Origin of the sequence: Nonomuraea ceibae, assembly GCF_019396325.1 — a bacterium.
Taxonomy (GTDB): Bacteria; Actinomycetota; Actinomycetes; order Streptosporangiales; family Streptosporangiaceae; genus Nonomuraea; species Nonomuraea ceibae.
Map to the genome: position 1 here is coordinate 1 of NZ_JAHKRO010000007.1, position 115,343 is coordinate 115,343.

Annotated in this window: 94 protein-coding genes, 1 tRNA gene and 1 pseudogene (1 of these 96 running past the window's edge); 40 read left to right on the forward strand and 56 right to left on the reverse strand. The window is 71.3% G+C overall.

Annotated elements, in window-relative coordinates:
* On the forward strand, nucleotides 1-977 hold a 977-nt coding region (locus tag KME80_RS07000; RefSeq protein WP_219501675.1), incomplete at its 5' end, for a phytoene desaturase family protein.
* Here KME80_RS07000 and KME80_RS07005 read toward each other — a convergent pair.
* The 12 genes from KME80_RS07005 to KME80_RS07060 form a co-directional block, all read right to left on the reverse strand.
* Complete coding sequence (locus KME80_RS07005) at nucleotides 974-2,026, reverse strand: threonine aldolase family protein (RefSeq protein WP_219501677.1); 1,053 nt, start codon at nucleotides 2,024-2,026, stop codon at nucleotides 974-976. The two genes, KME80_RS07000 and KME80_RS07005, sit on opposite strands and share 4 nt — an antisense overlap.
* Entirely contained in the window at nucleotides 2,023-2,652 is a 630-nt protein-coding gene (locus KME80_RS07010) for an SDR family NAD(P)-dependent oxidoreductase (RefSeq protein ID WP_219501679.1), read from the reverse strand. The genes KME80_RS07005 and KME80_RS07010 overlap by 4 nt, the downstream gene beginning before the upstream one ends.
* Nucleotides 2,649-4,712, reverse strand: coding sequence for a DUF6421 family protein (locus KME80_RS07015; protein WP_219501681.1), 2,064 nt, complete (start codon nucleotides 4,710-4,712; stop codon nucleotides 2,649-2,651). Before KME80_RS07015 ends, KME80_RS07010 begins: the two co-directional genes overlap by 4 nt.
* Nucleotides 4,713-4,797: 85 nt before the next feature.
* Nucleotides 4,798-5,457: a response regulator gene (locus KME80_RS07020; protein WP_219501683.1), complete on the reverse strand. Its 660-nt coding sequence runs from the start codon at nucleotides 5,455-5,457 to the stop codon at nucleotides 4,798-4,800.
* Nucleotides 5,458-5,534: 77 nt separating this feature from the next.
* On the reverse strand, nucleotides 5,535-7,661 hold the full coding sequence (locus KME80_RS51710; RefSeq protein WP_281426850.1) for a serine/threonine protein kinase: 2,127 nt from the start codon (nucleotides 7,659-7,661) through the stop codon (nucleotides 5,535-5,537).
* A complete protein-coding gene (locus KME80_RS07030; RefSeq protein WP_219501685.1) occupies nucleotides 7,661-9,133 on the reverse strand; it encodes a zinc ribbon domain-containing protein in 1,473 nt (490 codons plus the stop codon). The genes KME80_RS51710 and KME80_RS07030 overlap by 1 nt, the downstream gene beginning before the upstream one ends.
* 129 nt (nucleotides 9,134-9,262) lie before the next feature.
* The gene (locus tag KME80_RS07035; RefSeq protein ID WP_219501688.1) at nucleotides 9,263-9,850 is read right to left on the reverse strand and encodes a Uma2 family endonuclease; all 588 of its coding nucleotides are present in this window, start codon (nucleotides 9,848-9,850) and stop codon (nucleotides 9,263-9,265) included.
* A gap of 63 nt (nucleotides 9,851-9,913) precedes the next feature.
* The gene (locus tag KME80_RS07040) at nucleotides 9,914-10,552 is read right to left on the reverse strand and encodes an adenosylcobinamide amidohydrolase (protein WP_219501690.1); all 639 of its coding nucleotides are present in this window, start codon (nucleotides 10,550-10,552) and stop codon (nucleotides 9,914-9,916) included.
* Nucleotides 10,549-11,340 (reverse strand): ABC transporter ATP-binding protein, encoded by a 792-nt coding sequence (locus KME80_RS07045; RefSeq protein WP_246644267.1) that lies wholly within the window; start codon nucleotides 11,338-11,340, stop codon nucleotides 10,549-10,551. The genes KME80_RS07040 and KME80_RS07045 overlap by 4 nt, the downstream gene beginning before the upstream one ends.
* Complete coding sequence (locus KME80_RS07050; protein WP_372455346.1) at nucleotides 11,337-12,380, reverse strand: FecCD family ABC transporter permease; 1,044 nt, start codon at nucleotides 12,378-12,380, stop codon at nucleotides 11,337-11,339. The genes KME80_RS07045 and KME80_RS07050 overlap by 4 nt, the downstream gene beginning before the upstream one ends.
* Nucleotides 12,380-13,330 carry an ABC transporter substrate-binding protein gene (locus tag KME80_RS07055; RefSeq protein ID WP_219501692.1) on the reverse strand — a complete coding sequence of 317 codons (951 nt, stop codon included), beginning with the start codon at nucleotides 13,328-13,330 and terminating at the stop codon, nucleotides 12,380-12,382. The genes KME80_RS07050 and KME80_RS07055 overlap by 1 nt, the downstream gene beginning before the upstream one ends.
* A gap of 213 nt (nucleotides 13,331-13,543) precedes the next feature.
* Complete coding sequence (locus KME80_RS07060) at nucleotides 13,544-14,404, reverse strand: Gfo/Idh/MocA family protein (RefSeq protein WP_219501693.1); 861 nt, start codon at nucleotides 14,402-14,404, stop codon at nucleotides 13,544-13,546.
* A 101-nt stretch (nucleotides 14,405-14,505) separates the two neighbouring features.
* On the opposite strand from KME80_RS07060, the gene KME80_RS07065 reads away from it, so the two are divergent.
* The gene (locus KME80_RS07065; protein ID WP_219501695.1) at nucleotides 14,506-15,090 is read left to right on the forward strand and encodes a histidine phosphatase family protein; all 585 of its coding nucleotides are present in this window, start codon (nucleotides 14,506-14,508) and stop codon (nucleotides 15,088-15,090) included.
* A gap of 44 nt (nucleotides 15,091-15,134) precedes the next feature.
* Here KME80_RS07065 and KME80_RS07070 read toward each other — a convergent pair whose 3' ends face one another.
* The 3 genes from KME80_RS07070 to KME80_RS07080 all read right to left on the reverse strand — a co-directional run bounded on the left by KME80_RS07070 (nucleotide 15,135) and on the right by KME80_RS07080 (nucleotide 16,586).
* Entirely contained in the window at nucleotides 15,135-15,395 is a 261-nt protein-coding gene (locus KME80_RS07070) for a hypothetical protein (RefSeq protein WP_219501696.1), read from the reverse strand.
* Between the two features lie 87 nt (nucleotides 15,396-15,482).
* The gene (locus tag KME80_RS07075) at nucleotides 15,483-15,719 is read right to left on the reverse strand and encodes a DUF397 domain-containing protein (RefSeq protein ID WP_049559738.1); all 237 of its coding nucleotides are present in this window, start codon (nucleotides 15,717-15,719) and stop codon (nucleotides 15,483-15,485) included.
* Complete coding sequence (locus KME80_RS07080; RefSeq protein WP_504739702.1) at nucleotides 15,720-16,586, reverse strand: Sco1979 family transcriptional regulator; 867 nt, start codon at nucleotides 16,584-16,586, stop codon at nucleotides 15,720-15,722.
* Nucleotides 16,587-16,772: 186 nt separating this feature from the next.
* Between KME80_RS07080 and KME80_RS07085 the strand changes: the two genes are divergently transcribed.
* Together KME80_RS07085 and KME80_RS07090 are read left to right on the forward strand one after the other, a co-directional pair.
* Entirely contained in the window at nucleotides 16,773-17,267 is a 495-nt protein-coding gene (locus KME80_RS07085; RefSeq protein ID WP_219501697.1) for an ATP-binding protein, read from the forward strand.
* A 77-nt stretch (nucleotides 17,268-17,344) separates the two neighbouring features.
* Nucleotides 17,345-19,738 carry a helicase-associated domain-containing protein gene (locus KME80_RS07090; RefSeq protein WP_219501699.1) on the forward strand — a complete coding sequence of 798 codons (2,394 nt, stop codon included), beginning with the start codon at nucleotides 17,345-17,347 and terminating at the stop codon, nucleotides 19,736-19,738.
* Here the strand turns inward: KME80_RS07090 and KME80_RS07095 are convergent.
* Nucleotides 19,722-20,735, reverse strand: coding sequence for an ABC transporter substrate-binding protein (locus KME80_RS07095; protein WP_219501700.1), 1,014 nt, complete (start codon nucleotides 20,733-20,735; stop codon nucleotides 19,722-19,724). The genes KME80_RS07090 and KME80_RS07095 overlap by 17 nt on opposite strands.
* A gap of 85 nt (nucleotides 20,736-20,820) precedes the next feature.
* On the opposite strand from KME80_RS07095, the gene KME80_RS07100 reads away from it, so the two are divergent.
* From KME80_RS07100 to KME80_RS07110, 3 genes are read left to right on the forward strand one after another with little or no spacing between them, the layout of a single operon-like run.
* On the forward strand, nucleotides 20,821-21,885 hold the full coding sequence (locus tag KME80_RS07100) for a FecCD family ABC transporter permease (protein WP_219501701.1): 1,065 nt from the start codon (nucleotides 20,821-20,823) through the stop codon (nucleotides 21,883-21,885).
* Nucleotides 21,882-22,889 carry a FecCD family ABC transporter permease gene (locus KME80_RS07105; RefSeq protein ID WP_219501702.1) on the forward strand — a complete coding sequence of 336 codons (1,008 nt, stop codon included), beginning with the start codon at nucleotides 21,882-21,884 and terminating at the stop codon, nucleotides 22,887-22,889. Before KME80_RS07100 ends, KME80_RS07105 begins: the two co-directional genes overlap by 4 nt.
* On the forward strand, nucleotides 22,889-23,692 hold the full coding sequence (locus KME80_RS07110; RefSeq protein ID WP_219501703.1) for an ABC transporter ATP-binding protein: 804 nt from the start codon (nucleotides 22,889-22,891) through the stop codon (nucleotides 23,690-23,692). The genes KME80_RS07105 and KME80_RS07110 overlap by 1 nt, the downstream gene beginning before the upstream one ends.
* Nucleotides 23,693-23,703: 11 nt before the next feature.
* Here the strand turns inward: KME80_RS07110 and KME80_RS07115 are convergent, their stop codons facing one another.
* A complete protein-coding gene (locus KME80_RS07115; RefSeq protein ID WP_219501704.1) occupies nucleotides 23,704-24,957 on the reverse strand; it encodes an ArgE/DapE family deacylase in 1,254 nt (417 codons plus the stop codon).
* Between the two features lie 60 nt (nucleotides 24,958-25,017).
* On the opposite strand from KME80_RS07115, the gene KME80_RS07120 reads away from it, so the two are divergent.
* The gene (locus KME80_RS07120) at nucleotides 25,018-25,932 is read left to right on the forward strand and encodes an endonuclease/exonuclease/phosphatase family protein (RefSeq protein WP_219501705.1); all 915 of its coding nucleotides are present in this window, start codon (nucleotides 25,018-25,020) and stop codon (nucleotides 25,930-25,932) included.
* Nucleotides 25,933-25,935: 3 nt separating this feature from the next.
* On the opposite strand, the gene KME80_RS07125 is transcribed toward KME80_RS07120, so the two are convergent.
* Nucleotides 25,936-26,508, reverse strand: coding sequence for a DUF1349 domain-containing protein (locus tag KME80_RS07125; protein WP_246644268.1), 573 nt, complete (start codon nucleotides 26,506-26,508; stop codon nucleotides 25,936-25,938).
* Nucleotides 26,509-26,601: 93 nt separating this feature from the next.
* Here KME80_RS07125 and KME80_RS07130 point away from each other — a divergent pair, with 93 nt between their 5' ends.
* Nucleotides 26,602-26,922: a GroES family chaperonin gene (locus KME80_RS07130; RefSeq protein ID WP_308125643.1), complete on the forward strand. Its 321-nt coding sequence runs from the start codon at nucleotides 26,602-26,604 to the stop codon at nucleotides 26,920-26,922.
* Here KME80_RS07130 and KME80_RS07135 read toward each other — a convergent pair.
* Both KME80_RS07135 and KME80_RS50065 read right to left on the reverse strand, forming a co-directional pair.
* A complete protein-coding gene (locus tag KME80_RS07135) occupies nucleotides 26,913-27,839 on the reverse strand; it encodes a hypothetical protein (RefSeq protein ID WP_219501706.1) in 927 nt (308 codons plus the stop codon). The genes KME80_RS07130 and KME80_RS07135 overlap by 10 nt on opposite strands.
* Nucleotides 27,840-27,893: 54 nt before the next feature.
* Entirely contained in the window at nucleotides 27,894-28,445 is a 552-nt protein-coding gene (locus KME80_RS50065; protein WP_308125644.1) for a TIGR02611 family protein, read from the reverse strand.
* Nucleotides 28,446-28,528: 83 nt separating this feature from the next.
* Between KME80_RS50065 and KME80_RS07145 the strand changes: the two genes are divergently transcribed.
* From KME80_RS07145 to KME80_RS07155, 3 genes and pseudogenes are all read left to right on the forward strand, one after another.
* A complete protein-coding gene (locus KME80_RS07145) occupies nucleotides 28,529-29,425 on the forward strand; it encodes a phosphotriesterase family protein (RefSeq protein WP_246644269.1) in 897 nt (298 codons plus the stop codon).
* Between the two features lie 119 nt (nucleotides 29,426-29,544).
* Nucleotides 29,545-30,426, forward strand: a complete 882-nt coding sequence (locus tag KME80_RS07150; RefSeq protein ID WP_219501708.1) for a sensor histidine kinase — start codon at nucleotides 29,545-29,547, stop codon at nucleotides 30,424-30,426.
* Nucleotides 30,423-31,074: pseudogene (locus tag KME80_RS07155) on the forward strand (response regulator). Before KME80_RS07150 ends, KME80_RS07155 begins: the two are co-directional and overlap by 4 nt.
* Here the strand turns inward: KME80_RS07155 and secY are convergent.
* Nucleotides 31,067-32,356, reverse strand: coding sequence for a preprotein translocase subunit SecY (gene secY / locus KME80_RS07160; RefSeq protein WP_219501710.1), 1,290 nt, complete (start codon nucleotides 32,354-32,356; stop codon nucleotides 31,067-31,069). The pseudogene KME80_RS07155 and the gene secY sit on opposite strands and share 8 nt — an antisense overlap.
* 86 nt (nucleotides 32,357-32,442) lie before the next feature.
* Between secY and KME80_RS07165 the strand changes: the two genes are divergently transcribed.
* Nucleotides 32,443-33,027, forward strand: a complete 585-nt coding sequence (locus KME80_RS07165; protein ID WP_219501713.1) for a P-loop nucleotide/nucleoside kinase family protein — start codon at nucleotides 32,443-32,445, stop codon at nucleotides 33,025-33,027.
* Here the strand turns inward: KME80_RS07165 and KME80_RS07170 are convergent.
* Entirely contained in the window at nucleotides 33,009-33,791 is a 783-nt protein-coding gene (locus KME80_RS07170) for a putative hydro-lyase (protein WP_219501715.1), read from the reverse strand. The genes KME80_RS07165 and KME80_RS07170 overlap by 19 nt on opposite strands.
* Before the next feature lie 50 nt (nucleotides 33,792-33,841).
* On the opposite strand from KME80_RS07170, the gene KME80_RS07175 reads away from it, so the two are divergent.
* Both KME80_RS07175 and KME80_RS07180 read left to right on the forward strand, forming a co-directional pair.
* On the forward strand, nucleotides 33,842-34,654 hold the full coding sequence (locus KME80_RS07175; RefSeq protein WP_308125645.1) for a sodium:solute symporter family transporter: 813 nt from the start codon (nucleotides 33,842-33,844) through the stop codon (nucleotides 34,652-34,654).
* Nucleotides 34,651-34,821: a hypothetical protein gene (locus tag KME80_RS07180; protein ID WP_219501719.1), complete on the forward strand. Its 171-nt coding sequence runs from the start codon at nucleotides 34,651-34,653 to the stop codon at nucleotides 34,819-34,821. The genes KME80_RS07175 and KME80_RS07180 overlap by 4 nt, the downstream gene beginning before the upstream one ends.
* Before the next feature lie 467 nt (nucleotides 34,822-35,288).
* On the opposite strand, the gene KME80_RS07185 is transcribed toward KME80_RS07180, so the two are convergent.
* Together KME80_RS07185 and KME80_RS07190 are read right to left on the reverse strand one after the other, a co-directional pair.
* Nucleotides 35,289-35,528 (reverse strand): hypothetical protein, encoded by a 240-nt coding sequence (locus KME80_RS07185; RefSeq protein ID WP_219501721.1) that lies wholly within the window; start codon nucleotides 35,526-35,528, stop codon nucleotides 35,289-35,291.
* Nucleotides 35,528-35,752 (reverse strand): DUF6158 family protein, encoded by a 225-nt coding sequence (locus tag KME80_RS07190; RefSeq protein WP_049559686.1) that lies wholly within the window; start codon nucleotides 35,750-35,752, stop codon nucleotides 35,528-35,530. Before KME80_RS07190 ends, KME80_RS07185 begins: the two co-directional genes overlap by 1 nt.
* A gap of 95 nt (nucleotides 35,753-35,847) precedes the next feature.
* Between KME80_RS07190 and KME80_RS07195 the strand changes: the two genes are divergently transcribed.
* From KME80_RS07195 to KME80_RS07205, 3 genes are all read left to right on the forward strand, one after another.
* The gene (locus KME80_RS07195; RefSeq protein WP_219501723.1) at nucleotides 35,848-36,780 is read left to right on the forward strand and encodes a LysR family transcriptional regulator; all 933 of its coding nucleotides are present in this window, start codon (nucleotides 35,848-35,850) and stop codon (nucleotides 36,778-36,780) included.
* A gap of 82 nt (nucleotides 36,781-36,862) precedes the next feature.
* Nucleotides 36,863-38,302 (forward strand): S1 family peptidase, encoded by a 1,440-nt coding sequence (locus KME80_RS07200; RefSeq protein ID WP_219501725.1) that lies wholly within the window; start codon nucleotides 36,863-36,865, stop codon nucleotides 38,300-38,302.
* A 187-nt stretch (nucleotides 38,303-38,489) separates the two neighbouring features.
* Nucleotides 38,490-38,563 (forward strand) — tRNA-Ile (locus KME80_RS07205).
* 417 nt (nucleotides 38,564-38,980) lie between these two features.
* On the opposite strand, the gene KME80_RS07210 is transcribed toward KME80_RS07205, so the two are convergent.
* Nucleotides 38,981-40,678, reverse strand: a complete 1,698-nt coding sequence (locus tag KME80_RS07210) for a tyrosine-type recombinase/integrase (protein WP_246644270.1) — start codon at nucleotides 40,676-40,678, stop codon at nucleotides 38,981-38,983.
* 588 nt (nucleotides 40,679-41,266) lie between these two features.
* On the opposite strand from KME80_RS07210, the gene KME80_RS07215 reads away from it, so the two are divergent.
* Complete coding sequence (locus KME80_RS07215; protein WP_246644271.1) at nucleotides 41,267-42,034, forward strand: SDR family NAD(P)-dependent oxidoreductase; 768 nt, start codon at nucleotides 41,267-41,269, stop codon at nucleotides 42,032-42,034.
* Nucleotides 42,035-42,563: 529 nt separating this feature from the next.
* Nucleotides 42,564-46,034: a S8 family serine peptidase gene (locus KME80_RS07220; protein WP_219501727.1), complete on the forward strand. Its 3,471-nt coding sequence runs from the start codon at nucleotides 42,564-42,566 to the stop codon at nucleotides 46,032-46,034.
* 68 nt (nucleotides 46,035-46,102) lie between these two features.
* On the opposite strand, the gene KME80_RS07225 is transcribed toward KME80_RS07220, so the two are convergent.
* From KME80_RS07225 to KME80_RS07285, 13 genes are all read right to left on the reverse strand, one after another.
* Nucleotides 46,103-51,454: a non-ribosomal peptide synthetase/MFS transporter gene (locus tag KME80_RS07225; protein ID WP_219501729.1), complete on the reverse strand. Its 5,352-nt coding sequence runs from the start codon at nucleotides 51,452-51,454 to the stop codon at nucleotides 46,103-46,105.
* Complete coding sequence (locus tag KME80_RS07230) at nucleotides 51,451-51,621, reverse strand: MbtH family protein (protein ID WP_020544413.1); 171 nt, start codon at nucleotides 51,619-51,621, stop codon at nucleotides 51,451-51,453. Before KME80_RS07230 ends, KME80_RS07225 begins: the two co-directional genes overlap by 4 nt.
* Entirely contained in the window at nucleotides 51,618-57,857 is a 6,240-nt protein-coding gene (locus tag KME80_RS07235; RefSeq protein ID WP_219501730.1) for a non-ribosomal peptide synthetase, read from the reverse strand. The genes KME80_RS07230 and KME80_RS07235 overlap by 4 nt, the downstream gene beginning before the upstream one ends.
* A complete protein-coding gene (locus KME80_RS07240) occupies nucleotides 57,847-59,436 on the reverse strand; it encodes a condensation domain-containing protein (RefSeq protein WP_219501732.1) in 1,590 nt (529 codons plus the stop codon). Before KME80_RS07240 ends, KME80_RS07235 begins: the two co-directional genes overlap by 11 nt.
* 34 nt (nucleotides 59,437-59,470) lie before the next feature.
* Complete coding sequence (locus tag KME80_RS07245; protein ID WP_219501734.1) at nucleotides 59,471-60,445, reverse strand: hypothetical protein; 975 nt, start codon at nucleotides 60,443-60,445, stop codon at nucleotides 59,471-59,473.
* Nucleotides 60,446-60,448: 3 nt separating this feature from the next.
* Nucleotides 60,449-63,517 (reverse strand): non-ribosomal peptide synthetase, encoded by a 3,069-nt coding sequence (locus tag KME80_RS07250; RefSeq protein WP_246644272.1) that lies wholly within the window; start codon nucleotides 63,515-63,517, stop codon nucleotides 60,449-60,451.
* Nucleotides 63,518-63,580: 63 nt separating this feature from the next.
* On the reverse strand, nucleotides 63,581-66,094 hold the full coding sequence (locus KME80_RS07255; RefSeq protein ID WP_219501738.1) for an AMP-binding protein: 2,514 nt from the start codon (nucleotides 66,092-66,094) through the stop codon (nucleotides 63,581-63,583).
* Between the two features lie 25 nt (nucleotides 66,095-66,119).
* The gene (locus KME80_RS07260; RefSeq protein WP_308125646.1) at nucleotides 66,120-67,160 is read right to left on the reverse strand and encodes a LacI family DNA-binding transcriptional regulator; all 1,041 of its coding nucleotides are present in this window, start codon (nucleotides 67,158-67,160) and stop codon (nucleotides 66,120-66,122) included.
* Entirely contained in the window at nucleotides 67,154-68,725 is a 1,572-nt protein-coding gene (locus KME80_RS07265; protein ID WP_219501742.1) for a glycoside hydrolase family 13 protein, read from the reverse strand. Before KME80_RS07265 ends, KME80_RS07260 begins: the two co-directional genes overlap by 7 nt.
* A 49-nt stretch (nucleotides 68,726-68,774) precedes the next feature.
* Nucleotides 68,775-69,641 carry a sugar ABC transporter permease gene (locus KME80_RS07270; protein ID WP_219501744.1) on the reverse strand — a complete coding sequence of 289 codons (867 nt, stop codon included), beginning with the start codon at nucleotides 69,639-69,641 and terminating at the stop codon, nucleotides 68,775-68,777.
* The gene (locus KME80_RS07275) at nucleotides 69,638-70,618 is read right to left on the reverse strand and encodes a carbohydrate ABC transporter permease (protein ID WP_308125647.1); all 981 of its coding nucleotides are present in this window, start codon (nucleotides 70,616-70,618) and stop codon (nucleotides 69,638-69,640) included. The genes KME80_RS07270 and KME80_RS07275 overlap by 4 nt, the downstream gene beginning before the upstream one ends.
* A gap of 23 nt (nucleotides 70,619-70,641) precedes the next feature.
* Nucleotides 70,642-71,934, reverse strand: coding sequence for an extracellular solute-binding protein (locus tag KME80_RS07280; protein WP_219501749.1), 1,293 nt, complete (start codon nucleotides 71,932-71,934; stop codon nucleotides 70,642-70,644).
* Nucleotides 71,935-72,261: 327 nt separating this feature from the next.
* Nucleotides 72,262-73,287: a LacI family DNA-binding transcriptional regulator gene (locus KME80_RS07285; protein WP_219501751.1), complete on the reverse strand. Its 1,026-nt coding sequence runs from the start codon at nucleotides 73,285-73,287 to the stop codon at nucleotides 72,262-72,264.
* Nucleotides 73,288-73,689: 402 nt separating this feature from the next.
* Between KME80_RS07285 and KME80_RS07290 the strand changes: the two genes are divergently transcribed.
* From KME80_RS07290 to KME80_RS07340, 11 genes are all read left to right on the forward strand, one after another.
* The gene (locus KME80_RS07290) at nucleotides 73,690-77,028 is read left to right on the forward strand and encodes an alpha-amylase family glycosyl hydrolase (RefSeq protein WP_246644273.1); all 3,339 of its coding nucleotides are present in this window, start codon (nucleotides 73,690-73,692) and stop codon (nucleotides 77,026-77,028) included.
* Nucleotides 77,029-77,480: 452 nt separating this feature from the next.
* The gene (locus KME80_RS07295) at nucleotides 77,481-78,152 is read left to right on the forward strand and encodes a hypothetical protein (RefSeq protein WP_219501763.1); all 672 of its coding nucleotides are present in this window, start codon (nucleotides 77,481-77,483) and stop codon (nucleotides 78,150-78,152) included.
* 58 nt (nucleotides 78,153-78,210) lie between these two features.
* On the forward strand, nucleotides 78,211-78,999 hold the full coding sequence (locus tag KME80_RS07300; RefSeq protein ID WP_219501765.1) for a glycosyltransferase family 2 protein: 789 nt from the start codon (nucleotides 78,211-78,213) through the stop codon (nucleotides 78,997-78,999).
* Entirely contained in the window at nucleotides 78,996-80,261 is a 1,266-nt protein-coding gene (locus KME80_RS07305; protein ID WP_219501767.1) for a 2-phospho-L-lactate transferase CofD family protein, read from the forward strand. The genes KME80_RS07300 and KME80_RS07305 overlap by 4 nt, the downstream gene beginning before the upstream one ends.
* A complete protein-coding gene (locus tag KME80_RS07310) occupies nucleotides 80,258-80,959 on the forward strand; it encodes an HAD family hydrolase (protein WP_219501768.1) in 702 nt (233 codons plus the stop codon). The genes KME80_RS07305 and KME80_RS07310 overlap by 4 nt, the downstream gene beginning before the upstream one ends.
* Before the next feature lies 1 nt (nucleotide 80,960).
* Nucleotides 80,961-81,728, forward strand: a complete 768-nt coding sequence (locus KME80_RS07315; protein WP_246644274.1) for an NTP transferase domain-containing protein — start codon at nucleotides 80,961-80,963, stop codon at nucleotides 81,726-81,728.
* Nucleotides 81,728-82,993, forward strand: a complete 1,266-nt coding sequence (locus KME80_RS07320) for a glycosyltransferase family 4 protein (RefSeq protein WP_281426851.1) — start codon at nucleotides 81,728-81,730, stop codon at nucleotides 82,991-82,993. Before KME80_RS07315 ends, KME80_RS07320 begins: the two co-directional genes overlap by 1 nt.
* Nucleotides 82,990-84,294 (forward strand): lipopolysaccharide biosynthesis protein, encoded by a 1,305-nt coding sequence (locus KME80_RS07325; protein WP_219501773.1) that lies wholly within the window; start codon nucleotides 82,990-82,992, stop codon nucleotides 84,292-84,294. Before KME80_RS07320 ends, KME80_RS07325 begins: the two co-directional genes overlap by 4 nt.
* On the forward strand, nucleotides 84,291-85,541 hold the full coding sequence (locus tag KME80_RS07330; protein ID WP_219501775.1) for a glycosyltransferase family 4 protein: 1,251 nt from the start codon (nucleotides 84,291-84,293) through the stop codon (nucleotides 85,539-85,541). The genes KME80_RS07325 and KME80_RS07330 overlap by 4 nt, the downstream gene beginning before the upstream one ends.
* Nucleotides 85,542-86,132: 591 nt before the next feature.
* Nucleotides 86,133-88,187, forward strand: coding sequence for a carbohydrate binding domain-containing protein (locus KME80_RS07335; protein WP_219501777.1), 2,055 nt, complete (start codon nucleotides 86,133-86,135; stop codon nucleotides 88,185-88,187).
* A gap of 128 nt (nucleotides 88,188-88,315) precedes the next feature.
* On the forward strand, nucleotides 88,316-91,207 hold the full coding sequence (locus KME80_RS07340; protein WP_308125648.1) for a carbohydrate binding domain-containing protein: 2,892 nt from the start codon (nucleotides 88,316-88,318) through the stop codon (nucleotides 91,205-91,207).
* A 4-nt stretch (nucleotides 91,208-91,211) separates the two neighbouring features.
* Here KME80_RS07340 and KME80_RS07345 read toward each other — a convergent pair whose 3' ends face one another.
* The 4 genes from KME80_RS07345 to KME80_RS07360 are packed head-to-tail and all read right to left on the reverse strand — an operon-like array spanning nucleotide 91,212 to nucleotide 95,624.
* Complete coding sequence (locus KME80_RS07345) at nucleotides 91,212-91,916, reverse strand: TetR/AcrR family transcriptional regulator (RefSeq protein ID WP_219501782.1); 705 nt, start codon at nucleotides 91,914-91,916, stop codon at nucleotides 91,212-91,214.
* Nucleotides 91,913-94,183, reverse strand: coding sequence for a xanthine dehydrogenase family protein molybdopterin-binding subunit (locus KME80_RS07350; RefSeq protein WP_219501784.1), 2,271 nt, complete (start codon nucleotides 94,181-94,183; stop codon nucleotides 91,913-91,915). Before KME80_RS07350 ends, KME80_RS07345 begins: the two co-directional genes overlap by 4 nt.
* The gene (locus KME80_RS07355) at nucleotides 94,180-95,169 is read right to left on the reverse strand and encodes an FAD binding domain-containing protein (protein ID WP_219501786.1); all 990 of its coding nucleotides are present in this window, start codon (nucleotides 95,167-95,169) and stop codon (nucleotides 94,180-94,182) included. Before KME80_RS07355 ends, KME80_RS07350 begins: the two co-directional genes overlap by 4 nt.
* Nucleotides 95,166-95,624, reverse strand: coding sequence for a (2Fe-2S)-binding protein (locus KME80_RS07360; protein ID WP_219501954.1), 459 nt, complete (start codon nucleotides 95,622-95,624; stop codon nucleotides 95,166-95,168). Before KME80_RS07360 ends, KME80_RS07355 begins: the two co-directional genes overlap by 4 nt.
* A gap of 110 nt (nucleotides 95,625-95,734) precedes the next feature.
* On the opposite strand from KME80_RS07360, the gene KME80_RS07365 reads away from it, so the two are divergent.
* Nucleotides 95,735-96,556: a TetR/AcrR family transcriptional regulator gene (locus KME80_RS07365; protein WP_219501788.1), complete on the forward strand. Its 822-nt coding sequence runs from the start codon at nucleotides 95,735-95,737 to the stop codon at nucleotides 96,554-96,556.
* Between the two features lie 31 nt (nucleotides 96,557-96,587).
* The gene (locus tag KME80_RS07370) at nucleotides 96,588-97,790 is read left to right on the forward strand and encodes a cytochrome P450 (RefSeq protein ID WP_246644275.1); all 1,203 of its coding nucleotides are present in this window, start codon (nucleotides 96,588-96,590) and stop codon (nucleotides 97,788-97,790) included.
* A gap of 277 nt (nucleotides 97,791-98,067) precedes the next feature.
* Here KME80_RS07370 and KME80_RS07375 read toward each other — a convergent pair whose 3' ends face one another.
* Together KME80_RS07375 and KME80_RS07380 are read right to left on the reverse strand one after the other, a co-directional pair.
* Nucleotides 98,068-98,283, reverse strand: a complete 216-nt coding sequence (locus KME80_RS07375) for a DUF397 domain-containing protein (RefSeq protein WP_033411412.1) — start codon at nucleotides 98,281-98,283, stop codon at nucleotides 98,068-98,070.
* Nucleotides 98,271-99,101: a helix-turn-helix domain-containing protein gene (locus tag KME80_RS07380; RefSeq protein WP_219501790.1), complete on the reverse strand. Its 831-nt coding sequence runs from the start codon at nucleotides 99,099-99,101 to the stop codon at nucleotides 98,271-98,273. The genes KME80_RS07375 and KME80_RS07380 overlap by 13 nt, the downstream gene beginning before the upstream one ends.
* 256 nt (nucleotides 99,102-99,357) lie before the next feature.
* Between KME80_RS07380 and KME80_RS07385 the strand changes: the two genes are divergently transcribed.
* The 3 genes from KME80_RS07385 (at nucleotide 99,358) to KME80_RS07395 (ending at nucleotide 100,722) form a co-directional block, all read left to right on the forward strand.
* Nucleotides 99,358-99,834 (forward strand): ATP-binding protein, encoded by a 477-nt coding sequence (locus KME80_RS07385; RefSeq protein WP_219501792.1) that lies wholly within the window; start codon nucleotides 99,358-99,360, stop codon nucleotides 99,832-99,834.
* Nucleotides 99,835-99,891: 57 nt separating this feature from the next.
* On the forward strand, nucleotides 99,892-100,101 hold the full coding sequence (locus tag KME80_RS07390; protein ID WP_219501795.1) for a hypothetical protein: 210 nt from the start codon (nucleotides 99,892-99,894) through the stop codon (nucleotides 100,099-100,101).
* Between the two features lie 63 nt (nucleotides 100,102-100,164).
* Entirely contained in the window at nucleotides 100,165-100,722 is a 558-nt protein-coding gene (locus KME80_RS07395) for a hypothetical protein (protein WP_219501796.1), read from the forward strand.
* Between the two features lie 546 nt (nucleotides 100,723-101,268).
* Here KME80_RS07395 and KME80_RS07400 read toward each other — a convergent pair.
* The 8 genes from KME80_RS07400 to KME80_RS07435 form a co-directional block, all read right to left on the reverse strand.
* Nucleotides 101,269-101,682: a tyrosine-type recombinase/integrase gene (locus KME80_RS07400; protein WP_219501800.1), complete on the reverse strand. Its 414-nt coding sequence runs from the start codon at nucleotides 101,680-101,682 to the stop codon at nucleotides 101,269-101,271.
* Complete coding sequence (locus KME80_RS07405; protein ID WP_219501802.1) at nucleotides 101,679-102,020, reverse strand: hypothetical protein; 342 nt, start codon at nucleotides 102,018-102,020, stop codon at nucleotides 101,679-101,681. The genes KME80_RS07400 and KME80_RS07405 overlap by 4 nt, the downstream gene beginning before the upstream one ends.
* Complete coding sequence (locus KME80_RS07410; RefSeq protein ID WP_219501804.1) at nucleotides 102,017-102,565, reverse strand: hypothetical protein; 549 nt, start codon at nucleotides 102,563-102,565, stop codon at nucleotides 102,017-102,019. Before KME80_RS07410 ends, KME80_RS07405 begins: the two co-directional genes overlap by 4 nt.
* A gap of 132 nt (nucleotides 102,566-102,697) precedes the next feature.
* A complete protein-coding gene (locus KME80_RS07415; protein WP_219501806.1) occupies nucleotides 102,698-103,213 on the reverse strand; it encodes a hypothetical protein in 516 nt (171 codons plus the stop codon).
* 140 nt (nucleotides 103,214-103,353) lie between these two features.
* Nucleotides 103,354-103,545, reverse strand: a complete 192-nt coding sequence (locus KME80_RS07420) for a hypothetical protein (protein WP_219501808.1) — start codon at nucleotides 103,543-103,545, stop codon at nucleotides 103,354-103,356.
* Between the two features lie 11 nt (nucleotides 103,546-103,556).
* A complete protein-coding gene (locus tag KME80_RS07425; RefSeq protein ID WP_219501810.1) occupies nucleotides 103,557-103,826 on the reverse strand; it encodes a 14-3-3 family protein in 270 nt (89 codons plus the stop codon).
* A 239-nt stretch (nucleotides 103,827-104,065) separates the two neighbouring features.
* A complete protein-coding gene (locus KME80_RS07430) occupies nucleotides 104,066-105,070 on the reverse strand; it encodes a DUF932 domain-containing protein (RefSeq protein ID WP_219501812.1) in 1,005 nt (334 codons plus the stop codon).
* Between the two features lie 269 nt (nucleotides 105,071-105,339).
* Nucleotides 105,340-106,362, reverse strand: coding sequence for a hypothetical protein (locus KME80_RS07435; RefSeq protein ID WP_219501813.1), 1,023 nt, complete (start codon nucleotides 106,360-106,362; stop codon nucleotides 105,340-105,342).
* A gap of 651 nt (nucleotides 106,363-107,013) precedes the next feature.
* Between KME80_RS07435 and KME80_RS07440 the strand changes: the two genes are divergently transcribed.
* The gene (locus KME80_RS07440; protein WP_219501815.1) at nucleotides 107,014-107,763 is read left to right on the forward strand and encodes a hypothetical protein; all 750 of its coding nucleotides are present in this window, start codon (nucleotides 107,014-107,016) and stop codon (nucleotides 107,761-107,763) included.
* 76 nt (nucleotides 107,764-107,839) lie between these two features.
* On the opposite strand, the gene KME80_RS07445 is transcribed toward KME80_RS07440, so the two are convergent.
* Nucleotides 107,840-108,109 carry a hypothetical protein gene (locus tag KME80_RS07445; protein WP_219501817.1) on the reverse strand — a complete coding sequence of 90 codons (270 nt, stop codon included), beginning with the start codon at nucleotides 108,107-108,109 and terminating at the stop codon, nucleotides 107,840-107,842.
* A gap of 1,346 nt (nucleotides 108,110-109,455) precedes the next feature.
* Complete coding sequence (locus tag KME80_RS07450) at nucleotides 109,456-110,151, reverse strand: ATP-binding protein (protein WP_219501818.1); 696 nt, start codon at nucleotides 110,149-110,151, stop codon at nucleotides 109,456-109,458.
* A 285-nt stretch (nucleotides 110,152-110,436) separates the two neighbouring features.
* Between KME80_RS07450 and KME80_RS07455 the strand changes: the two genes are divergently transcribed.
* Nucleotides 110,437-110,826, forward strand: a complete 390-nt coding sequence (locus KME80_RS07455; RefSeq protein WP_219501820.1) for a hypothetical protein — start codon at nucleotides 110,437-110,439, stop codon at nucleotides 110,824-110,826.
* A gap of 44 nt (nucleotides 110,827-110,870) precedes the next feature.
* On the opposite strand, the gene KME80_RS07460 is transcribed toward KME80_RS07455, so the two are convergent.
* Nucleotides 110,871-111,917, reverse strand: a complete 1,047-nt coding sequence (locus tag KME80_RS07460) for an AfsR/SARP family transcriptional regulator (protein ID WP_219501822.1) — start codon at nucleotides 111,915-111,917, stop codon at nucleotides 110,871-110,873.
* Nucleotides 111,918-112,683: 766 nt separating this feature from the next.
* A complete protein-coding gene (locus tag KME80_RS07470) occupies nucleotides 112,684-112,875 on the reverse strand; it encodes a hypothetical protein (protein ID WP_219501825.1) in 192 nt (63 codons plus the stop codon).
* 27 nt (nucleotides 112,876-112,902) lie between these two features.
* Here KME80_RS07470 and KME80_RS07475 point away from each other — a divergent pair, with 27 nt between their 5' ends.
* Together KME80_RS07475 and KME80_RS07480 are read left to right on the forward strand one after the other, a co-directional pair.
* Nucleotides 112,903-113,748 carry a hypothetical protein gene (locus KME80_RS07475; protein ID WP_219501827.1) on the forward strand — a complete coding sequence of 282 codons (846 nt, stop codon included), beginning with the start codon at nucleotides 112,903-112,905 and terminating at the stop codon, nucleotides 113,746-113,748.
* A 419-nt stretch (nucleotides 113,749-114,167) separates the two neighbouring features.
* A protein-coding gene (locus KME80_RS07480) for an ABC-three component system protein (RefSeq protein WP_219501829.1) crosses the window boundary here: on the forward strand, nucleotides 114,168-115,343 show its 5' portion. The gene runs 57 nt beyond the window's last position; 1,176 of the gene's 1,233 nt are visible here — the first part of the coding sequence; it begins with the start codon at nucleotides 114,168-114,170; its stop codon lies beyond the right edge, outside the window.

Sequence of the window (115,343 nt, forward strand, 5' to 3'; positions counted from 1 at the left end):
CCGCGGCGCCGGCCCGGTTCGGGGTGGCGGCGGCGCTGCCGGCGACGACGCTGGCGCGGCGGGCGTTCCGCACGACGCGCGGGCGGGCGCTGCTGGCGGGCATGGCGGCGCACTCGATGCTGGACCTGCGCGCGCCCCTCACCGCCGGCTACGGGCTGACGCTGGCCGTGCTCGCCCATCTGGTGGGCTGGCCGCTGGTGGCGGGCGGTTCGCAGCGGCTGGCCGACGCGTTGGTCGCCCGGCTGCGGGAGCTCGGCGGCGAGGCGGTGGCCGGCCACCGGGTGCGCTCGCTGCGCGAGCTCGACGCGCCGACGGTGGTGCTGGACGTGTCGCCGCGCGAGTTCGCGGCGCTGGCGGAGGAGCCGGGCCGCCACGGCCCGCTGCCCGCCCGCTACCGGGAACGGCTGCTGCGCTTCCGCCACGGGCCCGGCGCGTTCAAGGTCGACTGGGCGCTCGACGGGCCGGTGCCGTGGCGCGACCCGGCGGTGGCGGGCGCGGGCACCGTCCACCTGGGCGGCACGCTGGAGGAGATCGCGCTCGGCGAGGCGGAGACGGCCGCCGGCCGCCTCTCGCCGCGCCCGTACGTGCTGCTGGTGCAGCCCTACGCGGCCGACCCCGGCCGGGGCGGGCACACGCTGTGGGCCTACTGCCACGTCCCGAACGGCTCCCGCGCCGACCTGAGCCGGGCGATCGAGGCGCAGATCGAGCGGTACGCGCCCGGCTTCCGCGACCGGGTGCTGGCCCGCCACGTCATGGGGCCGGCCGCGCTGGAGGCCGCCGACCGCAACCTGGTCGGCGGCGACATCGGCGGCGGGCTGGCGAGCCTCGGCCAGTTCGTGCGGCGGCCGGTGTGGTCGCCGGCGCCGTGGCGCACCCCTCTGCCGGGCGTGTTCCTGTGCTCGGCCTCGACGCCGCCGGGGCCGGGCGTGCACGGCATGGGCGGCTGGCAGGCCGCCCGCCTGGCCCTCGGGCGCTAGCCGGCCGCCAGCTCCTCGGCGATCGCCGCGGCGAACGCGTCGACGTCCTCCTCGGTGGTGTCGAACGCGCACATCCAGCGCACCTCGCCGGTCGCCTCGTTCCAGGTGTAGAAGCGGAAGCGCTTCTGCAGCCGGGCCGTGACGTCCGCGGGCAGCACCGCGAAGACGGCGTTGGCCTCGACGGGCCGGGGCACCTCGACGCCGGGCAGCTCGCGCACGGCCTCGGCCAGCCGCCTGCCCATGGCGTTGGCCTGCCGGGCGTTGCGCAGCCACAGGTCGCCCGAGAGCAGCGCCTCGAACTGCGCCGACACGAACCGCATCTTCGACGACAGCTGCATGAACGTCTTGCGCAGGTAGTCGATGCCCGTGGCCGCCTCCGGGTTGAGCACCACGACGGCCTCGCCGTACAGCAGCCCGATCTTCGTGCCTCCGAAGGAGAGCACGTCGACGCCCGCGTCGGTGGTGAGCGCCCGCAGGGGCACGTCGAGCGCGGCGGCGGCGTTGGTGAGGCGGGAGCCGTCGAGGTGGACGAGCATGCCGAGCTCGTGCGCGTGGTCGCAGATCGCGGCGATCTCGGCGGGGGTGTAGACGGTGCCCAGCTCGGTGGTGTTGGAGATGGAGACGACCTTCGGCTGGGCGCGGTGCACGTCGCCGAAGCCCCACGCCTGGCGGTCGATCAGCTCGGGGGTGAGCTTGCCGTCGGGCGTGGGCACGGTGAGCAGCTTGATGCCGCCGGTCACCTCGGGGGCGCCGCCCTCGTCGGTGTTGATGTGGGCGGTCTCGGCGCAGACGACCGCCTCCCAGTGCGCGGTCATCGCGCGCAGGGAGACGACGTTGGCTGCGGTGCCGTTGAACACCGGCCATGCCCGCGCCCCCTCGCCGAAGTGGCGGCGGAAGACGTCCTGGAGCGCCTCGGTGTAGACGTCCTCGCCGTAGGCGATCTGGTGGCCGCCGTTGGCCTCGGCGATGGCCTGGAGGATCTCGGGATGGACCCCGGCGTAGTTGTCGCTGGCGAACGCCTTGAGCCGGGGGTCGTGCCGGGGAGTCACGTAGTGAGGTCCAATCGGGTGGCGTTGATCTGGTCGGCCGGCTGGTCGTAGAGGCCGCCGATGGCTTCGGCCAGGTCGCGCACGTCGGTGAAGCCGGGGAACCTCGCCTCCGGCTTGGCGGCCCGCATGGCGTCGTTGACCAGGGCTTTCACGACCAGGATAGTGGCCGCGGAGCCGGTGCCCCGCAGCGCGTCGGCCAGGGAGAGCGTCCACGCCTCGGCGGCGGCCTTGGCGGCGGCGTAGGCGGCGCCGCCGGCCTCGGGCTTGCCGGCGGCCTTGGCGGAGACGATCACGAACCGGCCGTTGCCGCTCTTGCGCAGCAGCGGCTCGAAGGCCAGCGACACGTGCTGCAGGGTGCGGATGAGCAGGTCGTGCAGGGTGTCCCAGTCGGCGAGGTCGGTGCGGTCGAACGAGGGCGAGCCGCGCCAGCCGCCGACGAGGTGGACGACGCCGTCGACGCGGCCGTGCTCGGCGTCGATCCGCGCGGCCAGCTCCTGGACGGCGGCGCGGTCGAGGAGGTCGACGTCGTCCTTGTCGACGCCGATCACGGTGTGGCCGTGCTTGGTGAAGTGCTCGGTCACCGCGGCGCCGGTGGGACCGGCCGCGCCCGTCACAAGAATGATCATGCCCGGATCCCCTTCGTCGACTCGACCACGTCGGCCAGCTTACGGCGCAGCGCCTCGTAGAACATGCTGAGGGGGAACTCGTCCGGCAGCACCGCGTCCACCTTGGCCTTCTGCTCCTCGGGCAGCGCGGCGACGCCCTTGGCCCACACGGAGGCGGGGTCGGGGGCCACGTAGGCGCTGACCAGCTCGTGCGCGGCCAGCCAGTGGGCCAGCTTGGAGCGGTCGATGCTGTCGCGGTAGAGCTTCTCCACCTCGCCGCGCAGGTCGGCGACGCCGTCGGCGACGCGCTCCCAGTCGATGGACAGCCGGTTGTCGGTCCACCGCACGATGTCGTTGCGGTGCAGGTAGGCGAACAGGAGCTGGCCGCCGAGCCCGTCGTAGTTGCGCACCCGCGCCCCGGTGATCGGGAAGCGGAACAGCCGGTCGAACAGGATCGCGTGCTGGACGTACCGGGCGTGCGGCACCCCGCGCCGCTCCAGCTCCACGGCCTCGCCGAACGCGGTCAGGTCGCAGCGCAGCTCCTCCAGCGAGTACAGCCAGTACGGCATCCGCTGCTTGATCATGAACGGGTCGAACGGCAGGTCGCCGTGGCTGTGCGTGCGGTCGTGCACCAGGTCCCACAGCACGAACGTGTCCTGGGCGAGCTGCTGCGACTCCAGCAGGCGGGCGGCGTCCGGCGGCAGGTCGAGCTTGAGCGTCTCGGTCGCGGCCTTGGACACGCGGCGGAACCGGGCGGCCTCGCGGTCGGCGAAGATGCCGCCCCAGGTGAAGCGGGCGGGCGCCTGCCGGACGGCGACGGTCTCGGGGAACAGCACGGCCGAGTGCGTGTCGTAGCCGGAGGTGAAGTCCTCGAACGCGATCGGCACGAACATCGGGTTGTCGTAGCCGCCCGCCTCCAGCTCGGCCAGCCAGTCCGGCCAGATGGTGCGGATCCAGACGGCTTCCAGGTTGCGGTCCGGGTTGCCGTTCTGCGTGTACATGGGGAAGACGACGAGGTGCTCCAGGCCGTCCACGCGCTGCGTGTCGGGGTGGAACAGCTCCAGCGAGCGCAGGAAGTCCGGGACGCCGAGGTCCTGCTCGGACCACTGGGCGAGGTCGTCGCGGACGGCCTGGAGGTAGGCGGCGTCATGCGGGAAGCTCGGGGCGATGTCGCCGATCGCGGCGGAGATCTCCGCGACCAGCTCCTTGGCCCGGCCCTTCTCCTCCGGCACCGAGCCGTCCTTGACCTGGAGCGGGCGCAGCTCCTCGACGGCGGCCTTGATCCGGGCGAACAGCGCCGCCTTGACCTCGTCGCGCTCCCCCGCCCCGGCGCCGGCGTCGGGCACCCGGGCGGCCCAGGTGACCACGTTCCCCCACAGCCTGTGGTGGTCGTAGTCGTCGATCGAGTCGTCGCCGAACAGGTCGGAGTCGGCGAACACCACGACCCGGCCGCGCCCGTACGTGAGCGCGACGGCGAGCGGCGCGCCCGCCGGGTCGGCGTCGGCCGAGGTGGCGAACAGGACGGTGGCCTCGTCCCCGGCGGCGAGCACGCCGGAGCGGTAGAAGCAGGCCCGCTTCACGCCGGCCAGCAGGCCGTCACCGGTGGCGCGCTCGCCGAGCACCCAGGTGGCCACCTCGCGGTGGGCGTTCCTGGGGTCGCGCACGGTGGTGTGCCCTACGCTCACGCCGAACCGGGCCAGCAGCTCGGCCAGGTTGTTGCCGTACTTGTCCTGCTCCTCCTCGGCCAGCACGACCAGGCCGCCGCCACCGGAGATGAACGCCTCGACGGAGTCCAGCTCGTCCGCGGTGAACACCGGGCTGCCCTGGCCGGTGGTGCGCTCCCAGCGCTCGCCGGACGGGTGCGCGATGACCAGGACGTCCTGGTCCTGGAGCGTTCCCGCGTCGAGGGCGCCGGCGGTGTGGGCCGTCACCGTGTGGCCCAGGTGGCGCAGCAGCCCGGCGGCGCGCGCGTAACTGTTGTCGTCGGGGTGGGCGGGGTTGATGGCCTCGGCGACATCACGCCGGATGGTCCACGACTCGCTGTGGGCCTCGTCGAACAGCACTCGGGGGAACGCTCGCATGAAAATCTCCTGTTGCTACCGCCTTATGACGAAAAATATACACATACGTCCCCAGTGCCTCGCAAAAGCCTTCCGCATGTTGAGATCAGTTCGCGTCCCCCGGGCGCACCACGCCCGACTCGTAGGCGAACACCACCGCCTGCGCCCGGTCCCGCAGGCCCAGCTTCATCAGCACCCGCGCCACGTGCGTCTTCACCGTGGCCTCCCCCACGTACAGCTCCCGGGCGATCTCCGCGTTCGTCAGCCCGCGCGCCAGCAGCCGCAGCACCTCCAGCTCGCGCGGCGTCAGATCCGCCAGCCGCGGCGACGGCACCGGCTCCGCGCGGCCCGCGAACGAGGCGATCACCCGGCTCGTCACCGCCGGATCCAGCAGCGCGTCACCCGCGTGCACGATGCGGATCGCCTCGATGAGCTGCTCCGGCGGCGACACCTTCAGCAGGAACCCGCTCGTGCCTGCGCGCAGCGCCGCCCACAGGTTCTCGTCCGTGTCGAACGTCGTCAGCGTGATCACCTTCGGCGGCGACGGCGTGTCCAGCAGCTGCCGGGCGGCGCTCAGGCCGTCCAGGCGCGGCATGGAGATGTCCATCAGCACGATGTCCGGCCGCGTCCGCCTGGCCACGGCGATCGCGTCACGCCCGTCGGCGGCCTCCCCCACGACCTCCATGCCGGGATCGCTCTCCACGACCATGCGCAGCCCGGCCCTGACCATCGCCTGGTCGTCCACGATGACGATTCGAATGCCCACAGCTGTCGAAGGTAGACGCCGGAAGGGCCGTTGAACACCCAGGTCAAGCCGTACGCAAGTCAGTTCCAAGCCGCTGGTCAGGAGACGACCACGCTCTGCCTCACCCGGACCTGCGTGGCGTCGTCACAGCTGTTGCGGGCGCAGAAGTACAGCATGAGGATCGGCTTGGGGCGGTGGTCGATGACGTAGCCGACGAAGCCCAGCGCGTTGCCGGTGTTGCGGTCGCGCAGCGAGCCGTCGTAGCGGGTGGCGTCGCGGTTGCCCGCCCGGTCCGGCACCGGGGCGCTCACCTCGATCTCGCCCGGCAGCAGGCCCTCCAGCATCGCCTTCATCTCGTCCCGGCCCGCCCCGGCCGCCAGCGTGTCCGACACCTGCACGTACACGCCCACGGCGTTCTCCGGGTCGCCCGTGATGACGCCGTTGACGGCCGCCCAGTCGGCGTTCGCGCCCGAGACGAACATCGCCTCGAACTCCGCCGCCCGCGGCGACGCCAGCGCGAACAGGTCGGCGTGCGTGCGCGCGGTCCACCCCTCCGGGTGCTCGAACGTCAGCGGCGCCGCGCGGGTGTCCTGGAACCGCACCCACGACTCGCCCCGCTGGCTCACCACCAGCATCACCACCAGGGCCAGCGCCGCCACCACCGCCACCAGCCCGGCCACCACGATCGGCAACCTCCCACCCCGCCCCCGGGACCCGCCGAGCCCGTACCCGGCCCCTCCCTCGGACCCGTCTGAGCGAGACCCACCGGGAGAACCGGCGGAGCCGGGACCGTACCCCGGCTTCCCCTCCATCCCCTCCGGGCGAGGACCGCCGGGGGTGTGGCCAGGGCGCGCGCCCGCACCGGACGGGCGGGACGAGCCGGGACCGTACCCCGGCCCTCCCTCCGCCCCATCCGGGCCAGGACCGCCGGGAACGTGGCCCAGGCGCGCGCCCGCACCGGACGGGCGGGACGAGCCGGAGCCGTACCCCGGCCCTCCCTCCGCCCCATCCGGGCCAGGACCGCCGGGAACGTGGCCCAGGCGCGCGCCCTCGCTGTGGGCGCGTCCCGCATCGCGGGCTGCTCCCTCACCCCAGGGAGGCCCGCCGCCGGGCGCCCCGGACTCCCTCCAGGGCGGGCCACCGCGGGCGGCACCGTCGCCCCGGGGAGGCCCGCCACCCGGCGCCGCGCCGTCGCCCCGAGGAGGCCCGCCGCCCTGGGGCGTGCCCACCCCCCAGGGCCCGCCACCCGGCGCCACGCCATCGCCCCAGGAGGGCCCGCCACGCTGCGCCGCACCTTCGCCCCAAGAGGGGCCACCGCCCGGTACGGTGCCCGGAGTCCGGGGAGGGCCGCTGCCGGGGATCGGGCGGCCTTCGGCGTTGGGGGCGGGGCTGTCGATGGCGGCGCGGAGGGCGTCGACGAAGGCGGTGCAGGACGGGTAGCGCTGCTCGGGCGATTTGGCCAGCGCCCGGCTCATCACCGCGTCCACGGCGGGAGGCAGGCCCGGCCGGAGCGTCGTCAGCGGGGCGGGCTGCTCGGCCAGGTGCGCCCACAGCAGCGCGATGTCGTTGTCCCGCTGGAACGGCAGCCGCCCCGACAGCCCCTCGTACACGACGCACGCCAGCGCGTACTGGTCGGCGCTGCCGTCGATGTGCTCCTTGTTGATCTGCTCCGGCGACATGTAGCGCGGCGTGCCGATGAACTGGTCGGTCTGCGTCAGCCCGGAGATGGACGTGCGGTGCTTGGTGATGCCGAAGTCGGTCAGATAGACGTGCTCCCCCGCGAGCAGGATGTTGGCCGGTTTGACGTCGCGGTGGATGAGGTCGTGCGCGTGGGCGGCGTCGAGGGCGGCGGCCACCTGGGCGAAGATCCGGTTGGCCCGGCCGAGCGGCAGCGGCCCGCGGTCGTGGATGAGCCGCCGCAGGTCGAGCCCGTCGACGTAGCGCATGGCGATGTAGAGGACGCCGTCGGCGTCGGCGTTGGCCTCGTAGATGGGGATGATGTTGGGGTGTTCGATGCTGGCGACGGTCCTGGACTCCAGGATGAACCGCTGCCGGAACCGGTCGTCCACGCTCAGCACCGGGTTGAGGATCTTGAGCGCGACCCGGCGGCTGAGCCGGGGGTCCAGCGCCAGGTAGACGACGGCCATGCCGCCTTTGCCGACGATGTCCTCGATGTAGTAGCCGGCCACCTCCTGGCCGATGAGCGCTCTGTCGTTCACGGGCATCACGTCTCGGCGGGGTGGCCGCAGTAGCCGCAGAAACGGTGGGCGGGGCCGAGCCGCATCCCGCAGGCGGTGCAGAACGCGACCGGCGGCTCGCCCGCGGTGAGCACCGGCTGGTGCTGCGGGATCGCCTGCAACGGCGCCGACCGGCGCACCACGACGGTCTGGTCGGCGCCCTCGTCGAGCGGCTGCGGCACCGCGCCCGCCGGGGCCGGGGCCGACGGCGACATGTCGGGTGTACGCCTGCGCCGCCACAGCAGGAACGCCCCGGTGCCCGCGGCGACGAACAGCACGGCCGCCGCCACGATGAACGGCCACAGCGGCGTGCCGCCGGAGGCGGGCGTGACGCCGGCCCGCCGGGTGCCCGCGTCCTCCGGGCCGCCCCGCTTGGCCAGGGAGATCTTCAGCAGCTCGGCGGCGACGACGTTGCCGGGGTACAGCTCCAGCACGCGCTGGAAGCCGGGGGCCGCCTCGGTGTAGTACGCGGTGTGGTAGCGGGTCAGCGCGCCCTCGAACGCCGAGTCGATCGCCCCCCGGCGGGGCGCGATGCCGGCCTTGGTCAGCGCGGCGGTGATCTCGCGGACGCCGATCATCTTGGCCTCCTTGCCGCCGCCGATCAGCATGCCGATGACGTGGCCGTCCTTGTCGCCGATCACCGGCGCGCCGATCAGCCCGCGGTCGGCCAGGCCGCCCAGTTTGACGGGTTCGTCGGCCTTCTTCTCCGGGTCGGCGAACGGCCTGCCGGTGTCGCCCTTGCCGCCGCCCTTGCCCAGGTGGGCGATCTCGACGGTATTCTGCACGTCGGGGCCGGGCCTGCCGAGGAAGCCCGCCACGCTGGTGGGCGAGCCGACCTGGTCGGGCACCTTGTCGGCGAGCGGGGCGGTGGGCATGCCGACGCTGCCGACGGCCCGGCCGATCGGCATGAGCACGGCGGGGCTGTCGGGCCCAGACCCGGCCTTGACCAGGTCGGCCTTGAACCCGTCGGTGTCGGCGGGCGCCACGTTCGGGAAGATCGTGATCTCGGTGGAGACGTCGATGATGCAGGTCGCGGTGGACTTCTTCGGCGGGTAGCACTGCTTGAGGTGGCGGTCGAGCAGCGGGTCGTCGAGCGAGTGGCGGTCGGCGTCCTGCGGGATCTTCACGTCGTGGTGCTCGGCGAAGATCTTGTTCGCGGCCCGTACGGCGACGTCCTCGCCGGTCCGCACGACGCGGGTCAGCGTGACGATCGCGCCCTCGGGGTTGACCACGGTGCCGGTGCCCTGGCCGAGCGGGAAGTCGTAGGAACGCTCCACGTGCCGTAATTCGCCGATGTGGTCGAGGAGGGTGATCTCCACGTGGGAGACGGCCTCGACCCGCACGACGGCGGGGGTGACGAGGTCGGTGATGCCGCTGGGGTGCTCGTGCGCCACCGCGGGCAGGGTGAGCAGCGCGATCGTCGCCGTGAGACCGCCGGCCAGAGCTGAGAGACGCGCCATCGCCGCCCCCGTACGAAGGGATATGACCAGGGTCCCAAGCGCCTGCCGTAAGTCAAGAGAACGGCGTGCGGGCATCGGCCGGACGCCGGGAATCCCACCACGACCCCATCGCGCCGACGCCCCCCTTCGTTACGGGCGCGCCCGCCGCCCGACGAGATCTCCCGGGTCGAAGGTGACGGGGAAGGGCGAGGCGGGCGAGGCGGCGGCTCCGGCCTTGTAGGCGACCGGGGGACCGTAGTCGTCGCCGTCGAGCTCGTAGACGTAGAGGGAGGGCCCCTCGTCCAGCTCGATCCGCCAGTAGAGGGGGATCTTCGCCGCGGCGTAGGCCTCGGCCTTGAACCCCCGGTCGCGGATCTTGGTGCTCGGGCTGACGATCTCCACGGCCAGGCGGATGTGCTCCGGCGCGAACATCAGCTCGACCGACTCGATCGCGTCGGCGGCCACGACCACCAGATCGGGGATGTAGAAGCTGTCGGGGCTCACCCGGAGGTTCACGGTCGACAGCGGCTCCAGCTCCGGCGGCGCGGCCAGCTGGAGGAGGTGCAGAGCGCGCGTGATGGCGAGCTGGTGCAGTGGTGTGGGGGCAGGGCTCACCAGAAGGCTCCCGTTGAAGAGCTCGTAGCGATTCCCGTCGTCGGGGAACTTGAGCAGGTCGTCGACGCTGAACGGCGGCGCGCCCGGAAGAACCGTGCGCGCGGTCGTCGGTTCGGTCGCCATCGCGGTCACCCACTCAGTATCGCGGCTCTCCCCTTCACCGACATGGTACTTACCCGGATCCGGTCACTTTCCGTCCCAGGGTCGCCACGCTTCGGCGCCGTCGCGGACGGCGGCGTGGACGGCGCGGGCGAGGCGGGCGCCCCACTCGGAGCGGGGGCCGCCGAACAGCTCCTCGGGCCCGGTGGCGGGGACGGCGAGGCAGACGGCGTCGGAGGCGGTGCCGGTGCCCGCGTAGCCGGTCTCGGCGAGCGCCTGCGTCTTGGCCTCGGTGATCGTCATGACGGCGTTGACCAGGGCGGCGTCGGTCATCGCGACGGGCACGACGGCCAGGATGTTGATCGTGCCGACGCGCATGGGCGCGAGCTCGGGGTCGGCGGCGCCCTCGGGGGCGGCGGCCCAGGTGGGGACGCGCAGGCCGACGGTGGCCACGGCGTGGACGCCGCCGTCGCGGGCCTCGCTGTAGCGGTCGACGGAGGCGGCGGTCATCATGCCGACGCCGTCGCCGGTGGGGCCGAGCGAGGTCAGGTGCTCGACCGGGTCGGTGCGCGAGTAGCCGGCGACGACCTGGGCGTTGAGCACCCACGAGCGCGGCCCGATGCCGCCGCCGAGCATGGCCGAGGAGATCATCCGCCAGCCGGGCCCGAACTCCCAGAGCAGCGACCCGAGGCGGACGCCTTCCTCGACCCGGTAGCTGAGCTTCACGGTCCTCCCCTGACGAGGTGCACGACGGGCCGCCCGCCGGGGCCCGGCTCGATCATGACATGGGCGTCGAAGTGCTCGCCGACGAGCGGCTCGGTGAGCACCTTGTCCGGTTCGCCGCAGGCGACGGCGCGGCCCCGGGCGAGCAGCAGGAGGGTGTCGGCGTACTGGCCGGCGAGGGTCAGGTCGTGCAGCGTGGTGACGACGGTCAGCCCGTCGGCGCGCCTGAGCCGGTCGACGAGCTCCAGCACCTGCTGCTGGTGGCCGAGGTCGAGCGCGGTGGTGGGCTCGTCGAGCAGGAGCACGGGCGCCTGCTGGGCGAGGGCGCGGGCGAGCACGACGCGCTGGCGTTCGCCGCCGGACAGCTCGCCCGCCCTGCGGGTGGCGAACGCCGTCAGGTCGAGCCGGTCCAGGACGGACGCGGTGACCTCCCGGTCATGGCGGCTCTCCCTGCCGAGATAGGGGATGTACGGGGTGCGGCCGAGCAGGGCGTAGTCGAAGACCGTCATGTCGGGCGGCACGGCCGGGGTCTGCGGCGCGTAGGCGATGAGCCGGGCGCGTTGGCGCGGTTTGAGCGTGGCGGCGGAGCGGCCGTCGAGGTCCACCTGACCCCGGTGGGCCAGCACGCCCATGACGGCCTTGAGCAGCGTGGACTTGCCGGCGCCGTTGGGCCCGATGATCGCCAGCCATTCGCCGCGCCGTACGGTGGCGTCGACGCCGGTCAGCACCTCGCGGTCGCCGAGCCGTACGGAGAGGTCGCGGACGCCGATCATGGCCGGGGTGCCCGTCATGTCGCGGTCCTCCGCGTCATGCGCAGGACGGCCACGAAGAACGGCGCGCCGACGAACATGGTGACGACGCCGATCGGCAGCTCGGCGGGGGCGATGACGGTGCGCGCGGCGAGGTCGGCGAGCACCAGGAAGGCCGCGCCGACGATCAGCGACAGCGGCAGCACGCTGCGGTAGGAGCCGCCGGCCAGGCGGCGCACCAGGTGCGGGACGACGATGCCGACGAACCCGATGAGCCCGCTGACGGCGACGGCGGCGGCGGTGGCCAGCGAGGCGGCCAGAAGCACCGTGAACCGGACCCGGGCGGCCCGCACGCCGAGGCTCACGGCCTCCTCGTCGCCCACCGACAGCACGTCGAGCATGCGGCCGTGCAGGAGGAGCAGCACGGCGGAGACGGCGGCGTACGGCAGCACGAGCCAGAACTGCTCCCAGCCGCCGCCGACGTCGCCGAGGATCCAGGCGTAGATCCGCTGCAGCTCCTCGACCTTGAACTGCTGCACGAACGTCTGGATCGCGGTGAGGAACGAGGTGACGGCCACCCCGGCCAGCACCAGCGTGGACGTGCCGCCGGAGCGTCCGGCGGTGTTGCCGAGCGCGTAGGCGAGGAAGACGCCGCCGACCGCGCCCGCGAACGCCGCCACCGGGATGCTCGCCGCGAGCTGCGGCAGCAGCACGATGGCCACGGTCGTCATGAGCCCGGCGCCCGCGGCGGCGCCGAGCAGGTACGGGTCGGCCAGCGGGTTCCTGAACACGCCCTGGTAGCCGGCCCCGGCGATGGCCAGCAGCCCGCCGACCACGGCCGCGACCAGCACCCGGGGCAGGCGCAGCTCGTACAGCAGGCCCTGCTCGACGGGCGACAGCCCCGAGTCGGCGGTCACGAACGGCAGCCAGTCGGCGGCCTGGACCACCACCTGCCAGGGCGAGATGTCGGCCGCGCCGCCGAGCAGGCCCGCGACCATGGACAGGGCCAGCGCGCCCAGCGCGCCGGTCACCCAGAGCGGCCGGGCGCGGGACGGCCCGGCCGCCGTTTCGGCGGACCGCACTAGCGGCCGGCCGCCTTGGTGACGGCGTCACCGATCGCCCGCGCCAGGTCGACGACGCGCGGGCCCCAGCGGGAGGCGACGTCGTCGTCCAGCTCGATCACCTGGTCGCCGGTGATGGCGGACAGGTTCTTCCAGCCGGGGCGCTTGGCCAGCGTCTCCTTGCTCTGCTGGCAGCACTTCACGTCGGCCAGGAAGATCAGGTCGGGGTCGGCCTGGGCGACGAACTCGGCCGACAGCTTCGGGTAGCCGCCTGCCGCGTCGGGCGCCTTGTCGGCGATGTTGGTGAGCCCGAACATGCCGTAGATCTGGCCGATGAACGTCGTGGACGTGACCGCGTACGGCGTCTGGTCGAGCTCGTGGTAGTAGGTCAGGTCGGCCTTGGGCGCCTTGGCGGCCAGCTCGGCCATCGCCGTCTTCATCCCGGCGACGACCTCGTCCGCCTTGGCCCGGTTGCCGGTGGCGGCGCCCAGGTCGGTGATCTCGTCGTACGCCTCGTCCAGGTTGGTGGCGGCGGGCTCCAGCAGGACGGGCACGTTCAGCTTGCCCAGCTCGGCGACGACGTGGTCGATGTCGTCGGAGACGACGACGAGGTCGGGCTTCTGGGCGACGATGGCCTCGACGTTCGGCTTGAAGCCGGACAGGTCCGTCTTCGGGGCCTCGGCCGGGTGGTTGGAGCGGTCGTCGACGGCGATCACCTGGGGGCCGGCGCCGATGGCGAACAGCGTCTCGGTGTGGGTGGCCGACAGCGAGATGATCCGCTGCGGCTTGGCGGCGAGGGTGACGTCGCCGTTGCCCGCCTTGACCGTGACGGGGAAGGCGTCGCCGGAGGACGAGGCGGAGGAGGAGGGGGCGGGGGTCGCGGGGGTGGCTGTCGTGCCGGTCTGGCCGCAGCCGGCCAGCAGCAGCGTTCCCAGCAGCGCGCCCGCGAAGGCCGTGCGTACGGGCCTCACGAGTAGTCCTTTCACACTGACGGAACCGAGAGACCCGCGAAGAGCGACGGATCACCCTTTTCCACGAGGGTTGATGACGTCACGCAGAGGCAGGCGACCTGGCTATGACAGTTGCGGGACAGCGCCGGATTCGCACCGGACTTCGCTGCAGCACTGCGCGTCGGACAAACGCTATCAACCCCCCAGAACGACAGCGACGTCAAGGGTGGGGCGTCACAAGGCGCGGACTTGGGACTCCGCCTCGGCGATGATCTCCTGGAGCCGCAGCCCGTGCGCGGCGTCGAGCGGGTGCCCGCCGCCCTGCCTGACCGTGCGGGCGAACTCCTCGGCGACCGCCGCCAGCGGGTCGCCGTCGCCGTGGGCGAGCACGGCGCTGCCCTTGCGGCCGTAGACGGCGAAGCTCGACGGGGGCAGCTCGCCCACGCCGGCCTGGCACAGCGACGCCTCGCTGACGGCGCCGCCCTCGTGCTCCAGCAGCAGCCCCACCCAGGTGAGCGGGTCGCCGTGGGCGCGCACGCCGGTGATCGGGCCGAGCGCGGCGTCGAGCAGGTCGATCACGTGCGGGCCGACGTCGAGCAGCGCGCCGCGCTCCAGCCGCCACGGGGTGGCGAACGGGTGGTCGCCCATGAGGGAGCCGGAGATGTTGGCCGCGTGCCCGCCGAACGGGTCGATCTCGGCGCACCGGGCCAGGAACGCGCGGGTCTCGGCGGCGTAGCGGAGGGTGAGCACCATCTGGCTGGGCACGCCCGCCTCGGCCACGGCGGCGGCCAGCCGCCTGGCGCCGTCGAGCGAGCCGGCGAGCGGCTTCTCCAGCAGCAGCGCCTTGCCCGCGCGGGCGGCGCGCACGCCCAGCTCGGCCTGCACGTCCGGCGGCACGCAGAACGCGACGGCCTCGCACGCGTCGAACAGCTCCTCGACCCGCTCGAACACCGGCGCGCCGAGCCGCGCGGCCGACTCCGGCCGCCGCGCCCACACCCCGGCGAGCCTGGTGTGCGGGCCCTCGGCCAGCATCGGCGCGTGCGCCATCTCGGCCCACGGCCCCGCCCCGATCAGCCCCACCGCCACTGGCTCCATGCCCCCGATCTTACGGCGGCCCCGCGGGCGGGAACGGAGCCGGGGGCGCCCCCTGCGGCCCCGGGAGGTCCGCGGCCGCGGCGGGCCGGGATGATGGTGCCATGGACGAGATGGTGTTGCTCAGGCATGGTGAGACCGAGTGGAGCCGGACGGGCAGGCACACCGGCCGCACCGACGTGCCGCTGACCGCGCGCGGCGAGGAGCAGGCGAGGGCGCTCGGGCCGCTGGTCAAGGAGCGCCCGTTCGACCTGGTCATGGTCTCCCCCGCGCAGCGGGCGAGCCGTACGGCGGAGCTGGCGGGGCTGACAGGGTTCGAGGTGGAGCCGGATCTGTGGGAGTGGGACTACGGCGGCTACGAGGGCATCACCACGCCGGAGATCAGGAAGACGCGGCCCGGCTGGTACCTGTGGCGTGACGGCGTGATCCCGGGCGCCCCCGGGCATCCCGGGGAGAGCGCCGCCGAGGCGGGCGCGCGGGCCGACCGGGTGATCGCGCGGGCGAGGCAGGCGGGCGGCCGGGTGGCGGTGGTGGCGCACGGCCACATCCTGCGCGTGCTGACGGCCCGCTGGCTCGGTCTGGAGCCCGCCGACGGGCGGCTGTTCAAGCTCGACACCGGCACGTACTCGCGGCTGGGCCTCGAGCACGGCGAACCGGTCATCACGACCTGGAACGCGCCCGTCGGCTGACGCCGGCCAGGGCGGTCCCCGGCGCCGGACGGGCGGCTCCCCCGTCAGGCCGCCGGGGCGTCGGCGGGCTGCGGCCCCCGGCCGGTCAGCCATTCCAGGACGCGGCGGTGCCCGGAGGCGGCGTCCTCGAAGTGCCCCCAGCGCCAGTAGCGCGGCTGGTCGCGGACGCCCGTCACCCAGGTGCGGTAGGAGACGGAGCCGCCGGTGTCCGCCGGCGCGACGCCGTAGGTGCGGATCACGACCTGGCCCCCAGGCGCGAACAGCACGTCGTCGGCGATCGGGTACAGGGTCATCTGCTGAAGCATGACCCGATCCTCCGGGTTCGGGCGGCACGGCCGGTTACGCCTCCGGCGCGCCTCGGTTACGTGAACCCGCCGGAGGTGAACAGGCTGTTACACGAGCAGCCCGTCGAACTCCCCGTCCTTCACCCCGAGCACGAGGGCCCGGATCTCGTCGCGGGTGTAGATCAGCGCCGGGCCGTCGGGGAAGCGCGAGTTGCGCACCGCGATGCCCCCGTCGGGCAGTTCGGCGAGCTCGACGCAGTTGCCCTGCGAGTTGCTGTAGCGGCTCTTGCGCCAGGCGACCTGGGTGAGGTCGGTGGCGGGCATGCCGTTGTAGGTCTGGTTCATCTACATCTTTCTGAGAAGGCCGCCGATGAGCTCGACGGTGCCCCCTGGCGTGGTGCTCTCCACGCACAGTTGCTCCATGGCGGTGAGGTACGGGTCGATGTCCTCACGTTTGTCCAGGTAGAGGGCACCCCAGAGCTGTTCGACGTAGACGACGTCCGACAGGTCGGACTCGGGAAACCGCAAGATGCTGAACGCGCCCCCCTCGGCAGCGTGCATGCCGTATTTGAAGGGCATCACCTGAATGGTGATGTTGGGCAGGGCGGCGACTTCCAGCAGATGCCGGAGCTGCTCGGCCATGACCTCTCGGCCGCCGATGGTCCGCTTGAGCGTCGCCTCGTCGATGACGGCCCACAGGCGCGGCCCGTCCTTCTGGGTGAAGCGCTCCTGGCGTTGCATGCGCATATGCACGCGGCGTTCGATCTTGTCGGCGGACAGGTCGGGGTTGCCGAGCTGGAACACCGCCCGCGCGTAGGCGGAGGTCTGCAGCAGGCCGGGCACGAACTGCACCTCGTAGGTGCGGATCACGCTGGCCGCTTCCTCCAGGCCGACGTACGTGGTGAACCAGTGCGGAAGCTCGGCCGAGTATTTGTGCCACCATCCCGGGGTGTTGGCCTCGCGCACCATCTCCAGCAGAGCACGCCGTTCGGCGTTGTCGACGACGCCGTAGAGCGTGAGCAGGTCCTCGACGTCACGTGTCTTGAATCCGACGCGCCCGAGCTCCATCCGGCTGATCTTGGACTCGGAGGCCCGGATGTGAAATCCGGCCTGGTCGCGGGTCAGCCCGCTCTCCTCGCGCAGCCGCCGCAGGCTCGCACCGAGCATGATGCGCCGAACGGTCGAACCGGAACCGGGCGGATCGATGGACACGTGGTGCTCCTTGGTCGTTTCCTTGCCACACAGTCTGTCACTTCACAACCCATAGATCATGGGCTGCGGACAAGATCCCCTTTCCCACTGATTGACCTTTTGACGACCAACCGTAGCGGCTGCACGAGTTGTCTGCACGTGCATTCGCTCTTGCACCTGCACGAGAGTCTGTCGCAGAATGATCACGTGCATCCCACCCTGGCGCCGGGCCTGTGGACCACGTTCGACTGGTGGCCACCGGTCGGCTGGTGGCCCGAGGCCGCGCGCGATCTGCTGGTGCCCGGCCCTGTCTCGAGCGCCACGTTCGTGCTCCCCGCCACCGCCTCGTCCGTCCACGCCGCCCGCAGTTTCACCGCCGGGGTGCTGTCGGCCTGGGACCTTCCGGAAGTGGCCGACAACATGGAGCTGGTGGTCTCCGAGCTGGCCACCAACGCGCTGCGTCACGGCCTGCGCCTGGAGGAGCCCCGCTGCGAACGGCCCGTCCACATGTCGCTGGTGCGCCGCGGACCGCTGGTGACCAGCGCGTTCACCGATCCGGGCACCTCGGTGCCGGTGCTCCGCTATCCGGGCCCGCTCGACCCCGGCGGGCTCGGGCTCCACATCGTCGAGTCGCTCAGCCTCCGCTGGGGCTGGTCCGCCCTCGCCCCGCACGGGAAGATCGTCTGGGCAGTTCTCTCCTGACCGGGTGTGATCTGCATTACCGTGGATGGTCATGGCTCACGGTGAGTCCTACGCGCGACCCATGAGAGTGCTGACCGATGGACGATCACCTGCTCGGCTGGCTCCGGACCCTCGACGAGGACAGGCTCTGCCGCATCCTGTCCAACCGCCCTGACGCCATCGCCGCACCGTGGCCGCGCCGGCTCGACACGCTGGCCCAGCGCCTGAGCAACGGCTTCGCCGCCATGGAGGCGCTGCGCCGCCTGCCGCTGCCCTGCCTCCAGCTCGCCGAGGCCTGCCTGGTGCCGGCCAGGCCGACCGCCGAGCGGCTGGCCGGGCTGCTCGGCAGGCAGCCGGCGGAGCTGAGCCCGTGGCTCGACCGCCTCTACGACCACGCGCTGGCCTGGCCGGGCGACGACGGCGAGATCCACCTGTCGGAGGCCGTGGCGCGCTCGTGGGGCACGCCGCTCGGCCTGGGCGAGCCGCTCGACCACTACCTCAACTCCTGGACGATCAGCACCGACACGCTGCGCGCCCTGGCCCGCAACCTGGGCCTGCCGCCCCACTCCAACAAGCGCCGCACGATCACCCGGGTGAGCGAGGCGCTCGCCGACCCGTCCCGCGTGGAGGCGCTGCTGCGTCACGCCCCCGGCGGCACCCGCGACCTGCTCGACGCCTTCGCCTGGGACGGCCCCGTACGCGACGTCGACGGCGGCCGGTTCGTCACGCCGGGCGCGCCGGAGAAGTGGTCGGCCGACCACGGCCTGCTCTACCGGCCGAGCTGGCACGTCGCCGAGATGCCGCGCGAGGTGGCGCTGTGCCTGCGCGGGCCCGGCTACCGTCCGCCGTTCGCGGCGCGGGCGCCCGAGCTGCCCACGCTGCCGGTCGACCCGGAGGAGGTCGACCATCTGATGACGCTGGCCGCGCCGCACGTCGTCGAGCGGTGCGCGGCCCTGCTCGACAACACGGCCAAGACGCCGCTGCCGCTGCTCAAGACCGGCGGCGTCGGCGTGCGCGAGGTGCGCCGGGTGGCCAAGGAGACGGGCTGCGACGAGGACGAGACCCGGCTGCTGCTGGAGGTCTGCGCGGTGGCGCGGCTGCTGGCCTGGGACGAGCCGTCGGGCGGGCTGGTGCCGACCGAGCGGTTCGACCGGTGGCGGCTCGACGAGGGCGCGGCCCGGCTGCGGGTGCTGCTGTCGGCCTGGTGGCGGATGGAGCGTTCGTCGCTGCGCAAGGTCGACGGCCGCTACGGCACGCTGCTGGGCGACGACCAGTCGGGCCCGGCCGTGGCGCGGGTGCGCCGCGCCGTGCTGTCGGTGCTGGCGCACCTGCCGTCGGGCACGGCGTTCGCCGGCCGTGACGGCCTGGTGGCCAGCGTGCACTGGCACGCCCCGCTGCTCGACCGCGAGCTGCTGGGCGCGTGCGCGTCCGCGGTGATCGACGAGGCGCGGCTGCTCGGCCTGCTGGCCAACGACGCGCTCACCGACCTGGGGCGGGCGCTGGCCGGGCTGTCGGACCGGGCGGGCGAGGAGAGCGACGACTCGGTGCCGCTCGTCGAGCACGACCCGGCGCTGGTGGAGGCGTCCACCCGGGCGCTGGCGAGCGTGCGCAGGAGCGCCCTGTTCGGGCCCGACCTGACCGCGGTGGTGACCGGGCCGCCGTCGGCGGAGCTGGCCGCGCTGCTCGACCGGGTGGCCGAGCGCGAGTCGCGCGGCGCCGCCTCGGTCTGGCGTTTCACCACCGAGAGCGTACGGCGCGCGCTCGACCGCGGCTACGACGCCGACGAGCTGCTGGAGGAGCTGGCCGAGGTCGGCACGATCCCGCAGCCGCTCGACTACCTGGTGCGTGACGTGGCGCGGCGGCACGGCGAGGTGACGGTGACCACGGTCGGCTGCGTCGTGCAGGCGTCCGACCCGTCGCTGCTGGCGGAGATCGCCGCCCACCGCAGGCTGTCGCGGCTGGGGCTGCGGCTGCTCGCCCCGACGGTGCTGGTCGCCTCGGCCGACGCCGAGCGGACCCTGGCCGCGCTGCGCGAGCACGGTTACGCGCCGGTCCCGGTCGCCGACACCGGCGAGATCGCCATCCGGCGCACCCGTGCCGAGGAGCCGCACGGCGGCAAGCTCATCCTGCTGCCGGGCGGCCAGGTGGCCGAGCTGGACCGGGCGCCGCACGTGATCGCCGAGCCCTCGCCCGACCCGCAAGAGCACGCCCGCCGCCTGATCGCCGACAGCCGGTCGGCGGCCGAGCAGGGCGGGCGCACCTGGGCGGTGATCGGCAGGATGGCCACCCGGCTGCCGACGGCCCAGCAGTCGCTGCTCGGTTTCGTCGTCGACCGGGGCGTGCGGGCCGGCATCACGCTGACCGGCGGCCTGACCGCCACGGTGAGCCACGGCGAGCTGCGCGGCGGCGCGCTGGACGCGTGGTGCGAGGAGGCGGGCGACTACCTGGAGTTCCCGCTCGCCGAGATCGTCGAGGTCAGGGGAGCTTACTAGCCTTCGCCAGGTTGGCCACCATCTCCTCCAGGACTCCCGCGTACGACTGGTAGCTGAAGGGCGCTTCGGCGCGCCACGCGTAGAGCTGCCCGGCCTTGACCGCGGGCAGCCCGGCGAAGGCGGGCTTCTTGAGCATCTCCTCGGGCTTGAGCGCCTGGGTGCGGGTGTCGTGCAGGATCACGTCAGCCGCGTAGGCGTCGGCGTTCTCCCAGCTGAGGCTCTGGAAGAAGCCCGCCTCGTCCACCTTGTCGGGGGTGACGACGTTCAGGCCGAGCTCGGCGGCGTAGGTGAGGTCGGGGTGGTGGGGCGGGTTGGCGACCCACATGCCGTCGGGCCCGGCGGAGATCACCAGGACCTTGAGGTCCTTGAACCGGGCCAGTTCCTTGCCTGCGGCCGCCATCCTGGCCTTGGCCTCGGCGACGCCCGCCATTCCGGCCTTGAGCGAGGCGGCCAGCTCCTCGTAGCGGCCGATGATCGCGGTGGCGCCGCGGCCGGTGAGCATGATGCCGGCGGTGGGGGCGACCTGCTCGATCGCGTCCTTGGAGCGTTCGGGCACGTACCAGAGGGTGTCCTTGTCGTACATGCCGGTCACGAGCAGTTCGGGGCGCAGGCCGATGTACTGCTCGACGTTGAACTCGTCCCAGGCGTTGCCCAGGCCGGTGACCTGGCTGATGTCGACGCTGCCCGCCTGCGGGTCCTTGGCACCGTCCTTGAGCTTGTGCGGGCCGAAGACGGCGATGGGGCGGACGCCGAAGTCCCACAGCGCGGCGGCGGCGCCGACCTGGGCGACGACCCGCGTGGGCGTGGCGGCCAGCTCGATCTTCTTGCCGCGGTCGTCGGTGAACGTCCACGCTCCCCCGGCGGTGGCCGGGGCCGAGGACCCCGCCGTGGCCTGTCCGCCGCCACCGCTGCCACCGCCGCCCGTGCCGCAGGCCGACAGCAACAGCGCGCCCGTGGCGGCGAGGAAGCCCCTGCGGGCCAGGACCGGTCCCGGCATGTGCAACTCCTTAGGTTAGGCTTGCCTTTCAAGCAAGGCTTTAGATTAGCCTTACCTAAGCTTGCCGTTGACGAAAGGGGGGCGGGTGCGGCCCGCTGAGCAGACCACGCCGCCCGGCGCCGCCGCAGCGCCCGCCCCGCCGCGCACGGGAGGCCGCCGGGCCGCGCTCGCCACCGGGCTCCTCGTCGCGGCCGGCGCGCTCGTGCTGGTGGCGCTGGCCGGCGTCGCGCTCGGCGCGCGCTCCATGCCGTGGACGGCCGTGTTCGACGCGTTCCTGGCCTTCGACGGCTCCGCCGACCACACCGTCATCCGCGACGTACGGGTGCCGCGCACGCTGCTCGGGATCGGCGTCGGCGCCGCGCTCGGGCTGGCCGGGGCGCTCATGCAGAGCCTGACGCGCAACCCGCTGGCCGACCCCGGGCTGCTCGGCGTCAACCAGGGCGCGGCGCTCGGCGTCACGCTCGCGCTCGGCGTGTTCGGTCTCTCCGACCCCGCCGTGTACGTGTGGTTCGCGTTCGCGGGCGCGGCGGCGGCCTCCGTCGTGGTGTACGCGCTCGGCTCGGCCGGCCGCTCCGGAGGCGGCCCGGTCCGGCTGGCGCTGGCCGGGATCGCCGCCGGCATGGTGTTCACCGCCGCGTGCTCGGCCATCCTGCGCCTGGACACGCAGACGTTCGACCGGATGCGCTTCTGGCTGGCCGGATCGCTGGCCGGGCAGGGCGCCGAGACCGCGGCGCGGCTCGCCCCGTTCCTGGTCGCCGGGCTGGTGCTCGGGCTGCTGCTGGGCCGCCCGCTCAACATGCTGTCGCTGGGCGACGACGCCGGCAGGTCGCTGGGCGTCGCCGTCACCCGGACCCGCGCGCTCACGGCGGTCGCCGTGACGCTCCTGTGCGGCTCGGCCACCGCCGCCGCCGGGCCGCTGTGGTTCGTCGGCCTGGCCGTGCCCCACGCCGTCCGCGCCGTGGTCGGCCCCGACCAGCGCTGGGTGCTGCCCTACTCCGCGCTCGTCGCGCCCGTGCTGCTGGTCGGCGCCGACGTGGCCGGACGGCTGATCGCCAGGCCCGGCGAGGTGCAGGTCGGCATCATGTGCGCGGTCATCGGGGCGCCGGTCTTCATCCTGCTGGCCCGGCGCAGGAGGCTGGCCGCGCTATGACCGTACGTGTCGGCCCCTGGTCCGTCCGGCTCGCGCCGAGGGCGCTGCTCACCGGCGCGCTGCTGCTCCTGGCCGCGGTCGCGGTGAGCGTGGTGGCGATCTCGACCGGCGAGTTCACCGTGCCCGTGCCGGACGTGCTCGCCGCCCTGGTCGGCGAGGGCACTCCCGTCGCCGAGCTGATCGTCGCCGAGCTGCGCGCCCCGCGCGTCGTCACCGGGCTGCTGGTCGGGGCCGCGTTCGGGGTGTGCGGCGCGATCTTCCAGAGCCTCACCAGGAACCCTCTCGGCAGCCCCGACTTCATCGGCTTCACCGCCGGCGCCTCGACCGGCGGCATCCTGGCCGTCGTCGCCGGCGGCTCCGCCCTCGCCGTCTCCGGGGGCGCGCTGGCCGGCTGCGTGATCACCGCGCTGCTCGTGTACGGGATGGCGTTCCGGCGCGGCGTCCAGGGCTACCGGCTCGTCCTCGTCGGCATCGGCGCCAACGCCCTCCTCCTGGCCGTGAACTCGTACCTGCTGACCAGGGCGAACATCAACGACGCCGCCACCGCCGGAGCCTGGCTCACCGGCAGCCTGAGCGGGCGCGGCTGGGAGCACGCCGTCCCCGTGGCGCTCGCGCTCGCCGTGCTGCTGCCCGTCGGCGCGGCGCTCGCCAGACCGCTGCGCATGATCGAGATGGGCGACGACGCCGCCCGCGCCGTGGGCATCGGCGTCGAACGCGTCCGCGCCGCCGCCGTCGTCACCGGCGTGCTGCTGTGCGGCGTCGCCGTCGCCGCCGCCGGGCCCGTCGTCTTCGTCGCGCTCGCCGCGCCGCAGCTCGCCCGCCGGCTCACCCGCTCCGCCGGCGTCACCCTGGCCTCCTCCGCGCTCATGGGGGCCGTCCTGCTGACCGTCTCCGACCTGGCCGCCCAGCGCCTGCTCGCCCCCACCCAGCTGCCCGTCGGCGTGGTGACCGCCGCCATCGGCGGCACGTACCTCGCCTTCCTGCTGCGAAAGGACCGTTACTGATGGCCGACGCCCGCCTGTACGGCAGCGACCTCACCCTCGCCTACGACCAGCGGGTGGTCGCCACCGAGCTGAACGTGGCGATCCCGGACCGGTCCTTCACCGTGATCATCGGCCCGAACGCGTGCGGCAAGTCCACCCTGCTGCGCGCCCTGGCCAGGATGCTCAAGCCGAGGACCGGGGCGGTGCACCTCGACGGCAGCGTGATCACCGCGCTGCCGTCCAAGGAGGTCGCCCGGCGGCTCGGCCTGCTGCCGCAGAGCTCGATCGTGCCCGACGGGATCACCGTCGCCGACCTGGTCTCCCGGGGGCGCTACCCGCACCAGCGGCTCATGCGGCAGTGGTCCAGGGCCGACGAGGCGGCGGTGACCGAGGCGATGCGCGCCACCGACGTGACGGAGCTGTCGGACCGCATCGTCGACGAGCTGTCCGGCGGGCAGCGGCAGCGCGTCTGGCTCGCCATGGCGCTGGCCCAGGAGACGCCGATCCTGCTGCTGGACGAGCCGACGACGTTCCTCGACATCGCCCACCAGATCGAGGTGCTCGACCTGTGCGCCGACCTGCACGAGGCCGGGCGTACCCTGGTCGCCGTGCTGCACGACCTCAACCAGGCGTGCCGCTACGCGACGCACCTGATCGTCATGCGGGACGGCCAGGTCGTCGCGGAGGGCGACCCCCGGGAGGTGGTCACGCCGGAGCTGGTGGAGCGGGTGTTCGACCTGCGCTGCGAGATCATCACCGACCCGCAGTCGGGCACCCCGCTCATCGTCCCGGAGCACCGCCGCCGCGTCTCCTCCCCCGCCTGACCGCTGGGGGTTCAGCCGGGCAGGCAGCGGCGTACCGCGAGGAGGGCGACGGCGCGGGTGACGGCGAGCAGTTCGGAGAGGGGGACCTGCTCCCGCGGCGCGTGCGCGTAGCGGGCGTCGCCGGGCCCGTAGTGAAGCGTGGGGATGCCCGCCGCCGCGTACAGCCGCAGGTCGCTGCCGTAGGGGGCGGCGGACTCCGGCAGCGTGACCCCGCTGACGTCGGCCGCCGCCTGCCGGACCTCGGCGAGCAGCGGGTGGCCTGCCGGCAGCCGGCCGCTGGCGAACTGGCCGCCGGGCCAGGTGACGGCGGGCGGGTGGGCGCGCAGGAACGGGTGGGCCGCCGACAGCACCGCCTCCTCGAACGCGGCCCGCGCCTCGGCCGGGTCCTCGTCCAGCCGCACCCCGAGCCGCCCTTCGGCGACGAGCAGGTCGGGGACGCTGCTCGCCCAGTCGCCGGCGCGGACGGTGCCGACCTCGATCGGGTACGGCAGCGCGTTCCCGGCGAACTGGGCCGGGACGTCGCGGTTGCGGTCGGCCTCCAGCCGCCGGATCGCCTGGAACACCGGCCAGAACACCTCGACGGCGTTGACCCCTTCGAGGCGGGTGGCGCCGTGGGCGGCCCTCCCGGCGACCTCGATCCGGAACGTCAGCGCCCCGGCGCAGGCGCTGATGACGGCTCCGCTGGTGGGCTCGGTGATGAGGGCCGCCTCGGCGGTGTGCCCCCGGGCCAGGGTGCCGAACGCGCCGAGCCCGCCGTCCTCCTCGCTGACCACGCAGTGCACGGCGAGGGGTCGTTCCAGGGCGATCCCGGCCCGGTGGACGGCCCGGACGGCGGCCAGGTTGGCGGCCAGCCCGGCCTTCATGTCGCACGCGCCGCGCCCGTGCAGGACGTCGCCGGAGATGCGGGCGGCGAACGGGTCGCTGCCCTCCCACTTGGCCAGGTCGCCGGTGGGCACCACGTCCACGTGCCCCTGCAGCGCGAGCGCGGGCACGCCACCGCCCCCGGTGACGCCCACCACGCCGTACGCCTCCACGCGGGGCGCCTCGGTGCCCGGGAAGCCGTCGCGGGCGCGCAGGTCGTCGAGGTCGAGCTTCCAGACGTCGACGTCCATGCCCGCCTCGGTGAGCAGCCCCGCGACGTGATGTTGCAGCTCGGACTCGGCGTCGGTGCCGGTCACGCTGGGCACCCGGACGAGGTCGGCCAGCAGGTTGACGGTCTCCGCCTCGTCGATGGCGTTGAGGACTCGGGTCTCGGCGTCGCGCATGGTGCACACCATCTCATGTCAGGACGTGAACCCCCAGGGGCCCGGGTGGCGATACAGGGCGTGCGCATTCTGGTGTGGGTGATGGTGGCGCCGTTCGCGGTGTGGGCCGCGGTGCGGGTGTCGGGGTTCGAGCCGGACTGGCCGTGGGTGCCGCTGGTGGCGTTCACCCCGTACGCGGCGGTGGTGGCGGCGGCGGGGCTGGTGCTGGCGGCGCTGGCGAGGCGGCGGGCCGCCGCGGTGGTGGCGCTGGCGGCCACGGTGGCGCTGGGCGGCGCGGTGGCGCCGCGCGCGTTCGCCGACAGCGAGGCGGCCTCGGGCGGGCCGGCGCTGCGGGTGCTGGCGGCCAACCTGATGTTCGGCCTGGCGGACGCGGCGGACCTGGAGGCGCTGGTGACGCGGGTGCGCCCGGACGTGCTGACGTTGCAGGAGCTGACGCCGGACGCGCTGGAGCGCATCGATCCGCGCCTGCGGCGGGCGCTGCCGTACGCGGTGACGAGCCCCAAGCGTGGGGCGGGCGGTTCGGCCGTGTACGCGCGGCATCCGCTGACGGCGGGGCCGCTGCTGGAGTTCGGCGGGTTCCGGCAGGCGGGCGCGGTGCTGACGGCGCCGGGCGGGACGCGGGTGGAGATCGTGTCGGTGCACCCGTGCGCGCCACGCCGCTACGGGCGGCAGCCGTGCTGGCGGGCGGGGCTGGAGGCGCTGCCCCGCGCGGGCGGGCCGCTGCGGGTGCTGGCGGGCGACTTCAACGCCACGCTCGACCATCTGCCGATGCGTGACCTGCTCGCCTCCGGCTACCGGGACGCGGCGGACGTGACGGGGCACGGGCTGACGGCCACCTGGCCGCAGAGCCGGCTGCCCGGCGTGGCCATCGACCACGTGCTGGCCGACGCCCGCATGGGGGTGCGCGAGTTCGGCGTGCACGGGCTGAAGGGCACCGACCACCGGCCGGTGTTCGCGGTGGTCACGCTGCCGTGAGGGTCAGCAGCCGGCCAGGCGGACGTCGCTGAAGCGGACGGCGAAGCCCTGGCCCGCGGGCGCGGCGGCCATGGCCCCGGCGAGCGCGGGGGCGTCGGGCGGGAAGTAGGCCAGGCGGAGCAGGTGCTGCGGCGCCTCGTCGCCGAGCCCGTAGCGGACGGTCACGGCGTCGCCCTGGCGCTCCAGGTCGATCGTGACCTGGTCCGCCGGGGCGTCGAGCGGCAGCACGGACCAGTCGGAGCGCTCGCGGGTGACGACGGTGCTCAGGTGGTGGTGGCCGTCGACGTACTCGACGCCGGCCTTGATCCAGGTGCTCTCGTCGATGCGGAGCAGCGCGCCCGCCTGGTCGTACTGGTCGGCGTAGTCGCCGCTGAAGGTCACCGTGAGCCGCAGGTCGCCCCGGACCTGGCGGCCGAACTGGTGCGCGGTGTCGAAGGTGTAGCCGTAGTGGGTGCGCCGCCACAGGTCGGTGCCCGCATCGCAGAACAGGCTGAGGCCGTCGTCCGCCGTCCACTGGCGGGGCGGGTTCGTCCATTGCCAGCCGGTCGCGCCGAAGGCCATGATCATGGCTTTCATCCTGCCATGATCGGTCATGCCGTGTAAGGAGCGTTCCTCAGGATGAGATGCCGCGTGAGTCCCCGGCCCGGCGCGGAACGTAAACTTGGCCCCGTGGTAGAGCCCAAGTTCGAGATTCAGATGCTGCACGACCGGGTCATGGTCCGGCTGGAGCAGGAGTCCCAGGAGCGCCGCAGCGGCTCCGGCATCGTCATCCCCGCGACGGTCAAGCTGGCCAACCGGCTGGCGTGGGGCGAGGTCTGCGGCGTCGGCTCGAACGTGCGCTCGGTCAAGGTCGGCGACAAGGTGCTGCTCAACCCGGAGGACCAGTTCGAGGTGGAGCTGCACGCCCAGGTCTACCTGGTCATGCGCGAGCGCGACCTGCACGCGGTGGCCACCCAGGAGACCGACCACGGCACCGGCCTCTATCTCTGAGGCCCGGGCGCCGCCCGGGTGAAGGACAGCCACAGGTCGGAGCCCCACGTCCTGGTGGGGACGGCGGCGAGCACCCGGCTCACCCTCCCGTCGAGTCCGACCACGGCCAGCCTGTAGGCGCCGCGGTGCGCCATGACGGCGATCAGGTGGCTCTCGTCCCACCAGCCGAACACCGCCTCCGGCTCGACGGGCACGCGGCGGGCGACGCGCCCGGTCGCGGTGTCGGCCAGGCACACCTGCCCGGCGAACCGCGACGGGCACCACAGCGCCATCCGGTCGCCCGACGGCGAGAACGAGTCCTCCGGCCCGGTGGGCAGCCCGGCGCCGGGCAGGGTCCGCACCACCTTCCCGTCGGACGCGCGGTGCACGCGCAGGCCCGTGCCGTGCCGGGTGACCAGGTTGCCGCCGGGCGTCCACCAGAATCCGGCCTCGGCGCCCAGCCCGGCGACCGTGACGGTGCGGGCGCTGCCCGCCGCCACGTCCACGACGGTGAACCCGGCCGGGCGCCACCGCCCGCCGCTCTTCTTCTCGACGGTGAGCGCCACGCGCCGGCTGTCACGGCTCCAGGAGACGTACGACGCGGTGAGGGGCTTCTTGACGGTGCGGACCCGCCTCGTCTTGCCCGTGGCCCGGTCGGTGAGGAGCAGGCTGTCGTGCCCGGCCCGGTAGGCGCGCGGCACGCCGGCGACGGTGCGGCCGTCGGGCGAGAACGCCGCCTCCGACAGGGCCCGCTGCCGGGCGAACCGGTCGCCGGTGCGCAGGTAGGCGCCCTTGGTGCCGAGCCCGTAGGCGGTGAGGCGCACCGGATCGCCGGAGCGCTCCTGATAGGTCATGCCCGTGCCCGGCAGGGAGAGGTCCGCCTGGACGGCCGGGGCGGTCACGACCAGCGACAGCGCGAGAGCGATGTGGGCGATCACGCCCGAAGAATAGACACCGGGCGGCGCGATCCGGCGGACCGATAGCGAAGCGGTCTAGCGCAGGACGTATTGCCGGGCGAGCTGGACGACGTCGACGCCGATGGTGCGCAGGCCCAGGTAGACGATCGCGGTGGCGGCGATCACGGTGACGAGCGCGACGAGGATCTTGACGGTCCAGCCCTGCCGCTTGTACCACTCGGTCCAGGCGTGCAGCGTGCGCTTGCCGAACTCCAGCACCTTGTGCGCCCAGTGGAACTCGGTGGCCAGCACGGCGAGCCCGGCGAACACCACGAGCCAGCCCGGCCCGGGGAAGGGCACCATGACCAGGCCCCCGCCGACCATGAGCACGCCGATGACGCCGACCACGATCTTGAGGGTGAGCGCTCCCGCGGGGGTCGAGCGGACCCGGTCACGCCAGCCCCGGATGCCGGACCGGTGTGCGGGCATGCTCGACCGGCGCGCCGCCTCGCCCTTGACGATGTCGGCGTCACCCGTTTCGGAATTCTGCGTCGGCACGGTCCCCCCGGACTGGTCGGTGTCGTTCCCAGGATAGGGCCCGGCGTCCGGCCGGGTGTGCCCGAACCCGGAGAACGCAGCAGACGCCACCTAAACGCGATACACAGTAAAATTTCCCGCTTGATCAGGCAACTCCCGACAATCGTCGGATATCGTCTGGTATGCCCGAGGTCATGCTACGCACCGTCACCGGCCCCATCCGCGCGGCCGCCGTCACGGGTGCCATTCTCCCCCACGAGCACCTGCGCACCGACATGCGCTGGGCGGTGGGCATCGACTCCGACCCGCAGCGCTGGCTCGACGAGGAGCAGTCCGTCACCGCCGAGCTCCGCGAGCTGCGCCAGTCCGACGACCTCGGCCTGGTCGTGGACCTGACCTGCCTGGGCATGGGCCGCGACGCCGCCGGGCTCGCCCGCGTCGCGGCGGGCAGCCGGGTGCCCGTGATCGCCGCCACCGGCCTGTTCGCCGAGCCGTTCGCACAGCCGGGCGAGCGGGACGTGGACGAGCTCACCGCCCTGCTCATGACCGACATCTCCGACGGCCTCGACGGCACCGGCGTCTTCCCCGGCGTGATCGGCGAGGTCGGCTGCTGGGGCGCCCGCCCGACGGCCGCCGAGGAGCGCAGCCTGACCGCCGCCGCCCGCGCGTCGCTGGCCTCCCGCCTGTCGGTGGCCACCTACGGACAGGACGGCCTGGGCATGCTGGAGATCCTGCTCACCCGCGGCCTGCCGGGCTCGCGCGTGGCCGTCGGCTACGCGGGCGCCGACCCGGCCGTGGCCCGCAAGATCGCCGAGACCGGCGCGTACGTGAGCCTCGGCGCGCTCGGCCTGGGCGCCGAGCAGGCGGCCAGGATCGCGCTCGGCCTCATCGAGGAGGGCCACGCCGGCCGCCTGCTCCTCAGCACCGGCGTGAACCGGGTGGCGCAGCTGCGCCGCTACGACGGCCCCGGCTACCGCACGCTGTTCGGCACGCTGCTGCCCGCGCTGCGCGAGGCCGGGGTGGACGACGGCACGCTGCGCGGCATCACGCACGACAACCCGCTGCGCTGGCTGACCGACGGCCTGAGCTGACCGGCCGCGGGCCGGCGCGGCCCGCCCCCGTGCAGGCCGCCTCCCGGCGCCGGACGCGCCGCGCCCGGGCCGCCGCGACTGGCTAGGATCGTGGCGACACGAGCCTGGCCGGGTGGGGGATGGTGACGCGGAGACACGAGCACGGCCGTGCGCGCCGGGCGCGCGCGGCGCTGTCCCGGCTGGGCCGGCTCGGCGATGTCCCGGTCGTCGTCATGCTGGCGTGGGCCGGCTGGCTGGCGGTCCCGTGGTCGTTCACCGGCCTCGCGCAGGCGCGCGCCGCCGCCGCTGCCGCCGCCACCCCTCCCCCGCCGCCCGCCTTCCATGACGTGCGGCACGCGGCCTCCCCGCCGCCCGCCGATCAGCGCGTACGCGACGCCGCGCCCCCGCTGGAGGTCGCGCCGGCGGCACGGCTGCGCGCGGAGCTGGCCGGGGAGGTGCACGACGCGGCCGGCCACGGGCTGGCGGCGATCGCCATGCAGGCCGGGGTCGCGCTGGTGTCGCTCGACGACGACCCCGAGCAGGCCCGCCGGTCGCTGGAGGCGATCCGCGAGACCAGCACGCGCACGCTCGCCGGGCTCAGGGCCGCCCTCGACCGCATCGACGGCGGCCCGGCTCCCGGCGCGCGGGCCGACGACCTGACGGGGCTGATCGCCGGGGTGCGCGCCGCCGGGCTGCCGGTCGACGTGGAGCTCGCCGATCCGGGCGTCCCGGCCCATCTGCGGGGCGCCGTCTACGGGGTGGTGCGCGAGTCGCTGACCAACGTGCTGCGGCACGCGGGCCCGACCAGGGCGCTGGTGCGGGTGGCCGCCGACCCGTGCGCGTACGTGCTGGAGGTGGCCGACCGGGGCGTGGGCTGGACGGGCGCGGCCGAGGGCCGGGGGCTCGCCGGGATGCGCGCCCGGGTGGCCGACGCGGGCGGCCGGTTCACCGCGGGCCCGCGCGAGGGCGGCGGCTTCCGCGTCGTGGCCCGCTTCCCCCGCGAACAGGCGCCGGCGGCGTGATCCGGGTCGCGGTGGCCGACGACCAGGCCGTGGTGCGGATGGGGCTGCGCGCGCTGGTGCAGCGCGAGCCCGACCTGGAGTTCGCCGGCGAGGCGCCCGACGGCGCGGCGGCGCTGGCGCTGCTGCGGCGCGAGCGCCCCGACGTGCTGCTGCTCGACATCCGGATGCCCGGCATGGACGGCCTCGACACGCTGCGCGCGATCGCCGCCGACGCCGGGCTGGCCGCGACCAGGGTCGTGGTGGTGACGACGTTCGCCGAGGACGCGTACGTGTTCCAGGCGCTTCAGGCGGGCGCGAGCGGGTTCGTGCTGAAGGACGGCGCACCGGAGGAGCTGGTCAACGCGGTGCGCGTGGTGGCGGCGGGGCGAGGCGCTGCTGTCCCCGGCGATCACCAGGAAGGTCATCGGCCTGTTCGGCCGGCCCGGCGCGGCCCCGGTGGAGGGCCTGGCGACGCTGACGCCGAGGGAGCGGGAGCTGGTGGCCTGGGTGGCGACCGGCATGTCCAACGAGGAGATCGCCGGCGAGCTGGTGATCAGCCCCGACACGGTCCGCACGCACGTCAGCCGGGCCATGGTCAAGCTGCGCGCCCGCGACCGGGCGCAGCTCGTGGTGTTCGCGATGCGGGCCGGGCTGACGCCGCCTACCTGAGGAACCCCTCGTAGGCGCGCTGCTGCACCTGGGCCTCGACCTGTTTGACGGTTTCGAGGCCGACGCTGACCATGATGAGCACGCTGGTGCCGCCGAACGGGAAGTTCTGCTGGGTGGAGGGGTCGCGCAGGATCGCGAACGCCACCAGCGGCACCAGGGCCAGCACCGCCAGGTAGGCGGCCCCGGGCGCGGTCAGCCGGGTCAGCACGTGAGCCAGGTATTCGGCGGTGGCCCGGCCCGGCCGCACCCCCGGGACGAATCCCCCGTACTTCCTGATGTTGTCGGCCACCTCGACGGGATTGAACGTGATGGACACGTAGAAGTAGGCGAATCCCACGACGAGCAGCACGTACACGCTCATGTAGAGCGGGCTGTCGCCCGTGGCGAGGTGGCGGGAGACCCACGCGCCGGCCTCCGGGCCGAGCATCGGCGCGGCGAGGGCGGGCAGGTAGAGCAGCGCCGAGGCGAAGATCACCGGCACGATCCCGGCCTGGTTGACCTTGAGCGGGATGTAGGTGCTGGTCCCGCCGTACAGCCGCCGGCCCACCAGCCGCCTGGCGTACTGCACCGGCACCCGCCGCTGCGCCTGCTCGACGAACACCACGGCCGCCACCACGAACGCCCCCGACACCATGATCACCGTGAACGCGACGGGGCTCACCAGGAGCATCGTGGACATGTAGCCGGGGAACACGGCCACGACCTGCGTGAACATCAGCAGCGACATGCCGTTGCCGATCCCCCGGGCGGTGATCAGCTCGCCGATCCACATGACCACGCACGTCCCGGCGACCATCGTGACGACGAGCACGGCCACGGCGAGCAGCCCGTCGTCGCGCAGCAGCGGCCTGGCGCAGCCCGGCAGGAGCTGCCCGGAGCGCGCGAGGGCGACGACGGTGGTGGCGTTGAGCACGGCCAGCGCGACGGTCAGGTAGCGGGTGTACTGGGTGATCCGCGCCTGCCCGGACTGTCCCTCCTTGCGCAGCGCCTCCAGCCGGGGCACCACGACGGTGAGCAGCTGCATGACGATGCTCGCGGTGATGTACGGCATCACGCCGAGCGCGAACACCGACAGCCGCAGCATCGCGCCCCCGCTGAGGAGCTGCACCATGTCGAACAGCCCGCCGCGCGCCGCCCCCGCACACTCCCGCACCGCCAGCACGTCCACGCCCGGCGTCGGCAGCACCTGCCCCAGCCGGAACAGGGCCAGCAGCCCCAGCGTGAACAGCAGCTTCCCGCGCAGTTCCGGCATCCGGAACGCCCTGGTCAAGACCGTCAGCATGGTTCCGAAGTCTGGCCGCGCGCCCCCGTCCCCGTCGTCCGCCCAGCCGCGGCTCCGGCGTACGCGGATCCGCGTACGCTGATCGCGTGCGGGCGACGGTGTGGGTGGTCAGCGGGCCGCCGGGAGCGGGCAAGTCCACGGTGGCGGCGGCGCTGCTCGCGCGCCTGTCCCCCGTCCCGGCCGTCCTGGACAAGGACACGGTGTACGGCGGGATCGTCGCGGAGCTCCTGCGCGCCCACGGCAGGCCGCACGGCGAGCGCGAGGGCCCCTGGTACGACGAGCACGTCAAGCACCACGAGTACGACGGCCTGACCAGGACCGCCGCGCACATCCGGGCGCACGGCTGCCCGGTGCTGCTCGACGGGCCGTTCACCGGGCAGGTGCACGACGCCGGACGGTGGGCGCGCTGGGTGGCCGAGCTGGGCGGCGAGCCGGTGCGGTTGCTGTGGGTGCGCTCCGACGGCCCGACGCTGCGCGCCCGACTGGCGGAGCGCGGGCTGGCGCGCGACGCGGGCAAGCTCGCCGCGTTCGACGCCTACCTGGCGCGCATCAGGGCCGGCGAGCCGCCGGTCGTGCCGCACGTCGAGATCGACAACCGGCCGGGCGCGCCCGCGCTGGACGCCCAGCTCACGGCGGCGGGGCTCCTGGACCCTTACGGGCCCACCCGGTAGTCGTCGTCACGCACGTCCATGATCGCCATGTGACCGGGCAGGTGGCCGATGGCGAACTCGACGCCGCTCGCCATAATCGCCGCCTGCGGCGTCACCCCGCACGCCCAGAACAGCGGCACCTCGCCCGGCCGCACCTCGGCCGGGTCGCCGAAGTCCGGCCAGCCCAGGTCGGCGATGCCGAGCTCGGCCGGGTCGCCCACGTGCACGGGCGCCCCGTGCACCATCGGGTAGCGTCCGCTCACCTCCACGGCCGTCGCCACCAGCGCCTCCGGCACCGGCCGCATCGACACCACCAGCGGCCCCGACAGCGACCCCGACGGCTCGCACGGCCGGTTCGTGCGGTACATCGGCACGTTCGTCCCCTGCTCCAGGTGCCGCACCGGGACGCCCTCGGCCAGCAGGGCGCGTTCGAAGGTGAAGCTGCAGCCGATGAGGAACGGCACCAGGTCCGGCCGCCAGTCCTCGACCACCTGGTCCACGTCGGCGACCGGCCGCCCGTCGCGGTAGACCCGGTAGGCGGGCAGGTCGGTGCGCAGGTCGCCGCCGAACAGCCGGGTCCGCACCGAGCCCGGCTCGCCCACGTCCAGCACCGGGCACGCCCGCGCGTTGCGGTGCGCGAACAGCAGCAGCTCGTAGGCCAGCTCCTTCGGCACCGCGATCAGGTTCGCCTGCGTCCAGCCCCGGCACCAGCCCGCCGTCGGGGCCCGCTCGCCCGCGCGGAACCGCTCGCGTGCCCGCCCGGGAGTCAGGTCTGCGACATCCACCCTTCGACAGTACGCGTGAAGTCATGATTTTTCGGGATAGCGGGCCGGTCGTGCGTCTCGACGTTAACCTCCTCGACCACGTCCTCATCGCCCTGTACTTCGCCACCGTGCTCGGGATCGGCTTCGCGGCCCGCCGCCGGATCAGCTCCAGCCTGGACATCTTCCTGGCCGGACGCGGGCTGCCCGCGTGGATCACCAGGCTGGCGTTCGTCTCGGCCAACCTCGGCGCCATCGAGATCCTCGGCATGGCGGCCAACGGCGCCCAGTACGGCGCGATGACCGTGCACTACTACTGGATCGGCGCGGTGCCGGCGATGGTGTTCCTCGGCATCGTCATGATGCCGTTCTACTACCGCTCCAAGGTGCGCAGCGTGCCGGAGTTCCTGCGCAGGCGGTTCAACGGCGCCACCCAGCTGCTGAACGCCATCACGTTCGCGGTGGCGCAGATCCTCATCTCCGGGGTCAACCTGTACGCGCTCGCCCTGGTCATGGAGGCGCTGCTGGGCTGGCCGCTGCCGGTGTCGGTGGTCGTGTCGGCGCTCATCGTGCTCGCCTACATCACGCTCGGCGGGCTGTCCTCGGCCATCTACAAGGCCGGGCTCGTCGGCTTCGGCACCGAGCTGAACGCCAGCTTCTGGGGCGCGGGCATCGCCTTCGCCGTGGACATGGTCGTGTCGGTCGTGGTCACGCTGGTCACCACGCCCAAACCGGAGGCGGAGCTGCGCGGGCTGGTGTACGGGCTGAGCGCGGTGGACCTGGAGGACGACGCGCTCGCCGGTGACACCAAGTGGTACCGCTCGCCCGTCCTGCTCGGCACGGGCGCGCTGATTCTGGCCGCCGCCATGTACGGGGTGATCCTGTGAGCGACATCCGACTCGTCATCGGCGGGCTGTTCCTCGTGTACGGCGTGATCCTCGTCGTCGCGGGCCTGTTCGGCAGCCCGATCAACCTGTGGACCGGCCTCGCCCTGGCGGCCTTCGGCGCCGCGTTCGTCATCTGGTCCCGCCTCAACCGCATCGAACGCGACTGACCCACCGGCCGCCACCCTCGATGGCGCACCCGCAGCCTCGGATGGCACGCCCGGCACCCGGGCACCCCCGCCCCGCCGCAGCCCCAGGTGCCACACTCGGCGGTACGCACGCCGGCGCTCTGAGCCCGGCCCGGCGCACCCAGCGGAGACGCTCCCGGTGGCACCCGGCTGCCTCCCCGACGCCACCACGGGCGCCACCCCAGGGGGTGCGCCCGACCGCCCCCAGGTCCTCACCGACGCCACACTGGGGGCCGCGGTCCGCTCGGAGGGCTTGGGTAGGGGATGACGCCCGCCTGCTGAAGGAGCGTGGGGCCCCGGTGCGCCCGGTGGGTGGGGCCCTGGGCGCGGCCGGGCTCGCGCCGGAGGAGGGCGCGGCTCTGGGCACGGGTCAGCGCCCCGCCCGCCGCCGGATGACCCGAGGCGGCGGCCGTGCGCGCCCCGCCGCGTCGCAGGCAGGCGCGAGCGCTCTAGTACTCGACCTCGAACGTGTGCGGCCCCAGCCCGTAGCCGTCGTCGCCCTTGGGCAGCACGTGCCCCTGGTCGATCAGCGTGCGCAGGCTGTCGCGCACCTCGTCCTCCTCCAGCCCGGTCGCCCGGACGAGTGAGCCGAAGCCGGCCCAGCCGTGCTCGACGGCTTCGGCGGCGATCGCCTCGTACACGTGGATGTCCACGTCCGACAGGACCTGGACGTCATGATCGTCAGCCATCACCGCAACCTCGCCCCCTCGCGCAGCCGGTTCGGGTCGACGTCGCGCTCAGGGAAGCGGCGCAGGTACTCGGCCTCCATCTCGTTGGTGCGTGAGGTGTGCCGGTCAAGGGCGTCGTCAGAGCCGTGCATGAGTGTCTCGGTCCGGGTCGCGTGCAGTTGCCGCAGCTCGCGCAGCAGATCGTCGTCGCTGAGGGCTGCCGGGTCGATTCCCATCGTCGTCATGCGCTCCCCCTACCCCGGAAGCGCGCAACAATATATGTCACAATTCCTGACATATAGGCATTGTCCCGGAGATTGGACCGCCTTACCTTCCGGGTATGGACCTCGAGCTCCGGCACCTCAGAATCGTCCGCGCGGTAGCGGACGCGGGAAGTGTCAGCAAGGCCGCCTCCCTGCTCGGGTTAGCGCAGCCTGCCCTGACCGCCCAGCTGAAACGTATCGAGCGCATGCTCGGCGGCGCGCTGTTCGAGCGCGACCGTCACGGCGCCCGCCCCACCCGGCTCGGCGAGCTGGTGCTCGCCCGCGCCCGGGTGCTCCTGCCCGCCGCCAAGGAACTCCAGGAGGAGGCCGTACGGTTCGCGCACGCCCCCTCCCCCGGCTACCGGATCGGCGCGACGAACGGCCCCGTGCTCGGCGGGCTGGTCGACCGGCTCGCCGCCGAACGGAGCGTGACCACGTACACGAGCTGGTCGACCCACGAGCTCACCACGATGGTCGAGCTCGGCCGCCTCGACTACGTGCTCACCGGCGCGTGCGGCGAGGGCGGCGCTCCCACCGGCACGCTGGTGTGGGAGACGATCAGCCTCGACCCCGTCTTCGTGCTCATGGCCGACACCCACCCGCTGGCCAGGGAGAAGGAGGTGGAGCTCGGCGACCTGGCCGAGGAGCAGTGGGCCGCGACGCCCGGCGACGGCTGCTTCACCGACTGCTTCGCGACGGCGTGCGCGCGGGCGGGGTTCACGCCGCGCACGATGTACGAGACGGACCTCGCCACCTGCGCGCACCTGGCCCAGGTAGGGCGGGCGGTGGTGCTCTGTCAAGCCACTCATCAGGCCGCGCCCGGTCTGGTCGTGGTGCCGCTGAAGAACGCGCCGCTGCGCTGGCGGCAGCTCCTCGGCCGGCATCCCGGCGCCGCCGACGCGCCCTGGGTGATGGTGCAGGCCAAACAGGCCCACCAGGAGGCCGTACGACGCAGCATCGTCTATCACGACTGGCTGGTACGAAATCCGGGTTTCGGCACCGCACCATAACATCGCGATAGGGGCGAAGTAGTACTCCTCGCTCAGTGGGCGGCTGGTTACTTTAACGGCACCCCAGCAGCAAGGAGACATCATGCTCCGCACTCCTGCCACCATCGCGATCGCGATCGGCGCGTTACTCGTGACGGCGACCCCGGCCGTCGCCGAGAAGCCACCCTCCGGTGTCGTCGACGCCATCCAGCGCGACCTCGGCATCACCCAGGAACAGGCGATCAACCGCCTGGCCAACGAGGCGCGCGGCAACAGGGCCGCCCCCGGCCTGCGCAAGAAGCTCGGCGACCGCTTCGCCGGGATCTGGTACGAAGGCGCCGAGAGCGCCCTCGTCGTGGCCACCGTCGACGCGGCCGACACCGCGGCGATCACCCGCGCCGGCGCGCGGGCCCGAGTCGTGCCCAGAACCCTGGCCGACCTCACCGCCGTCAAGGAGCGCCTGGACAAGGCCGCGCCGCCCGCGACCGTGCACGCCTGGTCGGTCTCCGTCGCCGACAACTCCGTCGTCGTCTGGGCCGCCGACCACGACGCCGCCCGCGCCTGGATGGCCACCGCCGGCGTGGACGCCAAGGCCGTCAAGCTGGAACAGTCCGCCGAACGGGCCAAGCTCTTCTACGACATCCGCGGCGGCGACGCCTACTACACCGGCCCCTACCGCTGCTCGGTCGGCTTCGCGGCCCGGCGCGGCACCCAGATGGGCTACACCACCGCCGGCCACTGCGGCTCCACCGGCGACGCCACCCAGGGCCACAACCGGGTGGCGCAGGGCACGTTCCAGATCTCCTCGTTCCCGGGCAACGACTACGCCTGGGTCCAGACGAACGCCGACTGGACCGGCCCCGGCGTCGTCAACGGCTACTCGGCCGGCATCCTGCCCGTGCGCGGCGCGGCCGTCACCCAGCCCGGCGGCTCCGTGTGCCGCTCCGGCTCCACCACCCAGTGGCACTGCGGCACCGTCACCGCGCTCAACTCCACCGTGAACTACCCCGAGGGCACCGTCTCCGGCCTCACCCGCACCACCGTCTGCGCCGAAGGCGGCGACTCCGGCGGCTCGTTCATCTCCGGCGACCAGGCCCAGGGCATGACCTCCGGCGGCTCCGGCAACTGCACCAGCGGCGGCACCACGTACTTCCAGCCCATCGGGGAGATCATCTCGGTCGGCAACCTGACGCTGGTCACGAGCGGCGGCAACGACCCCGACCCGCCCACCGGCTGCGACGGCTACGAGGACACCTACACCGGCTCCCTCACCTCCGGCCAGAACGCCTACCAGCCCGACGGCTCCTACTACCGCACCACCACCTCGGGCACCCACGCGGCCTGCCTGGACGCCCCTGACAGCGCCGACTTCGACCTGCACCTCCAGCGCTGGAGCGGCTCCGCCTGGAGCACCGTGGCCAGGAGCGACAGCCCGAACGCCGACGAGTCCATCAGCTACAACGGCAGCGCCGGCTACTACCGCTACCGCGTCCACGCCTACAGCGGCTCCGGCTCCTACACCCTCGGCCTGAACCGCCCGTAACCCTGCTTCCCCCGGGCCGGGGAGCCCCGCGCTCCCCGGCCCTCCCAGGCCCGAGGGTTTTATCCACTGTGATCCGATTTGGGCTCCATTCCGCCTGCCGGTCGTGGAATGATGTCCGAGGCAGCCGCGCGCACCGCCGGAAGCCACGGCGTCATGCTCTAGCCTTGAGGCCGTACAAATGAATCCAGGGGCGGTAGCTCAGCCGGTCAGAGCATCGGACTCATAATCCGTGGGTCGTGGGTTCAAGTCCCACCCGCCCTACTCACCAAAACCGCATCCGACCTGGGGTTTCTCGGTTCTCGCCACCCTCGTGTCTTGCCGTTGATCATGGCCGGTTGCTCCATGGTTGCTCTTGTGTGCGGACCGTGTACGCGGGTAGATCATTTAGACCGCCACTGTCAGCTCAGACCCCGAAGACCAGCATCAGAACGCCAAGTTGAAAGCTCCGGCGGCACCGCTGGTCAGCGCGGTCTCATGCCCGGTCAAGTCTTGTCCAAGTCAGCTCGTCTTGCCTTGTCAGGCCTCTAGTGACCAGCAGACAAAGATCCCCTGCTTCTCGGGGGAGTCTGCTCGGCCCTTCTCAGCCGAAATCAGATACCGATCGGCGGTTCGACACCGTCATGGAGGGCAAACAAACAGGCCCGCCGGCGAATCGGCGGGCCTGCTGGGTTCGGTAGCTCAGGTGGTGACGTCGTCGATGTGGTTCGGCAGTGTGATCAGCCGGGCGGTCTGCGCGCCGCTGGCTGCGGTGTTGATGAGGGCTGCGGTGGATTCGGCGGCGGCGCGGGCGACTTCGGGGTAGACGCTGGTATAGGTGTCGCGGGTGAAGGTGGACGACACGTGCCCGAGTGTCTCCTGCACGACCTTCAGGTCGACTCCGGCGGCGAGCATGATGGACGCTGCCCCGTGCCGTAGATCATGCAGCCGCACCGGCGGCAACCCCGCCTGGAAGGCCAGCAGGTAGAACTGGTCGCTGACCTGCTGCGGATGCAACGCCCGGCCGATCTCGTCGGTGAAAACGAACCCGCTGTCCGTCCACGCCTCCCCCGCGGCCAGCCGCTCAGCGGCTTGGCGTTTGCGGTGCGCGCGCAGCGCGCCGACGGTATCGGCGTCCAACGCGATAGTGCGATCACTGGCCTCGGTCTTCGGCCTGCCCTGCACCGGCTCCCACCCCAGCTGGGTGATCTGCCAGTGCACCCCTGCCGTCCCGGCGGCCAGGTCGACGTCCTTCCACCGCAGCCCGACGGCCTCACCCCGGCGCAGCCCACGCAGCGCGATCAACCGGTACAGCGCGAACAACCGATGGGTAGCCGCCTGGGAGAGGAAAGCGAACGTGTGGGAGGGCGTCCACACCATCACCGGAGACGGACGCGGCACGGACGCATACACGTTGATCATGGCGGCGCGGCTGAGCCGCGCCCCGCACCGCCGCCGCCGCTCAACATCGAGCCGATCCTGCAGGTCACGGTTCCAGGCGGCCACCCGCTCCTCGGTCCACACCAGCGCCTTGGGAGATGCGGCGTCGGGAAGTTCGACGACCGCGGCGGGGTTGAAGTCGATCAGCCGGTCCTGCTTGATCGCGATGTTCAGCGCGTGCCGGAGAGTGGCGCGAATGCGGTGCATGGTGGCCGGGCCGACCGGCCGCCGATACCGCACCGTCGCCCGCTGCTCCGGATCGGCGCTGGCGCGGGCGGCAGTGATGGCGTCGTTGAACTCCTCGATCGCGTCGAACATGCCCGCCACGTCCGACACCCGCAGCCGGTCCAGCCGGATGTCACCGAGGTAGGGGGTGAAGTACAGGCGGATGTGCGCCTCGTACGAGCGGCGCGTGGTCACATCGATCTTCCGCTTGCGCCGCAGAAACTCCTCCATCCATTCAGCGACGGTGACGGTGGGATTGAGGTCCTGCCGGGTGCGGACCTTGCGCCGTACCTCCTCCACCGGCGGCAGCGCCTTGGTGTCCTTGAGCACCGACAGCATCAGCTCGGTGATCTTCCGCTGGATGTGCGGGTCCTCATCCAGCGCCAGCAGGGCGCGGGCGTGCTCCAACTCGGCCTCGGCCTCCTCCAGTGTGGCGAAGCCGCGCCGTCGCAGGGGGTTACGCCGAGATCCGTCGGCGTGCGCGGGCAACTCGAGCTGATAGGCCCAGCGGCCGTGGGCGCTGCTCCAGCGTTCTCCGCCGCCGGGGCGCCGCAGCTTCGGGCACGCCTTGCCCAGCCTCTTGCCGGTCGCCTCATCCCGGCAGGAACACGTCTTGAAGGTGGTTCCGTTCATCTGCGTCGTCTTGCCCTTCATGTCCTGATCGGCTGCTGACCGCGTCGTCGCTGTTCGACGACGCCTTTCCTTCGCACCCCTACGACCGGCTGGACACACCATCGCCCCTGGGCGATGGGTCCCTGCACGACCCGACCTGCGGGTTGCCCGGCGCGTCGCGCGGGACGCGGTCACGCCGTCAGGCGACCCACGCATGGGCAGCGGGCCAAGGCCCGGATTGCAGCCGTCGCGTGGCACGCACACGGCCGGGGTGGCCGTTGTGGAACGCCCACGGGCCGCTGGTCGGGGGCGGTGGTATCGACGCCCACCTTCACCGCCCGCGTCAAGCGATATCCCCTGGTCACGTTCCCCGGGACACACATGATCCGGCCAGGCACGCCGCCGGCGTGGCCTCCCGGGCGGCAGCCGGCCGCAGATGGCCCCATTCACGTGCACAACCGCATCTCGGCCGTCATGGCGGGAGAATGCAGCAAGGCTCGGCTAAACGGAAAGAAAGTACTGTCAGCATCCTCGTCCCGATCTGGCGGCGACCATTGTCCGGTCACCATCCAAATACCGGCTCGAAGAGCCGAATCAGGACAGCGCGGTAGACCACGCCTTGGTCAAATCGAAGTAAGCACCCGCTCCGATCGCCTCGAGCACCACAGGCCACACGCGATCTCAGCGCCCTGGCCAGGAACACAGCACGTCATGCCCACGGCAGCACCAACATCAGGAAACATCACCGGCGGCATCGGCGGCATCGGCGAGGCCACCGCTGCCGCCCTGGCGGCGAAGGGCGCACGGGTCGTCCTCGCCGTACGCGACCAGACCCGCGGGCGCGCGGCCGCCGCCGAGATCGGCGGCCTCACCGAGTCACGCCCGCTCGACCTCGGATCGCTGGCCTCCGTGCGTGAGTTCGCCCGCACCGTGGACGCCCCCATCGACTATCTGATCAACAACGCCGGTTCCATGACCCCTACCCTGCAGCACACCACCGACGGCTTCGAGAGCCAGCTCGGCGTCAACCATCTCGGGCACTTCGCGATGACGAATCTGCTCCTGGGTCAGATCGCCGGGCGGGTGATCACCGTGTCCTCCACCAACTACCGCAGCGCGCACCTCGACTTCGAGGACCTGCAGTGGCAACGACGGCCCTACCGGCCGTTCGGCGCCTACGGACAGACCAAGCTGGCCAACCTGCTGTTCACCCGCGAACTGCAGCGCCGCCTGAACAGGGCCGGCTCACCGATCCTGGCCACGGCAGCGCATCCCGGCTGGGCGGCCACCGGATTCACCATGACCACCGGCCGGCGGATCCTTGACCACACCCTCGCACTGGGAACGCGGCTCCTGGCCCAAAGCCCCGAAGGCGGCGCCCGGCCGACCCTGCTGGCCACCGTCGGCAACGTCCCCGGCGCCAGCTTCTCCGGCCCCAGCCGGTTCGGGGTACGCGGCCCCGCCGCCCTCGAAGAATAGTCCGGCGCAGCAGTCGACGATGACGCCGCACACAAGCTCTGGGAGGTCTCCGAACACCTCACTCACGGCGAGTTTCCCCTGCCCACCACGTGAGCAGTAGATCGCGCCCCTGCAGCCCCGTCCATGACCGGCTGCCCGGGGCGGCTTCCCCACCGACGCCTCCCCGCGGCGCCGGCTTCACGGCCGGCGCTTCTCCTTGTCCGTCGGCGGCACCTTGCCCGCCGCCGTTGCTTGAGGACGTGGCATGCGCAGGCCCCCGAGAGCTTCGCCGCGCATGATCGCAGCATAGGATCGTGCAGGATTTCTGCAAGGACTTGCAGCGATTCCGGAAGCATTCAGGGCGTCATTAGTTCCCTGTTTGAGCGAAATATCCTCTTTTGAGTGCATAAGTCCTGCCGTCGAACTGGCCGCAGTCGGCGGCGATGCCGACCCGCCGCACGCGTAGAGATCATTGGGCTCTATATTCGATCTCGTCAGCGTCGAAATTTGCTGAAACCTTCCAAGCATCTCCCTGGTACTAGGAGAATCGATGCGTAGATCGTTAGCCGCGCTGCTCGGCCTTGCGCTTGCCGCGGCGCCGACCCCGGCGGTCGCCTCCGCCGCACCACCGCCTGCGTCCCAAGCAGGGGCGAACTCCCAGCGCATTACGTTGATCACCGGAGACGTCGTCACGGTGTCCAGCGGTCGTGACGGCCTGCAGTTGCTGGCCTTCGAGCCAGGCTCCGGCCGCGAGGGGATCGGCTACCGGGTCACCAGGGGCCGCGACGGCGCCCTGTCGGTCGTCCCGGGTGACGCCCTCGACCTACTCGCCAACGGGCGGCTGGACCCGCGTCTGTTCGACCTTGACCGCCTGATCGACGATCACTATGGCGACGACAAGAGCAAGGTGTTGGCCGTACTCGTGCAGAGCCCCAAGGGCCGCTCGCCCGCCGGAGCCCAACAGGTGATGAAGGATGCCAAGCTCCGAAAGTCGCTGCCACGGCTCGGGATGAGCTCCTTCGCCGTGGACAAGACGAAGACCACCGCACAGTGGAAGGCGTTGGTGGGCGGCAAGCGCTCGCCGCGCAGCTTCGCCGGTGAGGTGGGCAAGCTGTGGCTGGACGGCCGGGTCAAGGCCACGCTGACCGAGAGTGTGCCGCAGATCGGCGCTCCGCAGGTCTGGCAGTCGGGTCACACCGGTGAGGGTGTGAAGGTGGCGGTGCTCGACACCGGCTACGACACCGACCATCCGGACCTGGCGGGCAAGGTGATCGACTCGCAGGACTTCACCGGCCAGGGCGTGGAAGACGTGGCCGGACACGGCACGCACGTCGCCGCCACGATCGCCGGGACCGGGGCGACCACGAGCGGGGCGGGCAAGGGCGTGGCGCCGGGGGCCGACCTGGTCGTCGGCAAGGTGCTCGGCAACGACGGCTCCGGCGTCGAATCCGACATCATCGCGGGGATGGAGTGGGCCACGACGACCGCCGGCGCGAAGGTCGTCAACATGAGCCTCGGCGGGCCGGACACCGCGGGCGTCGACCCCATGGAGCAGGCGGTGAACGACCTGTCCGCGCAGACGGGCGCATTGTTCGTCATCTCCGCGGGCAACGAGGGGCCTCGCTCGCAGACCATCGGCTCTCCAGGCTCGGCGGACGCCGCGATCACGGTGGGGGCGGTCGACAAGCAGAACGTGCTGGCCGAGTTCTCCAGCAGCGGGCCCCGCGTGGGAGACCTCGCCGTCAAACCCGACATCACCGCGCCGGGAGTGGACATCGTCGCCGCGAGAGCGGGCGGTGGCCTGCGCTCGGCGTCGGGGACGTCGATGGCGGCGCCGCACGTGGCGGGCGCGGCGGCGCTTTTGGCGGAGCTGCACCCGGATTGGCCGGTCACCCGGCTGAAGGCGGCTCTGACCAGCAGCGCCGTTCCCACCCCTGGGCTGACCGCCTTCCAGCAGGGCACCGGCCGGGTGAATGTGAACGCCGCCGCGACAGCTACGGTGATCGCCGAGGGAGCCCCGGTCTTCGGCTCGGTGCCCTCGACCGCGAACACGCCGGTCACCCGTACCGTCAGCTATCGCAACCTCGGCAGCACACCTGTCACCCTGATCCTGGAGGTGAGTGCGGCCGGGGCTCCGGCCGGCCTCTTCACGGTGAGCGCGACCAGCGTGACCGTTCCCGCCAGCGGGACCGCGGACGTCACCGTGACCGTCGACGGCCACGGCCGGCCGGTCGGCTCCTATTCCGGGCAGCTCACGGCCACCACCGGCAGCGAGGTCATTCGCACGGCCATCGGCGCCTACGTCCAGCCCGAGCAGCACACGCTGGACCTCATCGTCAAGGACCGCCTGGGCGCACCGGCCAACACCACGGTGTGGGTCTTCTCCCGCCAGTCGGACACCGAGACGCCGGTCGCGATCGCCGGCGGCAGTGGCACGGTCAACCTGCCGGCAGGCTCCTACTACCTCGGCGCTCTCATCAAGACCGACGACACGTGGACGATGGCGGTCGTGCCCGCGGACATGTCGCAGGACCGGACGATCACCCTCGACGCGCAGCAGGCGAGGAAGGCCACGGTCACGGTCGGCGAGCCGACCGCCCGGCAGATCCTGCACGAGACGTACGTGAACTTCCACTACGGCGTCGACGACGGGCTCTATACCGGGTTCAGCATGGCGGATTACGTCCTCCCGGTCAGCGACCAGGGCATCACCTACACCGCCATCGCCTACTTCGACAAGGAAGGTTCCTCGGCGACCACTCCCAGCCCGTACTTCTACCGCATCGTCGACCAGCGCAGCGGGGTGCCCAGCGAACCGACCTTCCAGGGAACGCCGGCCAACCTGACGAAGGTCGACGTCACCTACCGGGGCACGGCCTCGTACGCGAGCCTGCTCGTCCAGCCCGAGTTCGACACGGGGCTCAGCTCTCCGGCGGCCCTGATCTACTCGCCGGTCAAGATGCCGTCGGTGGTGACCGAGTACCGGACGCCGGGACGCTGGCGCGGCCTGCTCCGGTTCGACGGAAAGCAGGTTCTCGCCGATCCCCGGGAGTTCGGCCCCGGCCTGGACAACACGGAGACGTGGAACGGCGCGGTCATCGGCCCCGCGCTCCCCGCGAAAAGCACCTACTGGAGTGGTACGGCTTGGCGTGACAACAACGAGATGGTGTTCAACTACATCAAGCTCCACTCCGACTCGGAAGCCGGTCACGGTGGTGAGAACGCCGACACCGAGGGGTCGATGCGCCTGTTCCGCGACGGCCAGCAGATCTGGTCCAATTTCGTGAAGCCGCGTACCTGGCTCGTCCCGGTGACCGTCCCGGAGGCCGGCTCGCAGTACAAGCTCACCGCTTCTGCCACCAACAGAAATGACGCCACGTCCATTCAGATCGATACGGAATGGACCTTCACCTCCGATGCCACGGCGAACGGGCCGCTCCCGCTGATGGTGGTGCGGTATCGGCCGGACGGACTGGACGAGATGAACCGCGCTGCGGCCGGGACCGTGACCCCCGTGGTCACCACCGTCCAGCGGGAGCCGGGCCAGGCCGTCACGTCCCTGACCTCCTGCCTGATCGAGTCCTCCGTCGACGACGGCTCCACCTGGACGACGGTGTCCCAAGGGTCGACGTGCGGGACCCCGCAGATCACCAACCCGGCCGGCCCCGGCTTCGTGTCCTTGCGCGCGACGCTGGCCGATCAGGCGGGCAACACCGCCAAGCAGACGATCATCCGGGCGTACCAGGTGAAGGAGGCGCCGGGGTCGACGCGCATCCGCGTGCAGAAGGACGCGGGGGCGGGCAACAGGATCACGATCCGCGGCAACGTCAGCCCGCTCACCTGGTCTGCCGGTCGTGACTGCGTGAAGGTCTCGACCGCTGTGTGGGACTGCTGGGTGCCGGGCATCCCGGCCGGCCAGGCGTTCGAGTACAAGCCGTTGATCAACGACTCTGTGTGGTCGATCGGGAGCAACTACCACGGTGTGGGAGGAACCACCCAGGAGATCACGCCCACCTTCTGACCGAGACCGGACCGGGCTTCCCGCGGGGCGGGAAGCCCGGTCTTCTCAGCGTCGAGTGTCCCCACGCGTCAGGTTCGGCGGCGTGCCGCGACGGTCTCGTAGCCGATCAGGTCGTCGGGGACCGCGTCGGGGACGATCTCGTCGAATCTCGCCAGCACCCGGACCCGCATGGCGGCCAGCGCGATGACGGCGATCGCGGCGGCGAAGCAGACGTACATGAAGCCGATGCCGCGTCCGGCGCCGACGCCGATGACGGCGCCCACGGTGCCCGCGAGCGGTCCGCCTGGGGCCAGCAGCGGTTCGAACAGCGCCGCGCCGTACGGCGCCACCAGGCCGAAGCCGATCGGGAGGGTGGACCAGGCGACCAGGGTGTTGAGCGCGATGACCCGGCCGTGGTACCGCTGCGGCACCTTGACCTGGATGATCGTGGCGTAGACCCCGTTGACGAGCGTGAGGCACAGCGACATGCCGAACGCGCCCACGGCGATCGTCTGCACGTTCGCGTGCAGCCCCGTGACCAGGCAGGCGAGCGACAGGGCGAGGGTGGCGAGCAGCACGCCGCGCAGCCGCCGCCGGCGAGGGCCGCCCCACACGGCCATCGCCAGGCCGCCCGCGAGCGTGCCGAGGCCCCCGGCGAACGACACCTGCGCCACGTCCGGCAGGCCCGCGAACGCCAGCACCAGCGGCGAGATTATCAGGAAGAGCGGCGAGAGGAAGACGTTCAGCACCGCGAAGAAGCCGAGCATGCCGCGGAAACCCCGGTTGCCCCAGGAGTAACGCAGCCCGTTCAGCATCTCGGTGACGATCGGTTCCCTGCGCGTGGCGGCCATCGTCCGGGGGAAACGCGTCACGATCACCGCGGCGATCGCCACGACGTAGCTCGCCACGTCGATGGCGAGGATGCCCTCGACGCCGATGGCGGCCATCAGCCCGGCCGCGACGAGGGGCACGACAAGCTGCGCCGAGCCCGTCGCCATCTGCACGACGCCGTTGGCATGACCGAGGAAACGTTTGGGCACGAGCTGCGGTATCGCCGACGTGTACGCCAGACGCTGGAACGTCAGGGCGACCGACAGGCAGGCCAGCAGCGGGTAGACGTGCCAGGTCGTCAGTCCCCCGGTCCAGAGCAGCGCGCCGAAGATGAGCTGGGTGGACAGCGCCGCCGCGTCGGCGGCGAGCAGCACCCTGCGCCGGTCGAAGCGGTCCACCACGACTCCGGCCAGCGGCGCGATCAGGATGCCCGGCACGAGTCCGAGCACCGCGAGCAGCGCGAAGCTCACCAGGGATCCCGTCGTGGTGTAGATCCAGATGGGGATCGCGAACTCGGTCAGCGCGGCGCCGATCATCGACACGAGCTGACCTGCCGCGATGACGCCGAAGCGACGCATGCTCGGTCGCGGTCCTCGGTGCTCGGGCGGCGGGTCGTCCGCCGTGGACGCGTCCTGCAGCCACCAGGTGGAGGTCTCGGTGCGGCCGAGCCGATCGGGCTCGGCCTCGGCGAGGGCGACGTGCGTCCGGGTGACGATCTCGGCGAGCTCGGCGGCGCGGTAGCGCAGGAAGAAGTGGCCCGCCTCGTCCAGCACGGCCACGGCCGTGGTGGCGCTCAGCAGGTGCCATTCGCGGAAGCGTTCCTGGTAGAACTCGGTCGCCGGGTCGCGCTCGCCCACGACCGAGATGATGGGGACGCGTAGTGGCCGTCCGTCCTGTTCGAACAGCCGGGTGAAGTAGCGCTCCGCCTCCCGGGTGCCCTTTCTGCGGTTGTCGATGACCAGCTTGAGCTGGTCGCGTCCCAGCTCGTCCACCTCCAGTCCGGCCGCCCGCAGCGCGTTGGCCCACAGCTGGTCGCTGCGCAGGCGCTCCAGCGCCTCGGTGACCCCCGTCCACCGGGTTCTCGCGAAGGGGAAGGTGCCGCCCAGGTAGACGGCGTCCACCTCGCGTCCGGCCGCCTCCAGTCGGCGGGCGATCTCGACCGTCAGCATGACGCCGAGCCCGCAGTGGCCGTACAGGACGAGCGGGCCCGCCACCTTCGCCAGGATCTCCTCGGCGCACGCGGCCGCGACCTCGTCGAGCGGCCTGGACTCCTCCCCCAGCTCGTGGCCGGGGACCGCGATGGAGTACAGGGCCCAGCGGGCGGACAGCGCGTCGGCCAGCGGCTTGTAGATGACGGCGCTGCCGCCGCCGTACGGAGCGCACACGATGGTCCCGGTCGCCTGCCGGGCGGGCGTGAGCCGGTGCAGCAGCACGCGCGGCCCGTCCTCGCCGCGTTCCAGGAGCCCGGCCAGCTCGCGGACGGTGGGATGGCGGAACAGATCCATGATGGTGACCAGCCGACCCGGGGCGACGGCGCGCAACCGGGCGACGACCTGCATCGCGAGCAGGGAGTGCCCGCCGAGGTCGAAGAAGTCGTCGGCCGCGCCGACCTCGTCCACGCCGAGCACGGCCGACCAGACGGCGGCCACCGCCTGCTCCGTCGGCGTAGCGGGCGGTTCCCACTCGGTCTCGCGGTCGAGGCCGGGCTCGGGCAGCGCGTCCCGGTCGACCTTGCCGTGCGCCTTCAGCGGCAGGGTGTCCAGCCAGACGTACCGGCTGGGGATCATGTAGTCGGGCAGCAGCGCCCGCAGGGCCTCACGGAGGTCCGCCGCGCCGGGCCGGGGACCAGCCTCCGGCCCGGCCAGGTAGGCGACGAGCCGGTCCGACCGGAGTTCCGCCACCGCCTGGGAGACGCCCGGCAGCGTCGTGAGCACCGACTCGATCTCGCCCAGTTCGACCCGGTAGCCGCGGATCTTCACCTGGTGGTCGGTCCTGCCGAGAAACTGGAGGTTCCCGTCGGGGAGCCAGCGGCCGAGGTCGCCGGTGCGGTACAGCCGCGCCCCCGGTGGGCCGTACGGGTCGGGGACGAACCGATCGGCGGTCAGGCCAGGCCTGCCGAGGTATCCGCGGGCCAGCCGGTCGCCGCCCAGGTGGATCTCGCCGGGGACGCCCACGCCGACGGGACGCAGGTGCTCGTCCAGGACGCGTACGACCGCCCCGGGCAGCGGCCTGCCGATCGGCAGGGTCGCGCCGCCATGGGCGCCGGCCGGGTCGACGGCATAGGTCGTCATGCCCACGGTGGCCTCGGTGGGACCGTAGTGGTTGACGACCGCGCACCGTCCGGCCGCCACCACCTCGTCCGCGAGCGCCTGACCGGCCGCCTCTCCCCCGAGGATCAGCAGCCGCTTGGGCAGCAGCTCCGCGGCGGGGGCATCGGCCAGCAGCGCCGCCAGATGCGACGGGGTGATCTTCATGTAGTCCGGGCCGATGCCGGCGAGCGTCTTGGCCAGCTCGGGGGCCGAGGTGCGGGCGGGCACCAGGTGCAACGTCCCGCCCGTCGCCAGCGACAGGTAGAACACCGTCACGCCGAAGTCGAAGGCCAGCGACTGGAGCAGCACGAACACGCCCCCCTGCACGACGCCCAGCCGCTCGCGGACGCCGAGGAGGTAGGTGACGGCCTCGCGGTGCTGGACCGCGACCCCCTTGGGGGTGCCGGTGGTCCCGGAGGTGTAGATCACATACGCGAGGTCCCCGGGCCGCACGTCCGCGTCCACCGGGCCGTCCTCCTCGACATCGGTGTCGTCCAGGGTGAACGTGGGCAGGCCGGGAGGCAGCCGGTCCCGCGTCCCCTCGGTGACGACGGCGGCCAGGGCGCCCGAGTCGGACACGGCGTGGGCCAGGCGGCCCGCCGGGTGCTCGGGATCGAGCGGCACGTACGCGCCGCCCGCCTTGAGCACGCCGAGGACGGCGACCGCCACGTCGGCCGACTGCTCCATGCACACCGCCACCCGCGTGTCCCTGCCGACGCCGCGCCGTCGCAGGAACCGGGCCAGCCGGTTGGCCCTGCGCTCCAGCTCGCCGTACGTGAGGGTGGTGTCGCCGCAGGCCACCGCCGTGGCGGACGGGTGGCCACCGGTCAGCTCGTGGAGCAGCCGCCGCTCGGGCCGTGGGAGGGAGGGCACGGTGCCGAACGCCAGCACCTCGGCCCGTTCGGCGGCGTCGAGCAGGTTCAGCTCGGAGATCCGGGTGGACGGCTCGGCGGCGACGGCGGCGAGCAGGGCCACGAACCGGGCGGCCAGGCATTCCATCGTCTCGGGCAGGAAGAGCGCCGTGTTGTAGACGATGTGGCCGTCCAGCCCGTCGCCGGTCTGCCGCAGGTAGAGGGTGAGGTCGAAGCGCGTGGTGGCGGCGTCCACGCGGTACTCGGCCATGCGCAGCCCGGTCGCCCAGCGGGCGGGGGCCTGGAAGTTCTGCAGGGCGAACATGACCTGGAACACCGGCGAGCGGCTGACGTCGCGCTTCACGTTGAGTTCGCCGACGAGCCGGTCGAAGGGCAACCCCTGGTGGGCGAAGTCGTCGAGCGTGGCGTCGCGCACCCGGTCGAGCAACTCGGTGAAGGGCGGGTCGCCGCTGAGGTCCGCCCGCATGGCCAGCGTGTTCACGAAGACGCCCACGGTGCGTTCCAGCTCCGGCGTCTCCCGGCCGCTGACGGGCGAGCCGACCGCGAAGTCCCGCTGGCCGGAGTGGCGGAACAGCAGCACCTGGAAGGCGGCCAGCAGGGTCATGTACAGGGACGCCCCTCGGCCGCGTGCCAGGTCGGCGACGCGTCCGGCTGTCTCCTGCCCGACCTTGAAGCGCAGCCCGGCGCCGGCGAACGTCTGCTCGGCCGGCCTGGGCCAGTCGCTGGGCAGGTCGAGTGCCGGCACGCCGGACAGCCGCCGCGTCCAGTACGCCGGCTCCTGCTGCCTTTCTTCCTGGGCCCGCTGCCAGAGGGCGTAGTCGCCGTACTGCACCGGGGGCTCCTCCAGCGGGGACGGCTCACCGGCCCGGAAGGCGTCGTGCAGGGTGAGCGCCTCGCTGAGCACCAGGTCGTACGACCAGCCATCGATGACCGCGTGGTGGGCGGTCAGCAGCAGCACGTGCTCCTCCGGGCCGAGCCGGACAAGAAGGGCGCGCAGGAGCGGCCCCGACGCCAGGTCGAACGGCCGGGCGAGCTGGGCGGCGCACAACTCCGCCGCGCCGGCCTCGTCGGACTCGGCGACGGTGAACTCCACCGCGGGCTCGTCCTCGATCACGACCGCGGGCCGCCCCTCGCCGTCGGTGACGAAGCGCGTGCGCAGGCTCTCGTGCCGGGCGGCGACCTCCCGCAGTGCGCGGGCCAGCGCCTCGGCGTCGAGGTCGCCGGAGAGCCTGGTGCCGAGCGGCACGGTGTAGGCGGCGGTCCCCGGCGCGTACTGCTCCATGAACCACAGGCGTTCCTGGGCGTGCGACAGCGGCGGCGTCCGGCCCTCAGGCCGCCTCGGAACGGACGAGGCGGCGGCGCGACGGCGCAGCAGCCCGGACAGCACCGCCTGCTTGGCCGGGGACAGCCCGTCGTCGAGTGTGGTCATCGGGCGCTCAGCGGACGCATGTCCGTCCAGACCTCGTCGATGTGGGCCAGGCAGTCCTCCCTGCCGCCGGTGAAACCGGTCCACCGCCAGCCCTCGGGGACCGTCCGGTCGCCGGGCCAGAGGGAGTACTGCTCCTCGTCGTTGATCACTACGTGGTACGTCGTCACTGTTCCTCGTCTTTCTGGTCGAGCAGGCGCAGCGCCTCCTCGTCGGACAGCCCGGCGAGCGAGTCGAGGAGCAGTGCCTCGACCGCGCCGGCGAACTCCGCCACCGTGCGCCGGGTGAACAGCGTCCGGATCGGCACCTCGACGCCGATCACCGCCCTGAGCCTGGCCGCGATGCGGACGGCGAGCAGCGAGTGCCCGCCGAGGTGGAAGAAGTCGTCGTACGCGCCGACGGCGGCGACGCCGAGCAGGTCCGCCCAGACCTCGGCGACCAGCGCCTCGGCGTCGGTGCGCGGCGCGACGAAGGAACGTTCCCTGGCGGGCTCGGGATCTGGCAGCGCCGCGCGGTCGACCTTGCCGTTCCCGGTGAGCGGAAGCCGGTCCAGGAGCGTCCAGGCGCCCGGCACCAGGTGCGCGGGGAGCCGTTCTTCCGCGTGGCGGCGCAGTTCCTCCGCCGTCGCCCGGCCCACCACGTACGCGACCAGCAGGTCACCGCGGGCGGCGACGGCCGCCTGGCCCACGTCCGGGTGCGCGAGCAGGCAGGCCTCGACCTCGCCCGGTTCGATCCGGTAGCCGCGCACCTTGACCTGGGAGTCGAGCCGTCCGAGGAACTCCAGGGTGCCGTCGCGCCGCCACCTGGCCCGGTCGCCGGTGCGATAGAGCCTTCCGCCGCCCGGTGTGAACGGGTCGGGCGTGAACGCCGCCGCCGTCGTCGCGGGCCGTCCCGCGTAGCCGCGCGCCACTCCCGCGCCTCCTACGCACAGCTCGCCGGGGGCGCCCGGCGGCACCGGTTCGCCGCTCTCGCCGAGCAGCCACACCGTGGTCTCGCCCACCGGCCGGCCGATGGCCGGGCGCAGGCCGTCGTCCACCAGGTCGGCGGACGTGGCGATGACCGTCGCCTCGGTCGGGCCGTAGGTGTTGACCAGCCGGACGCCGGGGAAGCGGCGCTTCCACCTCGACACCGCGGCGGCGTCCGCCTGCTCCCCGCCGAGGATGACCAGGCGGAGCGACGGCGGCCAGTCCACCTCGTCCACGACGTCGACCAGGTGGTGCCAGTAGGCCGTGGGCAGGTCGAGCACGGTGACGTCCCTGCCCTCGGGGGAGGCGAGCAGGTCGGGCAGGGCGGCGCCGCCGTCCGGCAGGAGAAGCAGCGTGGCTCCCGAGACCAGCGTCGGGTACACCTCTTCGACGTGGGCGTCGAAGCCGAACGAGGCGAACTGCACGACGACGTCGCCGGGTCCCAGCTCGTACACGGCGGCCATCCAGCGGATGCGGGCCGCCAGCGCGGCGTGCTCGACCACCACGCCCTTAGGGACGCCGGTCGAGCCGGAGGTGTAGATGACGTACGCTGCGTCACGCGGGTGCGGCTCCGGCTGTGCGAGCGCCTGCCCGGACAGGTTCCGCAGGTCATCCGGGGTGAGCACGGCCGCGGCGCCGCTGTCGGCGAGCAGCCGCTCCCGCCTGGGGGCGGGGTCGGCGGGATCGAGCGGCAGGTAGGCGGCGCCGGCCCGGAGCACGCCGAGCAGCGCGACGACGGCGTCCATGCCACGCGGCAGCGCCACTCCGACGACGTGCCCGCGGCCGACGCCGCTCCGGTGAAGGGTGGCGGCCAGCGCGTCGGCCCGCGTCACAAGCTGTCGGTAGGACAGCAGGTCGCCGCCGCACCGCAGGGCGACGGCGTCAGGGGTTCGCGCGGCGCTCCGGGCGATGAGCGCGGGCACCGGACCTGCGGCGAGAACGGGTGCGGGGCCTGCGGCCAGGGCGCGCAGCTCGGCGTCGTCGGCGGGCGTCAGCAGGGGCAGTGAGCTCATCCGGTGGCCGGGGTCGGCGACGATCCCCTGGCAGAGGGGGTGGAACCGCTCGGCCAGTCGCTCCACGGTCGTCGCGTCGAAGAGGTCGGCGTCGTAGGTGAGGACGAGCGACAGGCCGCCGGGCTCGCGCCAGACGTCGAGTGCGAGGTCGAGTTTGGCCTGGGCGTGCCCGTCCTCGAACAGCTCCGCCTCCAGGCCGCCGAAGCGGGTGCCGGGAGCGTGGGGGCCGGTGTCCTGGCTGTGCAGGATCATCATCGTCTGGAACAGCGGCGTCCTGCCGAGGTCGCGGCCGATGCCGAACTCGTCGACGAGCAGCTCGTACGGCACCTCCCGGCTGGTCAGGTCGTCCGTGACGGTCCGCCGGGCGGCGGCCAGGAGGTCGCAGAACGGCGGATCTCCCCGCAGGTCGGCGCGCAGGGCCACGGTGTGGGTGAGGTTGCCGAACACCGGCTCCAGCTCGACGCGATCCCGTCCGGCGGTCACCGTGCCCACGACTACGTCGTCCTGGCCGCAGTGCCGCGCCAGCAGTACCTGGTACGCGGTCAGCAGGACCATGAACAGGGTGGCGTCGTGCTCCCTGGCCAGCCGTTCCAGCCCGACCACCGTCTCCTCCGGCAGGCGGGCACGGACGCGGCCCCCACGCCGCACACCGGCGGACGTCCGGGGCCGGTCGGTGGGCAGGTCGAGCACCGGCGTGTCGGCGAGCCTGCGCCGCCAGTACGCCAGTGGGGCCGACAAGTCCCTGCCACGCTGCCAGGCGGCCACGTCCCCGTGCTGCAGGACGGGCTCGGTGAGCCGGCGGCCCGCGTACAGTCCGACCAGGTCGTCCATGAGGACGTTGAGCGACCAGCCGTCGCCCAGGATGTGGTGGATCACCCAGCACAGGACGTGGTCGTCGTCGGCGAGCCGGATGAGGGTGAGGCGGTGCGGCGGCGCGGCGGCCAGGTCGAACGGCGCGTTGACGCGGGCGGCCACGAGCCTGCGGGCCTCGTCCTCGTCGCGGGCGCCGAGGTCCTCCCATTCCGGTCTCGCCGAGGGGTGGACGACGGCGATCGGCACGCCGTCGGCCTCGGGGAAGCTGGTGCGCAGCGACTCGTGCCGCGCGCGGGCCCCCGCGACCGCGCGGGCGAGCGCAGCCCGGTCGAGCGGCCCACGCAACCGCCGGACCAGGTACATGTTGGCGGAGCCGTCGTCGGGATTGAACCGCTGCAGGAACCAAAGGCGCTCCTGGGCCGCCGACAGCGGCGGCGGTGTGCCCGGCGGGCGCGGGAGGACCCGTGCGTCGTCCTCCGGCCCGGCCGCGGTGCCGTTCCCCTTGTCCAGCTCCGCGGCGAGCGCCGCGACCGTGGGATGGTCGAACAGGGCCCGTACCGCCACCTCGGTCCCGAGCGCGCACGTGAGGCGGGCGCCGGCTCGGGAGGCGAGCAGCGAGTGGCCGCCGAGGTCGAAGAAGCCGTCGTCGGCGCCCACGGCGTCGAGACCGAGCACCTCGGCGAAGACCTCCGCCACCAGGCGCTCGGCCGGCGTCGCGGGCGGACGGGCGCCGCGTACGACGTCCGGGTCGGGCAGCGCCGCCCGGTCCACCTTGCCGTTGGGGGTGAGCGGCAGCGCGGGCACCGGCACGAACGCGGCGGGGACCATGGACGCCGGCAGCATCGCGCGGGCGTGCGCCGCCAGTGCCTGCGGCACCGCCTCGCCGCACCCGTCCGGCGCGAAGGACAGGCCGGACCTGTCCGGTGTGGAGGGGGCGCCGGAGCTGTCCGGCGGTGAGGGTGCGCTCGCGGGCACGACGTAGGCGACGAGCCGGTCGCCGCGCACCACGACCGCCGCACGTGCGACCGACGGGTGCTCCATCAGCCGCGCCTCCACCTCGCCCGGCTCGATGCGGTGGCCGCGCAGCTTCACCTGCTCGTCGGTCCTGCCCAGGCATTCGACCTCGCCTCCGCGCCATCTGGCCAGGTCGCCCGTGCGGTACATGCGGGTGCCCGGCGGCCCGTAGGGGTCGGGGAGGAAGCGCTCGGCCGTGAGCCCCGGCCGGCCGGGGTATCCGCGAGCGAGTCCGTCACCGGCGATGAACAGTTCGCCGGTGGAGCCGTCGGGCACCGGTTCCAGCCGTCGGTCCAGCACGTACAGGCGGGTGTTGGCGATGGCGCGGCCGATTCGGACGCCTCCGGTGACGCCGGCCGGCACCTCCCAGCAGGACGACCAGATGGTGGTCTCGGTGGGTCCGTACACGTTCCAGAGTCGCGCGACACGGGGCCGCAGTTCGGTGGCGAGCGGCCCCGGCAGCGCCTCGCCGCCCGTGAGCGCGACGACGCCGGGCCGGTGGAAACCGGCGTCCAGCAGCATGCGCCATCCTGACGGCGTGGCCTGCAGATGAGTGACACCAGTGGCTGCGGCCAGGGCCGCGAGCCGAGAGCCGTCGCGGGTGCCCTCGTCGTCGGCGATCACGACGGTGCCGCCGGTGATCAGCGGCAGGTACAGTTCCAAGGCCGAGATGTCGAACGACAGCGACGTGGAGGCCAGCCACACGTCGTCGGGGCCGGCTTCGAGCTGGTCGCGGAACGACAGCAGCAGGTTCGCCAGGGCTCCGTGGCTGATGGCGACGCCCTTGGGCCTGCCGGTGGAGCCGGAGGTGTAGATCACGTACGCGAGGTCGGAGGCGGCAGCCGGTTCACCGGGCTCCTCTTCCGGCTCCTCCCCGCACAGCTCGTCGAGGTGCAGCGCCGGGAGGTCGCCCGGCAGGCGCGTGCTCAGGCCACGCTGCGTGAGCAGCAACTGCGCACCCGAGTCGGCCAGCACGTACGCCAGCCGCTCGGCGGGGTGTCCGGGGTCGAGCGGGAGGTAGGCGGCCCCGGCCCGGACCACCGCGAGGAGCCCGGCGAGCAGGTCGATCGAGCGTCGCGCGCAGATCGCGACGAGTGTGCCCCGCCCGGCGCCAGCGGCGCGCAGCCGCCGGGCCAGCGCGCGGCTGCGGGCGTCGAGTTCGGCGTAGGTGATCCGCTCGTCCCCGCAGATCGCCGCGACCGCGCCGGGCTTCCCGCCGAGCAGGTCGGCGAGCGTGACGTCAGGGTGGGACGTCTTGGGTCCGTCCGCCCTGGCGAGGATCGCCGCCCGCTCTCCGGGGGCGAGCAGGTCGAGCCGCGACAGCGGGGTGTCGGGATGGGCGACGACCTGGCCGAGCAGCGCCTCGAACCGGGCCGCCACGCGTGCGACGGTGTCGTGGTCGAACAGCCCGGCGTCGTAGACGAACCTCGCGGCCAGCCCGTCCTCCGACGGGTGGACCTCCAGGGAGAGGTCGGCCTGGGCGTGGGCCGTGTCCACGGTGAACGGTTCGGCTGTGAGACTCGGCAGGGCCGGTCGGACGGTGTTCTCGTGGTGCAGGCCGAACTGGGCGCGCAGCAGCGGGTTCCGGCCTCCATCGCGGCCGGGGGCGACTTCCTCGGCCACGCGGGAGAACGGCACGTCCCGCCGGGACAGCGCTCCCAGCACGGCGCTCCTGGTACGGGTGAGAAGCTCGGCGAAGGACAGGTCACCGGTCAGGTCGCCCCGGAGGACGACGGTGTTGATGAGCGGGCCGACGACCTCCTCCAGCTCCGGCCGGTCCCGCGTGGAGACGGCCGAGCCGACGCAGACGTCGTCCTGGCCGGTCTGCCGGGCCAGCAGGAGGTGGTAGGCGGCGAGCAACGCCATGAAGGCGGTGCATCTCCGGCTTGTGGCCAGTTCGGTGATACCGCGACCGAGCTCGGCGGGCAGCCGCAGCACGACGGTGCCCGCGCTCGATGAGCTGGACCCGCCGTCGCGGCGAGGGCGGTCGGTCGGCAGGTTCAGGACCGGGGCCCCGTTCAGCTGTTCGCGCCAGTAGGCGAGCGCGGCCACGTCCACGGCGCGTGCGCGCTCGTCGGCGGCGTGCCAGGCGTGGTCGCGCGGGGGCGGAAGGTCGGCGGGCACGCCGGTGACGAACTCGGTGTAGATCGACGCCAGCTCCGAGGTGAGCAGTCCGATCGACCAGCCGTCGGCCGCGATGTGGTGCACGGCCAGGTGCAGCACGTGGTCGCGCTCCCCGAGCCGGATGAGCGCGGCCCGCAGGATCGGCCCCTCGGCCACGTCGAACGGCGTCCGGGTGCGCTCGGCCACGGCGTCGGCCGCCCGGCGCTCCCGCTCGCCCTCGGGGTGGGAGGTGAGGTCGAGGCGGTCCAGCGGGGGGATCGGTCCCGGCACCGCGACCGGTTCACCGTCGCGGGCCGGGTAGCGCGTACGCAGCGTCTCGTGTCGCGACACCAGCGCGGCCAGGGCCCGTTCCAGCGCGTCCGCGTCGAGTTGGCCGCGAAGCCTTTCGGAGATGAACAGGTTCGAGGAGGAGTCGGCGGGGTCGTACCGCTGCAGGAACCACAACCGTTCCTGAACGTAGGAGACGTCAGCCCGCATGGCGCACCGCGAGCGGAGGAAGGACATGACCGGGGCGGTCGGCGGCGGCGCGGGCGCACCGGAGGAAGGCGTCGGCCAGTTCGGCCGCGGTCTCAGGGTCATAGCCGTGGTGGTTGTAGACGACAGCGCAGTGCATGGAGCCGTCCCGCTGCTCCTCGACGATGAGCTCGGGGGCGCTCAGGTCCAGCTCGCCGGGGTTGGCCGACCATTCCAGCGCCTCCTGCTCGCGCGGGAACGGGAACGGCTCGGACGCCAGGCCGGGGAAGTGCGGCGCGCCGAAGCTCTCGTAGTGGATGCGCGACGGGAACGGCACGCGCAGCCGGGCGTCCTGGTACGCGTGGAGCTGGTGGGCCACGGCGCCCACGGCGACGTCCCGCACCCGGTCGAGCAGCTCGGCGTAGCCGGGGCGGCCGGAGACGTCGAAGCGCAGGATCAGCGACTGCACCAGGCAGCCGACGAGGGTCTCGTGCTCGGGCAACGTCCTACCTGGCACGGGCGACATCACGACGATGTCGGTGCGGCCGGTCCACTCGGCCAGCAGCCAGGTCCAGCAGGCGGCGACCGCCATGAACGTGGTGGCGCCGCGCTCGCGCGCGATCTCGGCCAGCCGGTCGCGCAGCGCGTGCTCGACCTCGAAGGCGTGCCGCCGCCGGGAGAACCGGCTCGTCTCCCTGCGCCCCGGGAACGGGCTCAGGTCCGTGGGAGCGCCCTCCAGCACGCGATCCCAGTACGGCTGGTTGACCGGCCACTGCTCGCGGGCGAAGCGGCAGTAGTCGGTGTAGGTGATCGGCAGGGGCCGCAGCGGGTCGGGGTGTCCCGTGGACAGCGCGGAGTAGAGGAGGGCGAGCTCCCTCAGCAGCACGCCGAAGGAGAACCCGTCGAACGCGAAGTGGTGCACGGCCAGGACGAGGACGTGGTCGTCCGCGTCGTCGTCCTGGCCGATGTGGACGACGAGGGCTCGCACCAGCGGGCCGGCGATGGCGTCGTCGAGGCGCATGCGCTCGTGCCACACGATGCGGCCGGCCTCGGCCTCGTCCGCCGCCCGTTCCTCGGCGACCTGCGGCGGACGGTCGGCGACGATCTCCACCGTCCCGTCGGGCCGGACCACGGTGCGCAGCGCCTCGTGGCGGGCCACGAGCGCGTTCAGCGCACGGGTGAGCAGCGGCACGTCCAGCTCGTCCCTGATCCTGATCGCGGTGCAGCAGGAGCCGATGTCGCGCACGTCCTGGGAGCCGTGAAGCCGGGGCTCAAACATCCAGTACAGGAAGTCCTCCTGCTGGGTGCTGAGCGGGACGGCCGACGGCGGGGCCTGCGGCAGCGGGGTGAGGGGTGCGTCACCGGCCCGCGCGCCGTCGATCCAGCGGGCCTGCCCGGCGAGTTCGGGCCGGTCGAAGGCGAGCGCGGCGGTGGCGGGCACGCCGAACCGCTCGCCGACCAGCGCGGCGAGCCTGGTGGCGCGGAAGGAGTCGCCGCCCAGGGCGAAGAAGTTGTCCTCAGGCGAGACGCGCGAAAGGCGCAACACCTCGCGCCAGATCCCCCCGAGCACGTCGAGCGTCGGCGACGCGACCGGTGCGGTCATCGCTTCCCCCAGTCGAGCGCCGTCGCCAGTGCGGTCATCGCTTCCTCCAGTCGAGCAGGCTGGGGCCGTCGGCCTCCAGGTCGCGCCGGGTCCGGCGGATCAGCTCCGCGCACTCCCCCAGCCCAGGCGCGGACATCAGCAGGTCATAGGTGTCGGGGAACGTCCACAGCAGGTCTTCCAGCAGGTAGCGCCAGTAGGCGGGCCGCAGTTCGGGGTGGTCGCGCAGGATCCGCTTGTGGTGCCAGGTGTGGTGGAAGAGCCCGGCGTGCGGGGGGCCGTCCCACCGTTCCGCCTCGACGATCCAGAACCTGCCGGTCACCGGGCGCAGGTCGATGCCGAGCGCCCGCGCCACCGCCGGGGCGAGGCGCTGTTCGGCGAACGTCTGCCGGACGAGTGGGTCGACCGCCGACGGCGCGGCGTTGCCCGTCATGAATTCCATCGACGCGGTCGCGTACGCGGCCCGGTGCTCGTCGTCCAGGTACACCGAGATCGCCATGTTCGCGGCGGGGGTGTCGAAGACCCAGCGCGACAGGTCGGCGCCGCTCTGGTTGGGCACCTCGGCGACCGGCGGGTAGACGGCATTGCCGGTCGACTCCCAGTGGGCGAAGACGAAGCCGCTTCGGTCCAGCCCTTCGATGGGGCTGCGCAGGTAGAGATCGGTGTCGATGACGGCGAACGGGGCTCGGCGGAGCGTCGCCAGAAGACTCTTGCCGGCGGCAAAGTAGAACAGCGGGTCGACGTCGATCTCGTCCAGGGCGTCGAGGGCGGTGTCGATGCGGTCGTAGAGCACGTCCAGCCCCTGTTCGGCGGCGTACTTGGCGCCCAGTGTGTCGGTCACCAGCTCGACGCCGCCGTGGAAGGCCCGCCACGCCCGGATCCCGTGCACGCAGGTGAGGATCTCCTCGACGGGCATCGCGTAGGGGCCGTTCTCCAGCGCCCTGTCGCGGTGTCTGCGCAGCCCCGCCCGGTGGGGACCCGTCCAGGCGACGTGCGCCGCGGTCAACGCCACCGCTCAGCCCTCCCCGCGCGACCGCTCGACGGCGGCGGCGATGCCCGCGATCGTGGGGTCGTCGTAGTAGAGGTGCAGCGGCAGGTCGGCACCGAGCCGGGAGCGTACCCGTGCGGCGATCTGCGTGATCGTCAGCGAGTGGCCGCCCAGGTCGAACAGGTCGTCATGCGGGCCGACCCGGTCCACGCCGAGCACGTCGCACCAGATGTCGTGCACCACGGCGGCGGCGCCGGTGAGCGCGGCGACGGGCGCGCCCGTCTCGGGCGGCGGCGCGTCCCTGGCCGGTGGCTCGGGGAGCGCGCCGCGGTCCACCTTGCCGTTGGGGGTGAGCGGCAGCGCGTCCAGCTCCACGAACTCGGCCGGCACCATGTACGGCGGGAGCGTCCTCGCACAGTGCTCCCGCAGCCCGGCGGGCAGGCCGGGCGCGCCGGCGGCAAGCACGGCGTAGGCGACGAGCCTGTCACCGCGCACCGCCACCGCCCCGTGCGCGATCGACGGGTGCTCGGCCAGCCTGGCCTCGATCTCTCCTGGCTCGATACGGTGGCCGCGCAGCTTGACCTGATCGTCGAGGCGTCCGAGGAATTCCAGCATGCCGTCCTCGCGCCAACGCGCGAGGTCCCCGGTGCGGTACATGAGGCCCTTGCCGAAGGGGTCGGCGACGAACCGTTCTGCGGTCAGCTCCGGCCTGCCGCGGTAGCCGTCCGCGACGCCGTCACCGGCGACGCACAGCTCGCCGGGCACGCCGACCGACCGCAGCCGGAGCCGGTCGTCCAGGACGTACACCCGCGTGTTGGCCAGGGGCGTCCCGATGGGCACGCCCGCTCCCGCCTGAGTCACCTCGGCGCTGGTGGACCAGATCGTGGTCTCCGTCGGCCCGTACACGTTGATCAGCCGGCCGGTCCTGGCCAGCAGTTCGGCGGCCAGCGGGGCGGTCAGCCGCTCGCCGCCCGCGAGCGCGGTCACCGCCGGGCGGTCGAACCCGCCGTCGAGCAGCATCCGCCACCCTGAGGGCGTGGCCTGGACGTGGGTGACGCCGTACGTGTCGGCCAGTGCGGCGAGCGCGCGCCCGTCCCTCGTCAGGGCGTCGGGCGCCAGGACGACGCTCCCTCCGGTGATCAGCGGCAGGTACAGCTCCAGGGCGGAGATGTCGAAGGCCAGGGACGTGGCGGCGAGCCAGACGTCGCCGCTCCTTGAGCCGAGGCGGTCGCGCATCGCCCACAGCAGGTTGGCCAGCGCCCGATGCGGGATCTCGACCCCCTTCGGGCGGCCGGTGGAGCCCGAGGTGTACATGACGTAGGCGAGGCTGTCGGGCTCCGGCCACGGCCCCGCGTCTCCCGCGGCGGGCTCCAGGGTGTCGGAGAGGAGGACCGTCGTGGCACTGCCGCAGGGCAGCCGCTCGCGCAGAGCTTCGGAGACCACGACGACCTTGGCGCCGGAGTCGTCCAGGATGAAGGCGAGCCGGTCCGCCGGGTGCTCGGGATCGAGCGGCAGATATGCGCCCCCTGCCCTGAGCACGGCGAGCAGGACGGCCAGGGTACGCCGCGACCGCTCGGCGAGGACGGCCACGAGCGTGCCCGGTCCTACTCCGGCCTCGCGCAGCCGTACGGCCAGCCCCTCCACCTCGGCGGCCAGTTCCGCGTACGTCGTCGCGCCGGGTCCGTGGCGGACCGCCACCGCCTCGGGGGCGTGCCGCGCCTGCCGGACGACCAGCTCGGGCAGCGTGGCCGACGGATAGGCGACGGACGTGTCGATCCAGGCGCCGAGTAGCGGCTCGGTCTCGTCGGCGCCGAGCAGCTCCACCTCCGACAGCCGCGTGTCGGGGTCGGCGGTCACGTCGGCGAGCAGGCGCAGCCAGTGGGCGGCGACCCGCTGCGCGCTCTCGCGGCGCATCGTGGCGGGGTCGTACTGGAGGATGACGCCGCACTTGTCGGGCCCGTCCACGACGTGTACCCGCAGGGCGCCGCGCACGGTGTGGTTGAACAGCGCCCACGTGACGTCGGCGCGCACCCCTTCGAAGGAGGGCGCAGCCCCCCGCCTGCGGTAGCCGAGCGACACGGGGGCGAGCGCCACCCCGGGCCGCACGTCGCGCACCGCGCGTGACAGCGGCACCTCACGGACGCGGAACAGGCCCGGCAGATCGGAGCGCAGCCCGTGGGCGAACCGCTGGTCCTGCAGGAACCTGCGGAAGCTCCACGAGCCGTCGAGCCGGGCGGTCACCGGTAACTCGTTGACGAAGGCGCCAATGTGTTGGCGGGTGTCAGCGGTGCGGGTGCCTAGGTCGACGGCGACGGTCGGCTCCGCGTTGCCGTACCGGTGAAGCAGGGCGTGCAGCGTGGCGAGCAGGATCTCGAACCGGCTCGCGCCGGTGTCCAGGCCCAGGCGGTCGAGCGCCGACGACAGCTCGCCGGTCAGCGTGAACTCCACCGACTCGCCGCTCGCCGCCGTCGCCGCTTCCCCGGTGAGGCCGGGCAGCACCACTTCCGTCCGCTCCCGGTGGCGCGCCGCCCAGAAGTCGCGGGCCTGCGCCAGTGTGGCCGTGACGCGGGTGTCCTCCCTCTCCGCCAGCCCGTCGTACGGGACCTCGGGCAGGTCCGCCGCCCGGCCGGTGACCTCGGCGCGGTAGAGCTCGGCCAGGTCGTCGAGGAAGACCGAGGTGGACTCCCCGTCGAAGACCAGGTGGTGGGCCACGACGAGGAGCAGGGCCCGTTCCGGCCCTTCGACGAGGAGCGTGAGCCGTACCAGTGGGCCGGTGCGCAGGTCGAACGGGCGCAGGAGCTCGGCGCGGACCAGTTCGTCCGGCTCGCGCCCGGCGACCTCCACGACCGCGAGCCGGGGCGGCCGTGCCGACTCGACGAGGTACGGTTCCCCTCTGTCCTCGGCGACGACGGCGGCCAGTAAGGGATGCCTGCGGACCAGCGCCGTGCAGGCGGCATCGAGCGCCGCCACGTCGAGCGGCCCGGTGAAGAGGACCGAGAACGGCATGGAGTAGACGGTTCCGAGGCCGCCGAGGCGTTCGTTGAACCAGATGCCCTGCTGGGCGAGGGAGGCCCGGATGCGCGGATGATCGGTCATCGTGGGAATGGCCATCGCTGAGGTTTCACTTCCGATCACGAGGTGCGGTGTTTCAGGGGGTGCTCACGAGAGGAGCAGGCCCAGGTGGTGGGTGAAGGACTCGGCCGCCCGCGCCGCCGAACGCCCTTCGCAGTGGCCGGACAGGCTGCCGTCGGGCTGCGCGGTCAAGGTGAGCCGGGGGGGCCCGTGCGGAGGCGTGGGCGCGGGGAGCGGCAGCGGCTCGGTCCGCAGTCCGGGCAGGTCAGGCTCGGGCCGCAGTCCTTCGAAGGTGAACCGTCCGGCGTGCGGGGGCACGGGCCGGAACCGATGAGCCTCGGCGTCGGCCGCTTCGACGACCTGCTCAGGAAGGCCGGGGATGTCCACGCCCAAGGGACCGACCAATCCGGCGGCGCCCGGGGTGGTACGCCCCGGCGAGCGGACGAGCACGCACGCGGAGCCATGCTCTTCGGCGAGCGCGGACGCCCACGCCACGAGCGCCAGGCTGCCCGGAGCAGTGCCCCTGGCCCGTGCGGCGCGACGCAGCCTGCCGACCGTCCCGGCGGCGATCACCACGGGAACCCATTCCGCCGGCCCGGTGTCGAAGACCGGGCCCGGCCGGGTGACGGGCGTCGGAGCACCTGACCCGGCGTGGGCGGCGGTGACGAAGCCGGCGTACGTCGTCTCCACCGGCGGCAGGCCGGCCGGCCTGCCGTGGTACGCGGCGCCGTACAGGATGCCGAGCTCCTGGACGAGCAGGTCGAGTGACCAGGCGTCGCACACCAGGGGATACGCGGCGAGCCCGAGCAGGCGCCCGCCGTCCGGCGTCTCGGCGACCACGGCGCGCAGCAGCGGCCCGCGCCTGGCGTCGAAGGCGGCTCGGAGCGCTCCGGTGAGGGCCGCCGTCCCTCCCTCCACCCGTTCCAGGTCAGGGGCGAGACCGTCGGCGATCTCGGCGACGCCCCCGCCGGGGAACGTCATGCGCAAGGCGTCGTGCCGGGCGGCGAGATCGGCCAGCGCGCGGCGGAGCGCGGCCAGGTCGAGGGGATCGTGCACGCGCAGCGCCGACTCGTGCGGCGAAGGGTCGCCGGCCAGGTCGGCGAGTTGCGCCGCCGTCAACGGCACCCGCGTGGAAGCGCCGGTGAACAGGGCGCGCACGGCTGGTTTGAGCACCTTGCCCGCCTCGTTGCGCGCGAAGTCGTCCACCACCGCGATCCTGGTCGGCAGCTCGTGCCTGGCCAGGCGCGTGGTGAGGAAGTCGCGCAGCTCCTCCAGCCGTACGTGCCCCCGAAGCCGTACGGCCGCCGACGGGACCTCGCCCATCACGGGATGGGGAACCCCGACGGCCGCCGCCTCCGCCACGAGCGGGTGCTCGTGCAGAGCGGCCTCGACACGCAGCGTCGAGACCTTGAGCGCGCCCGACTTGATGACGTCGCCCGCGCGGTCGGCGAGATAGAGGTATCCGGCGTCGTCCAGGTGGCCGACGTCCCCCATGCGCACCCAGCCGTCCCTGAACACGGCGGCGCTGCCGCCGGGGTCTGCGAAGTACGAGCGCGGCGGCGCCGGGCAGCGCAGCCAGACCTCGCCCACCTCGCCCGGCGGCAGGACACGCCCGCCGGAGTCGCGGATCACGAGGTCGCCCGGGTCGCTCGCCCTGCCCAGCGACCCCGGCCGCTCGGGGTCCAGGACCATCGTGGTCCCGGCCGGCATCGCCTCGGTGGAGGTGTAGGTGTTGACCAGGACGGCGCCGGGGAAGGCCGCGGCCAGGTCCTGCGCCAGAGCGGGCGGCAGGGCGGCGGCCGAGGAGCCGACGAGCACGACGCTCGACAGGTCCTGGCGTCGCCTGGCGGCCGAGCCGAGCAGCTCGATCGCCATGGACGGCACCAGGAACACGGTCCCCACCCGGTACGCCTCGACGAGCCGGCAGAACTCCGCGGCGTCGAACCGCGGCAGCGCCAGCGCCGCCGGGTACGCGGTGAGGGCGTCCATCAGCATCATCTGGGCCGCGTTCGTGCCGATGGGGAAGGCGTGCAGGAAGTGCCGGGAGTGCGCGTACGCGCGGCGGCGCGGCATCGGGTGGCGCCCGTACGTGAGGTTGGCGTGGCTGGCGGCCACGCCCTTGGGATCGCCGGTCGTCCCCGACGTGTAGACGATCTGCGCGAGCTGGGAGGGACGCACCTCGACGCCGGGCGGCGCGTCGTCGGCGGACTCGACCTCCTCGATCGTGGCCGCCCATCGGCCCGGCCCGGCCGCACAGCCGGTGTCCTCCTGCACAACGCCGACGGCGCCGCACCGGTCGAGGATGTCGTCCGTGACGCGCGGGGGTTGCGCCGCGGCCAGGGGGACGGCGACCCCGCCCGCCTTCTGCACCCCGCAGTAGGCCACGGCGTAGTCGATCCACCCGGTTCCCCCGAAGCGCAGCCCCACCCGGTCGCCGGGCCGCAGCCCCAGATCCAGCAGGCCGCGCGCCACGGCGTTGGAGCGTGACGCCCATCCACCGAAGGTCAGCTCGCGCCGGCCGTCCACGACGACGGCCGCGCTGCCCGGCTCGGCCTCGGCGCGGGCCTGTAACAGCCCCGGGATGGTCTGCTCGGCATTCACACCGCCGCCTCCCTTCTTCCTTCGGTCAACGGATGATGTTGGGCCCTGAGCCGGTCGAGGCGCGGACGATGAGCTCCGGCCGGAACATCAGTTCCTGGTGCCGGTACGGTCCCCCGGCGATCAGTTCCAGGAGCGCGTCGACCGCCGCGGTCGCCATGACCTGCACCGGCTGGCGCATCGTCGTCAGCGGCGGATCGGTGTAGGCGATGAGCGTGGAGTCGTCGTAGCCGACCACCGACACGTCGCGCGGCACGTCGAGCCCGCGCTCCTTGCAGGCCCTGATCGCACCGATCGCCATGAGGTCGCTCGCGCAGACCAGTCCTGTGCAGCCGCGGTCCAGGAGCTGGGACGCGGCCGCCTGCCCGCCTTCGACGGAGAAGAGCGAGTGGGCGATCAGCGACTCGTCGGCCCCGCCGAGTCCGAGTGTCGCCATGGCCTGCCGGTAGCCCTCGACCTTCCTGACCACGGGCACGAACCTGGCCTGGCCGACGGCCAGCCCGATCCGCACGTGCCCGAGGTCGTGCAGGTGCTGGACGGCGAGCCGGGCCGCTAATCGGTCGTCGGTGGACAGGAATGTCGCCTCGACGTCGGCGGCGTACCCGTTCAGCAGGACGATCGGCACGCTCTGCGCCACCAGCCTGGTGTAGCGGTCGGCACGCGCGGTCGTGTCCGCGTGCAGCCCCGACACGAAGATCATTCCGTTGACGCCGCATTCGAGGAGCAATTCGGTGAACTCGTCCTCGGGGGCGCCGCCGGGCAGCTGCGTGCACAGCACCGGCGTGTAACCGTGCTGGGTGAGCGCCTTCTCGATCGCCTGCCCGAAGGCCGGGAAGATCGGGTTGTCCAGCTCGGGCGTCACCAGGCCCACGAGCCCGCGGCTGCGCTGCTTGATCCGCGCCGGCCGCTCGTACCCCGCGAGGTCGAGCGCGGTCAGCACGGACCGCCGGGTCTGGTCCGACACTCCTGGCCGGCCGTTCAGCACCCGGCTGACCGTCGCCTCGCTCACCCCCGCGAGCGCGGCGATGTCGATGAGCCGGGGCGTCCCGTTCCCGGCCGCGGCTACCACGAGGGCCGCCTCCACCAGGCGGCCGAGTCGGGCGGGAGCGCGCCGTCGATCAGCGGGGCGCTGGCCAGCAGCAGCTCGCCCTCGACGCGTGGCTCCACCTCGTGGTCGTTGAGGTTGACGACGCAGGTGAATCCGTCGCCGCGGGTGAAGGCGAGCGTCCCGAACGGCGCGTCGAGCCAGGTGAGGTCGCCGTCACCGAGCTCGGCGCACTCGCGACGCAGCCGCAGCGCCGTCCGGTACAGCTCCAGGGTCGAGTCGGGGTCGTCCAGCTGGGCCTCGACGCTCAGCCCTGCCCACTCCTCGGGTATGGGCAGCCACGGGTCGTTCCAACCGGACTCTCGCGTCCAGGGAACGGGCACGCGGCAACCGTCCCGACCGCTGTCGGGGTCGCGCAGCCGCTGGGGGTCGCGCAGGCACTCCTCCGGCAGGTCGAGTACCTCGGGCAGGCCCAACTCCTCTCCCTGGTAGACGTAGGCGGAGCCGGGCAGCGCCAGCGCGAGCAGGGCCGCGGCGCGGGCCCGGCGCAGCCCCCGTTCGCCGCCGCCGTAGCGGGTGACGTGCCGTTTGACGTCGTGGTTGGACAGCACCCAGGTCGAGGGCGCGCCGACGAGCGCGGCGGTGTGCAGCGATTCGTCGATGACCGCGCGCAGCCGCGCGGCGTCCCAGGGGGTTTTCAGGAAGTGGAAGTTGAACGCCTGGTGCAGCTCGTCCGGGCGGATGTAGCCGGCCAGCCGCTCGGCGGTGGGCGCCCATGCCTCGGCCACGCCGATCCGCTCTCCCGGGTAGGAGTCGAGGATACGCCGCCAGGCGCGGTGGATGTCGTGCACGCCGTCCTGGTCGAAGAACGGCACGACGGCGGTGCCGATCATCTCGACTTGTCCGGTGCGCCCGACGTCCGGCAGCCCGGGCGCCTTGACCATGCCGTGGGCGACGTCGACGCGGAAGCCGTCCACGCCGAGGTCGAGCCAGAAGCGGAGCACGTCCTCGAACTCGGCGTGCACCTCCGGGTGCTCCCAGTTCAGGTCCGGCTGCTCGGGGGCGAACAGGTGGAGGTACCACTGGCCGTCTTCCACCCGGGTCCAGGCGGGGCCGCCGAAGACGGACTCCCAGTCGTTCGGCGGCAGCTCGCCGCTCACCCCTCGGCCGTCCCTGAAGATGTAGCGATCGCGGTCGGGGCCGCCCCCGAGGGCCCGAGCGAACCATGGATGCCGGTCGGAGGTGTGGTTCGGCACCACGTCGACGATGACGCGCAGGCCGTGCGCGTGCGCGTCGGCGATCAGCTCGCGGGCGTCGGCGAGCGTGCCGAACAGCGGGTCGACGTCCCGGTAGTCGGCGACGTCGTAGCCGAAGTCGGCCATGGGCGAGGGGTAGAACGGGGTCAGCCAGAGGGCGTCCACGCCCAGGTCCGCCAGGTAGGGCAGCCGGCTGCGCACGCCCGGCAGGTCGCCGACCCCGTCACCGTCGCTGTCGGCGAAGCTGCGCACGTACACCTGGTAGATCACCGCGTCCCGCCACCAGCGGGTGGCGGCGGCCGTCCGCGCGGCGTCCTCGGCCAGTTCGGTCATGTGTCTCCCCGATCGGTCGGATGGCTGGAGGGAAGGTTCGCGGCCCGCCTCATGACTTGGTGGCGCCGCTGGTCAGGCCGGCCACGAGATGGCGCTGGACGACCAGGAAGACCGCCGCTGCGGGGACCGCGATGAGCACGGCGGAGGCGGTCAGCAAGCCCCAGTCGGACCAGTGCTGGCCGACGAACTGCTGCAGGCCGACGCCGAGGGTGCGCTTGTCCTCCTGCGACATGAAGACCGTCGCGTACGCCACCTCGCCCCACGCGGTCATGAAGCAGTAGAACGCGGTGACGGCGAGGCTCGGCCGGGCCAGCGGCAAGATGACGCGCCAGAACGTGCCGAACGGCGTCAGGCCGTCGATCAGCCCGGCCTGATCGATCTCCCGCGGGATGGAGTCGAAGTAGCTCTTCATCATCCAGGCGCAGAACGGCACCGCGATCGTCATGTACGCGACGATCAGCCCTGGGATCTGGTTGAGCAGCCCGAGCGCCGCCATCAGGTTGTACAGCGGGACGATGAGGATGGCGACGGGGAACATCTGGGTGATCAGCAGCAGCCACATGATCCCGCGCCGGCCCGGGAAGGAGAACCGGCTGAGCGCGTACCCGGTGGTCGAGGCGAGGAAGACGCCGAGCACGGTGGTCAGGCCCGCGGCCACCACCGAGTTGAGCAGCCAGACGGGGAACTCGGTCTCGCTGAACACCCGGGAGTAGTTCGTCAGCGACGGCTGGTTGAACAGCTCCAGCTCGGCCGACAGCCAGCCGTCGCGCGGCTTCAGCGACGTCAGCACCAGCCAGACGACCGGGAACAGCGAGACGACGCTGGCCGCGATCAAGGTGGCGTGCAGCAGCACGGAGGCGAGAGGGCCGCGCCTGTCACCACGACCGGCGACCGGGCGGGTGTTCACGGTACTCACCAGACCTCCCCTTGCCTGCGCAGCGCGCGCCGGTAGACACTGGCCAGCACGATGAGCAGAGCCAGGATGATCACGCCCCACGCGGCCGAGCCGGAGTAGTTGCGGACCCCCGTGAACGCCTCCCTGAAGGCGTAGGTGACGAGGATCTCCGTGTCACTGCCGGGGCCGCCCCGGGTGATGAGGAAGATCACGGGGAACATGTTGAACGTCCAGATCGTGCCGAGCAGGACGACCGTCGCCGACACCGGCCGCAGCATCGGCAGCGTGATGTGCCGGAAGCGCTGCCAGGGGGTCGCGCCGTCGACCGCCGCGGCTTCGTAGAGATCGGACGGGATCGCCTGCAGGCCGCCCAGCAGGGCGACCATCATGAACGGCACCCCGACCCACACGTTGACCGCGATGACGGCCAGCTTGGCGGTGGTCGGATCGTCGAGCCAGCCGACCGTGCCGAGGCCGGCGGCCTTCAGCATCGCGTTGATGACGCCGAACTCGCTGTTGAACAGGTAGCGCCAGATGAAGGCGGCCACGAAGCCGGGGATCGCCCACGGCAGGATCAGCAGCATGCGGTAGACCGAGCGGAAGCGCATCCGGCGGTGCAGCAGCATGGCCAGGCCCAGGCCGAGGCCGTAGTGCAGGCCGACGCAGGACACCGTCCAGATCACCGTCCAGGTGAGCTTGTCCCAGAACAGGCTGCTGGTCAGGATGTCGAGGTAGTTGCCCAGTCCGACGAACTCGTAGCTGGCCGGGATGACGTTGACGCCGATCGTGCGGCCGACGTTGGCTTCGGTGGCGTCGGTCAGGGACAGGTAGACGCCGCGCAGCAGTGGCCAGCCGATCAGTACGCCGATGACGATCAGCACCGGCGCGACCATGGCCCAGGCGTACCAGTGCCGCCCCAGGGCCCGCCGCAGCGGGCCCTGGGAGCGACCGCCTCGGCGCCGGCCGTGATGGGCGCCGGTGCTGGGCGTGCTTCTCACACGTCCGGTCGAGACCGCCACGCTCAGCTCCAGGCCTTCATGATCTGCTGGAACTGCTGCTCAGTCTTGCTCAGGGTCTCCTCAGGCTTGGCTCCGCCGACGAGCCCCTGGAAGGCTTCGAGCAGAGGCTGGAAGAGCTGGCCGCCCTCCGGGATCCAGGGGCGCGGCACCGCAGTGTCCAGGATCGGCTTGAAGACCGCGACGTCCTGATTGGCCTTGACCCTCGGGTCGTCGAAGCTCGAGGAACGGGTCGGCAGCAGGCCCAGCTCGCTGGAGACGGTGGCCAGCGAGGCGGAGGAGCTCATGAAGCGCAGGAACTCGTACGACGCCTCGATGTTCTTCGAACCGGCGTAGACGGCCAGGTTCCAGCCGCCGGTCGGCGCTCCGGCGCGGGCGGAGCCGGCGGGCACGGGGGCGATGCCGAGGTTCTCCTTGTCCTTGAACTCCTTGCCCTGGTAGACCTCCGACAGCGACCACGGGCCGTTGTAGATCATCGCGGTCTTGCCGTCCTTGAGCGCGGTCATCGCGTTGGCGTAGCTGTCCTGCAGCGCCGGCTTGGCCGCCGCGCCCGACGTGATGAGGTCCTGCAGCTCGGTCATCGCCTTGACGTTCTGCGGCGAGTTAACCACGACCTTCTTGTTCTGGACGTCCAGGAGGTCGCCGCCCTCGCCGTAGATGAACGGCAGCAGGAAGTAGCCGTCCACGTTCAGCGCCAGGCCGTTGGCGCCGGTCTTGGCCTTGACGTCCAGGGCGGTCTGCTTGAGCTCCGCCATCGTCTTGGGGGCCTCGTCGTGACCGGCCTCCTTCAGCAGCCGCTTGTTGTACAGCAGCGCGAGCGTGTCGGTGACCTGCGGCACCGCCCACGTCTTGCCGTTGTACTTGGTGCTGCTCAGGGGACCCGGCAGGTAGTCGGCCTCGTTGTCGATCGCCCGGGTGCCGTCCAGCGGTTGCAGGTAGCCCAGCTCGGCGAACTGCGACGTCCAGGCGACCTCGGAACGGATCACGTCAGGAGCGCCCGTGCCGGCCTGGGCGGCGGTCTGGAACTGGTTCTGCGCCTGGTCGGAGGGGACGTTGACGTACTTGACCTTGATCTTCGGGTACTTGGCCTCGAACTCCTTGATCAGCTTCTGGAAGGTCGGGCCCTCACTGTCGGGACGGACGGTGTCCCACCAGGTGATCTCGCCACTGATCTGGGTCGGGTCCGCGGGGGCCGCGCTGGACGGCGCCGCCGAGGACGTGGTGCCGCCACCGCCGCACGCGCTGACCGCGAGCGCGAGCGCCGCGACCACCGTCACGGCTGAAAGGGCTTGCCGCATCTCTGTCTCCTCGATTCAGGCCAGATAGAGGACACACCTCGCGGTCCTCGCCGCCGGGGTCCTGGGAAGTGAGGAGGACGTTACGCGGCTGCAAGAAAAAATGAAAGACCTTTCAATGCCAGACCATCTTTTCGTTATCTTTGCAGCAAGACGTCAGGCCGTTACTCTTCGTAGTTGAATGAGACACCTTCAGGACACAGGACACACATCGAGGACATTCCGCTTGCACCCACCCAAACGGAGCGATTAGGGGACGACGTCCACGCCGGCATCCGCCCGGAAGAGGGAATGGCGAAAGCCGGGCCCTCACGGGGACCCGGCAGGGGTCTAGCGAGTGGGAACGGCGGCGCGGACCGGCGCCGTCGAGCGGCGGACCACCAGCTCAGGGCGGTGCAGCAGCTCCGCGCGGGGCGCGGGTAGACCGCGGATCTCGTCCAGCAGACTCGCGACGGCCGCCAGGGCCATGTCACGGACCGGTTGCCTGATGGTGGTCAGCGGCGGGTCGAGGTAGGCCGTCATCGGCGTGTCGTCGAAGCCGACGACCGAGACGTCCTCCGGCACGCGAAGCCCGAGCTGGCGGGCGCCCCTGATCGCACCGATGGCCATGATGTCGCTGCCGCAGCAGATGGCCGTGCAGCCGCGCTCCAGCAACTGCTGCGCCGCGGACTGGCCGCCCTCGACGGTGTAGAGGGTGTTGACGACGAGCTCGGTGACGTCGGTGACGTCGGCGTAGGCGGCCATGGCCCGCTCGAACCCCTGCGTCTTGCGGATGGTCGGCACGAAACGCTCCTGCCCGACCGCGAGACCGATCCGCCGGTGGCCCAGGGACACCAGGTGGTTGACCCCCATGTCGAGCGCGGCGACGTCGTCGTTGGAGATGAAGTGCGCGGGGATGTCGGGACGGTAGCCGTTGATGAGCACCATCGGCAGGCCCAGCTCGGCCAGCCGCACGTAGCGGGTGCGGTCGGAGCGAGAGTCGGCGTGGAGCCCGTTGACGAAGATGATTCCGGCGACGCCGCGTTCGAGCAGCAGGGTGGTGTAGTCGTCTTCGGTGACGCCGCCGGGAGTCTGCGTGCACAGCACGGCCGTGTAGCCCGACAGCACCAGGGCGCTCTCGATGACCTGCGCGAACGCGGGGAAGATGGGGTTGTTGAGCTCGGGCAGGATCAGGCCGATCAGCCCGGTCTGGTTCTGCCGCAGCTTCAGCGGACGCTCGTAGCCCAGCACGTCAAGAGCGGTGAGGACGGCCTGCCTGGTGTCGGCCGCCACTCCCGGTCTGCCGTTGAGCACCCGGCTCACAGTCGCCTCACTCACGCCCGCTTGGGCGGCGATGTCGGCGAGGCGCATGGTCATGCCGGTGATTTTACCGTCTCCTCTTCCCGCCATGACGCGCGCCTTTTCACTGCTTGCAAGCGGAAACGACACTCGGTGAGCTGCCGGGAGGCGCTGAACCGCCGGACACGGAGCCCTGCAGCGGTGTCCGTCGCCCAGATTCTGTCCTGCAACAGTTGTGCAAGCTCTTGCAGAAGCCTCATCTCATGAGTAGTTTCCGGGAACCAGTTGCGAAACACTGATCGCCCTCTGGAGGCCTCTGTGCCCCTGAACGCCCCTTCTCACCGCTTACCCCGGCTCGGGCTTGCGTCCGCTCTGCTCGCGCTCCCCTTGCTGCTCCCGCTCACGCCGCCCCTTCCCGTCCCTTCCGCCCAGGCGGCCACTCACCACCAAGCCGGCACGGCGCCACCCGCCCTTCAGAGGATGGGCGACCGCGAACCGAGCGACCGGCAGCTGGCCGGACAGCGCCGCGAACTCCCACTGAGCCGCGAGCGGTTCTACTTCGCCATGACGGACCGCTTCGCCAACGGCGCTCCCGGCAACGACCGTGGCGGGCTGTCCGGCGACCGGCTCGCCACCGGTTTCGACCCCACCGACACCGGCTTCTACCAGGGTGGAGACCTTGCGGGGCTGATGGCCAGGCTCGACTACATCAAGGGCCTGGGCACCACGGCTCTGTGGATCACACCGGCGTTCCGCAACCGTCCCGTGCAGGGGACGACGGCCGGCTACCACGGCTACTGGATCACCGACTTCACCTCCATCGACCCCCATCTCGGCACCAACGCCGACATGAAGAAGCTGGTCAAGCAGGCCCATCGGCGCGGGATGAAGGTCTTCTTCGACATCATCACCAACCACACCGCCGACGGCATCGACTACCAGGAGAAGCAGTACGGCTACCGCTCCAAGGCCGCCTATCCGTACGTCGACGCGAAGGGCGAACCCTTCGACGACCGCGATCACGCCGACGGCTCGACGCCGTTCCCGAAGGTGGACGAAGGGGCGTTCCCGTACACGCCCGTGCCCGTGGACGGCGTCGTCAAGAAGCCCGCGTGGTTGAACGACGTCACCATGTACCACAACAGGGGCGACTCCACCTTCGCCGGGGAGAGCTCGCAGCACGGTGACTTCTCGCGGCTCGACGACCTGTGGACCGAGCGGCCCGAGGTCGTCCAGGGAATGATCGACATCTACCGCACGTGGGTGCGGGAGACCGGCATCGACGGTTTCCGCATCGACACCGCCAAGCACGTCAACATGGAGTTCTGGGAGCGTTTCTCCCCTGCGCTGCACGGCTACGCCGCCAGGCTCGGCAACGAGCGGTTCTTCATGTTCGGCGAGGTGTACTCCAGCGACCCGTTCGAGACCAGCCGCTACTCCACCCGCGGCGGCATGGACGCCACGTTGGACTTCCCGTTCCAGGAGGCCGCGCGGTCCTACGGCGGCGGCACCGCCGACGCGAGCCGCCTGTCGCGCCTGTACGCCGCCGACGACTCCTACACGGACGCCGACTCCGACGCCTCCAGTCTGCCCACGTTCCTCGGCAACCACGACATGGGCCGTATCGGCCGCTTCCTGACACAGGACAATCCGGGCGCGAGCGACGAGGAACTGCTGCGCCGGGACCTGCTCACGCACGAGCTGATGTACCTGACGCGCGGTCAGCCGGTCGTCTACTACGGTGACGAGCAGGGCTTCACCGGCAAGGGCGGCGACAGGGACGCCCGGCAGCCGATGTTCGCCTCGAAGGCGGCGTCCTACCTGTCGGACGACCTGATCGGCACCACCTCCACGCACGCGACGGACAACTACGACACCGGGCACCCGCTCTACAAGGGGATCGCCGCCCTGGCCCGGCTCCGCGACACCCACCCGACCCTGGCCGACGGCGCGCAGATCGAGCGCCTGGCGCAGGGCGGCGTGTACGCCTTCTCCCGCATCGACGCCGGACGGCGCGTCGAGTACGTCGTCGCGGTGAACAACGCCGAACAACCGGCCAAGACCGCCATCCTCACCTACTCGGCGGGCATGAGCTTCACCAGGCTGTACGGCGCCGGTCCCCACGTTCTGCGCACCGACGCCGCACGTGTCCTCACCACCACCGTCCCGCCGCTGTCGGCTGTCGTCTACAAGGCGGCACGTCCGCTCGACGCCCCCGCCGCGCGCCCGTCCATCGCCCTCGAACTGCCGGCCGCCGAGATCCGCGGTGCCGACGGCGACGGCCGCGTCGAGATCAAGGCGACCGTTCCCGGCACCGGCTTCGACCGCGTCACCTTCGCCGCGAAGGCCGGCTCGGGGCCCTGGCGGGTCCTCGGCACCGACACCGCGCCCAACGGGCGCACCTTCCGCGTCTTCCACGACCTGACGGGGCTGCGGGCGGGGACACCCATCGCCTACAAGGCGGTCGTCGAGGACTCCGCAGGACGGCTGGCCTCGGCCAGGGCCTCCGCCGTGGTCGGCCCCGAGCCACAGGCGCCGGAGCCCGGGGCGGCACGACGCGACTGGTTGGTGGTGCACTACGCGCGGCCGGGAGGCGACTACGACGGCTGGGACCTGGAGGTTTCAGGCGATGTCGCGCAGCCGGGCGCCGCGCCGCTCACCGGCCAGGACGCGTTCGGTCGCTTCGCCTGGATCAAGCTCCGGGAGAACGCCGCGAACGTCACCCTGACCGTGCGAGGCGCGAACGGCGCCGACGGCGCCCCACGCACCGTCAATCCGACACGAAACGGTGAGATCTGGCTCGTCCAGGGCAAACAGGACGTGCACGTCTCCCGGGCCGCCGCCCAAGGGTTCGTGACCATCCGGTACAACCGGCCGGACGCGGCCTACACCGGCTGGGGCCTGCATCTGTGGGGCGAGGGCCTGGCCGACGGCGCGGCCACGCAGTGGAGCGATCCGCGCGTGCCTGACGGAACCGACGCGTTCGGGGCCTATTGGCGGGTCCCGGTGCGTGACGCGGACATCCCGGTGAACTTCGTGATCCACCGCGGCGACGCCAAGGACCCCGGTGGCGACCAGGCGGTGACGCCCGGCCTTCAGGCGGAGGCGTACGTGAACTCGGGTTCCGAGCGGGTGCATCCCTCGGAGGCCGCGGCGCGTAACACCATGATCCTGCACTACCGGCGGCCCGGCAGCGACTACGAGGGCTGGGGGCTGCATCTGTGGGGTGACGTCCGGCAGCCCACCGAGTGGTCGGCACCGCTGCGACCGGCCCGGTACGACGCGTTCGGCGCGGTTTTCGAGGTGCCGCTCACCGAGGGCGGCAAGAGCGTGAGCTACATCCTGCACAAGGGCGACGAGAAGGACCTTCCCGACGATCAGTCGCTGGATGTGACGGCCACCGGTCACGAGGTGTGGCGCCTGGCCGCCTCGCCGGGCCACATCCTGCCCCAACCGCCGGCCCGCGTCGCGGACGTGGACCTCGGCAAGGCGGAGGCACACTGGATCGACCGCTCCACCATCGCGTGGAACGTCCGGCCCGGGCCCGCGCGCCAGTACACGCTGGCGTTCGCCCCGGACGGCATCGGCCACGACAAGGGCGAGCTGACCGGCGACTACCGCGTCATCCGCCTGGTGCCGGGCACGCTCACCGACGAGCAGCGGGCCGCCTGGCCCGAGCTGGCCTCCTACGCCGCACTGCGCGTGGATCCGCGTGACGAGGATCTGATCGACCAGGCGCGCCGCGGCCAGGTCGTGGCCGTGGAGCGCGACGCACAGGGGGCACTGCTGACCGCCCGAGGCGTCCGCCTCGCCGGCTAGCCCGGACCCCATCGCCACGGGCTGGGCGTCGAGCGCCCAGCCCGTGGACCTGACCTCGTTCCATGGAACGGGGCTTCGGCAGGCAAGAAGTGCGACAACATCCTGCGATTCACTCTGCGCCTTTTCGGAATCGCAGGCGCCACCCTTACTTCTGTCCCCGCTGCTGGCGACCTCTTCCCTTCGCCACCTTTCGCCGGCGAAAGTTCAATCGCCCTTCCGCCCATTGCAAGATGCGGCACCAAGGGAAACTCATTTCAGCTCGTCAGCGTGATCTCCTTTTCTGACCTGCGGGAATTATTGCAAGAGTGTTGACAGTAAGGCGAAGTTGGCCACAGTCTTTCGCCCGTAGAACTCCCTTGCGCGCAGCACGTGCGTCTTCCTTTATTTTTCCCGGAGGCCGGTCGATGACGGCGGACAGTGACGCCCCGCATTTAGTGAGTGAGAAGAATCCCTTGCCCGGCGACATCGTTCTCAGGTCACCGCGTGCCTGGGCTCCTCACCTTTGGTGGATCGCCCTGCTCGGAGGCGGGGGCGGAGCCGCGTTCGTCTGGCTGGCCACGCCGCACGGCCGGGAGATCCAGGCGGCGTGGCAACTCGGACTCAAGCTGCTGGCGTTCGCCTGTCTGTGCTGCGGGATTGCGTTCTTCCCGTGGGCATCGCGGCGCCTGTACTGGCTGCTGTACGTCCCGCTCGTCTTCTTCACCGGCTACGTGCTCCCCAGAATCAGCTACTTCTACTACGGCGACACCGCCCGCGTGCAGGGTGACAGCTTCTACACGCACCTCTACCTGCTGCTTTATCCCGGGATCGTGCTGAGCGTGGCCGCGGCCTACCGGCTGGGGGGCGGAAGCCCCGGAAACTGCCTCAAGATCGCGGTGAACGGCGTCCTCATCGTGTTCTCCGGCTTCCTCGACATCATGTGGCAGCTGGTGAACCCCATCCCGATCCCCGAACGTATCGACGCTCCCCACATCGCGGTGTTCACCGGCGGCCCCATCTCTTTCGGCGCGACGATCCTGTTCGCGCTGGCGCACGTCCCGATCGTCGTCGGGGTCGCGCTGCTCCCGCTGGATCGGTGGATCGATCGCCTGCTGGGAATCGCGTCCTCCGCCCGGGTGCGATGACCGGCCTCGTCGTCGGAACCAGCCCACCCGTTCACCCGAAGCCAGAGGAGGTGGAACCATGCTGACCATTCCCCGCGGCCTCTCGACCGCTGCCCGCACCATCGATGTCTCCGTGGCGGCGCCCGCCTACAACGAGGCGGACACCATCGCGGCCGTGGTCACCGAGTGGCGGGAGTACCTGGAGCGGCATCCGTCGGTCGGCGAGTGGGAGATCGTCGTCTGCGACGACGGCAGCGTCGACGCCACGAGCGCCGTCCTGGCCGGGTTGTCGGACGACTGCCCTCAGCTGGTGGTGGTCACGTTCGAGCGCAATCGCGGGGCGGGCGCCGCGATCGCCGCCGCCGTCGCCCGCACCCGGTTCGACTGGGTCGTACTGCTCGACTCCGACGGGCAGTTTCCCATCGCGAACCTCGACCGCGTCCTGCCGAGGGTCCAGGCAGGGGAGGCTGTGGCGTTCTCCGGTGCGCGGATCAGGAAGGCCGACGGCCTGGCGTACCGGTGGGGGTCGGCGGCCAGCGGCGCGATCAGCAACCTGCTCCACGGCACGCGCTACCGCGACTTCAATTCGGTCTTCAAGGTGATGCACGGCCCGCTGTTCCGGGCGCTGCCGCTGGAGGCGGGCGGGATGAACTGTTCGACCGAGATCACCGCGCGGGTCGCCGAGATCGGCCACCAGTGGGTCGAGGTCCCCATCGAGCATCGGGAGCGCGGCAGCGGCCGACGCGGCTGGCGGTTCTGGCGCGGCGCGTGCGACCGCGCCCTGTTCGTCGCCTATCTCGGCTACCGCCATTGGTTGCTGCGCCGAGGCGTCCTACGCACTGCCTCTGGCTCGGAGGAGGCGGGATGACCGTGGAACACCTCGAAGGAGTGGCCGCGGTGCTGTTCAGCGGCGGCCGCGGCGGGTCCAGCATCGCTCGTGGACTCGTACGAATGCCCGGGACAACCCTGTCGGTGGTGATCAACGGGTACGACAACGGCTCGTCCACCGGGATGCTCCGGCGCTACCTCCCCGGCATGCTGGGGCCGTCGGACTTCCGCAAGAACCTCCTGCTTCACCTCGACGCCGGCATCCCGGCGCAGGCGGCCATGATCGCCCTGCTGGAGCACCGGCTACCGCCGGGGGCGACCTACCACGACCTCGCCGCCATCGTCCGCGCGCTGGCGGCCCGGGAATCGGCGGAGGGTTCCCCGAGCGACGGCATCGGCGGTCATCAGGACCGGCGGATGTTCGCCGCGCTGCCGGCCCGGACGCGTGCCGCAGCGGTGCGGGACCTGTCGTTCATCCTGGGCCGGCTCGGCCGTGACCCCGAGGAGCTCGCCCTCGCCGGCTGCGCGCTGGGCAACCTGCTGTTCGCCGGGGCCTACCTGCGATTGGGCGAGGACTTCAACGCCGCGGTCCGCGCGTGCGCCGCGACCTTCCGGTCACCGGCCCGTCTGCTCAACGTGACGAACGGCGAGAACGCCTACCTGACCGCTCTCAAGCAGGACGGCCTCATCCTCACCGACGAGGCCGACATCGTCGCCCCTCAGTGCGACACCGCCATCACCGACCTGTACCTGCTGCGCGAGCCGGTCAGCCCGGAGCGCCGCGCCGAACTCCAGGCACTTCCCGCCGAACTCGTCCGGCCGGTTCTGGCCGGCGCGGCGGCCGAGGTGACGCTGAACCCCGAGGCGGACCACGCGATCCGCGACGCGGACCTCATCGTGTACGGTCCCGGGACACCGCACTCCTCGCTGCTGCCCACGTATCTCACTCCCGGCGTCGCGGACGCCGTCTCCGACAGCCGGGCCGCCGCCAAGGTCTTCGTCGTCAACATCCACGACGACCACGACGTCCAGGGGCTGGGCCCGCGTGCGCTCGTGCGGCGCACCCTGTCCTACTTGGGCGATCCGTACAACGAGCGGCGCACGGTGACCCACGTCCTGTGCCATCGGGCCACGTTCGCCGGCGCCGTGGACGGCGGCGGCTGGGAAAGGGCGCGCTGGATCGTGACGGACCTGGAGGATCCCGAGCGCCCAGGCGTGCACTGCGGCCGGCGCACCCTCTCCGCCCTCGCGGGCGTCGTGGGCACGACCGCCGGCGAGACGGCCCTGGTGAGGACCGTATGAGCGTGGTCCGCGTCCGGACGGACGTCCTGTCCACCGACGTGGCGAGGCTGGTCTCCACCAGGCGAGTCTGGCTGTGCGACCTGGACGGCACGCTGGTGGACTCCTCTCCCGTCCACGAGGCGGCCTTCCGCGAGGCCCTCGCCGAGATCGCACCGGAACTGCTTACCTCCTTCAGCTACGGCGACCACGCGGGGGCCGGCACACGCGAGGTGGTGACCACGCTGGGCGCGGCCCCCGCGGACGCCGAGCGCCTGATCCGGCGCAAGCAGGAGCTGTACCGCGAACGCGTCGAGGCCGGCATGGTGACCCTCCTTCCCGGCGCCCGCCAACTCCTGGAGCGCCTGACCCGCACCGGCCGCACGCTCTACCTGGTCACCAGCGGCAGCCGTGAGTCGGTGCGGCGGGTGTTGTCGGCCGGCGCCCTGACCGGCTGTTTCCGAGCGGTGCTGACCTCCGACGAGGTCGCTTGCGCCAAGCCCGACCCTCGGTTCTACCTGCACGCCTGCCGGCTGTGGTCCCTCGACCCGGCCGACTGCCTCGTGCTGGAGGACTCCGCCCACGGGGTGGCCTCCGCCCTCGGCGCCGGGCTGGTGACCCTCCAGGTCCACGCGGCCCTGCCTGCCCAGGGGGCGCTGCCGGTGCGGCACCTGGACCAGCTCGCCCACCTCATCGACGTGGAGACGGACGACAGTGAGTGACTTGCGTACCTGTGCGGTGATTCCCGCGGCCGGGCAGGGCAGCCGACTCGGCACGGGAATCCCCAAGATCATGCTGGAGATCGCCGACGGTGTGACCGTCTGGTCCCTGCTCCTGCGCCGCCTGCGGCCATGGGTCGAGCACATCCACGTCGTTCTCTCCCCCAGCGGAGAGGGCCCGTTCCGGCGGCTCGCGGCCGAGGAGATCGCCCGCGGGCAGGTCACCGTGAGCGTCCAGGCCACGCCCACCGGCATGGGCGACGCCGTCTTCGGCGCGGCCCCGTACTGGCTGGGGCACGACGCCATCCTGGTGGTCTGGGGCGACCAGGCGAACGTGTCGGCCGCCACGCTCGGCCGGGTCGTCCGCGCCCATGCGCGGACGGCCTCGCCGGACCGGCCGGGACTCGTCCTCCCCCTGGTCCCGCTGCCCGACCCGTACGTCGAGTACGAGTACGACGCCGCGACCTCCAGGCTGCTGCGCGTACGGATGTCCCGCGAGGGCGACCGGTGCCGTCCGGGCGGGCTCGGCGACGTCGGCGTCTTCTGTCTCGGCACCCGCGAGCTCACGGAGGCATGGAACCGGTTCCTGGCCGACGCCGTTCCCGGGGCGGTCACCGGCGAGATCAACTTCCTGCCGTTCCTCACCTGTCTGTCCCGGCAGGGCCGGCCGGTGACCGCGGTGCCGGTCGGCGACCCGGACGAGGCGCGCGGCATCAACACTCCGGCCGACCTCGAGTTCGCCCGGACGGCCTACCTGCGGCGGGCGGACTGATGGACCGTCCGAGCCGGATCTACGCCGTCTGCTCAGAGGTTCCCCCGGAGATCGTGGGAGGTCTCGGGCGGTACGCCGAGAGGATGACGGCCCCTCTCGGCGAATCCGGAATCCCCATCGAGGTGCTGGGGGCCGCCGGGCGGCGCCGGACCCCCCGGACGGAACGCTCCGGCGACCTCACGCTGCACAGGCTGACCTCGGCCGGCCTGGGCCTCGTCGGGAATCCCCGTCTTCCTCGGCCCCTGCGGCTGCTGGGCAGGACGGCCGGGCTGCTCGTGTTCAACCTGCGCGCCGCCGCACGCATCCTGCGCTCCGAGGCGGGCCGCTCCGGGCCAGGACGAGCCGGAGCGGTCGTCGCGGTGCACGACTGGATGAGCTGCCCGGCCGGGATCCTGTGCCGGGTGCTCGGCCGCCTGCCGGTCGTGTTCCACGTGCACACCCGCGAACTCAACGCGGCTCCGGGACGGCGTCGCCCCCGGCACGCCCTCGTCCTCGACGCGCTGGAGACGGCCCAGGCCCGGCTGGCGCGCCTCATCGTGGTGCCGAGCGCCGCGATGCGCGACGAGCTGACGGCCAGGGGCTGGCCGGCCGACCGGGTGCGCGTCGTGCCGCACGGTTTCGAGGATCCCGAGCTCCTGCGGCTGGCGGCCCTGCCCGAGGAGGAGCGCGACCGGATCCGCTCGGAGGTCCGGCGCCGCTACCTGCCCGGCGGCGAGGGCCGGCTCGTCGTCTTCGCCGGCCGCCTGTCGTCCCACAAGGGCGTCCACACCCTGGTACGTGCCGTACCCCGGCTCGTCGAGGAGCACGCCGGCACCCGGGTCGTGCTCGTCGGCGCCGAGCTCCCGCAGACCCACGACGCCGCCGTGCTGGCCCGGCTGATCGAGGAGACCGGCACCGCCGCCCACGTGGTCGCGGGGAACCGGTTCCTGCCGTCCGCCGAGGTGTTCGCGCACTTCCTCGCAGCCGACGTGTGCGTCTTCCCCTCCGTGTACGAGCCGTTCGGCCTGGTCGCCGTCGAGGCCATGGCACTGGCCCGGCCTGTCGTCGTCGGTCCCGGCTACTCGCCGGAGGTCGTCGGCGACGGGGCGCTGCGCTGCGGCCACGACGATCCGGACGAGCTGGCCGCGCTCCTGCTGGGCTGCCTCGACGACCCGCAGGGCTCGGACCGGCTCGCCCGGCGCGGCGCGGCGTACGTGCGGAAGCATTACAGCTGGGCCCGAACGGCCGAGCACACCCTGGCGGCGTACGGCGAGGCGACGCGGTGACCCCGGCGCGGACGGCGACCGGCGTGCCCGCGCGGGTCGCCAGGCTCCTCGCCGTCCAGGGCCGGCCGGTGGGACCGGCTCTGGTGAACGCCTTCGCCAGCGGGATCTCGGCGGCGACCACACTGGCCGTGGCCTGGGGGCTCGGCGCCGCCGCCTTCGGCCGGTTCACGGTGGTCCTGTCGATCGGGTTGATCGTGGTCGTGCCCATGGTGATGGGCCTGCATTTCGTGATGTACCAGGAACTGCCGCGGGCCGAGCCCGCCGACCGCCCCGCCCTCGTGACGACGGCTCTGCTCTCCACACTGGTGCTGGGGGCCGCGCTGTGCGTCGCGGGAGTGCTGGCCGCCCCCGTCCTGACCGCCGTGTTCGGCGTCGACGTCCGCACGCTCTGCTTCGGGCTCGCCCTGGCGCTGTCCCTGACGGCCGCGTACCTGACCGAGAGCTTCCTGCGCGGGCTCGGAAGGTACGCGCTCACCGCCGGATTGAAGCTCGCCGTGGCCGTCGCCTACCTCGGCACATCGGCGTACTGCCTGCTCGTCCCCGGGATCGGGGACGCCTACCTCTACCTCGCCGCCCTCATCGCGTCGAACGTGCTCTTCGCCGTCGCCGCCACGGCGGGTTTCCGGGTCGTGCCGCGCCTCTGGTCGGCGGCGCTGGCGCGCACGCTGTACCGTCACGGCGCCTATCTGACCGCGCTCACCGCCCTCACCACCGTGCTGTTCGGCGTCGACGTGATCTTCCTGAACCACTGGGCGGCCCAGGCGGACGTCGGCGTCTACTCGATCTACAACAACTTCCCCAAGCGGCTGCTGGGGGTGCTGTTCACCGACGGCGTCGGCCTGGTGCTGCTCCCCACGCTGGCGACCATGCACAAGCCGACGGCCTTGCGGCGCATCGGCCGCCTGTCCCCGGCCGTCTTCGCCGTGACCGCGCTCGTCTCGTTCGCGGCCAGCGCGGTGTTCTTCCTACTGCTGCGTGCCGACTACCCCTACTCGCCAGGGCTGATGGCGCTCTCGGCCGTGGGGATCGGCGTCCACACCGTCTTCAATCTGTACTCGCTCGCTCTGCTCATGGACGGGGTGCGAGGGGCCAGGGCCCTCATCGTCGCCCAGGTCGCGGGCACTCCCCTCGTGCTCGGCTGCCAGGCGGCGCTCATCGCCTGGCAGGGCCTGGCCGGCGGACTGTGGGCGTTCGCGCTGTCCAACCTCGTCCTGGTCGCCCTCATCGTCGCCGTCTGCCGGCGGACGTACAGCCGGGCGGAGACCGTGGACGCCTGCCCCGCCCCGGAGACGTCACCATGAGGATCGCCCAGATCATCACCCAGTTCCCGCCCAACATCACGGCCGGACTCGGCCGCTACATCGAGGAGATCACCCCTCATCTGGCGGCCCGTCACCGGCTTGCCGTGTTCACGCTCAACGACGGCCGCCTCCCGGTGCACGAGCGGAACGGCGGGGTCACCGTGTATCGGCCAATGAGCCGCGTCCTCGGCGTGCTCGGCCGCCGCCGACGCCTCAACCGCACGCGCGGCACGGACGTCGTCCTGCTCGTGCTGACGGTCGTGACGAGCAACTGGCGGTACTTTCTGCGGCTGTGGCGCGCGGGGCGGGACGGGCGGCCCGACCTGGTCGCCGTCCACGACTCGACGAACTTCCTCGCCGGCCTACTCTGCCACCATGTCCTGCGGCTCCCTGTGGTGCTCCACGTCCACACCACGGAGTACGGGGTGCACCGCGGGCGGAGCGACCTCGCGGGCGCGGTGTTCGCGGCGATCGAGCGGTGGCTGGCGCGCGTCGCCCGGCGCGTGATCGTCCCCACGCCCGAGGTCCGGGAGCAACTGGCCGCCTCCGGCTGGGATCGGGCGTCGATCGACGTCGTGTGCCTGGGTGGCACCTTCGAACGGCTTCTGGCCACCGGCGGCGCCCGGGACAGGCTTCGTGCAGGCGGCAAGGCCCTGCGCGCCAGGCTCGGGATCTCCGCCGGGGACCCCGTGCTGCTGTTCGTGGGCCGCCTCGAACGGCAGAAGGGCATCTACCAGCTGCTGGAGGCCATGCGGCCGATCGCGGCCGCCGTCCCGGGGCTGCGGCTGGTTATCGTCGGGGAGGGTGACCACTCCGGGGTACGGCGGATCGTCGCTCAGAGCGGGTTGGACGGGCGGGTGCTCGACTCCGGCGGCTGGGTGGACCGCCAGGAGTTGCTGGAGTACTACGAGATGGCCAATGCCTGTGTCTTTCCCTCCCTCTTCGAACCGTTCGGCCTGGTGGCGACCGAGGCCATGGCGATGGCCAGACCGACGATCCTCGGCCATGGCTTCTCCAAGGTCTTCCTCGGCGACCAGGATCAGCCCGCCGTCCGGTTCGTACGCGCCGATGAGCCTGGCGACATCGCCCGTACGGTGATCGAGGTCATGACCGATCCAGACCTGCGCCGGGCATTGGCCGAGCGCGGCGAGCGGCTCGTCCGCGAGCGGCTGAGCTGGGCCCGCGCCGCCGACGAGACGCACGCGGTGTACAAGGCCGCCTTGCGCCCCGTCGTCTCGGACGGGTGAACCTCTCCCCCGAACAGAGCCATTGCATGGACTTGAGACAGCAACGTTGCGGACCCCTCTACGGTCACCGCAAGAGCTTTCCGCGCTCTTTGCAATGATCCACAATTACCTCCCCGGCTTCACGCGGACCGCTTCTTTCCCGTTACTTTTAGTCACTGACGCGTGTGGATGTCCACGAAAAAACGGACACTTGATAGCAAGAGTGGCGAGATAGACCGAGAGATATTCTGGAATTCTCTGCAAACTATTGCAATCCGGATGGCCACTGAGTAACTTCCAGGCAACACCTAGGAAACCTGAACATGGAGGCCCCTACGGTGTGCCCATCCCCCACCCCTCCGAGGGCGCCGCCCCCTCCCCCAACGCCCACGATGTACGGGGCCGGGCGGCCAGTTCGTCTCCGTGTTCCGTTCTCAAGCACTCCGCAGCGGCGCGGAACGAGGACGACACAGCATCGTCACGCCGGCTCGCGTCGTCGAGCCGAGCCAACCCGTACGCCTCTCGGCAGGCGTTTCGCATGGAAGCGGGCCAGGTGTTCGCCCACCCGGCCCGCCCTCACGGGATCCCGTCCTCAATCTGGAGACCCCCACCATGAGACTCTACAAAGCAATCGTTGCGGGCGCGTTAAGCGCGGCCGCGGTGGCGGCCACCGCCGTGGCGCTGCCGGTTCTCACCGAGGAGCCCGCCAACGCCGCCTCCGGCCCCGGCGTCACCGTCAACCTGTGGAACTGGAACTGGAAGTCGGTGGCCAGGGAGTGCACCGACGTCCTGGGCCCGGCCGGCTACGGATCGGTGCAGGTGTCCCCGCCGTCCGATTCCATGTCCAAGGGAGGCTCGGTCTGGTGGGACATCTACCAGCCCGCCCGGTACGACCTGACCAGCAAGTTCGGTGACCAGGACGCGTTCAGGCAGATGATCGACGCCTGCCACGCCGCGGGCGTGAAGGTCCAGGTGGACACGGTCATCAACCACATGACCGGACAAGGCTCGACAAGCTACGGCGGCTACGGCTTCAGCAAGTACGACTACCCCGGCCTGTACTCCTCCCAGGACTTCCACCAGCCGGCCTGCGGCATCAACGACGCCGACTACGGCAACAACGCCTGGCGGGTGCAGAACTGCGAGCTCGTCGGCCTGTCGGACCTCAACACCGGTTCCGACCACGTGCGCGACCAGATCGCCGCGTACCTGAACAAGCTGATCGACCTGGGCGTCGACGGTTTCCGTATCGACGCCGCCAAGCACATGAGCCCCGACGACCTCGCGGCGATCAAGTCCAGGCTCAAGGGGTCGCCCTACATCCATCAGGAAGTCATCTACGGCCAGAACGAGGCGGTCCAGCCGAGCCAGTACACCGGCGTCGGCGACGTGGACGAGTTCGTCTACGGCCGCAAGCTCAAGGAGCAGTTCACCGGCCAGATCAAGTCGCTGCAGACCTTCGGCCAGAGCTGGGGCCTGTCGGTGGGCAGCGACAAGGCCATGGTCTTCGTGGACAACCACGACACCGAACGGGGCGACTCCACGCTCACGTACAAGTACGGCGCCACCTACAAGCTGGCCAACGTGTTCATGCTGGCCTGGCCGTATGGCAAGCCCAACGTCTACTCCTCCTTCACCTGGAGCGACAGGGAGGGCGGGCCACCCTCCGCCAACGGCGGGTTCGTCACCGACACTGACTGCTCCAACGGCCGCTGGACCTGCTTCGACCGCGAGATGTCCGGCATGGTGGGCTTCCACAACGCCGTCAGGGGTACCTCCGTCGGCAACTGGACCGACAACGGGAGCAACCTGATCGCCTTCAGCCGCGGTGACAGGGGCTGGGTGGCCATCAACAACGAGAACAGCGGCGTCACCCGCACCTTCACCACCGGCCTGCCCGCCGGGACGTACCCCAACGTCGCGGGCAGCGGCTCGGTCACGGTGGATGCCGCCGGCACGGCGACGGTCACCGTGCCAGCCAAGAGCGCCGTCGCCATCCGAGCCGGCACCTCGCCCTCGCCGACCGCGACCCCCACCCCGACGCCGACCCCGACCCCGACCCCGACCCCGACCCCGACGGGCGACAGCACCGCGACCGTCTTCTACAAGTCGAGCTGGAGCAACGCCAACATCCACTACGGCATCGGCGGCACCTGGACCACCGTCCCCGGCATCGCCATGGACACCGCCTGCACCGGCTGGAAGAAGAAGACCGTCGACCTCGGCACCGCCACCACCTTCCAGGCCACCTTCAACAACAACAGCGGCACCTGGGACAACAACACCGGCAAGAACTACACCCTCGGCACCGGCACCACCATCGTCAAGGACGGCGTGGCCACCGCCAACGCCACGGATCCCTGCCAGGGCACCAACCCCCAGAACACCGCCACCGTCTACTACTCCACCACCTGGACCAGAGCCAACATCCACTACGGCATCGGCGGCACCTGGACCACCGTCCCCGGCATCGCCATGGACACCGCCTGCACCGGCTGGAAAAAGAAGACCGTCGACCTCGGCACCGCCACCACCTTCCAGGCCACCTTCAACAACAACGGCACCTGGGACAACAACCACGGCAACAACTACACCCTCGGCACCGGCACCACCACCGTGAAGAACGGCGTGGCCACCGCCAACGCCACCGACCCTTGCGGCAGCTAGACGACGCCGGGGCGTCTCGGCCTCGTCCGGGCCGGGACGACTCTCATCCCCCAACAGAAGGAACGGCAATGAAGCGCCTGTACTCAGCCGCGGCCGCGGCGATCATAGTGTTATCAAGCCTGATACCGGTGACCGCAGCCCGTGCCGCGAACAGCGCCACGGTCTTCTACAAGTCGAGCTGGAGCAACGCCAACATCCACTACGGCATCAGCGGTACCTGGACCACCGTCCCCGGCATCGCCATGGACACCGCCTGCACCGGCTGGAAGAAGAAGACCGTCGACCTCGGCACCGCCACCACCTTCCAGGCCACCTTCAACAACAACAGCGGCACCTGGGACAACAACACCGGCAAGAACTACACCCTCGGCACCGGCACCACCATCGTCAAGGACGGCGTGGCCACCGCCAACGCCACGGATCCCTGCCAGGGCACCAACCCCCAGAACACCGCCACCGTCTACTACTCCACCACCTGGACCAGAGCCAACATCCACTACGGCATCGGCGGCACCTGGACCACCGTCCCCGGCATCGCCATGGACACCGCCTGCACCGGCTGGAAAAAGAAGACCGTCGACCTCGGCACCGCCACCACCTTCCAGGCCACCTTCAACAACAACAGCGGCACCTGGGACAACAACACCGGCAAGAACTACACCCTCGGCACCGGCACCACCACCGTGAAGAACGGCGTCGTGACCGCGGGCGCGTCCGAGCCCTGTACGACCGAGCCGCCGGACACGACTCCGCCGACCGTTCCCACGAATCTGACGGCGACCGCGTCGGGCACGGCCGTCACGCTGACCTGGACGGAGTCGACCGACAAGGTAGGCGTCACCGGCTACGAGATCAGCCGGGCCAAGGGCAACGAGACCCCGGTCGTCCGATCCGCCTCCGGCAGGACGTACAAGGACTCCGGACTGGACCCCCAAACGTCCTACACCTACAAGGTGCGGGCGCTGGACGCCGCGGGCAACAAGTCCGCGTATTCCGATGTCGTCTCGGTGAAGACGGGCGACGGGCCGCCGCCGTCGTCCCCGGGCACTCCGCTCGGTGGTGACCCTCGCAAGGACTCCATCTACTTCGTGATGACGGCCCGGTTCTACGACGGCGACACCTCGAACGACCGGGGCGGAAGCCAGCACATCAGGTCCGGCAACGCGGTGAACAACGACCCGATGTTCCGCGGCGACTTCAAGGGCCTCATCGAAAAGCTCGACTACATCAAGGGCCTCGGATTCTCCGCGATCTGGATCACCCCGGTCGTGCTGAACCGCTCCGACTACGACTACCACGGCTACCACGGCTGGGACTTCTACCGGGTGGACACGCGTCTGGAGACGCCCGGACACACCTACCAGGACCTGATCAACAAGGCGCACGCCAAGGGCCTGAAGATCTTCCAGGACGTGGTCTACAATCACAGCTCCCGTTGGGGCGCAAAGGGCCTGTTCGTCCCGCCCATCTACGGCATACGCGACGAGCAGTGGAAATGGATGTACAGCAAGAAGGTGCCGGGCCAAGAGTACGACCCGATGGTCGAGCACCAGGGTGACGACCCCGACATGTCGGCCGAGCAGAACGAGATGGCCAAGGGGCGGCCGTACAACGGCGACCTGTGGTCGACCGCGGAGCCCGCGGGCAACACCTGCCGGAACTGGGGAACCCCGACGCAGTGGTACAGCCCCGAGGGATACACCATCTACAACTGCCAGTGGCCGAGCCCGACCTCGGGCATGTTCCCCACGAAGTACTACCACCCGTGCTGGATCGGCAACTGGGAGGGCGAGGACTCGCGCAGTTGCTGGCTGCACGATGACCTGGCCGACTTCAACACCGAGAACGCCGACGTGCAGAAGTACCTCATCGACGCCTACAACCGGTACATCGACATGGGCGTCGACGGATTCCGCATCGACACTGCCGTGCACATCCCGCGGGTCACCTGGAACCGCCGCTTCCTGCCGGCGATCTACGACCGGGTGAAGGAGAAGTTCGGCGAGGAGAAGGCCAAGAACTTCTACGTGTTCGGCGAGGTGGCCGCCTTCGTCAACGACAAGTGGAACCGCGGTTCCGTCAACCACTCCGCGCAGTTCTTCACCTGGAAGGAGCGCAAGGAGTACAGCGCCGACGATGAGAAGGCCGCGATCGAGCAGTACAACTACGAGGGGCAGCTCGGCCCGGGCAACCAGCCCACCAGCACCAACGCCTTCCTGAACGGCAACGAGTACCACGCTCCGGACCACTCGAAGTTCTCCGGCATGAACATCATCGACATGCGCATGCACATGAACTTCTCCGACGCGCAGAACGCCTTCAACAACGGCAAGGACTCCGACGACAGCGTCAACGACGCCACCTACAACACCGTCTACGTCGACTCCCATGACTTCGGACCGAACAAGTCGCACAACCGCTACGCCGGCGGCACCGACGCCTGGGCCGAGAACATGAGTCTGATGTGGACCTTCCGTGGCATTCCCACGCTCTACTACGGATCGGAGATCGAGTTCCAGAAGGGCAAGCAGATCGACTGCGGGCCCAGCTGCCCGATCGCCACGACGGGCCGCGCCTACTACGGCGACAAGATCGAGGGCACCGTCACGGCGAGTGACTACGGGGTGGTCTCCAGCGCGTCGGGACCTGTCGCGACCACCTTGAGCCAGCCGCTGGTCAAGCACCTGCAGCGGCTCAACCAGATCCGCCGGACGATCCCGGCGCTGCAGATGGGGCAGTACTCGACCGAAGGCGTGACCGGGCAGATGGCCTACAAGCGCCGCTACACCAGCGGGTCCACCGACAGCTTCGTCCTGGTCACCGTCTCCTCCGGCGCCACGTTCACCGGCATCCCCAACGGGAAGTACATCGACGCGGTCACCGGGGATGTCAAGATCGTCACCGATCAGACCCTGTCAATCGCCCTCACCGGCAAGGGCAACGTCCGCGCCTACGTGCTCGACCAGGCCGGCAACCCGGCTCCGGGCAAGATCGGAGCGGACGGGCCGTACCTCAAGTAGTTCCTTAAGAGATGGAGCGGGGAGCGCGCGGTGGTGCGCTCCCCGCTTCGGCCGGTCCCGGGACCGGCCCGTTCAGCAGTGCGGCGGGCAGGGCTTCGGTCAGATGGCGCTGCACGGTGGGGCCCGTGGCGGCCACCAGGTGGTCGGGCGAGGCGGAGGCGACGGGTTCGAGCTTGAGGACGTAGCGGATCACGACCAGGCCGATGAGCTGAGTGGCGGCCAGCGCGGCCCGGGTAGGTGCCTCCTGTTCGCCGATACCAAGGTGCTCGAGCACCGGCCGCAGGACCTGGGTGGTGAGGAACTCGCGCAGGAGCCGCGCGATCCACTCGTTGCTCAAGCTGGAGCCCAGCAACGCCGCGGCCGCGCTGCCGGCGGGAGAGTCCCAGATGCCCAGGATGGCCCGCACCAAGGCGGCGCCGAGCTCGGCGCGAGGTGCCGTCAGGACCTTCGGCATCAGGTCCGCCGGGTCGAACGGGGCGCTGACGCAGGCCAGGAAGAGCTTGTCCTTCGCGCCGAAATAGTGGTGAACCAGCGCCGGGTCGACCTCGGCGCGGGTGGCGACGGCCCTGATGGAGGCGCTGTCGTAACCCTTGTCGGCGAACAGGTGGCGGGCAGCGGCGAGGATCGCCTCCCGAGTGTCGGGATTGCCGGGGCGGCGTCCGGCCCGCAAACGCGCGATCGGGCTGTCGCGGTCGCTCGTCTGATTCACAGCAGTTTGTCGAGGGTGATGGGCAGGTCGAGGACACGTCTGCCGGTGGCGTGCCGTACGGCGTTGGCCACGGCGGCGGCGACGCCGGTGATGCCGACCTCGCCGATGCCGAGCAGGCCGAGCGGCGTCGTGGGGTCGGGCTCGTTCAGGTAGTGCACGTCGATGTGGGGGACGTCGGCGTGCACCGGCAGGTGATACTCCGACAGACTCGGGTTGACGATCCGCCCGTCGCGGCCGTCGATGAGGGTCTGCTCCGACAGGGCCATGCCGATGCCCATCACGATGCCGCCACGCAGCTGACTGGCCGCCGTCTTGGCGTTGATCACGGTGCCGACGTCGAAGACGCCGAGCCAGCGCGAGACGCGTACCTCCATGGTGTCGGGATCCACCCGGACCTCGCAGAACTGCGCGCCGGTCGCCGCCCGCACCTTCCGGCGTCGTTCGAGCACGGTGCGGGCGACGAAGCCGAGCATGCCCGCCTTGGACTCGGCTTCCAGGTGGTCGCGGCCGGCCGCGGTCAGGATCTCGGCGTAGGTCTGGCTGCCGCGGGCGTGGTGGAGGCCGCCGTCGCGGGCCTGCAGCTCCTCCAGCTTGCGGCCGCGCAGGGGTGAGCCGGGCGCCCGGCGGGCCAGGGCGAGGGCGGACTTCTTCAGCTTGGCGCAGGCGTCGATCACGCCCGCCGCCGCGCTGGCGGTCTGCACCGAGCCGATCGCACCGGGGCCGGGCGGCAGGTCGGAGTCGCCGTACTCCACATGGACGGACTCCAGCGGGACGCCCATCTCGTCGGCGGCGATCTGGGCCTGCACGGTCGCGGTGCCCATGCCCATCTCGTGCATGCCGCTGCGCACCACGAGCGTGCCGTCGGCCTCCAGCCGGACGGTGACCTGCGCGGGCATGCGCATCGACGGGTGGAAGGCGGTTGCCACGCCCATGCCGACCAGCCAGCGGCCGTCGCGCATGACGCCGGGGCGCGGGTCGCGCTCGCTCCAGCCGAACCGCTCGGCGCCCAGCGCGTACGCCTCCTTGAGCATGCGGTGGGTGAACCGCTGCCCGCCCACCGGGCCCCGCTCGGGCTCGTTGCGCATGCGCAGCTCGATCGGATCCATGCCCAGTTGCCAGGCGAGTTCGTCCATGGCCGATTCCACGGCGAAGGTGCCGATGGACTCGCCGGGGGCGCGCATGAAGGTGTTGGGCAGCAGGTCGAGCTGGACGACGTTCTGGGCCAGATGGATGTTGGGAGCGGCGTACAGGTGGTGGGAGGCCGCGGTGATCGGCTCGGGCATGCCGCCGATCCGGGCGGTTCTGGAGACGCTGGTGTGGATCAGTGCGGTCAGCCGTCCTGCCGCGTCAGCGCCGAGCGCGACCCGCTGGGCGCTGGGGGTGCGGCCGCCGACGGTGTGGTAGACGCCCGCTCGGGTGAGCGCGAGCCGTACGGCGCGGCCGGTCGCCCGTGCCGCCAGCGCGGCCAGCAGGGTGCCCGCCCAGGCGCGCGACTTGCCGCCGAACGCGCCGCCGACGTACGGCGACAGGATCCGGACCGACGTCTCCGGCACCCCGAACCGCTGCGCCAGGTGTTTGCGCAGCCAGGGGATGTTCTGCGCGCCCTCGTGCAGCGTCAGGTGGTCGCCGTCCCACACGGCGGTCGTGGCGTGCGGCTCGATCGCGTTGTGGTTGTACGGCGGCGTGCTGAAGCGCAGGTCCACCGAGACCGGCGCGGCGGCCAGCGCGGCGTGCGCGTCTCCCTTGTCGGCCCCGCTCTCCATGATCGGAATGCCCTTTTCCGGGACCGCGTTCGGCTCTTCGGCCGCGAAGTCCACCGAGGCGGGCAGCTCCTGGTACGACGGCCGCACCAGCGACGCCGCGTACCGGGCCGTCTCGGGCGTCTCGGCGACCACGACCGCGATCGGCTGACCGTTCCAGTGCACCTCGTCCGTGGCCAGGTAGTTGACCGAGGTGCCCGAGGCGATCGAGCTGAGGTCGAGGACACTCATCTTGGGCGCGGGCTTCATCGCCGGCGCGTTCTCGTGGGTGAGCACGTCGATCACGCCACGCACCGCGCGTGCCGCCGTCGTGTCGAGGGCGGTGATGCGGCCGCGCGCGATCGTGGCGTGCACGAGCGCCGCGTAGGCCAGGTCCGGATAAGGGAACTCGGCGGCGAAGCGAGCCTGGCCGGTCGTCTTGGCCGGGCCGTCGCGCCGGTCGACGCCCTGGCCGACGTACGTGGACTTGCCGGTCGCGGGCTCGGTCTCGGCGTACTTGACGCTCATCGCGCCGCTCCCTCGTTCAGCTCGCGCAGCGTGGCCACGATGGTGGAGACGGCCAGGGTCGTCTTGAACGCGTTCCCCTGCCGTACGGTCGCGGACGCGAATTCGGCCTCGGCCGCCCGGCGGAAGGCCGCATCGTCCGCGGGTCCGCCGGTCAGGAGCCGCTCGGCCTCCCGGGCACGCCAGGGTTTGGGCGCCACGCCGCCGAGCGCCAGCCGTACCTCGCTGATCGTCCCGTCGTCAACCCCCAGGGCCGCGGCGACCGAGACCAGGGCGAAGGCGTAGGAGGCGCGGTCGCGGACCTTGCGGTAGCGGGAGCGGGCCGCGACCGGAACGGGCGGCAGCTCGACCGCCGTGATCAGGTCACCGGCCTCCAGCGCGGTCTCGACCTGCGGAGTGTCGCCGGGCAGCCGGTGCAGGCCGGCCAGCGGGACGCGCCGCGTGCCGCTCACGCCGCGCACCTCCACCTCGGCGTCCAGCGCGGCCAGCGCCACGCACATGTCGGACGGGTGGGCGGCGATGCAGTGGTCGCTCACGCCCAGGATCGCGCAGCCGCGGTTGAACCCCTCCAGCGCGTCACAGCCGCTGCCCGGCTCGCGCTTGTTGCAGGCCGAGGCGATGTCGTAGAAGTAGGGGCAGCGGGTGCGTTGCAGCAGGTTGCCGCCCACGGTGGCCATGTTCCGGAGCTGGCCGGAGGCTCCCGACAGTAGCGCCTGCGACAGCACCGGATAGCGGGCGCGCACCCGCCGGTCGGCGGCCAGGGTGCTGTTGCGCACCATCGCGCCGACCCGCAGCCCGCCGCCGGGCAGCTCCTCCACCGTGTCGTACGGCAGGCCGGTGACGTCCACAAGGGTGTCGGGCTGCTCGACGCCCTCGCGCATCAGGTCGACCAGGTTGGTGCCGCCGCCCAGGAACTTCGTGCCGGGCTCGGCGGCGGCCTGGACCGCCGACTCGACGTCGGCAGCCTTGACGTAGGCGAACGGTCTCATCCTGAGACCTCCATGATCGCGTCCACGATGCCGTTGTAGGCGCCGCAGCGGCACAGGTTGCCGCTCATCCGCTCCCTGACCTCGGCCTCGGTCAATGGCCCGGAGTCGGCCACGGCGCTGGGCATCCCCGCGGTGTGCTCGGCCAGCATGCCGATCGCCGAGCAGATCTGGCCTGGGGTGCAGTAGCCGCACTGGAAGCCGTCGTGGCGGATGAACGCCTCCTGCAGCGGATGCGACACCCCCTCGATCGTGGTGATCTCGCGGCCGTCGTACTGGACGGCCAGCGCCAGGCAGGAGTTGATCCGCACGCCGTCGGCCAGCACCGTGCACGCGCCGCAGGCGCCCTGGTCGCAGCCCTTCTTCGGCCCTGTCACGCCGAGCCGCTCGCGCAGCGCGTCCAGCAGGCTGACCCACGGCTCCACCTCGAGCGAGGCGACGGAGCCGTTCACCTTCATCCGTATCTCGGGCACGGGCTTCTCCTGCCGGGTCCAGCATTGGAACTTCGCTTGATGTTATGATTATCAGTGTGTCACAGCGAGACGGTGACGGTCCAGGGGAGGCGCGGATGCCGGACACCGACGGCCGCGTTCCCGTCGACCTCGTGGAGGCCGCCCTGCGGGCCGCCGAACGGCTGGGCAAGGACGTCGCCGACGTGCCCGTCCTGGCGATCGCCCAGGAGGCCGGCGTCTCCCGGAGCACCCTGCTGCGCCGCGTCGGCGGCTCCCGCCAGGCCCTCGACGCGGCCGTACGCGCCGCCGGGGTGGACCCCGGCGGGCAGCGCCCGGTGCGCGAACGCGCGATCGAGGCGGGCGCCCGCCTGATCGGCGAGCACGGCCTGGCCGCCCTCACCCTCGACGCGGTCGCCACCGCCGCCCGCTGCTCGCTGCCCAGCCTGTACGTCACCTTCGGCGGCCGGGACGAATTGCTGCGGACCATCTTCGAACGCCACATGCCGCTCCTGAACGTCGAGGACGTGGTCACCGACACGCCCGCCGACCTGAGCCGGACCGTGAACCGGATCTACCTGCTGCTGGCCGAAGCGCTCACCCGCGAGCCCAGGGTGATGCCGGCCATGCTCGCCGAAGCGCTGGCCCGTCCGGGCGAGCCCGCCCTGCGGCGCCTGCTGGAGCACTTCACCCCCCGCAAGCTCGCCGGCCTCGGCGGATGGCTGGCCAACGAAATGGCAGCCGGACGCATCCGCCCCCTGCCGATGCCGCTGCTCATCCAGCAGCTCATCGCCCCGGCCGTGATGCACTTCGTGCTGCGCCCCGCCCTCGACCAGGTCCCCGGCTTCGACCTGCCCAGCATGGAGGAGACCTGTGCGGTCTTCGCCGAGGCGTTCCTGCGCGCCGTCGCCACCCCCGAAGCCGGGATCGAGCACACGTAGGCCCCACCCACCACCTCGCAAGGAGCAGACCATGTCCGAAGCTCCACAACTGCCGGTCCAGATGCGACGCGACGGGTTCGACCCCGTCGAGGAGCTGACCCGGATCCGCGACGGCGAAGGCGTCGTGCGGACGATGACGCCGTTCGGCATGCCCGCCTATATGCTCTGCCGTTTCGACGACGTCCGCCAGATGCTGTCGGACCCGGTCCGGTTCAGCAGCAACAGGCCCGCCCCGTTCACCCTGGCCGCCGGAAGCGACATCAGCGAGGACGATCAGGCCCGGCTGCGGGCCGGCAACCTGATCGGATTCGACCCGCCGGAGCACACGCGGCTGCGCAAGATGCTCACCGCCGAGTTCACGATGCGCAGGATGCGCCGGCTCGAACCACGCATCACCGAGATCGTCGAATCCGCCCTCGACGACCTGGAGCGCGCGGGCAAGCCGGCCGACCTGATCGCCCACTTCGCGCTGCCGGTGCCGTCCCTGGTGATCTGCGAACTGCTGGGCGTGCCCTACTCCGACCGCGGCGAGTTCCAGGCACGCTCGGCCCGCATGCTGGACATGTCGTCACCGATGCAGGAGCGGCTGGCGGCATCGCGGGAGAACCGCGCGTACATGGCCGGCCTGGTCGCCGAGGCGCAGGCGCGACCCGGCGAGGACATGCTGGGCATGCTGGTCCGCGAACACGGCGACGACCTCAGCACCGACGAGCTCGTCGGCATCTCGGGGCTGCTGCTGATCGCCGGGCACGAGACCACCGCCAACATGCTCGGCCTGGGTGTCCTGGCCCTGCTGCGCCACCCCGACCAGCTCGCCATGGTCCGCGACGACCCCGCCCGGATCGAACCGGCCGTGGAGGAGTTGCTGCGCTGGCTGTCCATCCTGCACACGATGCCGCCCCGCATCACCACGACCGACGTGGAGATCGCCGGGCAGACCATCCCGGCGGGGTCGCTCGTGACCGCCTCCCTGCCCGCCGCCAACCGCGACCCCGCCTTCATCGACGATCCCGACCGCCTCGACATCACCCGCGGAGACCTCGGCCACCTCGCGTTCGGCCACGGCGTGCACCACTGCCTCGGAGCGCCACTGGCCCGCGCGGAGATGCGCATCGCCTTCCCCGCCCTGTTCCGGCGCTTCCCCCTCCTCGCCCTGGCCGACCCCTTCGATCAGATCGAGTACCGCGCCTTCAACGCCATCTTCGGCCTGAAGTCACTGATGCTCACCTGGTGACATGGCAGGCGCGGGAGGAACTCTTTTCGCGTCTGAATCAACGGGCTGTGAGCAGGCGTTAAGAGAAGACGTGATGATCGGCGGGACGGCGTGTCGGCGAGGCCGCGTCCAGGGACGACGTCGGCGGTGGCACGTGCCGTGTCAGGTGGAGGGGATGCGGATCACACGGTCGTCGTCGGCGGCAGGCCGCCCGCAAGATGGCCACGATCGAGTGGAAGGCCGGAGGGTCTTCGGCTAGTACCGAAGAGCCTCCGGCCGTCTCCCGTGACGGCATGTACTAGAAGTCGAACTCACCCTTCTTCGCACCATCGACGAACGCTGCCCAGACGGACGGTGAGACCACATACGGAGCGAGATCGAGGCGCTCCGTGTCGCGCAAGCCCACCCGGCCGTCAGGCAGGGGCGCCACTTCCAAGCAGTCACCGCTATCGCCAGAGCGGGTGGCCTTCCGCCATGCAGCGTTCTTGAGAAGTTCTTCGGTCAGTTCGTCCATTTCTCTGCCATCTCCCTTATGAGCTGCAGCGAAGCTCGACGGGGCAGGGCTTCGTTGTGCAGCATCTCGTACTTCAGCCTGACCTCGCGGACGCGTTCGCTGTCGGCCGTGATCTGGCCTGTGATGATGGACTCGAGGTAGACCATATCTGGCATCCCTGGCCCGCCAGCGAGAATGAAAGCTCCTTGCAAGCCGGTGGTCAGCCAGGAGTTGTGCGGGAGCACGCGGATGTTGATGCGGGGGTGCTCATCCAGGGCGGCCAAGTGAGCCATCTGCTCGGCCATCACCGCCTCACTGCCGGTCGGTCGGGTCAGGACTCCTTCATCCAGTATCGCCCATAGGGTAGGCCCTCTGTCACGCTGAAGTACACGCTGGCGTTCCAAGCGTGCGGCGACATTGTGTTCGACCTCGTCAGAGGTGATGGCGGGTCTGCCGCTGAAGATGGCTCGTGCATACTCCGGAGTCTGGAGCAGGCCAGGAACGATCAGTGGCTGCCAGGTTTGCAGGGTGTCTGCCTGCTGTTCGATCTCCGCCAGTTGAGCCAGCCAGATGGGCCATCGGGTGGCGTATTCGACGGTCTCGCGCCAACGGGCTAGCAGCCCGCCATCTGCTCCAAGTGCAGAGTCGGCGGCGCGGACGAAGTCTTCATGCGCTGGGCGCTCTCCACGCTCGACCATGCTGATCTTCGATACTGACCAGCCGAGCATTGCAGCGAGTTCCTTTTGCCGCTTCCCTGCAGCTATGCGGTAATCACGAAGATGGGCACCGAATTCAACTCTCGGTGCTTTCAATTCGGCTTCCGGCTCGCCGTTTTCCATGGTAATGAAGCCTCCGTCCCGAGAACACACGAGAAAAGCACAGGCATGTGTAGTAGCACACCTGGTTCGTGCCTGGGAAGTGCTTCGCATTGGGGCCATCACGCAGGCGTTTTCTGAGATGGTCTCCTCAGATCAGCTTGAACCACGCCGACCAGCTACACGAAGCGGCGAGCAGACGTGTTAATCATTTCGCGCATTCTTCACATAGAAGCACCGGTGATCGGGAAGTAGCGAGGCAAATTCGGTGATCTATCCCATGACCCCCATCATCCACTTTGAGGAACTCGGATTCACCCAGCTACCGTGCAGCGATCAGGCACCATATCTGGCACGGCAGAAGGTTCGTGCGTGGCTGGGAACCGAGCGTGCCGCCTTCGAGATCGCAATGTTGGTGACCTCGGAGCTGGTCACCAACGCCGTGAAGTACGCCGACGCCACCACTGCTGACGGCTCCCCTGGCCAGATCACGCTCAAGTTGTCTCAGGACGAGTCCATCCTGCGGCTGGTGGTGACCGATCCCGGTTCACGCTGTTCGGCACCGGCCCGCATCCCGACGCAGGGGCCGAATCTGCATTCCGAACACGGGCGTGGGCTGGCGATCGTGGACAACCTGTCGCGCGGCCGGTGGGGAAGCTACCGGCTGCCCAGTGGTGGATACCGCTGCGTGTGGTGCCACCTCGACCGGGAGCCCACCCCGGCGCAACTAGAGGAACTCTTCCACACCCCGATCTAGCCAGCGGAGGAGCCTCACCCTGGAGTTCTGGCTGACATCAGAGAAACAAGAGCTTCTGTGCGACGCCATCACCTGATCGTGCTCTTACCGCTGTTCGTCACTGCCGGTTTCGGCGGCTGGATCACCGCCTCCCCCGGAAGCGTGCCGCTCCCGGTCATCGTCGCGGTGCTCGTGCTGGGGCAGAGCGTCTTCGTCGTTGCCGTGCTCGGGCACCACTTGTGGGCCCGCCGCCGACAAACCAATGACCGCTCCCTGTTCAGCCGGTGATCGCCTCGGCCCGCGATCCCTACCTCACGCTTGTTCCCATCTCTCGTACAGGAAGGCTCTCCCGTGTCCCGTGACAAGGTGCTCTCCGCGCTGGCGCTGCTCCTGACAGGCGGGTTCGTTGCATTCGTTCTTTTGACGCCCGCCCGCCTGGCGCGGACGGTGCCTCAGACGGTGCTCAGCGTCATCCTCTTCGGCGTCGTTGCAGTGATCGCGCGGAAGGTCTACCTCGCGGCGTTCGACCAGCCGCAACCAGCCCCCCGAAATCCTGACCGTTCCAGCCCATCCTCGTGGGAGATCGTCATGCCCGTACCCATCCCCGCCGACGTGGCCGAGCAGGCCGCCACCTACCTCGCCGAGCTGCGAGTCTTGCTGGAAGAACGAGGCTTGCACGCCCGCCTTCTTACCCCTGCCGGGCTGATGCCGCGCCTACGGGTCATCAACCCTGACTGCGCCTCGCTGTGTGAGGTGGTCACCGCCGCGCCGCTCGATGGCGAGTGGAGCTTGTGGTGGTCCTGGGCCGAACAGATCACCGGTGTCGGTGACATGGCCACCGCTGCCGAACGGATCGGCCACGTGCTGACCCCGGCAGCACCGTCGGCCCGCCTGACCCCACAGGCGTAGACCACCCCAGGGCGCGTGGCCCACCCCGGGCAGTGAACCGGGAAGCGTCCCTCGCCGCCGCCGTACGGCGTCAGGGCACGCACCCCCGACCCGACCGGCCGACGCCGGACGGGTTCCCGACCCCTGTCAGCCACAGCCGCTGAGCGGGCGGATCCCTGTGGCTGACAGCGCCCTCACTCGGCCATGTCCGGGAAGCCGGGTGAGGGCACCCCGAACTTTCTTGAGCATGCCGGACCGAGCCCAGGCGGGCTGGTGCGCTCCCGAGATAGCAGTGACCGCAAACGCCTCATGCACTAGCGCGGACGCGGTCGCCTCAAGGTGGCCGGCCGGAAGAGGACAACGGCCAGCCACCTCCCGAAGACGATCACGGCGGGTGCCCCCCGTCCGCCTGATCGTCGCCAGGGCGGCCCCTGTCGGGGAGGGGAGTGTCGCGGCAGCGGAGGCGTGACGCGACGGGCCGCCCACCCCCGAAATCGTCCGACGGCAAGCACCTCCCCTCCCCAAAGGGTGCTGCCGCTGGACCCGGCGGAAGAGAGCGGAGGCCGGTCATCCTGTGCGGCTGACCGGCCTCCGCATACACCTCGTCCTTCCTGCCTGGCGGGTGGCGTCGGACTGGTTGGCCTGGTCGGCAGGGGCACTACCGACCCACCGGCCTGTCCCACCTCGGCGTTGGACCGGGTTCCGGTTGTGCTCGGCCGAGGTGGGACCGGCCGGGGCGCGGGCACCGGCGATCCGGTCAGGAACGCGGCGGTCGCCTCGGCCGCGGGTGCGGCTGCTTCGAGGTAGACGCTGGTGTAGGTAGCGGGTGAAGGACGCGGTCTTGTGCCCCAGAACCTCGTGCACGAGCTTGATGTCCACTCCGGCTGCCAGCATCGCGGTGGCCGCCAGATGGCGCGGGTCGTGCAGCCGGATCGGCGGCAGCCCGGCCTGGTAGCAGATCTGGTAGAAGCGGTCGGTCACGTGCTGGGGTGTAGGGGCCGGCCGAGCTCGTCGGTGAAGACGAACCCCGACTCGACCCAGTCCTCGCCTGCGGCCAGCCGTTCTTTCGCCTGTCGCGTGTGGTGTTCCTTCAGCAAGCCCATGCTCTCGGCGTCGACGACGATCTCGCGGCTGGGATCGATCCGGCCCTGAGGGATGCGGGCACGGGTGAGCTTCTTGGCGGTGGTGATGCCCCACCTCCAGGCCATCATCTGGAAGAACTCCAGCCGCGAGCTGTCGGCGCGGCGCGTGCTGGGCCTGCTCATGGCTGGTGGCTCAGGCGTGCCGGAGGGGTTGCCCGTGGCGGTGCTGTTGCTCATGCCTTCGCCTCCCGCCCCGCCGAACTGCTGCTCGGGGCCTCTGCCGGGGAGGCCGGCGGGAGTGCCTTCGCCTGGGTCAGGAACGTTCGAGCCGCGTCTTGCCGGATGAGGGCCAAGGCCCGCTCGAAGTGGGCCAGGGCGAGTTCGTGCTCGCAGCGCAGCCCGAGCATGCGGAAGTTCGTAGCGGTGTCGAGCGCGCTGGCGTCGTCGTCCAGATACGGGCTGATCCAGGCGACGAACCTGGCCACCGTCTGCTCCGAAGGCAGGCCCCGGCCACCTCGGGCGTGCCGAATGTGCCGGTCAACGAGCAGCCACCACCCGGCGAGTATCTGGGCGTGCAGAGTGTCGTAGAGCACCTCGGCGCTCAACCGCTCGCCCCGGCCCAGCCGCCGTCCGATGATGTCGGCGTTGTGCTGCCGCATCTGGCGGGCCTGGGCGATCACCACCTCCACCGACAGCGGCTCGCGTGGGTTGAGGTCGGAGGTGACGGCAGTGCCGGTGTCGGGTGCAGGAGCCGGGGCATCCGGGTGTTGTGGGTTCCGCATGGGACTGTCCTTCGTCGCGTGGTGAAGCCAGCACCGGGGCGCGCTGGCGCGGGGTGTTGGTCGTTCATGGCGCGTCCGCCGACGCCGGTGGCATCACCGGGGATGCTGCTGGGTCGTCGGCGTGGCGGTGGTTCACCGGCGCGTTCGGATCCGGGATGTCGGCTTGGCGACGGACCCGGCGAGGTGGTGGGTCAGGAGCTGGCCGCTGGCGTTGAGGAAGTCGCGGGCGGCGATGCGCGAGGCGTGGGCGACCGCATGCTCGAACAGCGTCCCCGGCCGCCCGGCCGGGGCCTCGTTCGTGAGGTAGTGGCGGGTCCAGGAGCGCACCCACCGCACCGCGTGATCACAGGCCGGCCTGTTGGCCGTGATCTGCACGTCCACCAGATCCCACCAGGCGCGCGAGGACCGGGTGTACTCGGTGGCGAACAACTGCTCGCCTGATAGCCAGCGTCCGTTCTGCAGGGCGGCGACCGCCTCAGCCGCCGCAGCGTAATGCGCGTGACGCGCGGCGCTGATCTTCTCGGATATCAGCTCATCCAACGAGCGCCGCGTCTGCCCGGTCGAGGAGTTGGTGATGTCGGAGGCTGGGGCGGCGGTGGGCGGCCCGTCATCCAGGAGCGGGGGCCCGGGCTGGTAGCGGTCATTCATCGCATGCGTTCCTTTCGTCGGGTGACATGGGCAGGTGAGAGGTGAGGGTCATGGGGTGACCGCCGGTCCGGCGCTCCGCCCTCGCCACTACAAGCAGAGGGCGGGCGAAACCATGCGGGCAGCGCGTGCCAGCCCGACTGTCACAGCCGGTACTCGCTGGCCGAACCTGCAGGCTCGGCAGCGGCGAGCGAGGCGGCGTGAGTGGCAAGGCCGTCGTCCGAGCAGGCATCTCGTACGGGCGGCGGGGTGAGCGCGTCGGCGAGATTCTGGGTGGCGTCCAGGAAGGCACGCGCGCCGCCCCGGCGGGACTCGGCCATCGCCAGGGCGAACAAGCCGCCATTGGTCAGCGGGCGGCGTTGATCAGGAGGTCCTGGGCCCGTTGCCGGACGATCTCCAGCGCGGTCGCACCGTCGACGGTCTCCTCGCGGCCGTGGGTGAGGTCGGTGACCTGCTGCCACCATGACATCCGCTGGTAGGCGTAGGCGATGCGGCCCAGGTCCTTGTCGCGCAACGTGCCTTCGTCGTCGAGGGAGGCGATGCGGTTGAGTGCCTCGCCGAGCTCATGCCGGGCGAGGGTGGCGTTGTGCAGGGCCAGGTCTTCGAGTCGTCCCATGATGAACTCCTTCGCGATCAGGTGATGGGGTCGTTCGATGGGGTCGCCCGGCCGGGCGCGGGCATTGTCGGCCGAGGGCATGGGCGGGACCGAGGGGATCGTCGGTGGGGGCCGCTCCAGCGCGCACGCCGCGTGTGGGCGTGGATTCGGCGCGAGCGGCGTGGCTGCGCGCAGGGTTACGCCGTCCGGCTGAGATGCCCGGCGCGGCTCCGTGAGGGGGCCGCGCCGGGGCGGTCCGGTCAGACCGTGGAGAGCATCCGGAAGGCGCGGGCCTTGATCTTGGCGTTGTCGTGGTCATCGAGCAGGGCGCGCTCGGCGCGGACGGTGGCCACATCGCGGCTACCGAACACTGGGCTCTGGTGGTCCAGCCGCTCGGTCACCGCGTTGTAGGCCGCCCACCGCGTGTTACGGATCGGCTCTTGCGTAGGGGCGTAGGCGAACAGGTGCTCAAGCTGACGCAGAGTCAGCTCACGGTTCTTGCGCGCCAGGTCCTTAGCGCCCGGCGGGATCGGGTACAGGACCTGGCTGAACTTGCGGAACTCGGCGAAGTTCATCGGTGCCGCCAGGAGCTTCTCGGCCTCGGCCGCGAAGGCTTCCCCGTGCTTCCACGTGAGCTTGAGCGCCTCGCGCGCCTCGGCGATGCGCCCGGCCACGTTGCCGGTGTGCCGGACGGTGAACTTGGAGGCGTGGTTGGCCAGCGCGGCCCGTTCGGTGTTGGCGCACACCACCCGGACCGGGGTCGCGACCGTCGTGAACGCGCCCCACCCGTCATGCCGGGAGAACGCCGCCAAGTACAGGTCGATCTGATCGAGCCCGCCCACCATGAGCGGCTCAGGCAGCCGCATCGTGACGAACACCCGCCGCCCGCCGTTCAGCGACCCGCCCGTGTCGAAGATCGCCCCGGACTCGTCCACCAGCGTCTGTAGGAAGTCGGTGACGTCCTCGTTCTGCAGGACCTGATACTCCTTACCGACGCGGCCGAGGCGCTGCGGCTGGCCAGTGACCGGGTTGGTGCGCACCACCAGGAAGTCCTCGTCCGTGACCACCGGCTGGCCGGTGACCGGGTCGGTGACCTGACCGACCGGCACCTTGCGCACGTTCCACCCGGCCAGCTGCGCGTTGGACAGGAGCTCCTCGGCGGTCATCGGGCCGGGCGCGGTGTAGCCGAGTCCGTGCCAGCCGGGCTTCCCGGCGGCGGCGAATACGGCCGAACCGTTGGCGAAGATCTCGATCTCGTGAGCCATGGCAGTGCCTTTCTGATGTGGGGTTTTCGGTGTGTGGGGACGTGGCACAGACGCGATGCCGCGATGGGTGTCAGGGGGGGGTCGGCCCCCGGCCCCGTGCGGGCCGCTGTGCCGGTGATCAGTGGGTGCTGGGCGTTCGTCCGGCGCGGGGCCGGGAGCCGTGCGCGGACGTGTTGCGGGCCGGTGCGGGCGGGGCGGTAGGGGTGTCCCGCCCACTACCCGGGCTGGGGCGGGCGGGCCGGTAAGGGCGGCCCGCCCCACCTCGGGGTTCAGGCCGCGTCGGCGTCCTCGTCGACGTCCGGGTCGTGGGTGTCGGCGGGCGCGGCGGGGGTGGGCTTGGCGGCGGGGGCGGCGAGGGTGGGCTTGGCAGTGGGGGCGAGGCCGAACCGGCGGGGCCGCTCACACGTCAGCACCGCCTCGCCGAGGCTGACCAGCCGGTCCAGGGCATTGGCCACCGCACCGGACGATCGGTTGATGACCTTCCCGATCTCGTACGGGGTGAAGTCCTTGCCCGGGAACTCGACCAGGTGCGCGTACACCATGTCCCGCAACGCACCCGGCCGAACCGCATCCCCCGCGCCCGCGCCGCTACCGGCACCCGGACGGGCCGCCGACACCGCACGGGCCGGGGCGGCGTTGCCAGTCAGCGCCGCCCGCGCATTGCGGTGTGCTGAGGCGACCTTGGTCATCGCCATTTCCAGGCACCCCAACGCCATCACGGCGTTCCCCTCGTCCTTCGCCGAAATCACTCCGCCGAACAGGTCGACCAACTCTGCCAGTTCGGCGTGCGCCCGTGCCCATGCCGGGTCGTCCGCCACCGGCACAGACACCGGCCCGGACTGGTCTGCCTCGGTGACCACGTCGAGGTCACCGTCCGCCCCGCCCGAATCCTGACCGGATGCCTCACTGGCGATCAGGTCCTCCTCGCCGATCGGCTCATCCGCCGAGGCCGAATCGGCCGAACCGATCGCGGCCGGAGCCGTGTCCGTCCCCGGCGCGGGCACCGCGTCAACCTCCGGGGTGTCGGCGTCCGTACCGGGCGCGATGATCCCCTCGGGCGCGGCATCCGGCATCTCGGGGGCCGGGACGGGCGCGTCAGCGGTACCGGTCGGCTCCGCGTCGGCGTCGGCGTCGGCGTCGGTGACGGCGTCGGTGACGGTGTTGGTGACGGGTTCGGGGGTGATCGGGAACCATCGGTCAGCCGCCCGCCCGCGCCCGCCCTCGCTCACGCCCGGCTCCCGCTGCGCCCGGCCGTTCGCCTCGAAGTCGTTGAGGATCTTCCCCGCCGCCATCCGGCTCAGGCCCGCCGCCGCCCCGATCGCCGCGGCCGACCCGCCCGGCTCGGCGTTCAGCGCCGCCCACACCGCCGCCACAGGCCCGTCGGCATCCGGGGCGGGTCAGCGCCGGAGGCCGCGGTTGCGGCGCTGTCAGGGGCCGTGAGGGGCGCGGTGGCGGCCGTTGCGGTAACGGCGCTTTCCGCATCAGCGGGGATGGTTTCGGTAGCGGTCATTTCCGGGGTGTGAATAGCCATTGCGTGACGCCCTTTTCGGTTGATTTCCCGGCCCCGGTGCGGGCCGGTGTTTTTCGTTTGCGTCACGACCACCCCTCGCCGGCAACGCGGGCGGCAAGTCGATCCGGCATCAAATAGTGTCACCCCGGCGGCTAGAGAGGCTGCCCTAACAAAACAACCGCTGATCTACGGAAACATCTCGCGAGAAAGTCGCCGGATCGGCTTGACATCCCGGGCAGGCCCGACTCTTCGCCTAACAAGAATACGACGGTGGACGATGCCGGATTGCCTGAATTCCCGTGGGAAAGATTCTGCGAGGTGAATGCGAATTCCGATTGACATCACTACGGAAGCGAGCGTCCATGGAATTAGGCGGGAACACCGCCGACAAACGCACCCTGGTCAACGCGCCGGGGTAAACGGAAGGAGCCGCATGGAACACACCGGGATCGGAACCCGTACCCACCGCCGCGTCAAAGCCGGGCACGCCCGCGCGCTAGCCAACTACGGCCCCGGATGGGCGATCATGTGGGACGACCCCAATGATCAGCCCGTCATCGTCCCGACCGAACGGGGCGACGACGGCACCCTGCTGGAAATCTGCACATACGAGGACATGTTCACCCTCGACGGACATTGCTCTACTCAGGAAGACGCCCGCACGTGCGGCGCATGCATGCCGGGCGGGCAACCCGACTTTCAGGCGATCGCCGCCGACATGACCGACATTCTCGGCGACTACTACCTCAGCCGCGATGACATCGCCGCGTACATGCCCCTCACCCTGCCCTACACCCGCGCCCTCAGGGCATACGGCTACCAGCGCCACTCACAGGGCAGCCGCTACCCCGCCGACCACACTCGCGCCCACGACATCTACGGTCAGGAATACCGTTCGTCTGAAGGGCACATTGTCGAGGTACATGTCCCGCTGACGCCCGCCACCGATCCCGCCCACGGGGACGCGCCCGCGCCGCCGCTCACGATCCGATGGATCTACCTCGGCCGTATCGCCCCTGGCGGCATGTACCCCGTCACGGATCTTCGCGCCGACACCCCGCCCGCTGACGTGGCCGAGCTGATCGCCGCCCACGTGAACACCCATCCGCCCACCGCCGCCCCGGACGCCACCACAGGCGGCGCGGGCGGGCCTGAGAGCACCGCCACGTCCGCCCCCGCCTAGCCCCTACCCCGGCAACGCAACCGGCCCCGGCACCGCCCTACGGCGGTACCGGGGCCGCGCGTTTGCCCCGGCCCGGTCAGCCCACGTCGGCGAACCCGTACCCGGTGGCGTCATCCAACGCCGCCAACCCCAAACACCCCGCCCCGCACGGTTCCCCCGGCCCCGCGTCGCACCCCTCACACGCCCGCGCCGGGTCGGCCGGACGGAAGATGTCGATCATGCCGCCCGGCAACGCGGTCGGGTCCGACACATAGCGGGCCGGGTTCAGCACCACATCCGTAGGACGGACATCCGCCGCCGCAACCGCCATGAACTCGCCGTCGAAGTCGCCCGAACCATGCGCCATTTCTTCCGCCTTTCTACTTTCTTTCCGCTGACATTTCTATTTTATCTCGATAGTGCCACCACCCGTAGGGCGTGCCGCTTTTTCTCGCGGCAGTAAGGTAAAGCTTTTCGCCTCTTTCCCGGCCTCCGATCCGACACCGCCCCATCCCACCGTCACTCCGCGCCCCGCCGCCGCTTCCGCCCGCCCGAACCCCGTGACCAGCCACGACGAGACGCTGCTCGCCACACAGGACAAGGTCCCCGCAAGGGCCGGCCAGCGGCCGGGCCGCTGGCCGGCAACCTGCCGTTGAAGGAAGGGCAGGACGGAGACACAAAGACGGAAGAAGAGAAGAGAAATTAACAGTGCAGGCATGCACGAGAACGCGCGCACACATATTCAAGGAGTCGCCTCTAGGCGATTCGGGGCGGCCGAAGCAACAGACGAAACCCGCATGACCTGAGCAGATGACACGCCAGAGGGTGTCGCGATCTCAGCGGCGACACCGGATGCGACAACAAAACGCGACACCGAATGCGACACCGATCAACACCTCACCAGCGGAACCCGCAACACCCCGCCGAAGTGATGCGACGCCCATGCTGCCAGGCTTGCTCTTAGCTCGGCGGCGGGTTCGCCTCACCCCTTACGTGAGACGAACCCCTCCAGCCCTCCCCGTACCCCTGCGCATCCAACGGGGCGGACTGACCGGTATGAACGCCCACCTGCACCCCAGGTGTCAAGCCCGGCCCCGAACCCATACCGCACGCGGCCCGCAGCCCTATGCCGCGATGCCACCAGCCAACGGCGAGGGCCTGTGCCGGGCACGGCGATGACGATGCCGGCCACCTTCCTCCGGCTCGATCGTCGAACCGGAGGAGGCCCTTCCCGGGGTGCGCGAGTCGGGCCGTGATCGGTCACGCCGCCGACGCCACGGCCACCACCCGTCCTGCCACCACGTCATCCGTGCCCCATCAGCGCCCGCAACCGCCCACGTGCCCGTCACCGACCGCTCCGCCGCCATCCCCCCGACGGCGGCGTACCGGCCGACCACGGACCGCTCAGCCCCGCAGCGACCCCACCGCCTGCACTGGCCGCACCCGCCCCCGCGTAGGGTGCGCCCGCCGAGGCCCACGGCGCAGGCTGCAGAACCAGCTGAGCCCCGTTCCGCACCGACGGGATCGGCGGCAAGGCGTACCGCAGTTCCCGCGGCCCGGTAGCGCTGATCACGACCTGCTTGCCGCGCAGCGCCAGCCACCGGTAGCCCACCACCAGGAAGCCCCAGTCAGGCCAGTCCCGGCGCAGCGCGGCGAGCGCCTGCCGAGCCCACGGCTCCTGCCCGTACGCGGACACCTGGTCAGCCTTCCACCTCAACTCCTCCAGACGGCCCCCTCCTCCTGACGGCTGGCACCAGGTTCATCCGACGGTGGCAATCGCACAACGCCACTCGGCTCCTCCACCCGGTCACCCGTCACGTCATCCGACGCCGGCCCGGTGACCGGTTCGGTAGCTCCCTTGGTCAGAGAAAGCTCCGCCCACACCGCGTGCCCGGTCGCCGCACCACCCGCCACCCCGACCCGATCCGCCACCTCGGCCACCACGGCCAGACCCCGGCCGTCCTCGGCCACCTCCAGCACCGAGCCAGGCGTCCGCGAGAAGTCCGGGACCGGCCCGCCACCCAGGTCATAGACCACGATCCGCACCGACTCCGCCCCGCGCAGCACCTCCACCACGAAGAACCCCCGCTCCCGGCCCGAAAAGGAGTGCCGCAGCGCGTTGCTGACCAGCTCAGCCGTCACCCACCGAGCATCATCAGCCCGCCCCGTGTCGGCCAGAAGCTGCCCCACCATCCGGCGCGCGAGAGCCGACTGGTCACCCCGTCCAGGAAAGGCTCGCCGCCACGCCATCCCACCCCACACCCGCGAGGAGCGGAACGTCGACATCACCAGACCCGGCGCCAGATCCGGAAACTCCTCCCCGAACGGCTGCCGCCGGAAGCCGAAAGCCGGCGACGTGTGGAGGCTGCTCGGCTCGGCCAGGCTCGTGTGCTGCGTACGCGTGTCCATGCAGGATGTCCCTTCCGGTCCTCATCCCGGCACCGTGCCGGGAGCGGCCAGCACCATCACCCACCTCGCCGCCCGAATCACACCCCCAACCCGAAACGCACACCCACACCGTCCCCACCAGCAGCAATCCGCCATGACCGGCCCGGGCCGCCGCCATCCCCCGACGTCGATCACCCCACGCCCAGGCTGGAGCCCCTCCACCAAGCCCGCCTACCGTCCCCTCACCCCGGAACCCCAACGGGCCTACCACGCACAACGCGCAACATGTGAAGGGACACCCAGGCCATGTCCGGCACCGGATACCAGACCCTGCTCGACTGCCGACGCCGCAGCCGCTACCTACGCCAGCACGGCTTCACCACCGACCAGATCGCCGTCATCCTCGGCCTGGACCACCCCGCCACCCCACTACACCTCTACCGATACACCGCCGGGCTCACCGCCGCCCAGGTGGTCGAGACCTTCCACCGGCTCGCCGGCACCACCGGTGCAGGGCTGCGCGAGGCCCGCTTGTATGACTACGAGAATTGGCCGCAAGCGGGCCGGCGCCCCTCCGTCTTCACCTTGCGGCTTCTGGCCCGCATCTATGCCACTCAACCGGTCAAGCTGCTCACCGCCGAGGTTCTAGCCGGCTACCCCGCCCGGGATCGGCGTGCGCTTCGCGACGGCGGGTGACGTCCCGGTCGTTGTCACCAGGGTCGTACCTCCGGGCGGGCTGATTAGCGCAGGAGCCGCTCATACACCTGCCGGGCCTGCGGGCTCGGCGCTGTATCGATCTCCGCCAGCCGCTCCTTCAACAGCTCGAACGAGCGCCTGACCGCGAGCTGACGGCCCAGCTCTGCCTGAATCGTCATGAGCTGACCCCACAACATCTCGCTGTAGGGATCGATGCGCTCCACCGCCAGTTGCAAGACGTCCACCGCCCGATCCGGATCATCTGCCCGCATCAGCTCGGCCAGCCGTACAGCGGCGTTGACCGCATGCCGCTGAGCGGCCTGCCGGGGCGTGAGCACCCACAGATCATCACGACCCGCCAGTAGCGGCCCCCGATACAGCGCCAGCGCCTCATGCAAGGCCGTCGTCCGTGTCGCGTCGTCAGCCGCGGTGGCAGCGCGCTGACACGCGGCGTCGAACCGCCAGAAGTCCACATCGAACCATGCCGCAGGCAGCAGCCGCCGTTCTCTGGACTTCACCACGAACCGCACCCCCGACGCGCACCCGGTCGCGTGTCTCATGGCCTGGTTGATCTCCCGAACGGCCGACTCCAACCGGCGCCCGCCGCGCTCGCCATCACCCGGCCACAACACCTCTACGATGCTCTCGGACGACACCCCGTCCGGGGAAACCGACAACAGCGCGAACAGATCTTGCGCCTCCGCCCGCCCAAACGGCACATCTTGCCCACCCCAGGCCACCCGCAGTACCCCGAGCGCCTCGACCCTGGCCTTGCCCGGTGCCACCACGAAGCCCGATTCCCCGGACCCAAGCGGAGCTGTCACGGTGTCTGGCGCAGGGGCGGATGCTCGCGGTTGCTCGCCGCTTTGCGCAGGTACAGGCGCGGCGGTCTTCAGGCTCTCAAGGTCGCCGGCCGTCCTCACCTTGGCGGGCGCGACGCGGGGAGTCTGCATGTCAGCAGCCAGCGTGACGGGAAGACCCTCCCGCTCGCTCTGGTGCCCTTGAAGCCGACGGCGAACCACAGACGGCTCCATGCTTAGTCGAGCGAGCCGGGACCGCACTCTGGCGATCAGCGTGGCACCCAGCAGCATCACCAGCAGTCCAAACGCCAGCGCGGCGCCAAACGGTCGCCTCACCTCAGACGAGGCCCCAGCGCGGTTCTCCGTCCTATCTCCTGCGCCGCCGCTCGCGGGCGGCAAGAGAGGTGATCGCGAGACCACAGGCGACGGGAAGGGCGAAAGCGGATCGCGTGGCCTGATTCGAGTGTGATGCCGCTGGGAAGGCGCGCTGCGGTCCTGATGGTGCCTGCGATGGACACGCCTGACGGTGTCGCGTCGGCTCGGAATAGGCTCGGCCGGCCGATCTGGCCGTGAGACCGTCTCGTGCCACTTGCGCGGCTCATCTCTGCGCGGCTTGTCTGCTTGTTGCTTGGTCGACGCAGTCGCAGGTATGGCAACAGGCGTTGGCTGGGAACGTTTCGTTCTGGAGGGTGAGCTCTTCGGTGTGGATTGCGCCCGTGGCCTTGATGATGGCTCCGCCTCGCCCAACTCCACCACGCCCCGTTCGCCCCCGGTGGGCCTGCGGCGTTCGCCGCACCGTGGCTGTCGGCATGGCAGAGCGCCGGCAACCAGCTCGGCCGTGCTGCAGCCGAAGGACGCCTCGACCGCGGCCTGCGTGCCCTCCTCACCCACATCGTGATCTTCCACTGGAACCGACTCGGCCTCTCGGCCACCACGCAAGGCATCCTGTCCGACGCGGCCACGGCCGCCTTCCTCCCCCGGACCTGACCATGGACCCCGCTACGCTGCACGCCGCCGTCCGCCACTTCCCCTCGTCGGCCGCCCCCGCCCTGCCTGCTCATCGCTTACCGAACGGATCAAGGAGATCGCCGACATTGCCGACACCGCCATCAGCTCCGGCGTTGACGCGCTGCACGAGGGGGCGCACGCGCTGGACAAGGCCGCGCTGCTGGCCAGCGACTGCGGCCTTCCTGACCTGGCCCGCGACCTGTGCTGGCAGCACATCAACGTCTACCGCGAGGCCGGCCACCCGCTCACCGTGCTCCAAGCGAGATACATGCTCGAACCCGCCCTCAACCTCGCCTGCCTCCAGATCCGCGCCGACGCCGGACAACACGCCCTACGACTCCTGGACGCGATGTACCAGGCAACCGTCAACAGCACCGACCTGATGATCGAGGACCGCCGCCTGCCCCTGGCCAACCTCACCGGCACTCTGCAACAGCATCACAAGCTGCGCGAATGGGTCTGGCTCCAATACCTCGCCGACGGCATCCGCGCTCTCGTCCTTGCTGGACGCTGGGACGAAGCGGTCACCCACGCTCGAGCCCACAACGGGATCGGCGTGCATCTCATGGAAGGGCGACAGGTCGAGATCATCACTCATCTCCTGCACGGCGATCTTCAGGCCGCTCAAGCCGCCCTGAAGGGATGCACGCTGACCGAACCCTGGGAACACCTGGTCGGCTCTTGCCTGAGCGTGATGTGCATGGACAAGACGAACGCGTTGCTCAGCCGAAGCGTCGCGGACATGGTCGAGAGGTTTTTCGGGAGCGCGTTGCTACCCGGGTACGCCGTCTTCCGGACCCGGCTCGGGCTGACCGTGGCCACCCTCGCCAGCAGCACCGATGCCAAAGCGGCCTACCGTGTTCATTCCCAGGTAATCGAGGAGGTGATCGACTGTGGTGACGGGTATGCCGTTCGCGACCTCCTCACTGGCGACCATCTGCTATCCGATATTCACCAACATCCCCTGACCCGTCTGATGGCAGCTTCTGGCCTGATGGCTGGCAAACTGCCGGAGCCCCTGCTCAACACACTTGCCTGCTCAACGAGACTGGCAACGGAGGCGTTGACCGAAGCCATCCGACTCAACGAGCTCTCTGAACGACGCATAGTTTGACGGAGGCCGTAGTACAGCAAGGGCCTCAGGAACCCGGACAGGTCCAGTATGCGATGCGAGCAGGTCGCGGCCTGAGTCCCCTCTCCCGTCTCAGGAGCTACCTGCTGGAAATCAATTTGACCGACTACGACCTGAGCGAGCAAGCGCCGTAGCAATCCACCACCTTCGTTATGTTTTCGATATCAGCAGGCCCCCTGGAGCGCTCCACATTCAGGCAACCTGATTTTCGCCATCGGAACCAGTTGCACCGCGGTGGCTCCGACGTCTGGGCATGCGTGCCGGGTCCATAAGCCGCGCCAGTGCGCAGACTTCGGAGCCGCTCGCCCCTGGCTATGGAGCTTGCTGGCCCGCCCGGCCTCTAGACGTGAGGGTTTAGGCAATACGCGCGCAATGCAAAGATCAGTCAGGCATGTGCCAGGTTGACCAGGCTGGAGGGGAAGATGGCGGGTACAACAGCTCCGTTCGAAGCATCGGCGTCCGCGGTCGGCTACGTGTACCAGCTCCGGAGGGCCCTTCATTCCTGTGTCGACCAGCACGGCCGTGGACTCGACTGGTGCATTGCCATCGAAGCTGGCGACGACGTGGAAGAACTCGTCGAAGGCGGCCGGGTCCTCTATCAGCTCAAGCATCGGGCCGCTGGCGTCACCATGTCGGACTACAGCACGGACCTGTGGAAAACCCTGCGGATATGGGCTCATGGCATCACCAACAAACAGCTCGACCTGGACGAGACGGACCTTCTCCTCCTGACTACCGCTGAGCTAGCCCCCGACTCGGCTGGCTATCTCCTGCAACCTCTCGTCTCAGGGGTCAGGGACGAGAGTCGTGGGCTTGAAGCGTTGGAGACCGCCAGGAAATCTTCCACCAGCAAGGACAACAAGAAGGCATACGAAGCCTTCGACAAACTCTCAGCGGATGAGCGACGGGCCATGGTTGCCCGAATACAGGTCATCGGCAATGCTCCGGACGTCGATGCGGTGGAGAAGCTGCTGCTGGAGCGAGTGGTCTCCGCCGTCGGACATGCGTATGCCAGGCCCTTCCTTCAGCGCCTGGAAGGCTGGTTCTTTCAGCGCACGATCCGTCAGCTGCGAACCGATGAGATGGACGCGATCACTGGTGACGAGTTCGACCAGGTGTTCACCGACCTGCGTAATCAATTCCGGCCGGAGAACCTGCCCATCGACGAGGACATCGCTGTACTCAAACCAGATCCATCGGACTATGCGAGCATGACCTTCGTCCGCCAGATGGAACTGATCGACATCGGCAAGACCAGCATCGGGATCGCAGTGCGCGATTACATCCGCGCGTTTGCCCAGCGTTCCCGGTGGTCAGACGACAACTTGCTGTTGCCCGGCGAGATCAGCAAGTACGAGCGCCGGCTCATCGAGGAGTGGCAGGACCTCTTCGCGGAGATGGAAGACGACCTCGGCGCAGAGGCGACGGAAGCGGAGAAGATAGCAGCCGCCAAGGAGATCTATCGATGGGCTACGCGCAAGGCACGTCCCCGCATCCGCGTCGGGTGTGACGAGCCATTCGTCGCCAAGGGATCCTTCCACATCCTGGCTGATGACCTTCAGGTGGGCTGGCACATT

Excerpts from the sequence above, each read along its gene's own strand:
- KME80_RS07125 (WP_246644268.1), bottom strand. The coding sequence starts at position 26,508 with ATGAAAGCCATGATCATGGCCTTCGGCGCGACCGGCTGGCAATGGACG.
- KME80_RS07240 (WP_219501732.1), bottom strand. The coding sequence starts at position 59,436 with ATGACCGCACCGGTCGCGTCGCCGACGCTCGACGTGCTCGGGGGGATC.
- KME80_RS07065 (WP_219501695.1), top strand. The coding sequence starts at position 14,506 with ATGGACGAGATGGTGTTGCTCAGGCATGGTGAGACCGAGTGGAGCCGG.
- KME80_RS07375 (WP_033411412.1), bottom strand. The coding sequence starts at position 98,283 with ATGGACGAACTGACCGAAGAACTTCTCAAGAACGCTGCATGGCGGAAG.
- KME80_RS07455 (WP_219501820.1), top strand. The coding sequence starts at position 110,437 with ATGTCCGGCACCGGATACCAGACCCTGCTCGACTGCCGACGCCGCAGC.
- KME80_RS07095 (WP_219501700.1), bottom strand. The coding sequence starts at position 20,735 with ATGCCGGGACCGGTCCTGGCCCGCAGGGGCTTCCTCGCCGCCACGGGC.
- KME80_RS07350 (WP_219501784.1), bottom strand. The coding sequence starts at position 94,183 with ATGAGCGTCAAGTACGCCGAGACCGAGCCCGCGACCGGCAAGTCCACG.
- KME80_RS07250 (WP_246644272.1), bottom strand. The coding sequence starts at position 63,517 with ATGACCGATCATCCGCGCATCCGGGCCTCCCTCGCCCAGCAGGGCATC.
- KME80_RS07405 (WP_219501802.1), bottom strand. The coding sequence starts at position 102,020 with ATGAGCAACAGCACCGCCACGGGCAACCCCTCCGGCACGCCTGAGCCA.
- KME80_RS07075 (WP_049559738.1), bottom strand. The coding sequence starts at position 15,719 with ATGAACCAGACCTACAACGGCATGCCCGCCACCGACCTCACCCAGGTC.
- KME80_RS07450 (WP_219501818.1), bottom strand. The coding sequence starts at position 110,151 with ATGGACACGCGTACGCAGCACACGAGCCTGGCCGAGCCGAGCAGCCTC.
- KME80_RS07210 (WP_246644270.1), bottom strand. The coding sequence starts at position 40,678 with ATGGTGTGTCCAGCCGGTCGTAGGGGTGCGAAGGAAAGGCGTCGTCGA.
- KME80_RS07225 (WP_219501729.1), bottom strand. The coding sequence starts at position 51,454 with ATGACCACACTCGACGACGGGCTGTCCCCGGCCAAGCAGGCGGTGCTG.
- KME80_RS07285 (WP_219501751.1), bottom strand. The coding sequence starts at position 73,287 with ATGACCATGCGCCTCGCCGACATCGCCGCCCAAGCGGGCGTGAGTGAG.
- KME80_RS07070 (WP_219501696.1), bottom strand. The coding sequence starts at position 15,395 with ATGCTTCAGCAGATGACCCTGTACCCGATCGCCGACGACGTGCTGTTC.
- KME80_RS07360 (WP_219501954.1), bottom strand. The coding sequence starts at position 95,624 with ATGAAGGTGAACGGCTCCGTCGCCTCGCTCGAGGTGGAGCCGTGGGTC.
- KME80_RS07265 (WP_219501742.1), bottom strand. The coding sequence starts at position 68,725 with ATGACCGAACTGGCCGAGGACGCCGCGCGGACGGCCGCCGCCACCCGC.
- KME80_RS07300 (WP_219501765.1), top strand. The coding sequence starts at position 78,211 with ATGCTGACCATTCCCCGCGGCCTCTCGACCGCTGCCCGCACCATCGAT.
- KME80_RS07305 (WP_219501767.1), top strand. The coding sequence starts at position 78,996 with ATGACCGTGGAACACCTCGAAGGAGTGGCCGCGGTGCTGTTCAGCGGC.
- KME80_RS07190 (WP_049559686.1), bottom strand. The coding sequence starts at position 35,752 with ATGACGACGATGGGAATCGACCCGGCAGCCCTCAGCGACGACGATCTG.
- KME80_RS07385 (WP_219501792.1), top strand. The coding sequence starts at position 99,358 with ATGACCCCCATCATCCACTTTGAGGAACTCGGATTCACCCAGCTACCG.
- KME80_RS07030 (WP_219501685.1), bottom strand. The coding sequence starts at position 9,133 with ATGGCGCGTCTCTCAGCTCTGGCCGGCGGTCTCACGGCGACGATCGCG.
- KME80_RS07220 (WP_219501727.1), top strand. The coding sequence starts at position 42,564 with ATGCGTAGATCGTTAGCCGCGCTGCTCGGCCTTGCGCTTGCCGCGGCG.
- KME80_RS07035 (WP_219501688.1), bottom strand. The coding sequence starts at position 9,850 with ATGGCGACCGAACCGACGACCGCGCGCACGGTTCTTCCGGGCGCGCCG.
- KME80_RS07435 (WP_219501813.1), bottom strand. The coding sequence starts at position 106,362 with ATGGCGGCGGGGAAGATCCTCAACGACTTCGAGGCGAACGGCCGGGCG.
- KME80_RS07110 (WP_219501703.1), top strand. The coding sequence starts at position 22,889 with ATGGCCGACGCCCGCCTGTACGGCAGCGACCTCACCCTCGCCTACGAC.
- KME80_RS07200 (WP_219501725.1), top strand. The coding sequence starts at position 36,863 with ATGCTCCGCACTCCTGCCACCATCGCGATCGCGATCGGCGCGTTACTC.
- KME80_RS07215 (WP_246644271.1), top strand. The coding sequence starts at position 41,267 with ATGCCCACGGCAGCACCAACATCAGGAAACATCACCGGCGGCATCGGC.
- KME80_RS07380 (WP_219501790.1), bottom strand. The coding sequence starts at position 99,101 with ATGGAAAACGGCGAGCCGGAAGCCGAATTGAAAGCACCGAGAGTTGAA.
- KME80_RS07460 (WP_219501822.1), bottom strand. The coding sequence starts at position 111,917 with ATGCTGCTGGGTGCCACGCTGATCGCCAGAGTGCGGTCCCGGCTCGCT.
- KME80_RS07440 (WP_219501815.1), top strand. The coding sequence starts at position 107,014 with ATGGAACACACCGGGATCGGAACCCGTACCCACCGCCGCGTCAAAGCC.
- KME80_RS07365 (WP_219501788.1), top strand. The coding sequence starts at position 95,735 with ATGCCGGACACCGACGGCCGCGTTCCCGTCGACCTCGTGGAGGCCGCC.
- KME80_RS07150 (WP_219501708.1), top strand. The coding sequence starts at position 29,545 with ATGGTGACGCGGAGACACGAGCACGGCCGTGCGCGCCGGGCGCGCGCG.
- KME80_RS07310 (WP_219501768.1), top strand. The coding sequence starts at position 80,258 with ATGAGCGTGGTCCGCGTCCGGACGGACGTCCTGTCCACCGACGTGGCG.
- KME80_RS07115 (WP_219501704.1), bottom strand. The coding sequence starts at position 24,957 with ATGCGCGACGCCGAGACCCGAGTCCTCAACGCCATCGACGAGGCGGAG.
- KME80_RS07320 (WP_281426851.1), top strand. The coding sequence starts at position 81,728 with ATGGACCGTCCGAGCCGGATCTACGCCGTCTGCTCAGAGGTTCCCCCG.
- KME80_RS07445 (WP_219501817.1), bottom strand. The coding sequence starts at position 108,109 with ATGGCGCATGGTTCGGGCGACTTCGACGGCGAGTTCATGGCGGTTGCG.
- KME80_RS07290 (WP_246644273.1), top strand. The coding sequence starts at position 73,690 with ATGGGCGACCGCGAACCGAGCGACCGGCAGCTGGCCGGACAGCGCCGC.
- KME80_RS07425 (WP_219501810.1), bottom strand. The coding sequence starts at position 103,826 with ATGGGACGACTCGAAGACCTGGCCCTGCACAACGCCACCCTCGCCCGG.
- KME80_RS07090 (WP_219501699.1), top strand. The coding sequence starts at position 17,345 with ATGGACGATCACCTGCTCGGCTGGCTCCGGACCCTCGACGAGGACAGG.
- KME80_RS07370 (WP_246644275.1), top strand. The coding sequence starts at position 96,588 with ATGTCCGAAGCTCCACAACTGCCGGTCCAGATGCGACGCGACGGGTTC.
- secY (WP_219501710.1), bottom strand. The coding sequence starts at position 32,356 with ATGCTGACGGTCTTGACCAGGGCGTTCCGGATGCCGGAACTGCGCGGG.
- KME80_RS07335 (WP_219501777.1), top strand. The coding sequence starts at position 86,133 with ATGAGACTCTACAAAGCAATCGTTGCGGGCGCGTTAAGCGCGGCCGCG.
- KME80_RS07105 (WP_219501702.1), top strand. The coding sequence starts at position 21,882 with ATGACCGTACGTGTCGGCCCCTGGTCCGTCCGGCTCGCGCCGAGGGCG.
- KME80_RS07195 (WP_219501723.1), top strand. The coding sequence starts at position 35,848 with ATGGACCTCGAGCTCCGGCACCTCAGAATCGTCCGCGCGGTAGCGGAC.
- KME80_RS07145 (WP_246644269.1), top strand. The coding sequence starts at position 28,529 with ATGCTACGCACCGTCACCGGCCCCATCCGCGCGGCCGCCGTCACGGGT.
- KME80_RS07475 (WP_219501827.1), top strand. The coding sequence starts at position 112,903 with ATGCTCGAACCCGCCCTCAACCTCGCCTGCCTCCAGATCCGCGCCGAC.
- KME80_RS07185 (WP_219501721.1), bottom strand. The coding sequence starts at position 35,528 with ATGGCTGACGATCATGACGTCCAGGTCCTGTCGGACGTGGACATCCAC.
- KME80_RS07355 (WP_219501786.1), bottom strand. The coding sequence starts at position 95,169 with ATGAGACCGTTCGCCTACGTCAAGGCTGCCGACGTCGAGTCGGCGGTC.
- KME80_RS51710 (WP_281426850.1), bottom strand. The coding sequence starts at position 7,661 with ATGCCCGTGAACGACAGAGCGCTCATCGGCCAGGAGGTGGCCGGCTAC.
- KME80_RS07430 (WP_219501812.1), bottom strand. The coding sequence starts at position 105,070 with ATGGCTCACGAGATCGAGATCTTCGCCAACGGTTCGGCCGTATTCGCC.
- KME80_RS07010 (WP_219501679.1), bottom strand. The coding sequence starts at position 2,652 with ATGATCATTCTTGTGACGGGCGCGGCCGGTCCCACCGGCGCCGCGGTG.
- KME80_RS07015 (WP_219501681.1), bottom strand. The coding sequence starts at position 4,712 with ATGCGAGCGTTCCCCCGAGTGCTGTTCGACGAGGCCCACAGCGAGTCG.
- KME80_RS07330 (WP_219501775.1), top strand. The coding sequence starts at position 84,291 with ATGAGGATCGCCCAGATCATCACCCAGTTCCCGCCCAACATCACGGCC.
- KME80_RS07235 (WP_219501730.1), bottom strand. The coding sequence starts at position 57,857 with ATGCGGGCTGACGTCTCCTACGTTCAGGAACGGTTGTGGTTCCTGCAG.
- KME80_RS07415 (WP_219501806.1), bottom strand. The coding sequence starts at position 103,213 with ATGAATGACCGCTACCAGCCCGGGCCCCCGCTCCTGGATGACGGGCCG.
- KME80_RS07045 (WP_246644267.1), bottom strand. The coding sequence starts at position 11,340 with ATGACGGGCACCCCGGCCATGATCGGCGTCCGCGACCTCTCCGTACGG.
- KME80_RS07060 (WP_219501693.1), bottom strand. The coding sequence starts at position 14,404 with ATGGAGCCAGTGGCGGTGGGGCTGATCGGGGCGGGGCCGTGGGCCGAG.
- KME80_RS07410 (WP_219501804.1), bottom strand. The coding sequence starts at position 102,565 with ATGCGGAACCCACAACACCCGGATGCCCCGGCTCCTGCACCCGACACC.
- KME80_RS07280 (WP_219501749.1), bottom strand. The coding sequence starts at position 71,934 with ATGCGGCAAGCCCTTTCAGCCGTGACGGTGGTCGCGGCGCTCGCGCTC.